The organism is Cupriavidus sp. SW-Y-13 (assembly GCF_009793345.1).
In the GTDB taxonomy this organism is placed as follows: Bacteria; Pseudomonadota; Gammaproteobacteria; order Burkholderiales; family Burkholderiaceae; genus Cupriavidus.
On record NZ_WHLX01000002.1, the window covers coordinates 229,664 to 345,006 of the forward strand.

The 115,343-nt window shown below is 64.8% G+C and carries 93 protein-coding genes (2 of these 93 running past the window's edge); 47 read left to right on the forward strand and 46 right to left on the reverse strand.

What is annotated here, in order from left to right; all coding sequences use genetic code 11:
• The 3 genes in view from GA566_RS16950 to GA566_RS16960 are tightly spaced (each overlapping or abutting the next) and all read left to right on the forward strand, a layout consistent with a single transcriptional unit that may run on beyond the window.
• On the forward strand, positions 1-759 hold the 3' end of the coding sequence (locus GA566_RS16950) for a type VI secretion system Vgr family protein (RefSeq protein ID WP_160473450.1). 1,881 nt of this gene lie to the left of the window's left edge; only the last 759 of its 2,640 coding nucleotides appear in the window; the start codon falls outside the window, past its left edge; it ends in the stop codon at positions 757-759.
• Positions 756-1,619, forward strand: a complete 864-nt coding sequence (locus GA566_RS16955; RefSeq protein WP_160473451.1) for a hypothetical protein — start codon at positions 756-758, stop codon at positions 1,617-1,619. The genes GA566_RS16950 and GA566_RS16955 overlap by 4 nt, the downstream gene beginning before the upstream one ends.
• Entirely contained in the window at positions 1,616-2,929 is a 1,314-nt protein-coding gene (locus tag GA566_RS16960) for a hypothetical protein (protein WP_160473452.1), read from the forward strand. The genes GA566_RS16955 and GA566_RS16960 overlap by 4 nt, the downstream gene beginning before the upstream one ends.
• Before the next feature lie 88 nt (positions 2,930-3,017).
• Here the strand turns inward: GA566_RS16960 and GA566_RS16965 are convergent, their stop codons facing one another.
• The 5 genes from GA566_RS16965 to GA566_RS16985 all read right to left on the reverse strand — a co-directional run bounded on the left by GA566_RS16965 (position 3,018) and on the right by GA566_RS16985 (position 9,453).
• Entirely contained in the window at positions 3,018-4,457 is a 1,440-nt protein-coding gene (locus tag GA566_RS16965) for an FAD-binding oxidoreductase (RefSeq protein ID WP_160473453.1), read from the reverse strand.
• A gap of 12 nt (positions 4,458-4,469) precedes the next feature.
• On the reverse strand, positions 4,470-5,273 hold the full coding sequence (gene hpaI, locus GA566_RS16970) for a 4-hydroxy-2-oxoheptanedioate aldolase (RefSeq protein WP_137928075.1): 804 nt from the start codon (positions 5,271-5,273) through the stop codon (positions 4,470-4,472).
• A 53-nt stretch (positions 5,274-5,326) separates the two neighbouring features.
• The gene (locus GA566_RS16975) at positions 5,327-6,778 is read right to left on the reverse strand and encodes an NAD-dependent succinate-semialdehyde dehydrogenase (protein WP_160473454.1); all 1,452 of its coding nucleotides are present in this window, start codon (positions 6,776-6,778) and stop codon (positions 5,327-5,329) included.
• A gap of 109 nt (positions 6,779-6,887) precedes the next feature.
• Positions 6,888-8,411: a UxaA family hydrolase gene (locus tag GA566_RS16980; protein WP_137928085.1), complete on the reverse strand. Its 1,524-nt coding sequence runs from the start codon at positions 8,409-8,411 to the stop codon at positions 6,888-6,890.
• A 19-nt stretch (positions 8,412-8,430) separates the two neighbouring features.
• Positions 8,431-9,453: a tripartite tricarboxylate transporter substrate binding protein gene (locus GA566_RS16985; protein WP_160473455.1), complete on the reverse strand. Its 1,023-nt coding sequence runs from the start codon at positions 9,451-9,453 to the stop codon at positions 8,431-8,433.
• Between the two features lie 144 nt (positions 9,454-9,597).
• Between GA566_RS16985 and GA566_RS16990 the strand changes: the two genes are divergently transcribed.
• From GA566_RS16990 to GA566_RS17005, 4 genes are all read left to right on the forward strand, one after another.
• On the forward strand, positions 9,598-10,608 hold the full coding sequence (locus GA566_RS16990) for a LysR substrate-binding domain-containing protein (protein WP_160473456.1): 1,011 nt from the start codon (positions 9,598-9,600) through the stop codon (positions 10,606-10,608).
• On the forward strand, positions 10,605-11,876 hold the full coding sequence (locus GA566_RS16995; protein ID WP_160473457.1) for an FAD-binding oxidoreductase: 1,272 nt from the start codon (positions 10,605-10,607) through the stop codon (positions 11,874-11,876). The genes GA566_RS16990 and GA566_RS16995 overlap by 4 nt, the downstream gene beginning before the upstream one ends.
• 185 nt (positions 11,877-12,061) lie before the next feature.
• On the forward strand, positions 12,062-12,922 hold the full coding sequence (locus GA566_RS17000; protein ID WP_370459361.1) for a sensor histidine kinase: 861 nt from the start codon (positions 12,062-12,064) through the stop codon (positions 12,920-12,922).
• Positions 12,919-13,692 carry a LytTR family DNA-binding domain-containing protein gene (locus tag GA566_RS17005; RefSeq protein ID WP_160473459.1) on the forward strand — a complete coding sequence of 258 codons (774 nt, stop codon included), beginning with the start codon at positions 12,919-12,921 and terminating at the stop codon, positions 13,690-13,692. The genes GA566_RS17000 and GA566_RS17005 overlap by 4 nt, the downstream gene beginning before the upstream one ends.
• An 8-nt stretch (positions 13,693-13,700) precedes the next feature.
• On the opposite strand, the gene GA566_RS17010 is transcribed toward GA566_RS17005, so the two are convergent.
• Positions 13,701-14,036 carry a 2TM domain-containing protein gene (locus GA566_RS17010; RefSeq protein ID WP_160473460.1) on the reverse strand — a complete coding sequence of 112 codons (336 nt, stop codon included), beginning with the start codon at positions 14,034-14,036 and terminating at the stop codon, positions 13,701-13,703.
• 299 nt (positions 14,037-14,335) lie between these two features.
• Here GA566_RS17010 and GA566_RS17015 point away from each other — a divergent pair, with 299 nt between their 5' ends.
• Positions 14,336-15,340 (forward strand): cytochrome-c peroxidase, encoded by a 1,005-nt coding sequence (locus GA566_RS17015; protein WP_137928083.1) that lies wholly within the window; start codon positions 14,336-14,338, stop codon positions 15,338-15,340.
• 237 nt (positions 15,341-15,577) lie between these two features.
• Positions 15,578-16,699, forward strand: a complete 1,122-nt coding sequence (locus GA566_RS17020) for a collagen-like triple helix repeat-containing protein (protein ID WP_370459318.1) — start codon at positions 15,578-15,580, stop codon at positions 16,697-16,699.
• 59 nt (positions 16,700-16,758) lie between these two features.
• Here the strand turns inward: GA566_RS17020 and GA566_RS17025 are convergent, their stop codons facing one another.
• Positions 16,759-17,319 (reverse strand): J domain-containing protein, encoded by a 561-nt coding sequence (locus GA566_RS17025; RefSeq protein WP_160473461.1) that lies wholly within the window; start codon positions 17,317-17,319, stop codon positions 16,759-16,761.
• Positions 17,320-17,463: 144 nt separating this feature from the next.
• On the opposite strand from GA566_RS17025, the gene GA566_RS17030 reads away from it, so the two are divergent.
• Positions 17,464-17,988 (forward strand): metal-dependent hydrolase, encoded by a 525-nt coding sequence (locus GA566_RS17030; RefSeq protein WP_137924767.1) that lies wholly within the window; start codon positions 17,464-17,466, stop codon positions 17,986-17,988.
• Between the two features lie 153 nt (positions 17,989-18,141).
• Positions 18,142-18,543, forward strand: coding sequence for a hypothetical protein (locus GA566_RS17035; protein WP_137924768.1), 402 nt, complete (start codon positions 18,142-18,144; stop codon positions 18,541-18,543).
• Here the strand turns inward: GA566_RS17035 and treY are convergent.
• From treY to GA566_RS17055, 4 genes are all read right to left on the reverse strand, one after another.
• Complete coding sequence (treY, locus tag GA566_RS17040; RefSeq protein ID WP_160473462.1) at positions 18,540-21,155, reverse strand: malto-oligosyltrehalose synthase; 2,616 nt, start codon at positions 21,153-21,155, stop codon at positions 18,540-18,542. The two genes, GA566_RS17035 and treY, sit on opposite strands and share 4 nt — an antisense overlap.
• 7 nt (positions 21,156-21,162) lie before the next feature.
• Positions 21,163-23,124 carry a malto-oligosyltrehalose trehalohydrolase gene (gene treZ / locus GA566_RS17045; RefSeq protein WP_370459362.1) on the reverse strand — a complete coding sequence of 654 codons (1,962 nt, stop codon included), beginning with the start codon at positions 23,122-23,124 and terminating at the stop codon, positions 21,163-21,165.
• Positions 23,125-23,163: 39 nt separating this feature from the next.
• Positions 23,164-24,774: a glycogen synthase GlgA gene (gene glgA / locus GA566_RS17050; protein ID WP_160473464.1), complete on the reverse strand. Its 1,611-nt coding sequence runs from the start codon at positions 24,772-24,774 to the stop codon at positions 23,164-23,166.
• Positions 24,775-25,029: 255 nt separating this feature from the next.
• Entirely contained in the window at positions 25,030-27,549 is a 2,520-nt protein-coding gene (locus GA566_RS17055; RefSeq protein ID WP_160474633.1) for a glycogen/starch/alpha-glucan phosphorylase, read from the reverse strand.
• A 308-nt stretch (positions 27,550-27,857) separates the two neighbouring features.
• Here GA566_RS17055 and GA566_RS17060 point away from each other — a divergent pair, with 308 nt between their 5' ends.
• Positions 27,858-28,028 (forward strand): hypothetical protein, encoded by a 171-nt coding sequence (locus GA566_RS17060; protein ID WP_160473465.1) that lies wholly within the window; start codon positions 27,858-27,860, stop codon positions 28,026-28,028.
• A gap of 174 nt (positions 28,029-28,202) precedes the next feature.
• Positions 28,203-30,161: an ATP-binding protein gene (locus GA566_RS17065; protein ID WP_237380436.1), complete on the forward strand. Its 1,959-nt coding sequence runs from the start codon at positions 28,203-28,205 to the stop codon at positions 30,159-30,161.
• Between the two features lie 8 nt (positions 30,162-30,169).
• On the opposite strand, the gene malQ is transcribed toward GA566_RS17065, so the two are convergent.
• The 6 genes from malQ to GA566_RS17095 form a co-directional block, all read right to left on the reverse strand.
• Positions 30,170-32,344, reverse strand: a complete 2,175-nt coding sequence (malQ, locus tag GA566_RS17070) for a 4-alpha-glucanotransferase (protein WP_160473466.1) — start codon at positions 32,342-32,344, stop codon at positions 30,170-30,172.
• Between the two features lie 10 nt (positions 32,345-32,354).
• Positions 32,355-34,502 (reverse strand): glycogen debranching protein GlgX, encoded by a 2,148-nt coding sequence (gene glgX / locus GA566_RS17075; protein WP_160473467.1) that lies wholly within the window; start codon positions 34,500-34,502, stop codon positions 32,355-32,357.
• Positions 34,503-34,595: 93 nt separating this feature from the next.
• On the reverse strand, positions 34,596-36,869 hold the full coding sequence (gene glgB / locus GA566_RS17080; protein WP_160473468.1) for a 1,4-alpha-glucan branching protein GlgB: 2,274 nt from the start codon (positions 36,867-36,869) through the stop codon (positions 34,596-34,598).
• Positions 36,856-40,248: a maltose alpha-D-glucosyltransferase gene (gene treS, locus GA566_RS17085; RefSeq protein ID WP_160473469.1), complete on the reverse strand. Its 3,393-nt coding sequence runs from the start codon at positions 40,246-40,248 to the stop codon at positions 36,856-36,858. Before treS ends, glgB begins: the two co-directional genes overlap by 14 nt.
• Positions 40,245-43,562, reverse strand: a complete 3,318-nt coding sequence (locus GA566_RS17090; RefSeq protein WP_160473470.1) for an alpha-1,4-glucan--maltose-1-phosphate maltosyltransferase — start codon at positions 43,560-43,562, stop codon at positions 40,245-40,247. Before GA566_RS17090 ends, treS begins: the two co-directional genes overlap by 4 nt.
• Positions 43,563-43,943: 381 nt before the next feature.
• Positions 43,944-44,963: a sigma-54 interaction domain-containing protein gene (locus GA566_RS17095; protein ID WP_370459319.1), complete on the reverse strand. Its 1,020-nt coding sequence runs from the start codon at positions 44,961-44,963 to the stop codon at positions 43,944-43,946.
• Positions 44,964-45,289: 326 nt separating this feature from the next.
• Here GA566_RS17095 and GA566_RS17100 point away from each other — a divergent pair, with 326 nt between their 5' ends.
• The 5 genes from GA566_RS17100 (at position 45,290) to GA566_RS17120 (ending at position 49,308) form a co-directional block, all read left to right on the forward strand.
• On the forward strand, positions 45,290-46,693 hold the full coding sequence (locus tag GA566_RS17100) for a sigma-54 dependent transcriptional regulator (protein ID WP_137924777.1): 1,404 nt from the start codon (positions 45,290-45,292) through the stop codon (positions 46,691-46,693).
• A 105-nt stretch (positions 46,694-46,798) separates the two neighbouring features.
• On the forward strand, positions 46,799-47,632 hold the full coding sequence (locus tag GA566_RS17105; protein ID WP_237380437.1) for a HAMP domain-containing sensor histidine kinase: 834 nt from the start codon (positions 46,799-46,801) through the stop codon (positions 47,630-47,632).
• A 149-nt stretch (positions 47,633-47,781) separates the two neighbouring features.
• Positions 47,782-48,117, forward strand: coding sequence for a hypothetical protein (locus tag GA566_RS17110; RefSeq protein ID WP_237380438.1), 336 nt, complete (start codon positions 47,782-47,784; stop codon positions 48,115-48,117).
• A gap of 95 nt (positions 48,118-48,212) precedes the next feature.
• Entirely contained in the window at positions 48,213-48,779 is a 567-nt protein-coding gene (locus tag GA566_RS17115) for a hypothetical protein (protein ID WP_137924778.1), read from the forward strand.
• 52 nt (positions 48,780-48,831) lie between these two features.
• On the forward strand, positions 48,832-49,308 hold the full coding sequence (locus tag GA566_RS17120) for a PRC-barrel domain-containing protein (RefSeq protein WP_137924779.1): 477 nt from the start codon (positions 48,832-48,834) through the stop codon (positions 49,306-49,308).
• A gap of 67 nt (positions 49,309-49,375) precedes the next feature.
• Here the strand turns inward: GA566_RS17120 and GA566_RS17125 are convergent, their stop codons facing one another.
• Entirely contained in the window at positions 49,376-49,729 is a 354-nt protein-coding gene (locus tag GA566_RS17125) for a BON domain-containing protein (RefSeq protein WP_137924780.1), read from the reverse strand.
• A gap of 196 nt (positions 49,730-49,925) precedes the next feature.
• Here GA566_RS17125 and GA566_RS17130 point away from each other — a divergent pair, with 196 nt between their 5' ends.
• From GA566_RS17130 to GA566_RS17150, 5 genes are all read left to right on the forward strand, one after another.
• Complete coding sequence (locus GA566_RS17130) at positions 49,926-50,459, forward strand: low affinity iron permease family protein (protein ID WP_160473471.1); 534 nt, start codon at positions 49,926-49,928, stop codon at positions 50,457-50,459.
• A 101-nt stretch (positions 50,460-50,560) separates the two neighbouring features.
• Positions 50,561-51,766, forward strand: coding sequence for a DUF3182 family protein (locus GA566_RS17135; RefSeq protein WP_202126823.1), 1,206 nt, complete (start codon positions 50,561-50,563; stop codon positions 51,764-51,766).
• Positions 51,753-52,670, forward strand: coding sequence for a S9 family peptidase (locus GA566_RS17140; RefSeq protein ID WP_137924782.1), 918 nt, complete (start codon positions 51,753-51,755; stop codon positions 52,668-52,670). The genes GA566_RS17135 and GA566_RS17140 overlap by 14 nt, the downstream gene beginning before the upstream one ends.
• Positions 52,671-52,772: 102 nt before the next feature.
• Positions 52,773-53,894 carry a DNA topoisomerase IB gene (locus GA566_RS17145; RefSeq protein WP_160473472.1) on the forward strand — a complete coding sequence of 374 codons (1,122 nt, stop codon included), beginning with the start codon at positions 52,773-52,775 and terminating at the stop codon, positions 53,892-53,894.
• Between the two features lie 128 nt (positions 53,895-54,022).
• Entirely contained in the window at positions 54,023-54,436 is a 414-nt protein-coding gene (locus tag GA566_RS17150) for a hypothetical protein (RefSeq protein ID WP_160473473.1), read from the forward strand.
• A gap of 15 nt (positions 54,437-54,451) precedes the next feature.
• On the opposite strand, the gene GA566_RS17155 is transcribed toward GA566_RS17150, so the two are convergent.
• Positions 54,452-55,036 carry a ParB/Srx family N-terminal domain-containing protein gene (locus GA566_RS17155; protein ID WP_237380731.1) on the reverse strand — a complete coding sequence of 195 codons (585 nt, stop codon included), beginning with the start codon at positions 55,034-55,036 and terminating at the stop codon, positions 54,452-54,454.
• Between the two features lie 332 nt (positions 55,037-55,368).
• Between GA566_RS17155 and GA566_RS17160 the strand changes: the two genes are divergently transcribed.
• The 3 genes from GA566_RS17160 to GA566_RS17170 are packed head-to-tail and all read left to right on the forward strand — an operon-like array spanning position 55,369 to position 57,359.
• Positions 55,369-56,226 (forward strand): SDR family oxidoreductase, encoded by an 858-nt coding sequence (locus GA566_RS17160; RefSeq protein WP_137924786.1) that lies wholly within the window; start codon positions 55,369-55,371, stop codon positions 56,224-56,226.
• 36 nt (positions 56,227-56,262) lie between these two features.
• Positions 56,263-56,733 (forward strand): hypothetical protein, encoded by a 471-nt coding sequence (locus GA566_RS17165; protein WP_137924787.1) that lies wholly within the window; start codon positions 56,263-56,265, stop codon positions 56,731-56,733.
• An 11-nt stretch (positions 56,734-56,744) separates the two neighbouring features.
• A complete protein-coding gene (locus tag GA566_RS17170) occupies positions 56,745-57,359 on the forward strand; it encodes a ParB-like protein (RefSeq protein WP_160473475.1) in 615 nt (204 codons plus the stop codon).
• A gap of 63 nt (positions 57,360-57,422) precedes the next feature.
• Here GA566_RS17170 and GA566_RS17175 read toward each other — a convergent pair whose 3' ends face one another.
• The 4 genes from GA566_RS17175 to GA566_RS17190 form a co-directional block, all read right to left on the reverse strand.
• The gene (locus GA566_RS17175; RefSeq protein WP_137924789.1) at positions 57,423-57,611 is read right to left on the reverse strand and encodes a DUF3008 family protein; all 189 of its coding nucleotides are present in this window, start codon (positions 57,609-57,611) and stop codon (positions 57,423-57,425) included.
• A gap of 29 nt (positions 57,612-57,640) precedes the next feature.
• Complete coding sequence (locus GA566_RS17180) at positions 57,641-57,799, reverse strand: DUF3309 family protein (protein ID WP_137924790.1); 159 nt, start codon at positions 57,797-57,799, stop codon at positions 57,641-57,643.
• Positions 57,800-58,013: 214 nt separating this feature from the next.
• Positions 58,014-59,171: an iron-containing alcohol dehydrogenase gene (locus GA566_RS17185; RefSeq protein WP_137924791.1), complete on the reverse strand. Its 1,158-nt coding sequence runs from the start codon at positions 59,169-59,171 to the stop codon at positions 58,014-58,016.
• 42 nt (positions 59,172-59,213) lie between these two features.
• A complete protein-coding gene (locus GA566_RS17190; RefSeq protein ID WP_137924792.1) occupies positions 59,214-60,662 on the reverse strand; it encodes an NAD-dependent succinate-semialdehyde dehydrogenase in 1,449 nt (482 codons plus the stop codon).
• 165 nt (positions 60,663-60,827) lie between these two features.
• Between GA566_RS17190 and GA566_RS17195 the strand changes: the two genes are divergently transcribed.
• The 4 genes from GA566_RS17195 (at position 60,828) to GA566_RS17210 (ending at position 64,342) form a co-directional block, all read left to right on the forward strand.
• Entirely contained in the window at positions 60,828-61,625 is a 798-nt protein-coding gene (locus tag GA566_RS17195; protein WP_137924793.1) for an IclR family transcriptional regulator, read from the forward strand.
• Positions 61,626-61,884: 259 nt separating this feature from the next.
• Positions 61,885-62,838 carry a peptidase U32 family protein gene (locus tag GA566_RS17200; protein ID WP_160474636.1) on the forward strand — a complete coding sequence of 318 codons (954 nt, stop codon included), beginning with the start codon at positions 61,885-61,887 and terminating at the stop codon, positions 62,836-62,838.
• 53 nt (positions 62,839-62,891) lie between these two features.
• Positions 62,892-63,824 (forward strand): U32 family peptidase, encoded by a 933-nt coding sequence (locus GA566_RS17205; protein ID WP_160473476.1) that lies wholly within the window; start codon positions 62,892-62,894, stop codon positions 63,822-63,824.
• Positions 63,821-64,342, forward strand: coding sequence for an SCP2 domain-containing protein (locus tag GA566_RS17210; RefSeq protein ID WP_137924795.1), 522 nt, complete (start codon positions 63,821-63,823; stop codon positions 64,340-64,342). The genes GA566_RS17205 and GA566_RS17210 overlap by 4 nt, the downstream gene beginning before the upstream one ends.
• On the opposite strand, the gene GA566_RS17215 is transcribed toward GA566_RS17210, so the two are convergent.
• Both GA566_RS17215 and GA566_RS17220 read right to left on the reverse strand, forming a co-directional pair.
• Positions 64,339-65,340, reverse strand: coding sequence for an Lrp/AsnC family transcriptional regulator (locus tag GA566_RS17215; protein ID WP_160473477.1), 1,002 nt, complete (start codon positions 65,338-65,340; stop codon positions 64,339-64,341). The two genes, GA566_RS17210 and GA566_RS17215, sit on opposite strands and share 4 nt — an antisense overlap.
• 138 nt (positions 65,341-65,478) lie before the next feature.
• Positions 65,479-66,702 (reverse strand): MFS transporter, encoded by a 1,224-nt coding sequence (locus GA566_RS17220; RefSeq protein WP_237380441.1) that lies wholly within the window; start codon positions 66,700-66,702, stop codon positions 65,479-65,481.
• 145 nt (positions 66,703-66,847) lie between these two features.
• On the opposite strand from GA566_RS17220, the gene GA566_RS17225 reads away from it, so the two are divergent.
• Both GA566_RS17225 and GA566_RS17230 read left to right on the forward strand, forming a co-directional pair.
• Positions 66,848-67,783 carry a LysR family transcriptional regulator gene (locus tag GA566_RS17225; protein WP_160473478.1) on the forward strand — a complete coding sequence of 312 codons (936 nt, stop codon included), beginning with the start codon at positions 66,848-66,850 and terminating at the stop codon, positions 67,781-67,783.
• 252 nt (positions 67,784-68,035) lie between these two features.
• Positions 68,036-68,584: a hypothetical protein gene (locus tag GA566_RS17230; RefSeq protein WP_346811205.1), complete on the forward strand. Its 549-nt coding sequence runs from the start codon at positions 68,036-68,038 to the stop codon at positions 68,582-68,584.
• Between the two features lie 39 nt (positions 68,585-68,623).
• Here GA566_RS17230 and GA566_RS17235 read toward each other — a convergent pair whose 3' ends face one another.
• On the reverse strand, positions 68,624-68,944 hold the full coding sequence (locus tag GA566_RS17235) for an H-NS histone family protein (RefSeq protein WP_137924798.1): 321 nt from the start codon (positions 68,942-68,944) through the stop codon (positions 68,624-68,626).
• A gap of 519 nt (positions 68,945-69,463) precedes the next feature.
• Positions 69,464-70,855: an NCS2 family permease gene (locus GA566_RS17240; protein ID WP_160473480.1), complete on the reverse strand. Its 1,392-nt coding sequence runs from the start codon at positions 70,853-70,855 to the stop codon at positions 69,464-69,466.
• A 481-nt stretch (positions 70,856-71,336) separates the two neighbouring features.
• Here GA566_RS17240 and GA566_RS17245 point away from each other — a divergent pair, with 481 nt between their 5' ends.
• Positions 71,337-72,299, forward strand: coding sequence for a chemotaxis protein (locus GA566_RS17245; RefSeq protein ID WP_137924800.1), 963 nt, complete (start codon positions 71,337-71,339; stop codon positions 72,297-72,299).
• A gap of 293 nt (positions 72,300-72,592) precedes the next feature.
• Here the strand turns inward: GA566_RS17245 and GA566_RS17250 are convergent, their stop codons facing one another.
• The 5 genes from GA566_RS17250 to GA566_RS17270 all read right to left on the reverse strand — a co-directional run bounded on the left by GA566_RS17250 (position 72,593) and on the right by GA566_RS17270 (position 77,858).
• Entirely contained in the window at positions 72,593-73,249 is a 657-nt protein-coding gene (locus GA566_RS17250; protein WP_160473481.1) for a peroxiredoxin, read from the reverse strand.
• Positions 73,250-73,384: 135 nt separating this feature from the next.
• Entirely contained in the window at positions 73,385-74,509 is a 1,125-nt protein-coding gene (locus GA566_RS17255) for a dihydrolipoamide acetyltransferase family protein (RefSeq protein WP_160473482.1), read from the reverse strand.
• A 26-nt stretch (positions 74,510-74,535) separates the two neighbouring features.
• The gene (locus tag GA566_RS17260) at positions 74,536-75,516 is read right to left on the reverse strand and encodes an alpha-ketoacid dehydrogenase subunit beta (protein ID WP_160473483.1); all 981 of its coding nucleotides are present in this window, start codon (positions 75,514-75,516) and stop codon (positions 74,536-74,538) included.
• Positions 75,509-76,606, reverse strand: a complete 1,098-nt coding sequence (pdhA, locus tag GA566_RS17265; protein WP_160473484.1) for a pyruvate dehydrogenase (acetyl-transferring) E1 component subunit alpha — start codon at positions 76,604-76,606, stop codon at positions 75,509-75,511. The genes GA566_RS17260 and pdhA overlap by 8 nt, the downstream gene beginning before the upstream one ends.
• A 274-nt stretch (positions 76,607-76,880) precedes the next feature.
• Positions 76,881-77,858 (reverse strand): aliphatic sulfonate ABC transporter substrate-binding protein, encoded by a 978-nt coding sequence (locus tag GA566_RS17270; RefSeq protein ID WP_160473485.1) that lies wholly within the window; start codon positions 77,856-77,858, stop codon positions 76,881-76,883.
• Between the two features lie 201 nt (positions 77,859-78,059).
• Here GA566_RS17270 and GA566_RS17275 point away from each other — a divergent pair, with 201 nt between their 5' ends.
• The 5 genes from GA566_RS17275 to GA566_RS17295 all read left to right on the forward strand — a co-directional run bounded on the left by GA566_RS17275 (position 78,060) and on the right by GA566_RS17295 (position 82,576).
• Complete coding sequence (locus GA566_RS17275) at positions 78,060-78,935, forward strand: TauD/TfdA family dioxygenase (RefSeq protein ID WP_160473486.1); 876 nt, start codon at positions 78,060-78,062, stop codon at positions 78,933-78,935.
• Positions 78,936-79,008: 73 nt separating this feature from the next.
• On the forward strand, positions 79,009-80,034 hold the full coding sequence (locus GA566_RS17280) for an ABC transporter substrate-binding protein (protein ID WP_160473487.1): 1,026 nt from the start codon (positions 79,009-79,011) through the stop codon (positions 80,032-80,034).
• 1 nt (position 80,035) lies between these two features.
• Positions 80,036-80,887 carry an ABC transporter ATP-binding protein gene (locus GA566_RS17285; protein WP_160473488.1) on the forward strand — a complete coding sequence of 284 codons (852 nt, stop codon included), beginning with the start codon at positions 80,036-80,038 and terminating at the stop codon, positions 80,885-80,887.
• A gap of 2 nt (positions 80,888-80,889) precedes the next feature.
• Positions 80,890-81,759: an ABC transporter permease gene (locus GA566_RS17290; protein ID WP_160473489.1), complete on the forward strand. Its 870-nt coding sequence runs from the start codon at positions 80,890-80,892 to the stop codon at positions 81,757-81,759.
• 49 nt (positions 81,760-81,808) lie between these two features.
• Entirely contained in the window at positions 81,809-82,576 is a 768-nt protein-coding gene (locus GA566_RS17295; protein WP_160473490.1) for a class I SAM-dependent methyltransferase, read from the forward strand.
• A gap of 9 nt (positions 82,577-82,585) precedes the next feature.
• Here GA566_RS17295 and GA566_RS17300 read toward each other — a convergent pair whose 3' ends face one another.
• Complete coding sequence (locus GA566_RS17300) at positions 82,586-83,812, reverse strand: MFS transporter (protein WP_160473491.1); 1,227 nt, start codon at positions 83,810-83,812, stop codon at positions 82,586-82,588.
• A gap of 216 nt (positions 83,813-84,028) precedes the next feature.
• Between GA566_RS17300 and GA566_RS17305 the strand changes: the two genes are divergently transcribed.
• The 3 genes from GA566_RS17305 (at position 84,029) to GA566_RS17315 (ending at position 90,256) form a co-directional block, all read left to right on the forward strand.
• Positions 84,029-84,793, forward strand: coding sequence for an IclR family transcriptional regulator (locus GA566_RS17305; protein WP_137924810.1), 765 nt, complete (start codon positions 84,029-84,031; stop codon positions 84,791-84,793).
• Between the two features lie 253 nt (positions 84,794-85,046).
• A complete protein-coding gene (locus tag GA566_RS17310; RefSeq protein WP_137924811.1) occupies positions 85,047-86,351 on the forward strand; it encodes a diguanylate cyclase in 1,305 nt (434 codons plus the stop codon).
• A 128-nt stretch (positions 86,352-86,479) separates the two neighbouring features.
• The gene (locus GA566_RS17315; RefSeq protein ID WP_160473492.1) at positions 86,480-90,256 is read left to right on the forward strand and encodes an autotransporter outer membrane beta-barrel domain-containing protein; all 3,777 of its coding nucleotides are present in this window, start codon (positions 86,480-86,482) and stop codon (positions 90,254-90,256) included.
• A gap of 177 nt (positions 90,257-90,433) precedes the next feature.
• Here the strand turns inward: GA566_RS17315 and GA566_RS17320 are convergent, their stop codons facing one another.
• From GA566_RS17320 to GA566_RS17340, 5 genes are all read right to left on the reverse strand, one after another.
• On the reverse strand, positions 90,434-92,776 hold the full coding sequence (locus GA566_RS17320; protein WP_160473493.1) for a cytochrome P450/oxidoreductase: 2,343 nt from the start codon (positions 92,774-92,776) through the stop codon (positions 90,434-90,436).
• Between the two features lie 23 nt (positions 92,777-92,799).
• A complete protein-coding gene (locus GA566_RS17325; protein ID WP_160473494.1) occupies positions 92,800-93,786 on the reverse strand; it encodes a tripartite tricarboxylate transporter substrate binding protein in 987 nt (328 codons plus the stop codon).
• A gap of 133 nt (positions 93,787-93,919) precedes the next feature.
• Positions 93,920-94,627 (reverse strand): glutathione S-transferase N-terminal domain-containing protein, encoded by a 708-nt coding sequence (locus GA566_RS17330; RefSeq protein ID WP_137924815.1) that lies wholly within the window; start codon positions 94,625-94,627, stop codon positions 93,920-93,922.
• Positions 94,628-94,747: 120 nt separating this feature from the next.
• Positions 94,748-96,211 (reverse strand): short-chain fatty acid transporter, encoded by a 1,464-nt coding sequence (locus GA566_RS17335; RefSeq protein ID WP_160473495.1) that lies wholly within the window; start codon positions 96,209-96,211, stop codon positions 94,748-94,750.
• 18 nt (positions 96,212-96,229) lie between these two features.
• Entirely contained in the window at positions 96,230-97,705 is a 1,476-nt protein-coding gene (locus GA566_RS17340; protein WP_237380444.1) for an amidase, read from the reverse strand.
• A gap of 167 nt (positions 97,706-97,872) precedes the next feature.
• Here GA566_RS17340 and GA566_RS17345 point away from each other — a divergent pair, with 167 nt between their 5' ends.
• Positions 97,873-98,754: a LysR family transcriptional regulator gene (locus GA566_RS17345; protein ID WP_160473496.1), complete on the forward strand. Its 882-nt coding sequence runs from the start codon at positions 97,873-97,875 to the stop codon at positions 98,752-98,754.
• On the opposite strand, the gene GA566_RS17350 is transcribed toward GA566_RS17345, so the two are convergent.
• A complete protein-coding gene (locus tag GA566_RS17350; protein WP_346811230.1) occupies positions 98,751-99,635 on the reverse strand; it encodes a LysR family transcriptional regulator in 885 nt (294 codons plus the stop codon). The genes GA566_RS17345 and GA566_RS17350 overlap by 4 nt on opposite strands.
• A gap of 110 nt (positions 99,636-99,745) precedes the next feature.
• On the opposite strand from GA566_RS17350, the gene GA566_RS17355 reads away from it, so the two are divergent.
• Together GA566_RS17355 and GA566_RS17360 are read left to right on the forward strand one after the other, a co-directional pair.
• Complete coding sequence (locus GA566_RS17355; RefSeq protein WP_160473497.1) at positions 99,746-100,495, forward strand: SDR family NAD(P)-dependent oxidoreductase; 750 nt, start codon at positions 99,746-99,748, stop codon at positions 100,493-100,495.
• Positions 100,496-100,549: 54 nt separating this feature from the next.
• Positions 100,550-101,149, forward strand: coding sequence for a hypothetical protein (locus GA566_RS17360; RefSeq protein ID WP_160473498.1), 600 nt, complete (start codon positions 100,550-100,552; stop codon positions 101,147-101,149).
• Between the two features lie 55 nt (positions 101,150-101,204).
• Here GA566_RS17360 and GA566_RS17365 read toward each other — a convergent pair whose 3' ends face one another.
• From GA566_RS17365 to GA566_RS17375, 3 genes are all read right to left on the reverse strand, one after another.
• On the reverse strand, positions 101,205-102,161 hold the full coding sequence (locus tag GA566_RS17365) for a glycosyl hydrolase (protein WP_160473499.1): 957 nt from the start codon (positions 102,159-102,161) through the stop codon (positions 101,205-101,207).
• A gap of 215 nt (positions 102,162-102,376) precedes the next feature.
• The gene (locus GA566_RS17370) at positions 102,377-104,506 is read right to left on the reverse strand and encodes a di-heme oxidoredictase family protein (RefSeq protein WP_137924822.1); all 2,130 of its coding nucleotides are present in this window, start codon (positions 104,504-104,506) and stop codon (positions 102,377-102,379) included.
• A 386-nt stretch (positions 104,507-104,892) separates the two neighbouring features.
• Positions 104,893-107,214 (reverse strand): FdhF/YdeP family oxidoreductase, encoded by a 2,322-nt coding sequence (locus tag GA566_RS17375; RefSeq protein ID WP_160473500.1) that lies wholly within the window; start codon positions 107,212-107,214, stop codon positions 104,893-104,895.
• Between the two features lie 285 nt (positions 107,215-107,499).
• Between GA566_RS17375 and GA566_RS17380 the strand changes: the two genes are divergently transcribed.
• The gene (locus tag GA566_RS17380) at positions 107,500-107,757 is read left to right on the forward strand and encodes a hypothetical protein (RefSeq protein ID WP_137924824.1); all 258 of its coding nucleotides are present in this window, start codon (positions 107,500-107,502) and stop codon (positions 107,755-107,757) included.
• A gap of 173 nt (positions 107,758-107,930) precedes the next feature.
• Here the strand turns inward: GA566_RS17380 and GA566_RS17385 are convergent, their stop codons facing one another.
• Positions 107,931-109,445, reverse strand: a complete 1,515-nt coding sequence (locus GA566_RS17385) for a sensor histidine kinase (RefSeq protein ID WP_237380446.1) — start codon at positions 109,443-109,445, stop codon at positions 107,931-107,933.
• A gap of 257 nt (positions 109,446-109,702) precedes the next feature.
• Here GA566_RS17385 and GA566_RS17390 point away from each other — a divergent pair, with 257 nt between their 5' ends.
• Together GA566_RS17390 and GA566_RS17395 are read left to right on the forward strand one after the other, a co-directional pair.
• Positions 109,703-110,179: a Dps family protein gene (locus GA566_RS17390; protein WP_137924825.1), complete on the forward strand. Its 477-nt coding sequence runs from the start codon at positions 109,703-109,705 to the stop codon at positions 110,177-110,179.
• A 174-nt stretch (positions 110,180-110,353) separates the two neighbouring features.
• Entirely contained in the window at positions 110,354-111,361 is a 1,008-nt protein-coding gene (locus tag GA566_RS17395; RefSeq protein ID WP_137924826.1) for a bestrophin family protein, read from the forward strand.
• Between the two features lie 7 nt (positions 111,362-111,368).
• Here the strand turns inward: GA566_RS17395 and GA566_RS17400 are convergent, their stop codons facing one another.
• The 3 genes in view from GA566_RS17400 to GA566_RS17410 are tightly spaced (at most 21 nt apart) and all read right to left on the reverse strand, a layout consistent with a single transcriptional unit that may run on beyond the window.
• Positions 111,369-112,400 (reverse strand): fimbrial protein, encoded by a 1,032-nt coding sequence (locus GA566_RS17400; protein ID WP_137924827.1) that lies wholly within the window; start codon positions 112,398-112,400, stop codon positions 111,369-111,371.
• Positions 112,401-112,421: 21 nt separating this feature from the next.
• Positions 112,422-114,992, reverse strand: a complete 2,571-nt coding sequence (locus GA566_RS17405; protein ID WP_160473501.1) for a fimbria/pilus outer membrane usher protein — start codon at positions 114,990-114,992, stop codon at positions 112,422-112,424.
• A gap of 4 nt (positions 114,993-114,996) precedes the next feature.
• Positions 114,997-115,343, reverse strand: the 3' end of a protein-coding gene (locus GA566_RS17410) for a molecular chaperone (protein ID WP_160473502.1). The gene runs 421 nt beyond the window's last position; only the last 347 of its 768 coding nucleotides appear in the window; its start codon lies beyond the right edge, outside the window; its stop codon occupies positions 114,997-114,999.

Genomic DNA, 115,343 nt, shown 5'->3' on the forward strand with positions numbered 1-115,343 from the left:
GCGCAATCCGGCGAGCAACTTGACGTCGCCCAGGCGCTCAAGACGCTCAGCGACGAGATCCGGGGGACGGGCGAACAGGGGGAGCTGAGCGCGCCGCACCTCGTACTGGCGAGCGCAGCAGGCATCGTGGCCACCGCGACGGAAACCACGCACCTGCACAGTGACCGGCACACGGCGATCACGGCAGGCGGGCATCTGTCGATGGCTACGGGAAAGAGCTTTCTCGGCAGTGTCACGGATCGAGCGGTGCTGTTCGCCCAGAAGCTGGGCATGCGCCTATTCGCCGCCAAAGGGAAGATCGACATCCAGGCCCAGTCCGACGACATCGAGATCATCGCCCAGAAGGTACTCAAGCTCATCAGTGTCTCTGCGGTGGTGGAGATTGCCGCGAAGAAGGAGATTTTGATCAACGGCGGCAGCAGCTACATCCGCATCAACGCGAGCGGAATCGAGCATGGCACCAAGGGGCGTTGGAGGGCGCATGCCGCGTTGCATGAGATGCCGGGGCCAATGTTTCTGACGCGGGACATGCCATCCATGCCTCAGGGTGTCGCCGGGAGCTACAACCAGGCTTTCGTTGCGACATGGGCCGGAACGAGCGTTCCAGCATCGAGGATTTGCTATCGCCTGCGTGACGCAGCGGGACGGATTATCGATGAAGGGATGACGAATGACAGCGGCGAAACCGGCTTATCAGAGAGCCTCGTGCCTGAAGGAGTAGTGGTGGAACTGTATGACCGGCAACCGGATGCTACATGAGCGAAAAGAAAGAAAACCCTCTGGGACGCGGCGACGCCATCCATACGCCGGCAAGCTGGCAGGACCGTGCGAAGGTGCTGGCCTCGTCATGCGACAAGATCGTTCCGCCTGCCGCTGACGGCATCGTTGGGCAGTGCATCTACTACTACCGACCGTTGCATCGGGAGTATGTCAGTAAAAGCGGCCTGACGACTTGGGAAGCCATCAAAGCGTGGCTGAGCGCTTGGAACCCATGGGATGACCAAGAAGCGATCCGCAAGTTGCTCGCGAACAGGGATGCCCTGATCCAGCCGTCGAGCGATTCTCCGCTGTGGTCGCGCGCGACGAACTTCATGATGCGTCACATCGGTTGTGGCCACCAGTTGCCGAACTATTACATCGGCTACGGGTACTACTACTGCTCGAATTACGGGGCGAAGCTGGAACCGCGCCTGAGCCTGCAGGGAAAGGCGTGGCTGGAAGAGGCCAGGCTTCTCCTGCAGAACAATATGGAGGACGGTCTGGGTCAGAACATGAGAGGGGGCACGATTGTGATCTCATGCAAGTACAACGCGAAGCGCGGATTCAGTATGAACGTTCCCCAGTACGAGCTTGAACTGGACAGTGAGCGATTCAAGGAGTTTGCGTTCAAGACGCATGTGCCGTCCTATCTAGACGCGGGATTGGCGCAGCTTGCGATGGATGATCTGCGCAGGATTGCCGGCCAGCCAAATATCGAGGAATGGCTGGACGGCGACACGTGGGAGCAAGCGGTGGATAGCGGCGTGGAAGTTGGCAAGGAGAAGATCAGGCGTCCGGTGAGAACGGCTACGGAGACGGGGGAAGCGTTGGTTGGTTTGATACGGGATTTGTGGAAATGAGTCGCCGCCTGTTGTTGCGAATAGTGGTCCTTGGGCTGATGCTGGGGGCCGTCGGATATGGATGCAGGGGATTCTGGATGTGGACGGAACATGCGAGAGTACTGGCGGAGGACAAGCCCTATGGCGGGGCGGACTTCCGGATAAAGGGGCACCAGGCCCTGTGGTTAAAAGTCTCGCCGCCATTGATTACCTTCAAACCAATGGAGGAGCGAAGTCGGCCAGGCATTGCAGAGCCGACTGAAAAATGGATGTACTCATCGTCAGAGCGGCTCAGTCGCTATACCGTGCGCTTCTTCTCGGGCAACCTTCAGCAAGATCTAACCAAACGATTCGAGCAGTTTGCCCAGAACGCAGCGTGGTGGGTCAGCCCTGACTGGAAGGTGATCTATATCGCGACGCAGTGGCTGGACTATAACCAGGCGAACGGCCCCGATGGATATGGTGTGTCGTACCACAAGCTGTGGAAGAGCGTAGATGGCGGCCTGACATGGAACCGCCTGTCGTGGCCTGAGAGCCATAACATCAGCCAGCTTGCGTTTCTCGATGCGAATCGCGGCTATGCCATTGGATGGGGGCCGAGGATCTGGCGCACGGCAGATGGGGGTCAGCGGTGGGAGGAAATCAAGGCGCCGCCGCTAGCCTATCAGGTCGATGTAGCGCGCACGCGTGCCGCGCAGGCCGAGGTCCGCAGTGATGCGCCGGTCGTTCGGAATGCACGCTTTATGTTCACGTCGTCGTCCCTGGCGGACAACGGTGTGTACTTCTTTGCTTTCTTTTCGCCACAGCCATACGGCGAGAAAAAGAACGTCAGCCTGGTGTATGCCTTGCGCTGGGATGACCCGGCGGACATCTTTGTGCGTGCCGTCGAACCGCGCGGTGCGGAGATGGCGATTCCGGAGGCGACCGTGGTCGACACGTTGTGGGTGCCGGAGACGGAGCAGGGCATGCGGGGCCACCGGCTTTACCTGCTGACGGAACAAGGCATGCCCCATGACTACAGCATTCCACATGACTCGAACCGCAAACGTCCGGCGGGCATCTGGCGATGGACAGGAACAGAGGCCACGCATTTAAAGACCTTTAGCGACGACATATCTCCCGCAGCGCTGTATTCGGGGCGAGATGGCTTGCTGATGATCGACGCGAGCAGCAGGAATGGGCATGACATCGCACTGATCAGCCGGAACCATGGCGAGAGCTGGGAGAAGCAGGACGAAGGATCCGGAGCCGCCGGCGGGCATTTCGAGAACGGTGGAACCACCAAGTGGCGCTACTTTGGATACACGTTGTACAGGCGTGAAATTAGCTGACCTTGTTCGCGTAGACATTCAGGTGTTACGCGATTAAGAAAGCCCGGGGGGCGAGGCCCCCCACCTTCCCGCCATCAAAAAAACACACTCAATCCATCCTCGGCAACACCCTTCCCGGATTGAGGAGGTTCTTCGGGTCCAGCGCCCGCTTGACCTGCCACATCAGTTCCAGCTCCACCGCAGATTTGTACTTGATGAGGTCGTCGCGCTTGGCGACGCCGATACCGTGTTCGGCTGAGATGGAGCCGTTCTCGGCGTAGGCCAGGCCGTCTACCAGGTCGGAGATGGGCTGGTACCACTGGGCCAGGAAATCCTTGGCGTCGCGGTCTGCGGGGCGCAGGGGGTTGAAATGGACGTTGCCGTCGCCCATGTGGCCGTAGATCACCATGCGCGTGGCAGGTTCCAGTGCGAGCACGGCGGCGGAGGCGGCTTCGATGAACGGCGCTACGCGGGAGAGCGGTACGGAGACGTCGCACTTGATGCTGCCGCCGGTGCGGGTCTGGGCGTCCGAGATTTCTTCGCGGATGCGCCAGAACTGCTGCACGTCGGCGAGGCTCGATGCCACGGCGGCGTCTACCACCAGGCCCTTTTCAAGTCCGGCTTCGAGGATCTGCATCAGCTCTCCGTTCAGGCTTTCCTCGTCGGTGCCCGATGTCAGTTCGATCAGCACCATCCAGTCGTGGCGGTTTTCCAGCGGTGAAGGGACATCGCCGAGGTAGCCGAGCACGAGCTCGAGTGCGGGAGAGGAGATCAGCTCAAAGGCCGTGACAGCCTGGCCGGACAGCGCGCGGGCTTCGCCGAGCAGTTTCACGGCGGCGTCCGGGCTTTCCACGGCAACGAAGGCCACAGCGGTGGCGCGCGGTTGCGGCATCAGCTTCAGCACCGCACCGGTGATGATGCCGAGCGTGCCTTCGGCGCCGACGAACAGGTGCTTCAGGTCATAGCCGGTGTTGTCCTTGCGCAGGCCCTTGAGCGACGAAAAGATGCGGCCATCGGGCAGCACCACTTCAATGCCGAGTACAAGGTCGCGCATATTGCCGTAGCGCAGCACGGCGGTGCCACCGGCGTTGGTCGACAGGTTGCCGCCGATCTGGCACGACCCTTCTGAGCCGATACGCAGCGGGAACAGGCGGCGGCTGTCATCGGCGGCGGCGCGTGCGGCGGAGAGCGTGACGCCGGCTTCGAGCGTCATGGTGTCATTGACCGTGTCGATGGCCAGCACGCGGTTCATCTTCTTGAGGCTGATGACGATGGCCGTGCCGCTGTCATCGGGCACCGCGCCGCCCATCAGCGAGGTGTTGCCGCCCTGCGGCACCACGGGCACGTCGTGTGCATAGCACCACGCCATCACCTGGCTGACCTGTTCCGTGGTGGAAGGCAGCACGACGAGCGGTGACTTGCCGTGATAAATGCGGCGATAGTCGGTCACGAACGGTTGAGTGTCGGCCTCGGCGCTCAGGCAGCCGTTGGGGCCGACGATGGCCTGCATGGCTTGCAGCAGCACATCGGAGGAGGGCAGGGCGGTCATCTTCGGTATCGGTCAGTAGGCGGCGCCCGGAGCGGCGATCGCGTTGGCCCGGTCGGGCAGGAATTCGGCGGCGAGCTTGCGTGCGGCGTTAGCATAGACCAGCACATCCACGCCCGTGGCCACAAACGTGCAGCCCAGGTCGAGATAGCGGCGTGCCAGCGTGTTGTCAGAAGTCAGCGTGCCGGCAGCCTTGCCGCTGGCAACGATGGTACGCATCGCCTGTTCGATCTGCGCCTGCACTTCGGGGTGGCCGGGCTTGCCGCGATGACCCATCGACGCGGCCAGATCGGCGGGGCCGATGAACACGCCATCGACGCCATCCACGGCGCAGATTGCTTCCAGGTTCTGCATGGCAGTAACGGTTTCAGCCTGCACCAGCAGGCAGACCTCGTCATCGGCCACGTCGAGATAGTCCTTGCGGGCACTCCATTGCGAAACACGCGCCACGGCGCTGCCCACGCCGCGCACGCCAAATGGCGGATAGCGCGTGGCGCGCACCAGCGCGGCGGCCTGCTCGGCGGTGTCGACCATCGGCACCAGCAGCGTGCGCGCGCCGATATCGAGCAACTGCTTGATCAGCGCGGTCTCGCCCGATACGGCACGCACCACCGCCTGCGAGCGGTACGGGGCCAGCACTTGCAGCGTGCGCAGGATCGAGCGCACATCGTTGGGCGCGTGCTCGCCATCGACGAGTAACCAGTCGAAGCCAGCCGTGGCGGTGATCTCGGCCATGTAGGGCTCGGCGCCGGACATCCAGAGGCCGATTTGCGGCTGGCGTGCGGCCAGTGCGGCCTTGAACGGGTTATGGGCGGGCATGGAAGGGGCGTCTCCTTGAAATGTCTGGGGCTGGCTGTCGAAGATCCTGCGGATCAGCCAAGCTGGCCCTGGCAGAGATACTTGGTATGCATGTAATCGTCAAGTCCATGGCGCGATCCTTCGCGGCCATAGCCGGATTCCTTCACGCCGCCGAACGGTGCGGCTTCCGAGGCGATGGCGCCTTCGTTGATGCCGACGATACCCGCTTCCAGCGCCTGCGCCACGCGCCAGATGCGCCGGACATCGTTGGAATAGAAGTACGCGGCCAGGCCGAAAGGCGTGTCGTTGGCGTCGCGCACCACCTCGTCCTCATGCGTGAAGCGGAACACGGGGGCCACCGGGCCGAAGGTTTCCTCGTGCGCCAGTGCCATATCGGGCGTGGCACCGACGAGCACCGTGGGCGCGTAGTAGTGAGGGCCGTCGCCGGTGCGAACGCGTTCACCGCCGACCACCACGCGCGCGCCGTGGCTCACGGCATCGCGCACATGGCGATCGATCTTCTCCACGGCGCGCGCATTGATCATCGGACCGATTTGCGAGGCGGGATCGGTGGCGGGGCCAACATGCAGGGCGCCGACGCGTGCGGCCAGCTTCTCCACGAAGGCATCGTGTACGCCCGCCTGCACGTAGACGCGGTTCGGGCAGACACAGGTCTGGCCGCCGTTGCGGAACTTGGCGGCCATCAGGCCATCGGCGGCGGCGTCGAGATCGGCATCGTCGAACACGATGAACGGTGCGTTGCCACCCAGTTCGAGCGACAGCTTCTTGAGCGTGCCCGCCGACTCGCGTGCGAGGTGCTTGCCGACCGGCGTGGAACCCGTGAACGTGATCTTGCGCACGCGGGGGTCTGCCAGCCAGGCATCGACGACGGCTGGCGTGTGTTCGCGCGAGGCGGTGACGATGTTGAGCACGCCGGCTGGTAATCCTGCCTGTTCTGCCAGGTGAACCAGTGCGAGCGCGGTGAGTGGCGTGTCTTCGGCGGGCTTGGCCACGACCGTGCATCCCGCAGCAAGTGCTGGCGCGATCTTTCGCGCGATCATCGCCAGCGGGAAGTTCCACGGTGTGATGGCGGCGACTACGCCGACCGGTTCTTTCAGTACGAGCATCCTGCGGCCCGGCACGGCTTCCGCGATGACGTCGCCGCAGATGCGCGTGGCTTCCTCGGCAAACCATTCCACGTACGAGGCGCCATAGCGTACCTCGCCCACGCTCTCATGCATCGGCTTGCCTTGTTCGGCGGAGATGATGCGTGCGAGGTCCTGCTCGTTGGCGAGGATCAGGGCATGCCAGCGCTTGATGATCTGCGCGCGCTCACGCGCCGTGCGGTGGCTCCAGGCAGGGAATGCTGCTGCGGCGGCGTCGGTGGCGCGTTTTGCGTCATCGGCATCGCTGTCGGGGACGCTGGCGATGATGTTGCCGGTGGCGGGGTCGGTGACGTCGAAGCGGGCGCGGCTGTCGCACCATTCGCCCGCGATGTGGTTTTGGGTGTGGAGGAGGGGGAGCATGCGCGAAGGTTGAAGCGTAGTCGTGGTTGAAAGGCTGGCCCTCACCCCCGGCCCCTCTCCCGCTGAGCGGGAGAGGGGAGCAAACCGAGGGGAGAGCGGGGGTCGTTGGTTAGCTCACAATCCCCACATGCCAGGGCACGAACTCATGGTCACCCAGCCCCAGCAGTTCGCTCTTGGTCGGTTCCCCCGACGCGGCCCGCAGGATGTGCGCGAAGATCCGTTCGCCCATCTGCGCCACGCTCAGTTCGCCGTCGAGCACGAGGCCGCAGTTGATGTCCATGTCGTCTTCCAGCCGGTGATACATCGGCGAGTTCGACGCGAGCTTGATGGTCGGTGCAGGCTTGGAGCCGAACATCGAACCACGGCCCGTGGTGAAGCAGATCAGGTTGGCGCCGCTGGCGATCTGGCCGGTGGCGGCAACGGGGTCATATCCCGGCGAGTCCATGAACACGAAGCCGGCCTTGTCGATGCGCTCGGCGTATTCGTACACGGCCTGTAATGGCGTGGTGCCGCCCTTCATCGCGGAACCAAGCGATTTCTCGAAGATGTTGGCGAGCCCGCCTTGCTGATTGCCGTGTCCCACCACGCCATTGAATTGCGCGTTATGCCCGGCGGTATAGCGTTCCCACCACGCCAGCCGATCCAGCAGCTTCTGACCCACCTCGGGTGTCACCGCGCGCCGCGTGAGCATGTATTCCACGCCATGAATCTCCGGTGTCTCGGAAAGTATCGCCGTGCCGCCATGCCGCACAAGGATATCCATCGCCGCACCGAGCGCCGGGTTGGCCGTGATGCCCGAGAAGCCATCGGAGCCTCCGCATTCGAGACCGATCTTGAGATGGCTCGCGCTGACCGGCTGACGCGTGAACGCGTTGGCGGCTGGCAGCATCGATTCCACCGCGCGGATACCTGCTTCAATCGTCGCGCGCGTACCGCCCGTGTCCTGCATGACAAGCGTGTGCAGGTTCTCGCCCGGCACCAGTCCCTGCGATTCCACCAGTGACGCCACCTGGTTGCGCTCGCAGCCCAGGCCGACGATCAGCACGCCAGCCAGGTTTGCATGTTGCGCATAGCCCGCCAGCGTGCGGCGCAGCAGATCGAAATGTTCGCTCGGCGATGACATGCCGCAGCCGCTGCTCTGCGCGAATGCCACCACGCCATCGACATTGGGAAACGCGGCAAGCCGTTCCTTGGTGAAATGCGCGGCAATGTGCTTGATCGCCGTGGCCGAGCAGTTCACCGACGACAGGATGCCGACGAAGTTGCGCGTGCCCACGCGGCCATCGGGGCGCACGAATCCCATGAACGTCGCACGCTCCGATTCGGGCACGTAGTCCACGGGACGCACATCGCGGCAGAACTCGGGATCGCGATAGAAATCCACGAGCCGCAGGTTGTGGCTGTGCACGTGATCGCCCGGTGCGATGTCGCGGTCGGCCACGCCGATCACGGTGTCGTACTTGCGGATCTGTTCGCCCTGGGCGATGGCGCGTGCGGCGATCTTGTGGCCGGCGGGCACCTGGGCGCGCGCACGCACGCCCAGTTCTTCCAGACGCTGGCCCAGCGTCAGGTCGGTGCGTGCGATCAGCACATTGTCGTTGGCGTGCAGGCGAATGACGGGGTTTGGGGTCACAGTTGGCAAGGGATGCAGGTCAGCTCTGGGCGAGCATGTCCTTGAGTTTCAGGCGCTGGATCAACTGCGTTTCCTGCGTATACACCTCGGCCACGTACTTCTTGTAGTCGGGGCCATCGAGATACATGATCGGGGCGTCGAGCTTGGCAGCGACGGACTTGAACTCGGTGCTGGCCACGGCATCGCGGAAGGCATCGCGCAGTTTCTTCTCGATGTCGGCGGGCAGGCCCTTCGGCGCGCCGATGCCGTTGGGCGCTTCCACCACGAGGTTGTAGCCCAGCTCCTTGAGCGTGGGCGTGTCCTTGAAGCGCGGCGTGCGCTGCTCGCCCCACGTGCACAGCAGCCGCAGCTTGCCAGCTTCCACATGCGGCGCCCACGAACTGGAATCCGCGAGCAGGTCTACCTGATTCGCCAGCACGTCCTGCAGCGCCTGCGATCCCCCCTTGTAGGCGATGGCGTTGAACTTCACGCCTGCGGCCAGCGCAAACTGCTCCATGCCCACATGCGTGGCGCCACCGATACCGGCGTGGGCATACGTGATGCGGCCGGGATTGGCCTTGGCTTCGGCGATCACATCCGCCAGGGTCTTGAAGCGCGAGCCGGCCGGCACGGCAATGCCGAACGTCTGCCCCGAGGTGCGTGCGAGATACGTCAGTTCATTGCGCGGGTCGAGCTGGAGCATGCCGAGCTGCGAGAACCGCGTCACCGAAATCGGAATCTGGCCGATGGTGTACCCATCCGGGTTGGCGCGCGCCAGTGCCTTGGTGCCGATCATGCCGGACGCGCCCGCGCGGTTTTCCACGACGATGGATTGCTTGAGGATGCCCGACGCCACCTGGCACAGCGCGCGCATCGACTGGTCTGCCGTGCCACCAACGGGCCAAGGGCAGATGAACGTGATGGGGCGGTCAGGATACGTCGCGGCGTGCGCCGCGCGCGGCATCAGCAGGCTGGTGGTACTGGTGGCAGCAGCAGCGGTGGCGGCGGCACTGCCTAGCAACAGGCGGCGGCGCATCGGGCTGGCGGGATGGCCAGGTTTCATGGGGGTTGTCTCCGGTCAGGATCGTTGTGTGTCGCAACGGGTCTTTGCCCATCGCCATGCCTGCATTGTGGACATGCTGGTCATAACCATCCAATCAAAAATTGGCATTGCTTCATAGGCTTTGGGTTATGTAGACTCCACGGCATGGCACATATCGACCGCGCCTTCCGCTCCAACATCAAGCTGCGTCACCTGCAATTGCTGGTGGCGTTGGACGAATTCCGGCATCTGGGCCGCACGGCAGAATTCCTGTCGGTCAGCCAGCCTGCGGTGTCGAAAGTGCTGGCCGAGGTGGAGAAGATGCTCGGCATGACGCTGTTCACGCGCTCCACGCGCGGCACCGAACCTACGGCAGCCGGCGAATCGCTGGTGCGCTTTTCGCGCTCGGTGCTCGCCCAATACGATGTGACGCGTGATGAGATCGAAGCGGTGGCCAGCGGCGCAGCAGGGCGCGTGCGCGTGGGATCGATGGGCGCGACCTTGCCGGTGCTGCTGGCGCAGGCCGTGGCGCGGCTCAAGGATCGCTCGCCGCGCGCGACTGTGCTGATCGAAGAAGGCGATCTCACGCACCTGCTGCCGCGCCTGCGATTGTCGGAACTCGACCTGATCGTCGGGCGGCTCGAACCGGCATACGCCGCGCCGGACCTTGTGACCGAGGCGTTGTACGAGGAGCCGATGGTTGCCATCGTCGCGCCTGCGCATCCGCTGGCCAGAAAGAAAAAGGTTGGCTGGGCCGACCTCGCTGCATATCCACTCGTGCTGCCGCCGCCGTGGGCATCGCTGCGCGTCAAGATCGAACAGGCATTTTTCCGGCACGGGCAGCAGCCGCCCGCCGATATCATGGAATCGTCTTCCTACCTTGCCGTGACCACGTTCGTCGCGCAGCGGCAGGCGGCGGGATTCGTCGCACGGTCGGTGGGTCGGCAGATGCAGGCCGAAGGACGCTTCCATGTATTGGCGATGGATGTGGAAGTGGAGTTGCCGCCCGTCGGACTCATTACGTTGCGCGAACGTCGCCTGCCGCCGAGCGTGACCGAACTTGCCGCATGCCTGCGCGAGACGGCGCAAGATATCGTGCAGAGCAGCGCGAAGAACGTTCCCACGCGTCGCCGCAAGACCTCAACATCCCGCAAGACCGCAGTCAGAACCTCATGACAGACGCTTCCAAACTTTCTCGTACGCGCCAGACCGATGTGATCGTGCTCGGTGCCGGCATCGTCGGCGTATCGACGGCACTCGCTTTGCAGCAACGCGGCCATGCCGTGTGTCTCGTGGATCGCAACGCCCCGGGACGCGAAACGTCCTATGGCAACGCCGGCATCATCCAGCGCGAAGCCGTGCAGCCTTACGCATTTCCGCGCGCATGGCAGGCGATCCTGCGCGTGGCGGCACGGCGCGGCAATGACGTTCACTATCACTTGCGTGCGCTGCCGTCGCTGGTGCCTGCACTTGCACGGTACTGGCATGCCTCGGCGCCGCAGCGCTATGGTCCGATCGTTACGGCCTATGCCGCGCTGATTCGCCATTGCATCGACGAACATGCACCGCTGATCGAGCGTTCCGGCGCGCAGGATCTGATTCGCAAGTCGGGATGGCTGGAGGCGTATCGCACGCCTGCCGCGTTCGAGATCGCCGCAAAGGACGCGAAGGAAGTGGCGACCACGCACGAACTTCGCCATGCGGTATTGGATAGCGCGGCACTGGCTGCACAGGAGCCGGCATTGCGGCAGCCACTGGCGGGAGCGGTGCATTGGCAAGATCCGTGGACCGTCAGCGACCCCGGCGAACTCGTGGCGCGCTATTCCGCGTTGTTCGAGCGCGAGGGTGGCGTGTTCGTGCGCGGCGATGCGGAGACGCTGCGGCAGCAGGGCAGTGGGTGGACGGTGCGCACGGCCGATGGGGATGTGAGCGCCGAACACGCGGTGATCGCGCTCGGACCGTGGGCGGCAGGCTTGACGCGAACGCTCGGCTATCGGCTGCCGCTGTTCGTAAAGCGCGGGTATCACCGGCACTATGAAGTGGCTGCCATGCCGGAACGTCCGTTGCTCGATACCGAAAACGGCATCCTGCTCGCGCCGATGCGCCAGGGGCTGCGACTCACGACGGGCGCGGAGTTCGCCCATCACCACGCTGCGCCAACGCCCGTGCAGTCCGAGCGTGCGGAAATGCTCGCGGCCGATCTGGTATCGCTGGGCAAGCCTGTCGAAGCCAAGCCATGGATGGGCGCACGACCCTGTATCGCAGACATGCGCCCTGTGGTGGGACGCGCGCCGCGTCATGCGGGGCTCTGGTTTCATTTCGGACATGGGCATCAGGGCTTGACGCTGGGGCCGGCCACCGCGCGGCTGCTGGCCGAATTGTTCGATCGCGAGCCGACTTACGTCGATCCCACGCCTTACGATCCGCGACGATTCGGTAACTGACCACGCCGTGTTTCCGCAAATGGCGCCGGATTTCCGTCGATCCGCGCCAACCCGGATGTTGGCGCACGCGGCGCGGTGGTAATCTCGCGCCATTCCCTGCCACCCGGACTGCCGTGCGTCACGTCGATCCCGATCTCTGGCGAACCCCCGCCGACCAGCAAGCCTACGAGGAAGCGCGGCGTCGCGTGCGTGGCCTGCGCTTTTTCTATCTCCATCTGGTGATGTATATCAGCGTCAATGCGGCGCTGATCATCGCTGGGTTGCTGTCATCGACGCATCGTCCATGGGGCGGTGCGCCGCTGATGGGCTGGGGCATTGGGCTGGCTGCGCACGGCATCGTGACGTGGAGCCGTGTGGGCATGCTGGGACGAAGCTGGGAAGATCGCAAGATTGCCGAGTACATGGCGCGCGATCAGGTGCGTACGCTGTCCACGGAGAAGCAACTCGTGGAAGCGCAGATGCGGCTGCTGCAGGCGCAGATCGAGCCGCACTTCCTGTTCAACACGCTGGCCAATGTGGTCAGTCTGATCGACCCCGCGCCGCAGAAAGCCACGCTGATGCTCGAACACTTCATCGCCTATCTGCGCGCGTCGCTGGCGGCCAGCCGCGCCACGCAGGGCACCGTCGCGCAGGAAGCACGGCTGCTGCGCGACTATCTCGCGCTGATCAAGATCCGCATGGGCGACCGGTTGCAATACACGGTCGATATGGATGCCTCGCTCGATGGTGCGCCGCTGGCGCCGATGCTGTTGCAGCCCGTGGTGGAGAACGCGATCAAGCATGGGCTGGAGCCGAAGATCGAAGGCGGCCATCTGCTGGTGAAGCTGGAGCGGCGCGGCCCGCGCATGCTGGCGACCATCGAGGACGATGGCATGGGCTTCAAGCCCTCTGGCGGTTCCGGTGTGGGTCTCGCCAACCTGCGCGAGCGGCTGGCCGTGCTCTATGACGGCGACGCGCATGTACGCATCGAAGACCGCGCGCCAGGCACTGCCGTGCTGATCGAGATTCCCTTGCCCCGTACATTCCGAACCGGAGACGCTGCATGAACCCCACCGTGCCCACGGCGTTGATTGCTGATGACGAGGAACATCTGCGTGCGCATCTGCGTGGCAAGCTCGCGCGGCTGTGGCCCGAACTCGATATCGTTGCCGAAGCGGCCAACGGCATCGAGGCCGCTGAAGCCATCGCCCGGCATGCACCCGCCGTGGCCTTCCTCGATATCAAGATGCCGGGGCTGTCCGGGTTGGAAGTGGCGCAAGGCATCGAGACCGATACGCGTCTCGTGTTCGTCACGGCGTACGATGAATTCGCGCTCGATGCGTTCGATCGCGCGGCTGTGGATTATCTCGTCAAGCCAGTCACCGACGAACGACTCGGCCGCACCATCGAACGACTGCGCAAGGCACTACAGGACGCTGCGCCGCTGCCGGAACTCGCGCAACTGCTGGGGCAACTCACGCGCGGACAGGCCCGCAACGAGAGTGGCGCGGGTCCGCTGCGGTGGGTGAGAGCGAGCCGTGGCAATGTGACCAGCCATGTGCCGATCCAGGAGGTGCTGTATTTCCAGAGCGACGACAAATACGTGGTGGTGCATACGCGCGAGGGCGAGCACCTGATCCGTACGCCGCTGCAGGAACTGATCGACGGACTCGATCCCGAGGTCTTCTGGCAGGTGCATCGCTCGACCATCGTCAACATGGAACACGTGGCGGGCACGCGTCGCGACGATTCGGGAAGACTGTTCGTGCGGATGCGCGAGGGCGACACCGAACTCGCGGTGTCGCGCGCCTACGTGCATCGTTTCAGGCAGATGTAGCCACCGCACTACTGGCGATCCATGAACTCCTGGATCTTGCGGCTTTCCCAGTCGCGCCCTCGGCGCGAGAGTCGGGTATAGACCAGTACGCCGTGTATCGCAAGGCCAAGCCCCCATGCCAGCGTGGTGGTCAGCGGCCAGGGCCAGCCGTGCTCCGCATGGTGTGACCACGACGGGCTGGGGAAATAGAAGAAGCGCAACCACAGCCAGCTGTTGACCACCACATAGACCATCAGGTGGATATACCAGCCACGCAGCGCCCGTACCATGCGGCGCGCGCGCCAGTAGGCCCACGCTTCATCGCCAGCGTCGCGGGAGGGGGGAAACCTGGATTCGTGTCGCATCGGAAAACCTCGTCATCAATCGGTTGGGATGTGACAGGTATATGCCACGCCGCGCGCACATACCAGAGGCGTGGGCCGAATCGACAGGAACACGACGCGACTGACAGGAAAGTGGTGTGAATGACTTGTCTGTTTTCGCGCCGGGCACAACAAATGGCGCGTAGACCCGCCGCAAACGGAGGGAGATTGCGGCGATGGCCGATGTGGCTTGATGGCTGTCAAGGCTGTCAATGCGGTGTGGGCGCTTAATCGATTGCGCTGCTCCGGCATGTGGTGGGGCAGGCAAACGGACTGCTCCCATGACCTTCCATACAACTCTCCCCCTCATCTCTCTGCTGGCTGCGTTCGCACTGACTGCCGGCGCTGGCGCGGCTGCCGCGCAGGAGCCGATCCAGCCCATCGTGGCGCACAAGGTGATCGATCCCGCGCGCGTCGAACTCGGCAAGAAGCTCTGGTTCGAGCCGCGGCTGTCGCGCTCGGGATTTATTTCGTGCAACTCGTGCCACAACCTCAGCATGGGGGGCTCGGACAACCTCAAGGTGTCGATTGGCGACAAGTGGCAGCAAGGTTCGATCAACTCGCCCACGGTGCTGAATTCGAGTCTTAACTTCGTGCAGTTCTGGGATGGCCGCGCAAAGGATCTCAGGCAACAGGCGGAGGGGCCGATTGCGAATCCGGTGGAAATGGCCTTCACGCACGCACTGGCCGTGGATACGCTGAAATCGATTCCCGAATATGTGAGCGAGTTCAAGACCGTCTTCAAGACGGATCGCCTGACCATCGACGAAATCACGCGGGCCGTGGCCGCGTTCGAGGAAACATTGGTCACACCCAATGCGCGCTTCGACAAATGGCTCAAGGGCAATCGCGCGGCAATCGATGCGCAGGAACTGCGCGGTTATCAACTGTTCAAGTCCGCAGGTTGCGTGGCGTGCCACAGCGGCACCAACCTGGGCGGCTCGTCGTTCCAGAAGATGGGCCTGGTGGCGCCGTACAAGACAGGCAACCCATCGGAAGGACGCGCGGCCGTGACCGGCAAGGATGCCGATCGATTCAGCTTCAAGGTGCCTACGCTGCGCAACGTGGCGCTGACCTATCCGTACTTCCACGATGGCGAGGCGGCCACACTGACCGAGGCGGTGGATGTGATGGGTCGCCTGCAACTGGGCCGCACGTTCACGCCGCAGGAGAACGCGGACATCGTGGCTTTCCTGCATACGCTGACTGGCGATCAGCCTCGTCTCACGATGCCGATCCTGCCGCCGTCGCGGGACAACACGCCCAAGCCCAAGCCGTTCGAATGACTGCGCCGATGTGCCGCAACCTCCGGCACGTTACGTAACACGTAACGGCGCCAACACGATGGGCCGCCCGTATCAAACGCGCGGCCCGTTTGTATTCCGAGGTGCGAAACGCATGGCGGGCGCGGGTTTGCGGGCCATGCGGTGCGAGCCTGGCCCGTGTGTTTGCAGCGCACGCTTCAATGGCACGGCGGTTGCCTTCTCGGTGTCCATCCCAACACAGAACGAGAGAGGGGCATCGTGCAGAAGGAACAATACTGGATTGGCGTGGTGGTCAGCGTGGCGGCGTTGCTGGGTGGATGTGCCAACGGGCATGATGGCAAGCCCGGTGCGACCGGATCGGCTGGCGTGCAGGGCGTACCGGGAGATGCCGGGGCCGCTGGTGCGACGGGTGCAACGGGTTCCACGGGGGCAACGGGTGCAACGGGTGCAACGGGTGCGCAAGGATCGCAGGGCGCGGCGGGTACTGCCGGTGCTACGGGTGCCACGGGGGCGACCGGCGCCGCAGGCGCTACAGGCGCTACGGGCGCTACGGGTGCTACTGGAGCGACTGGCTCTACAGGAGCGACGGGTCCTACCGGAGCCACTGGCCCGACAGGACCTACCGGCGCGACAGGGCCAACCGGTCCGACACCGCTGGCCGAAGTCGGTGCGGTGGTCAGCAGTGTTGGCGATACCGTCGGCACGCTCGGCACGGGTCCGCTGGCGGCAGTGACGGCGCCAGTCGGATCGGCCGTCAAGCAGACCGGCAGCCTGGTGGGTGGCCTCTCGCCAACGGTGCTGGCCGATCCGGTCAATCAACTGCTGACTACCACCAACACGGCCATCGTGCCGTTGACCTCGGTCCTGGGCAACGCCACGCAGACCATCGGCGCCACGACCGGTCTTGGCGGCTCGCTCGATAATTTGCTGACGGCTGTAGGGGGCGTCGTGAATCAGACCGGTACGACGATTGCCCAGACCCACGTGCCGGTTGTGGGTGAGGTCGGCGGCATCGTGGCAACCGTGGGCACGGCGGTGTCGGCACTGGGCGGAGCGGTCGTGACGCCGGGCGGCACCTCGCCCGCGAATCCGCTGGCACCCGTCACCAGCCTGCTGGGCAGCCTCGGCGGCATAACGTCGCCGGGCGGGACCCTGCCAGGTGCGCCCGCCGTGCTCGCGCCGGTGAGCCATCTGGTGACATCGACCGTGGGCGCCGTCACGAACGCGACGGGCGGCGGCCCGCTTGCGCCGGTCCTGAAGCCGGTCACCGATGCACTGAAGGGTGCAACCGGCGGTGGCGGTACGACCAGCCCGGTCAGCCCGGTTGGCAACCTGCCGATCGTCGGCGGCCTGCTCGGTACGCTCGCACCGCAGCGGTAGCGGTTGGTGCGATGGCTGGGTGCCCGGGTATGTCTCGGACACCCGCCATCCGATTCCCGCTACGACCGCACGCCGAACAATCCACGCCAGAACGAATCGAAGGTGCCGGTGTCCTGTCGTGGGTGTCGCTCTTCCTCGCTGGCGGATGCTGCCGCCTGTGGCGGTGCGTTGCGCGATTGCTGGAGCGCCCAGACGCTGTCCGCGACGCGCGCCGCCAGGCCGGCTTCGCAATCGCGACCGAGCAGGGCGCCAAAGATGACGTCGCGATTGTGTCCGAGGTCGGCAAAGCGCATGGCGATAGTCACCATGCGCTCGTAGTGTTCCTGCGCGATGCGCTGGGCTTCACGCTGGGCCGCGCGTTCCTGTTCTTCCTCGGCAGCGTGCTCGGCCTGCCAGCGCTGCATCTCGCGTTCGAAGACCTCGTCGTAGACCTGGCGCTGCACGGCATCGGAGAGGATGGCGTAAGCGTTGCGTACTTCCTGGAAGGCGTCGTGGGCCTCGGCTTCGCGGCCGAGGTTCCGGTCGGGATGCCATTTCATCGCGGCACGACGGTATGCGCGTCGGATCTCGTCCTGTGTGGCGTCGGATTGGACGCCGAGCGTGGCGTAGAGGGTGGTCATGGGCCGGAGGCTGCTGCGAGGGGACGGCGGGTGGGCGTTCATCCTAGCATGGGGTCGGACGCGTGGAATGACGCTGGCGTTTCATGGGCAGATCTGCCAACATTGCGCCCCCTTACAGACCCGGCAAATCACCGCAGTTGCATCATGGCCTCACGAAAAGCACATCACGCCACAGGCTGGGCGGCGGCCGTCATCGCCGTCGCCGTGGCCTGCAAGCACGGTATCGGCGGGTGGCACTGGATGAGCGCGGCGGTGTTCGTGGCAGCGGTGCTGGGCAGCACGGCGCCCGACTGGATGGAAGTGGCGTGGTGGTCGAAGTCGCGCCGCCTGTGGATCACGCATCGGACCTGGACGCATTGGGGCGTGGCGTGGCTCGGTCTGCTGGCGTGGTCATACACGGCGTTGGGCACGCATGCCATTGCGGCGCCCGCATTCGGCTTTGCCTGCGGGGGCGTCATGCACCTGCTGGCGGACTGGCCCAACCCGCTTGGTGTGCCCTGGATCGCGGGGCGTCACTCGTTGAAGTTGTGGAATAGCGGACGCTGCGACCTGATCGTCGTTGCCGCCTCATGGATGATCGCGCTGGTGGTGTCCGATGACCTCTGGTTTCAGGGGCGCCACAGTCTCGTGCTGCTCCATCACCTCGGCTTGGGATCGATTTCTTTCTAAAGCCTTTCATCGAATGGCTTTCAGACAGCGGCGCGAACAATATGTTCATCGGCAAGGATGAAACGCATTGTTGTTGCAAATGCATATTGCGCCGCCGCAAAGCTGCCTTATTCTTTCCTCCACAGTCGCTCAGATTTGTTTGGAGGTAAAGCCATGAACCACACCGTGTTTGCCCAACAACCGCCCGTTCGTACCCAGGCCGATGAGCCGGTCACCGCGCTCCAGCACCAGGACATCGTGGCCGCTTTCACGGCGCAGCCCGGCGGCCCGGTGGCATTGCTCCACATGCTTTACCCGCGCACCGATGCGCGCACGCATCGCAGCCTCGACATGCTTGTCAGCGCGTTGCAGAACCACGGCCTGCACGATGTGGCCGCGCTGGTGGCGTCCGAAGCGCATTACCTCGCATTCCGCAACGCGCCGCAGGCATGGCGCGCACTCAATGAAATCCGCCATGACTCGCTGGCCATCGGCGTGCATGTCTACTACCGTGGCCTGCGCGGTGACGCCGCGGAGAAACTGCTCGATGCCGATGCGCATCGGCTGCATCACTAAGTCCGGATCAGCAACGCGACTGGCAGCATCGCGAACACATCGCGAGCGCGCAGCCATCCCGCTTGTGCGCTGACGGCATTGCCGGTCAGCGCATCCAGCCATTGCACGTCGCCATCCCCATCGCCGATGTGAATGCCCGTATCGCGCCAGCAGTGCGGCGGGATACGGGGCAGCGACGGGTCTACATGGCGAGCGGCCAGTCGTGTGACCGCAACCACGGCCTGCGCGTTGCCCTGACGGCGCCGGAAGGCCAGCACGCTTTGCGCCAGTTCGCCGCTGGCCTGCAGGGGTTCGTAGCTGCCTTGGGCGAATAGGGATGGATGTTCGCGCCGCACGGATAACGCCGAGCGGATCAATTGCTGCTTGATGCGGCCGTCGCGCCAGCGCGTCAGCCATTGCGCCCAGCCGGCGCGGCATTCGAGTTGGTTGCGAAGCCTTGCATAGTCGGGCGCGCGCCGATTGTCGGGATCGACCAGGCTGAAATCCCAGCCTTCGTTGCCCTGGTAGCGATCCGGCACGCCAGGCGCGGTCAGTTGCAACAGCGACTGTGCGAGGCCATTGAGTGCGGCACACGGGCCGATGCGTTCGGCAAAGCGGCCGATGTCTTCCAGCACGCTTTGCGCGTCGCCCATCGCCAGCGCAGGCAGGAATGCCTCGCTCGCCGACTCGTAGGCCAGGTCGGGATGTGTCCAGCTGCCATGCCGCTTGGCCTCGCGAATGGATTTCTGCTGCCACGCCAGGATGCGGTCGATGAAATCCTTTTGCGCGTTTTCCGTTGAGAGCGATTGAGAATCGGCGGGCCACGCGCCGATCAGCGTTTGATAGAGCATCAGCCGGTCCACGCCATCGGGGCCGTGTGGCGACGCCAGCAGCAGCGGGGCGAGTCGCGCTTCCCAGCCGGCCACGGCTTCGGCCCATTCCTCCGCGAGTTCGCTCAATACCGCCAGCCGCATGCGGGCATCCTCGCCACGCTTGTGATCGTGCGTGGCCACGGCCAGCATGCCGTGCGGCCAGTGTTCGCGTCGCGTCTGCATGCGAGCGTGAAATCGCTCGGGCGCCATGGCCATCGTGCCCGGATCACTGCCTACCTCATTGCGCGACAGCAGCCGGCCATAGCGATAGAACGCGGTGTCCTCGGTGGATTTCGCGGCCAGCGCGGGCATGAGTTGCTGCAGCTTGGTGCGGATGGCGATGGCGGGTTCGTCATCTCCCTCGTCGCGCAGAAAGCCGAGAATGAAATCGAGTGCGGCCGTTTCATCGGGTGCCAGATGCAGACGGGCATGGTTGGCCGCGGTGCCGATCATCTCGGCGTCGAACGTGGTATCGCGAGGATGATCGGCCGGTGTCGATGCGTAGTAGCTGCGATACACCGGGATCTCGCAGAGGAACGCGGTCAATGCATGGCGCAGTGCATGCAGTGTGAGATCGCGCGTGCCGGGATTGGCGCGCGCCACGGTGTGCAGCCGGTGGCAGACGCCATCGAATTCTGCCACGAGATGTCGCGCCAGCACCCGGTGTCGTCCTGCATGCACATAGGCCGAGAACGGACGCGCATCGCCGCTGATCTGCATCCACAGCATGTTCAGCGGCGCTTCGCCATGGGTGTCGTGCAGCACGGCGCTCACCTCGTCCATGAAGTCATAACCCGTGGTGCCATCCACCCGCCAGTTGGGCGGCAGTGGCTCGTGCTCGCCGAGGATTTTTTCGATTACGAGCCATGGATGCATGCGCGCGAGGTCGCCGGGGCGGCCCGGGCGCAGGGTATCGAGCCGCTCGCGCACGCGCTGGCAATAGCGGGCCGGGTCGGCCAGACCGTCTACGTGGTCGATGCGCAGTCCGTCGATCCAGCCTTCGCGATACAGGCGGAAGACCAGTGCGTGGACGGCCTCGAACACATCGTCGGCTTCTTCGCGCACGCCAGCCAGTTCGGTGATTTCAAAGAACCGTCGCCGGTTCAGCGTGGCCGCGCCCGTGCGCCACCACGCGAGCCGGTAGTGCTGGCGCTCCAGCAGACGATGCAGCGCGGCAGTGTCTTCGGGAAGCGTATCCACACCGGGTGGCAAGGTCAGCGGCAATGCGAGATCACCGTATTGCAGCATCGATTCGCCAGCATCGTTCCAACGCGTGGTGAAACGGCCTGCGTTCAGCGCGTCCCAGTACGGATCGCCAAGGATCGGCAGCAGCACCTTGCCGCGCAAATCGGGGTCGGGTGACTGCCAGTCGATGTCGAAATAGTGCGCGTACTCGCTTTGCGTGCCATGGGCGAGGACATCGCGCCACCACGCGTTGTGCGTGGCATCGGCGGCCATGTGGTTCGGCACGATGTCGATCACGATGCCCAGTCCCGCGTCACGGGCGCGCCGGGCCAGCGAAAGAAAACCTTCTTCGCCGCCGAGCTCCGGATTGATGCGAGTGAAGTCGATCACGTCGTACCCGTGCGTGGAACCGGGCCGCGCCGCAGTGATCGGGGAGAGATAGAGGTGGCTGATACCGAGCCCCGCGTAGTAAGGCACCAGCGACTCGGCATCGGCAAACGTGAACGCGGCGTGCAACTGGAGCCGCGCCGTGGCGCGGGGCACCCCGGCGTGAGTCAGATCGGCAGCTTCGTTCATGGCACCATCAGGCGGGATGCAGACAGGTAATGCAGCAGTGTTCCGGCAAGGTGCCAGCGCTGAGTTGGGCAACGGCGCCGGACTGGCTCGCATGCAGCATGCGACCTCCATCGCAATTGACGACCACAGGTTCCTCGCCAAGGTTAAGCCAGATCGACAAGCGGCTACCGTCGCCCAGTTGCCAGCGTGCCACCAGTGCCTTGTCCGCGAGCAGCGTCACGCCGAGCGAACGGCTGCCTTGCAGGCGCGGCATGATCTCGTTTCGACGGATCGACAGCAACTCGCCGTAGTAGTGATTCCACGCGCGGCAATAGCCGTCGGTGTCATCGCAAACCGGCCGCGACTGCTCGAAGGTTTCCGCGGCATTGGGATCGGGAATACGCGCGGCGTCGGCCTCATTGCGGAACGCAGCGGATGCACCGAATTCACGCCGCCGTCCGTCGCGTACGGCCTGCGCCAGCTCGGGCGGATGGTCGGTGAAGTACAGGAACGGCGTGCGCGCGCCATGTTCCTCGCCCATGAAGACGAGCGGAATCTGCGGGCACAGCAATTGAAGCGCCACCGCCGCGCGCAGTGCCTCGGCCTCGGCCAGTGCCGCGAGCCGTTCGCCAAAGGCGCGGTTGCCGGTCTGGTCGTGGTTCTGCAGGAACATCACGAACGATGTGGGAGAGAGCGATGCGCTAGGCTGGCCACGCCGGACTTCGCGGCCTTGCAGGGGACCATCGCCGTCGTCGCCACCCATGCCGCTGCGATGCGGCGATACCTCGCCTTGCCATGCAAAACCCTCGGCAAGAATGCGTGCGAGGTGATGCAGGGCGGGCGTGCCGAGAGAAGCGGGCGGCGTGGCGCCGGGCAGGGCCTGCTGATACTCGCGATAGTAGCCGTCGTGCTCGCCGGTCAGCAGCACGTGCAGCGCATGGTGGGCATCGTCGCTCCACTGCGCGTCATAGCCGGCATTGAGCAGCGCGGCGTCGTTGTGGTCGTTCTCCAGAACCAAATGCAGATATCGGCCCGGCAGGCATGCGCGCAGTTGCCTGGCGAGTTGCGGCAGCCATCCTTCGTCTTCGATAGCATGTACGGCATCGAGCCGCAGTCCGTCGAAGCGGAATGATTCCAGCCAGTAGCGCGCGTTCTCGCCAAAGAAGCGGCGCACCTCGGCGCGGCGGAAGTCGATGGCCGGGCCCCATGGTGTCTGGCGATCCTCGCGGAAGAACGCGCTCGCGTAGCGATGCAGGTAGTTGCCTTCCGGTCCGAAGTGGTTGTAGACCACATCGAGCAAGACCATCATCCCCAGTCCATGCGCGGTATCCACCAGCGTGCGCAGTTCGTCAGGCGTGCCATAGCTGTGCTCGGGTGCGAACGGCAGTACGCCGTCGTACCCCCAGTTGCGCCCGCCCGGAAATTCCGCGAGCGGCATCAGTTCGATGGCGGTGAAGCCGAGCGCGGCCAGCCGGTGCAGTTGCGCAGTGGCGCCGGCATATCCTCCGTACAGGCCTACGTGCATTTCGTAGACGACGGCTTCGTGCCATGGGCGTCCGCGCCATTCGGTGTGACGCCACGCGAACGAATCCGTCTCGGTGGCCGGCAGGCACACCACGCTGGCGCCATGGACATCTTCGGCCTGCTGGCGAGATGCGGGATCGGGGACGATGGTGCCGTCGTCGAGCCGGAACCAGTAGCGCGCGCCGTGGCAGCACGGCGCGGCACCTTCGTACCAGCCATCGTCGCGTGCCACCATGGGCGTGGGCGGCAGTCCGGCCACTTCCACGCGCAGCGCCTGGCCCTGTGCCGCGGCATCCGGTGCCCAGAGCCGGAACAGGACCCGGCCATCGGCCAGCCTGACGGGACCGAAGCGATAGGCTTCCTCGCCGTCTTCGCCGCAAGGAATCAGGCGCGCATCGGCGCCCAGGGTTTGCCAGTTGGGTCCGGGCGGCGTGCCCGGACGCGTAGCCATCGGTGCAGCGGTCATCATGATGCGCTACCTCAAAGCAAGAGTCAGGGCGACCCGTCAGGCCGGCGAGGGCGCCGTACCGGACTGGGCGGGAGACAGCACGGGCGCCTCGGGCATCGCCACGGGACGGCCCTTGCGCACGGTGTCCACCACCGGTGCGACGGGTTCCAACACAGGGTCCACCACAGGCAGCGTGGCGAGTGCGGGATTGAGCGCACCATACATTGCCAGATACTGACGCGCGGGATTCTCCCAGCCGAAATCGGTTTGCATGCCGGTGCGCTGCAGGCTGCGCCAGTGCCGCGTGCGGCCATACCATCCTAGTGCACGCGCGATGGCCGAGCGCATGGCTTCGACACTTTCGCCATCGAAGACGATGCCATTGGCGCGAGCGGCGGGCGCGGCTTCGTCGCCCACGTCGCGCACGGTGTCGGCCAGGCCACCCACGCGCGAGACGATGGGCACGGTGCCATAGCGCATCGCGTAGACCGGTGTGAGCCCGAACGGCTCGAAGCGGCTGCCATGCAGCAGCATATCGGCCCCCGCGTGCAACAGGTGCGCATCTTCCTCGCGATAACCAATAGAGACGCCCACGCGTTGCGGATACTTCTGTGCAAGCGCTACGAATGCGGCTTCCAGCCTGGGGTCTCCGCAGCCGAGTACCGCGAATTGCACGTCTGCGTGCGTATGCAGCGCGGCCTCGATGGCATGAAGCGCCACATCGGCCATCTTCTGATGCGTCAGCCGGCTACCCATCGCGACGATGGGGCGGTCTGGGTCTTGCGACAAACCATGACGGGCCTGCAGTGCAGCCTTGCATGCGCGCTTGCCGGCGAGCGAACGTGAATCGTAGCGCTGTGGCAGCAAGCGATCTGTCCTGGGCGACCATGCCGAGGTATCCACACCATTCGGGATCGCGCCCAGGACATCGGCGCGGTGATTGAGCAAACCATCGAGGCCGTGTCCAAAGTGCGGCGTGAGCACCTCGCGTGCATAGGTGTGGCTCACGGTGGTCACGCGGTTGGCGTAGCGGATGCCGGCCTTCAGGAAATTGAGCTTGCCCCAGAACTCGATGCCGTCCGGCGTGAGGTAGCTGGCAGGAATGCCCAGCGTGGGGGCCATCTCCATCGGAAACACGCCCTGAAAGGCCAGGTTATGGATCGTGCAGGCCGAGGGGATGTCGATGCCGCGCGCGTGCATCAGCAGTGGTGTCAGCCCCGCATGCCAGTCGTGTGCGTGGACGAGGGCCGGTACGGGCAAGGGTGTCTCGCCAGCGGCGATGGCCGTGGCGGCGTGGGCCAGTGCCGCAAAGCGCTGGGCGTTGTCGCAGAAATCGCGGCCGGTGGCGTCAACATAGAGCGACCCGGGCCGGTCGTAAAGCGACGGGCAATCGAGGAAGACCACGTGCACGCCCGAATCGGGCAGCAGGCCATGCATGAGCCGTGCGGGACTATGGCCCGGCGGCAGTGCCATCGGCAATCGGATCGCGCCGAGACTGCGGAGATCGCGCGCCTCGGCCATTGCGCGCGGATAACCAGGCATCAGGATGGTGACGCTGGCGCCACGCTGCTGTAGCGCGATCGCCAATCCACCTACTACATCCGCCAGCCCGCCGGTCTTGGCCAGGGGATGGGCTTCCGCCGCCACAAACAAGATGTTCGCGTTCAAGGTGAGACTCCGCTCGATTGTTGTTATGCCTGGCCACTGCTTCGGCTTGATGCCCGGCCGTCCGGAGACGACGCGAGCGAACAACAATGCGAACTTTGTGCCAGCTTGCTGCACTGCGCGATGGCCGCTTCAAATCGGGCGGCGGCGGGCGGAGTGCCCCCCCGCGCCGCAACATCCGTGCAACCTCGATGTATAAGCTGCCCGCGTGGTTGTAGAAAGTGCCGCAGCGGGCAGCGCCTGCCGGCGCGGGCTTTCCTATTTGCAGCGCTCGCTGAAGCTATCGACGCCTTCCATGCTGTCCGCGATTCGGCGCGGCCCCTGGACATGGCCGCTGGACCGCCGCAGCAGGCAGACCGGCACTGGATCCACGTGCCAGACGCGCTCGCAATATTCGCGAATGGCGCGATCCGAGGAAAAGCGGCCCGAGCGTGCAGACGACAGCACGGACATGCGCTGCCAGCGCTCGGTGTCGAGATAGGCCGTGGAGACCTCGCGCTGGCATTGCAGGTACGACGCGAAGTCCGCCATCAGCATGTAGGGGTCATGCTGCAGCAGGCCGTCGAACAGGGGACGGAACACGGCTGCGTCGCCCTTCGAGAAGAAGCCGTGCTGCACGAGGTCTACCACCGCGCGCAGTTCCGGGCTGCTTTCATAGTAGCTGGACGGGTGGTAGCCGGCTGCGCGCAGCGCATAGACCTCGGTAGCGTTGAGTCCGAAGGGGAAGAAGTTGTCGGCGCCGATGGCATCGCGCAATTCGATGTTGGCGCCGTCCATCGTGCCGATGGTGATGGCGCCGTTCATGGCGAACTTCATGTTGCCGGTACCCGACGCTTCCTTGCCTGCCAGCGAAATCTGCTCGGAGACATCGGCGGCGGGGTAGATCTTCTGCCCGTACGTGACGTTGAAATTGGGCAGGAACACTACCTTGAGCCGGTCGCGTACCTGCGGGTCGCGATTGACCACCTCGGCCACCGACGTCACAAAGCGGATCATCAGCTTGGCGTAGTGGTAGCCCGGCGCGGCCTTGCCGGCGAACAGGAACGTGCGCGGCACCACCTCGGCGTGCGGGTCTGACTTGATCTGGTGATAGAGCGCGATGATGTGCAGCACGGCCAGATGCTGGCGCTTGTACTCATGAATGCGCTTGACCATCACGTCGAACATCGACGAAGGATCGACGATCACGCCCGTGGTTTCGCGGATGACGTGCGCCAGGTCCTGCTTGTTGGCGTGGCGCACGGCCTGCCACTGCTCGCGGAAGCTGGCGTCGTCGGCAAGCGGCTCAAGGGCCTGCAAGCGGTCGAGGTCCTTGATCCAGCCGTCACCGATGGCTTCGTTGATCAGGCGCGTCAGTCGTGGATTCGAGAGTGCGAGCCAGCGGCGGGGCGTGACGCCATTGGTGATGCTGGTGAACTTGTCGGGCCACATCGCGTGGAAATCCTGCAGCACGTCCTCGCGCATGAGCCGCGAATGCAGTTCGGCCACGCCGTTGACCGCGTGGCTGCCCACGCAGGCGAGGCCCGCCATGCGCACGTAGCGCCCGCCCTGCTCGTTGATCAGGGAAAGCCGTGCCAGCCGCGTCTCGTCGCCATAGAAGCGGATGCGCACCTCGTCGAGGAATCGCGCGTTGATCTCGTAGATGATTTCGAGATGGCGCGGCAGGATGCGCTGGAACAGGTCGAGCGGCCATTGCTCCAGCGCCTCGGGCAGCAGCGTGTGATTGGTATAGGCAAACGCGTGCCGCGTGATGTGCCAGGCATCGTCCCAGGCCAGGTCGTGGTCATCCACCAGCAGGCGCATCAGTTCCGCGATACCCACGGCGGGGTGGGTATCGTTCAACTGCACGGCGAACTTCTCGTGAAAGCGCGTGACCGGAATGCCGTGCGTGGCCAGCAGCCGCAGCATGTCCTGCAGCGAGCACGCCACGAAGAAGTATTGCTGCTCCAGCCGCAGTTCCTTGCCCTGCACCGTTTCGTCGTTGGGGTACAGCACCTTGGTAAGGTTCTCGGACGTGACTTTCTTGTTCACCGCGCCAAGGTAATCGCCCCGGTTGAAGGTGTGGAAGTCGAACGCCTCGGTGGCTTCCGCACGCCAGAGCCGCAGCGTGTTGACCGTATTGACGCGGTAGCCGAGGATCGGGGAATCGAACGGCACGCCCACCACGGTCTTCTCCGGCACCCAGCGCACGCGGTAGCGGCCCCGGTCATCGGTGTACCGCTCGGTATGCCCGCCCAGCCGCACCTGCACAGCCCATTCGGACCGCTGGATTTCCCACGGATTGCCATGGCGCAGCCACGTGTCGGTGGTTTCCACCTGTTGGCCGTCGATCAGGCTCTGGTGGAAGATGCCATATTCGTAACGGATGCCGTAGCCGAGCGCGGGAATTTCCAGCGTGGCCAGGGAGTCCATGAAACAGGCAGCCAGACGGCCCAGGCCGCCGTTGCCAAGACCGGGTTCGTCCTCGTGCGAGAGGATGTCGTCGAGGTCGAGGTCAAGCGTGGCCATGGCCGCGCGCACCTCCTCGACGATGCCGAGGTTGACGAGGTTGTTGCCCAGATGCGGACCCATCAGGAATTCGGCGGACAGGTAAGCCACCGTGCGCGATGGCTGCATCTGGTATGCCTCGGCCGTGCTGATCCAGCGTTGCACCAGACGGTCGCGCACAGTGTGCGCCAGTGCCTGGTAGAGATCGTTGCCGCTGGCGTGCCCGGGCAGCTTGCCCTGCGTGTAGAACACGTGATCGAGGAACGCGCGCCGGATCGTGGCACTCGACATCGCGGTGCGCGTGTCGTCACCATGTTCGCCGTGCGGCGCACCCGAATGGGTGACAGGGGACTGCATTTCGCGGATTGCATCTGCAGGGTCCGGCCGCAGCCGGGATGCATCGGTCATTTGCGGAACTCCTCGGCAGGTGTCAGGTGGATTGGTACTACGGTTAACAGATTCAAGCCAGTGAAAGGTGTGGAGGACCCAGCCGCACCGGGCTGGTATGGAAAATGCTCTGAGGAAGACCTTCCCGAAAGCGCTTTCCGTCGGCGTGAACGATCACGCCAATCGTTTCCCGAACTATTGCGAGGCGCGCCATGGCGACCCATATTCCGCACGATCCGGTGCGCCGGCCCGACCGCCGGCCAGACCAGAGCCCCGACCACAACAAGGAAAAGGGTGACCAGCCGGCGCGCAACTTGCCGGACAAGCATCCGCCGCCGCCTTCCGCGGTGGCGCGTACCCGTGCAGAACGTGCGAGCGGCTGACTGGTTGACCGTACCGGTGGCTGTAAAACTTGCAAGCCGTGCGCGCTGCGAGCACATCGTTGTTGCGCTACCGCCTATGATGAGAGGGTGATGCGCCGGCCATGACGCCCGCACACGACCGTTCGCCCCGCTTCCGAGAAAAGCAGCGCCCACGCCATAAGAGAGGGACCCCCCATGTCTAAACGGGAGACGGCTCGCCTGACGCCGGTTGCCGCATCGCGTCACGTGCCGCCCGCGCTGCATAGCGCAGACAGTACGATGGAAACCACGCCGTGGCAGACCTGGATCGACGCGCTGGACGACACTGCAGTCTTCGAGACCACTGCCAGCGGCGCAGTGCGCAACTGGAGCGAGGCCGCGCGCAAGGTCTTCCTGTATGACGCGGACGAAGTACTGGGTTGGCACCTCTCGCGATTCCAACCCCCAGGGAAGGACACGACGGACACCACGGAGGCCATGCTCCAGGCGTTTGCCACCGCACGGGCCGATGGCCGCGCCCGGTTCAAAGGCTGGCAGGCCCGACGCGATGGCAGCATCTTCGTGGCGGAAACCACGTTGACTGCGCAACCCGATGGCTATGTCGTGGTCTGCCGCGACATCACGGTGGAATACGCAGCCGGAGAACAGGCCGCCAACGCCGAGGCCCGGTCTGGGCAATTGCTCGACGTGCTGGATAAATTCGTGGCGTGCGCGGTGTGCGAACTCAGTGTCGAAGGCGAAATCCGGAGCTGGAGTGCGGGTGCGCAGTCGCTCTTTGGCTATACCGCCGCAGAAGTCGCTGGCAGTGCGGTGGGTGTGCTCTATCCACGGCGACCGGATGGGCAGCCGGGCGAGGCGGCTTCGCTGGAGGCGGTGCGTGGCAAGGGCGAGTGGGTGGGCGAAGAACGCTTGCAGCACCACGACGGCGCCATGCTGCGTTGCGAAGTCCGCCAGGTGTTGCAGCGCGATAGCCACGGCAGCGTCAGCGGCATCCTGTGGACGGCGCGCGATATGTCGGATACCGCGCGGCTGGCCGAACTCGAACATGCGGGGCATCGTGTGCAGGCGTTCCTGGCGATCCTGGCCCATGAGTTGCGCAATCCGCTGGCGCCCATCCGCAATGCGGTGGACGTGATCCGGCTGATTCCCGTCAGCGATCCGCGCATCCGGCATTGCTCGGAAATCATCGGCCGGCAACTCCACCTGCTCACGCGGCTGGTGTCCGATCTCATGGATGTGGGTCGTGTCACCAGTGGCAAGCTCAAGGTGCAGCCTGTGCCCATTCTCTACAACGAGGTGGTGTCCGCTGCCGTGGAGGCCATGCGTCCAGCCATCGAGAATGCGGCCCAGCAACTTGCCGTGGCGCTGCCGTCCGGACCGGTGTTCGTCAACGGCGACGCAGAGCGCCTGGAACAGGTCATGTCGAACCTGCTCAGCAATGCCTCCAAATACACGGCGCGGGGCGGTGCCCTTGCGGTGACGGTCCGTGTCGCGGACGCCAACGTGATCACGTCGATCGCTGACAACGGACGCGGCATTGCGCCGGCTGCGCTGGACCGCATCTTCAGCCTGTTTGCGCAGGAGGGCGATGACACCGCGCGCACCGGACTCGGCATCGGACTGGCGCTGGCGCGCGCAATTGTCGAAGCGCACGGCGGCGTGATACAGGCCACCAGTGCGGGCGAGGGTCATGGCAGTACGTTCACGGTGATCCTGCCCCAGGTAGAGATGGACGGTGCCAATGTCCCGCGCGCCACCATGGGCGAATGCGCGGGCAAGCGCATCCTGATCGTCGACGACAGCATGGATTCCGCCGACAGCATGGCAGAGCTGCTGACCGTGCTGGGCCATGAAGCGCGCCCCGTCTACACGGGCATGCGGGCGGTGGAGCTGGTGCGTGAATTCGCACCCGATGTGGTGCTGCTCGACCTGGAGATGCCCGACATGAGCGGCTTCGAAGTGTTGCCGCTGCTGCGCGCCGCCCACACGGGCATGCGTGTCTTTGCGCTGACCGGACGCGGGACGGTCGAGGATCGCCGCCGCACGGAAGCTGCGGGATTCGACGCGCATCTGGTCAAGCCGCTGACCGTCGACGCCCTGTGCCGCGCGCTGCAATTCTCGGGTGCCGAAGGGAACGACGCCGGGGCGCATTGACATCGTCGTCATATCGCCTCGCCCCGTAGCGCGGCAATGCGGCCGCGCACATCGTTGCGCGAGAACGTGTCACGCACGGTGGGGTCCAGGCGGCGTTGCCAGTTGGGATGCGCGTCGATGGTGCCGGGCAGGTTGGGCTGTTCGCGCAGCGCAAGCAGGTCTTCCACGGGCACCAGCCGCAACGGCGTGGCGGCACGGCCCAGCCAGGCAAGGATGGCTTCCACCGGGGCGGCGTCAGGGCCGGGTTGCGCGCCACGCACCGCATTGGCTTCGCACATCGCTTGCCACAACGCGCCGCGCTCCTGTGCACGCGCATCGAGCAGGGCGGCCTCGGTGTCGTGCTCGCCCAATTGGTGCAGCCGTGCCCGCCACCGGATGTCGTTGCCCGACCACCAACCCACGATCGTGGGCAAGTCGTGCGTGGTTGTCGTGGCGATGGCCTGCGTCGGCCATTGATCGGGTGGCAGGAATGGCGCGATCACCGGTTCGGCCGCCGTGGGTGCCTCCGTTGCAGCGGGAGTTTCACCCTCCGCTTCGTCTTCCTCGCTGGCCTTGCGTTCGAACCACAGCACGTCGATGCCCAGCACGCCGCGCGCCGACAGTGCGGCGTTCAGGGTCTCCGGCACGGTCCCCAGGTTTTCTCCGATGATGATGGCGCGATGCCGCCACGATTCGATGGCGACGAGCCGCAGCATGTCGTCGAGCGGATAGGTGAGATAGGCACCCTGGCTGGCTGGCGCGCCCGCAGGCACCAGCCACATGCGCGCCAGTCCGAGCACGTGGTCGATGCGCAACCCGCCTGCATGGGCGAGGTTGGCGCGCAGCATTTCGATCAATGCGGCATAACCATGGCGCCGCAGTCCACGCGGCGAAAACACTGCCACGCCCCAGTCCTGCCCCAGCGGGTTGTAGAGGTCGGGCGGCGCGCCCGCGTGAAAGCCGTTCAGGATCTCCGATTGCCGGGTCCATGCGTGGCTGCCACCGGGATCGGTGCCCACTGCCAGATCCGCAATCACACCGATCGCCATGCCCGACCGCCGCGCGCATTGCTGCGCGGATTCGAGCCCTTCGGACGTCAGCCATTGCAGAAAGGTGTGGAAGCCGATGGCATCGGCATGCGTGGCGGCGAATGCGGTGACGGCGGCCGCATCGGGACTCCGCAATGTTTCGGGCCACTGGCGCCAGTCGGCTGCCGTGTCAGGCGTCTCGCGCATGCGATCCGCCTGGATGGCCTCGAAGCATGCATGTGCCAACAGCGCCTTGCCGCCGCGTGCGCGGAATGCGGAGAACGCTTGCTGCTGCGATGGCGTGAGCAGCGCGTCGTGCCGATCCCATAGCCAGCGCAGCACCGCCAGGCGCAGTGCGGAGACGGCCGTCCAGTCGATCTCGGTGCGCGCTTCGGCGTCCGCGAATGGCGAGCCGAGGGCGAGTGCCGCAATAGCCTGCGCCACGGCATCGTCACCGAACACGTGTGCGGGGTCGGCGTAGAGCGGGTTGAAAAGGATGCGGCTCGATGGCGCGTAAGGGCTGTAGCGTCCAGGCAGCGCGGAGAAGCCCGCATGCAGCGGATTGATCGCCACGGCATCGGCGCCGGCCTGTGCGGCAGCTTCGGCGCACTGCGCGAGCGTGGTGAGGTCGCCAAGGCCGCGCGACGCGCCATGACGCAGGCCATAGAGTTGCACGGAAAGGCCCCATGGCCTGGTGGCGATCACGCGGCGCGGCGAATCGGCCAGTGCATCGGCTACGCCAAAGCAGCGCGGCGGTGCAATGGCGAGCGTGGTCTCCACATCGCCCAGCCGCAGATGGTGGTAGCCCCATTGCGAAACTGGCGCGATTTCCATCTCGCCATTGGCCTTGCGATGCGCGATGCCTTCGACAATGCTGCCATCTTCCAGCGTCAGGCGATACGGACGCTGGGGCATGGTGTGAATCCACGGCACGCTGACGGGCTGTCCCAGATCTGCGGTGATCAACGGCGGCAGCGGGTGCGCGGCATCGTCGGCAGCCAGCCAGGCCCGAGATGCCTCGCATTCACCCGGTGTGCTGCATGGCAATTCGAGCGCGGTCAGCACCGTGTGCAGCGCGTCGTCGGACAGCGTCTGTGGACGGTTCCAGGCGTCGCGCCACTGCAATTGCAGCCCGGCACGTTCGGCCAGATCGCGAAGGGGTCCGTTGGTACTCATGAATGGCGGCTCACGATGAAGGGTCCTCTTCGCGCGGCACGGCGGCCGACAACAACGCCAGGCCATGTGCCGCCACCTTGTAGGCAGGCCGGCCTTCCGCATCGAGCGCCACGGGTTCGTCTTCGAGATCGGGCGCGGCACTGTCGAATAGCAGGCGCCAGTCCTCGCCCGGCGTGGGCATGCGGAAGAACACGTCGTCATGGCTCGCATTGAGGCACAGCAGGATGACCTCGACTTCTTCCTCGCGGCTATGCGTGGCGCGACGCAGTGCGAGCGTGCGGTCTTCGGCATTTGCCCACTGATCGCTGCTGAGTTCGTTGCCATCGGGACCGAACCAGGCGATGTCGGGCAGGCCCGGTGCCGGTTGCGAGCGGCCATGCACGAAGCGGTTCTCGGTAAGCACGGGCAGTTGCCGGCGCAGCGCCAGCAGGCGGCTGACCACGCGCATCATGGGCGCATTGGCCGGACTGGCGGCATCGTCCCAGTTCAGCCACGACAGTTCGTTATCCTGGCAATACGCATTGTTGTTGCCGCGCTGGGTGCGTCCCCATTCGTCGCCAGCAGTGATCATCGGCGTGCCCTGCGAGAGCAGCAGCGTGGCCATCATCGCGCGTGCTACGCGGCTGCGTGTCTCCAGGATGCCTTCGTCGTCCGTCGGGCCTTCCACGCTGCCGTCTGCGCTCCAGTTGGCGCTGGCGTTGTCGTCGTTGCCGTCCCGGTTGTCCTCGCGGTTCTCCTCGTTGTGCTTGTGCGCATAGCTGACCACGTCGGCCAGCGTGAAGCCGTCATGCGCGGTGATGAAGTTCAGGCTTGCCCATGGCTTGCGATGGCGATGATCGAACAGATCTGCCGAACCCGTGATGCGCGCGGCCAGTTCACCGCGCTGGCCCGCGTCGCTGCGCCAGAAGCGGCGTACGTTGTCGCGGAACTTGTCGTTCCATTCGGCAAAGCCGGGCGGATGGTTGCCCACCTGATAACCGCCGGGTCCAAGATCCCAAGGTTCGGAAATCAGCTTGGTGCGCGACAGGACCGGGTCTTGCAGGATGGCGTCGAAGAACCCCGAGTTGGGATCGAAGCCATGCGGCTCGCGCCCCAGCGTGCTGCCAAGGTCGAAGCGGAAGCCGTCCACGTGGAAGTTCTCCACCCAGTAGCGCAGGGAATCCATGACCATCTGCAGCACGCGCGGATGCGAGAGATTCAGCGTGTTGCCGCAGCCGGTGTCGTTGATGTAGTGGCGCTCGTCGCCGGGCACCAGCCGGTAGTAGCTGGCGTTGTCCAGGCCGCGCCATGACATCGTCGGCCCCAGCTCATTGCCTTCGCAGGTATGGTTGTAGACCACGTCGAGCAATACCTCGATGCCTGCCGCATGCAGCCGGCGGATGGCGATCTTGACCTCGTGGTGCTGGCGGCCGGACAGGTAGAGCGGTTCCGGCGCGAAGAACGAGAGCGTGTTGTAGCCCCAGTAGTTGCGCAGGCCCCGCTCGATCAGGAAGCGGTCCTGCAGGAAGGCGTGGATCGGCAATAGCTCGATGGACGTGACGCCGATGCGATGCAGGTGGTCGATGAAGCGCGGATCGGCCAGCGCGGCAAAGGTGCCGCGATACTGCGGCAGCAGGTCCTCGCGCAACATCGATGCGCCACGCACGTGCACTTCATAGATCGAGGTTTGCGGCCACGGGTGTTGCGGCGGGCGGTCGTCGCCCCAGTTGAAACTCTGGTCGACGACGATGCCCTTGGGCATGGTCGGCGCACTATCGCGGCGGTCGGGTGTGAGGTCCGCGCGCGGGCTGTTGAGGCGGTAGCCGAACAGCGCGTCAGACCAGCGCACCGGGCCGCTGAGGGCGCGGGCATAAGGGTCGAGCAGCAGCTTGTGCGGATTGAACCGATGGCCACGTGTGGGCTCATAGGGACCAAACGCGCGAAAGCCATATTGCAGGCCCGGCTGCGCGTGCGGCAGATAGCCGTGCCAGATTTCGCCGGTGCATTCGGGCAGCGGCAACCGCTGGATTTCCTTGCGCCCGTTGCCGGAAAACAGGCACAGGTCGATACGGCTGGCGTTGGCCGAGAACACCGCAAAGTTGACGCCCAGCCCATCCCAGTGGGCGCCGAGCGGATAAGGCTTGCCGGGCAGCAGCCGATCCACCGTATTGCTCGCCATGCGCGATCCTCCTTGTTATCTTTGTTGTGGTTGTTCTGTCAGTCTTGTTGTCGTACTGCCGTGGTGTCGTGGAGTCGTAAGGCGGTGCGAGGCTTACCCCGGTGAGTCGGGCGCGGGGCGCAGGATCAGCGTTGCCAGTGGCGGCAGCGTCAATGCGAGCGAGTGGGCCTGGCCGTGCGACGGCGAGGCATCGGTGGAGACACGGCCACCATTGCCCACGTTGCTGCCGCCGTAGATGGCGGCGTCGGTGTTCAGGCTCTCTTCCCACACACCCGCACACGGCACGCCGAGTCGATAGCCCTCGCGCGGCACCGGCGTCATGTTGACCACCACGAGCACCACATCGTTGCTGTGCGGCGCGGCGCGGCGCAGATAGGCAAAGACACTGTTCTGGTGATCGTCACCCACGATCCACTGGAAGCCTTCGGACCGATGATCCATCGCATGGAGCGCGGGCAGGTCGCGATACAGCCGGTTGAGATCGCGCACCAGCGAATGCACGCCACGATGCGCGGGCTGGTCGAGCAGCGGCCAGTCCAGTTCAGTGTCGTGATTCCACTCGCGCCACTGCGCGAACTCGCCGCCCATGAACAGCAGCTTTTTGCCGGGATGCGTCCACATGAAGCCGTAGTAGGCGCGCAGGTTGGCAAACTTCTGCCAGTCGTCGCCGGGGGTCTTGCCGATCATCGACCCTTTGCCATGCACCACCTCGTCATGCGATATGGGCAGCACGAACGCTTCGGACCATGCGTAGACCATGCCGAACGTCATGTCGCCGTGATGCCAGGGCCGATGGATGGGTTCGTGCGACAGGTAGCGCAGCGTGTCGTGCATCCAGCCCATGTTCCACTTGAAATGGAAGCCGAGTCCGCCCGACTCCACGCTGGCCGTGACGCCGGGCCATGCGGTGGATTCTTCCGCAATGGTCAGCGCACCGGGGCAGCGCTCGCGCACCAGGCTGTTGAGTTCGCGCAGGAACGCCACGGCTTCGAGATTCTCGCGGCCACCGAAGCGGTTCGGCACCCATTGCCCGGCTTCCCGGCTGTAGTCGCGATAGAGCATCGAGGCCACTGCATCCACGCGCAAACCATCGGCATGGAAGTGTTCCAGCCAGTGCACCGCGCCGGCCAGCAGGAAACCACGCACCTCGTTGCGGCCGAGGTTGTAGATCAGCGTGTTCCAGTCCTGATGAAAGCCTTCGCGCGGGTCCTGATGCTCGTAGAGCGCGGTGCCGTCGAATTCGGCCAGTCCGTGCGGATCGGTCGGAAAGTGCGCGGGCACCCAGTCGAGAATCACGCCGATGCCGGCCTGATGGCAGCGATCGATAAACGCGGCGAAGCGCGCAGGCGAGCCAAGCCGCGAGGTGGGCGCAAACAGCGACAGCGGCTGGTAGCCCCACGATCCGCCGAACGGATGCTCGGTGATTGGCAACAGTTCGATATGCGTGAAGCCAAGGTCGCGGATATAGGGCACGAGCCGATCGGCCAGGATGTCCCAGCCGCGCTCGGTATCGTTGACCACGCGTTGCCACGACAGGACGTGCAGTTCGTAAACGGACATCGGCGCGGCGTACGGATCGGCCTGCGCGCGTTGTGTCATCCACGCCTCGTCGTTCCACTGGAACGGCGGCGCATCATGACCCGCACACGCCACAACCGATGCCGTGGCCGGAGGAATCTCGGTGGCCTGCGCCAACGGATCGGCCTTGTCGGGGACGGGTTGCCCGTTCGGTCCGGTCAGGTCGTACTTGTAGCGGCTGCCACCCTGCGCACCCATGGCGCTGGGAACGAACAACTCCCAGATACCTGAGCCGTGCCGCAGCCGCATGGGGTGGCGCGCGGGATTCCAGCCGTTGAAGTCGCCAATCACGGACACGCGTTGCGCATTGGGTGCCCACACGGCAAAGCGCACACCGGCCTCGTTGTCGAGCGTGACGCACTGCGCGCCGAGGCAACTGCCGAGTTCAAGGTGGCGTCCTTCGTTGAAGAGATGCAGGTCAAGCTCGCCAAGCAACACGTGATAGGCGTAGGGATCGGTACTGATCTGCTCGCCGCCATCGGGCCAGCGTATGCGCAGCCGGTAGTCCTGCGCCACGGGATGCCCCTGCGCAAAGCCGGGCAGACGGCCGGCGAAGACGCCATCCGCATGCAGCCGCAACATATCCCCCACGGCTTCGCCGCGCGCATCCGTCAACTGCAATGCTTCGGCGCCGGGCACGATGGCGCGCACCACGATGCCGTGTTCGTCGCGATGCGGGCCGAGCACGCCGAATGGGTCGGCCAGACGGCCTTCGCGCAGGGCATCGATGACCGGCGTGGGCAGCGTGGGGGCAGGCAGGTCGAGCGTGGCAGCATCATTTCTGGCCATCGTCGTCTCCCAGCTTGCGCACCAGCCGCGCCAGTCCGCTGGCAGGCAGGTCGATCCATGCCACGCGATTGGCCGCTTCGTAACCCACTTCATACGCGGCGCGTTCCAGCAGGAACAGGTTCAGCAACGGCGCGAACTGCGCGGCGGTGGCCCACGGCTGGCCGGCGTTGTTCATGGTGTCCTCGTAGCCATGCAGAAACGCGGCATTGGCCGTCTCGCGGAATCGATCCAGCAACGCCGCGCGGCGATCCGCCTGCGCGGGCGGCAGTTGCGAATGCGTGCGTTCCTGACGGTCGGTGCCCACCATGGCCGCGGCATAGTCGAGCGAACGCAGCAGCCCCGCCACATCGCGCAGCGGCGAGGTCTTGCGGCGCCGGAATGCCAGCGGCTGACGCGGCTCGCCTTCGAAGTCCACCAGATAGGTATCGTTCTGCGCGATCAGCACCTGGCCGAGGTGGAAGTCGCCATGGATGCGGGTTTGCAGGCTGCCCGACGCGGCAGTGGCAAGTCGCGCCACAAGATGCGGCAACCGGTTGCGCGCAGCCAGCAGGGTGTCGATGTCCTGCGCGAATGCGCCCTTGGCTTCGCTGCGGCGCGCGTCGAGCAGATCCAGTGCTTCATTCAGCGAGTTCAGCGCTTCTTCGGCCCACGCATCGGCCTGATCGTCGCCGGCGGTTTCCGGTGCGAAAGCAGGTTCGTCGGTGGCGCGCGCCAGCACGGCGTGCAGTTGCGCAAGCCGCTGGCCCAGTGTGCCGACCATCGTGGCGTAGCCCTTCAACGCCTCGTCGAAATCTTCGTCGCTTTCGGTGGCGGGCAGTGCGTCGTCAATGGCGCGGCCCAGGTAGTCGAGCGTCCAGTCCCAGCCATCGCCCTGATTCAGGATATAGCGCTGCAACAGCATCAACGTGTGCGGCGTGCCGTCCGTGCCCGTGCGTACGACCTCACCGAGCAACGCCGCGGAATGCGTGTAGCCATGCGTGGTCAGGTAACGCGTCATCTCGGCTTCGGGATGGATGCCGCCTGCCACGCGTCGCACAAGTTTCAGCACACCGGTGTTGCCATAGGCCAGCGAACTGTTCGACTGTTCGGCGGACATCCACTGCACTGGTTCGGATTCGAGCGGCGCGTCGGCGAGTCCTGGTTCGGGAAGGAAGCGGATGATGCCGTGCGTGGTCTCGGCCTGTACGCTGTCACGCATGGCCTTGATCACCGCACGCGCATAAGGTTCGACGACAAAGCCATCGGTGGCCACACCCACGCGCGCCCCGCGTCGCACGCGCGCCATCGACAGGCCATGTACGAGTTGCGACATGCCTTCGGTGGATTCACGGTCCCACAACAGCGCGACGGGCAACTGATAGCACTCGGTGCGGCCGGGCAACATCACCTCGACCTCGCAGTGCCACACTTCCTCGGTAGTGCCCACACGCGCAATGGGCCATGCATAGGCCACGTTCACGCGCTCGATCCGTTCCCCCTTCGAGGCGAACCAGCGGCGCCGCGCCAGATAGGGCGGCAGTACCTCGGTGGTCAACGCCCGGCGCGCGGACTCGGTCAGTTCCGAGCGGCCAGCGTTGTTCTGCACGACAAGCGTGACTTGATCCATCATCTGTTCCGGTGCATCCACGTGCCAGGAAGGCGGCTGCGCATCCTCGCTGAGCACGAACCAGTAGAAGCCGTAGGGCGGCAGCGTCAGCAGGTATGTGAGCTGGCCGATGGCCGGGAACGGGGTGGCGCCAAGCATTTCCACGGGCACGCGGCCCGCGAATTGGGAAAGATCGAGTTCCACGGCCTGCGGGGCGCGCGAAAGGTTGGCCACGCACAGGATGTGTTCGCCGTCGTATTCGCGCAGGTACGACAGCACCTTGCGATTGCCGGGGAAAAGGAAGCGCAGCGTGCCGCGCCCGAATGCGCGATGCTGGCGGCGCAGCGCCAGCATGCGGCGCATCCAGTTCAGCAGCGAATGCGGATCGCGGTTCTGGGCCTCCACATTGACGGCTTCGTAGCCGTAGAGCGGACCCTGTAGCGGCGGCAGCACCAGCCGCTCGGGGTCGGCGTGCGAGAAGCCGCCGTTGCGGTCGGGGGACCACTGCATCGGCGTGCGTACGCCATCGCGATCACCCAGATGGATGTTGTCGCCCATGCCGATCTCGTCGCCGTAATAGATCACGGGCGTGCCGGGCATCGAGAACAGCAGGCTGTTCATCAGCTCGATGCGTCGGCGGTCACGCTCCATCAGCGGTGCCAGGCGGCGGCGGATGCCGAGGTTGATGCGCGCGCGGCGGTCGGAGGCATAGACCTGCCAGAGATAGTCGCGCTCGCTGCTGGTGACCATCTCCAGCGTGAGTTCGTCGTGGTTGCGCAGGAAGATGGCCCACTGGCAGTTGGGCGGCACTTCCGGCGTCTGCCGCATGATGTCCGTGATCGGAAAGCGATCTTCGCGCGCAATGGCCATGTACATGCGCGGCATCAGCGGAAAGTGGAACGACATCTGGCACTCGTCGCCCTCGATGCCGCCATCGGGGCTGGCCGCGCCCGTGGTGTCGGCGGTGCCGCCGCCACTGCTGCCGCCGAAATACTGCTGCGCGTCCTCGGGCCACATATTGGCCTCGGCCAGCAACATGCGCCCTTCATAGTGTTCGTCGAGGTGTTTGCGGATCTTGCGGATGACCTCGTGCGTCTCGGGCAGATTCTCGTTGCTGGTGCCTTCGCGCTCGACGAGGTAGGGCACGGCATCGAGCCGCAGGCCATCGATGCCGATGTCGAGCCAGAACCGCATCACCGACAGCACTTCGTTGAGCACCTGCGGATTGTCGAAGTTCAGGTCGGGCTGGTGCGAGTAGAAGCGGTGCCAGAAATACGCGCCGGCCTCGGCGTCCCAGCTCCAGTTGGATTTCTCGGTATCGCAGAAGATGATGCGCGTACCCGCGTATTTCTGGTCGTTGTCGGACCACACGTAGTAGTTGCGCGCCGCCGAACCGGGCTTGGCCTTGCGGGCGCGCTGGAACCACGGATGCTGGTCCGACGTATGGTTGATGACGAGCTCGGTAATCACGCGCAGGCCGCGCGCATGCGCCGCCGAGACAAAGCGCTTCACTTCCGCGAGCGTGCCGTAGTCGGGGTGGACGTTGCGGTAGTCCGCAATGTCATAGCCATCGTCGCGGCGCGGCGAGGGATAGAAGGGCAGCAGCCACACCGTATCGACACCAAGGTTGACCAGGTAATCGAGCTTGGCGAGCAGGCCCGCGAAATCGCCTACGCCATCGCCGTTCGCGTCGTAGAACGACTTGATGTGCAGTTGATAGATGACCGCGTCCTTGTACCAGAGCGGGTCGGCGTTGAGCAGTGCGGCGTTGGTACGTTCCGATAGTCGCTTCATGCCGGGTCTCCCGGGTTCTGTTGCGGCGTTTCCTGCGAGGCTTGCGGCGTGACGTGCCAGAGGGCGAACGGCAGCGTGTGCGGGTCCAGGCGAATACGCTGGCGCTTGCCCTGCCACGTAAAGCGCTTGCCGAACATCTGGTCTTCGACATCGACCGTCGCGTGGTCGGGCAGGCCCCATTCCCAGAGCGGAATCTCGATATCGCTTTCACGCGGCGCGCGTGGGTCCAGGCTGATGGCGGCCAGCAGCACGTCATCGCCAAACACGCCCGGACCGCCGGTATCGTTGGGCATGAAGCGCGCGAAGTACAGCACGGCGTCGTCGCTGGCGTAGTAGAAGCGCACGCCCAGGTGGCTCTGCAGCGCAGGATGGTTGGCGCGGATCTGGTTGAGGCGCGAGATTTCGGCCACGATGTTGCCGGGCGCGTTCCAGTCGCGCACGCGCAGTTCGTATTTTTCGGAGTCGAGATATTCCTCTTTCTCCACGCCGTTCAGAATCAGCGGCGCGCTCTCGCAAACCTCGAAGCCGTTGTACATGCCCCAGAGCCCTGACAGCAGCGCAGCAAGGGCGGCACGGATCAAGAACGCGGGGCGTCCGCCATCGTGCAGGAAGTACGGGTTGATATCGGGCGTGTTGACGAAGAAGTGCGGACGATAGAACTCGCGCAGCGGTGTCTGCGTCAGCTCGGTCATGTACTCGGTCAGTTCGGCCTTGGTATTGCGCCACGTGAAGTATGTGTACGACTGCGCAAAGCCGAGCTTGGCCAGCCGCGCCATCATCTTGGGCCGCGTGAAAGCCTCGGCCAGGAACAGGGTGTCCGGATACTTTGCACGGATGTCCGCGATCAGCCACTCCCAGAACGGCAGCGGCTTGGTGTGCGGATTGTCGACGCGGAAGATGCGCACGCCTTGATCGGCCCAGAACATCACCACATCGCGCAGCGCGGCCCACAGTTGCTCGCCTGCGGGCGGCGTGGCGTAGAAATCGACGTTGACGATGTCCTCGTACTTCTTCGGCGGATTCTCCGCGTAGCGCAGCGAACCGTCAGGACGATGCGAGAACCATTCGGGATGCTCGCGCAGCCACGGATGATCGGGCGAGCACTGGATGGCGAAATCGAGCGCCAGTTCGATGCCGAGGTCGGCAGCGGCGCGGCGCATCCGCTGGAAATCATCCAGCGTGCCGAGTTCGGGGTGCAACGCGTCGTGTCCGCCTTCGGCACTGCCAATGGCGTATGGGCTGCCTACATCGCCAGGTTCGGCCTTGAGGCTGTTGTTCTTGCCCTTGCGATGCGCTTGTCCGATGGGGTGGATCGGCGGGAAGTACAGTACGTCGAAGCCCATCGCACGAATGGCTGGCAGACGGCGGATCACATCGTCGAACGTGCCGTGCCGATTGACGTCGCCACTCTCGGAACGCGGAAACAGTTCATACCAGCTTGCGAAGCGTCCTGCGAGGCGATCCGCTTCCACGGGCATTGCGGTCGGATAGCGGCTCGCGAACGGACGACCGGCCGGTGTCAGCATGGCCGCGCGCATTGCGCTGTCGGTGCGCGGCGAGAGCAGGATTTCCAGGCGCAGCGCGTCGTCACCCGATGCGCCAGCAAGATCGGCAAGGATCTCGCGGGACTCTGCAATCGTGCTGCCTTCCGGTGTGTTCAGCGTTTCGGCAACGAGCCGCGCCCCTTCCTCGATTTCTAGGGCGATGTTCACGCCGGCCTTGCGTTTCTTGCCGACCTCGTCGAGCCAACTGGCGAAGGTATCGCGCCATGCCTCGACCGTGAATTCGTGACGACCCATCGCGACGATGGGGAAGCTGCCGCGCCAACGGTCGTTGACGACGGGTGCCATGGGCGAGGCATGCCACACCTGTTCGCCGGGCGCGCGCCATAACACTGCGGCCGCGAGCTTGTCGTGCCCGTCCATCCAGATATCGGCGGTCACTTCCACGCGCTCGCCCACGGTGCGGCGCACAGCAAAGCGGCCATGGTCTGCCGTGGGAGCGAGGTTTTCGATGGCGACGCGCGGGGCGTCCATCGCAGCGGCGAGCGTGCGGTCGGTGCCCTTGGCACCGTTGCGGCGCTTGGACTGCGCGGGCAACGTTGCGGGTCGAACCGCGGGCCGTGCCTCGAACAGCCGGATATCGGCAGGCGGCAAGGTGATCGTGCTGCTGGGATCGAGCGTGGCATCGGCCTCCAGCGTGCCGCCCGGGCCGCCTTCGGTAGGGTAAAGCGTGGCGGCGGGCTGCGGTAGCGCGCTCAGCACGCGGTCCGCGCCGAACGAGGCGGGCGCGATGGGGCACGGATTGAGCACGACCGTCAGCGCGGGTGCACCCGCTGTGCCATTCGCCAGATGTCGGGGCAGGCGGGCCAGGACAGTGAGCGGCGCGTCGGGGCCACTGAGCTGACGTACCGCGACGGCGGGCTCCGCGTCACGCGCCTTGAGCCAGTTGTTGGCTTGCAGGAGTTCGTGGGTCAGGTCGTACGGCGCATCGACGATGTTGTCGGGATGGCCATCCGATTGCGTGACGGGCGAAGTGTCGATGCGATGCGCATGCGCCGCGCCGGTTTCATATCCCGATGGCACGAGCCAGCCGTCGCCAATTGCGGCCGCCGTCCACAATGCGCGACGCGCGGCCAGCACGTCGGCCCCGTCCGGGGCCAGCGCGGGGGCGGCCAGTACACGGCCAAACCGGCGCAGGCGGGCGATCTCCTCCATCAGCCAGGCGCTGCGGTAATCCCACCACGGCAGCGATGAAAATGCGCCGTCGAACGGTGCCTCGGCCAGATCGTCGAGTTGCTGCGGCGTGGTGCCGGGCGTCCAGGCGAGGAAGGTCGGGACGGACGCCGCGTCGCTGCGGCGCAGCGTCTCGATCAGTTCGCGCCAATGGCGCCCGGCCACCCGCGACGGCGCGCGGCAGCAGAAGCCGGCCACGCCAGCCGACACCGCTTCGGCCAGTTGCGCGCTCCACCACGCCACCAGTTGTTCGGCAGTGTCCGCGTCGAACCAGCGGGCGCGCACGCCGGGCAGGTGGTTGTCCGTCGCTTCGGGACTGCCCGCCGGGCGGGCATGATCCACCCAGCCGTCATGCTGGGCTGCTGCCTCGTGCGGCAGGCGATCCAGCGCAAGATCCAGCAGCGGCGCCAGACCGCGGCGCCGGCAATTTTCCAGCGCGGCGCGCAGCGTCTCGGGCGGTATCTGCGGCACAGTCCAGCCGGACAGCAGGATATGGTCGAACCCGAGCCGCGCCGCACGTTCCAGCGCTTCATCCTCGACTGCCCGGGCATTTATCAGGTTGAGTTGGCAAATCCGCACGTCACACGTCCTTGGCCGTGAGCGCCCTGGGGCAGGGTGGGCGCGGGAGAGTCAATTCGGGACAAGCATGCGAGCGGCATGCCAACGCGAACCCACGTGGGGCCAGATGGCGGGAAGTGCGGTGCAGCAACGGTTTCGGACAGGTCCGGCTTTGGCGGGCAAAACCGCCGCATGTAAGAAATACATGGGCCAGTGGTCGCAAGTAGTAGGAATGCCCGGTTCCGCCACCTTTCCAACCGGCGGGAAACCTTGTCAGCATTGGGTTTGCGCGGAAAAATGCATGCGCGGTCCTTCACCCGTTCGGGTCAGGACAGCGGCACTTTTCCACGCAAAGGGGGGAAGCGGCGGAAGGAAGAAAAAGCGGGAAAAAGCGGGGCGGGATCAGCCCGCCCGGTAGACGTCCAGACGGTTGTAGAGCGTCTTGAGGCTGATGCCGAGCGCCTTGGCAGCCTGGCGTTTGTCGCCATCGAACTTGGCGAGGGTGGCGAGGATGATCTCGCGCTGCGTATCGGCCAGCGTGGTGCCCACGCGGACGCTGACCACGCCATCGACCGTGGTCGGGCGCGGTGGTTGACCCGCCAGCCCGGGGTTGCCGATCTCGATCTGGCGGTCTGCCAGGATATAGGCGCGGTAGATGGTGTTCTTCAGTTCGCGCACATTGCCGGGCCAGTCATAACGCGCGAGCCGCTCCAGCGAACCCGGCGCGAAGCTTTTCTCGGTCTGCTCCATCGCATTGAATTCTTCGAGGAAATGGCGCGCCAGCGGCACGATATCCTCGGTGCGCTCGCGCAGCGGGGGAATATGCAGCGGGAAGACGGCCAGGCGATACAACAGGTCTTCCCGTAGCTGGCCGCCGCGCACGGCATCCATCGGGTCGCGGTTGGTGGCTGCCAGGATGCGCACATCGCTGACCATGGGGGCGTCGCCGCCCACCCGATGGAACGACCGGCTTTCCAGCACGCGCAACAGCTTGATCTGCATCTCCAGCGGCATCTCGGTGACTTCGTCGAGAAACAGCGTGCCGCCCTGTGCCTGTTCGAAATATCCCGCCTTCTGCTCCAGCGCGCCCGTGAAGCCGCCTTTCTCGTGCCCGAACAATTCCGATTCGATCAGCGTCGGCGCAATGGCGCCGCAATTCACCGCCACGAAGGGGCCGGACTTGCGGGTGCTGCGTTCATGGACGGCCCGGGCCACCACTTCCTTGCCCGCGCCGCTTTCGCCCACGGCGAGCATCGTCACGTCGGTGGCCGCCACACGATTGAGTTGGCCGATCAGGCGCTGCATCGCCGGCGCGGTGCTCTCCCAGAACAGCGAGACCTGGGCGGGCACGGCGCGGCGCCCCGGGGTACGGAGGGCGGGCAGGGCGGAGCGTCCGGAAGGTAGCGTGGCGGTGGTTGACACGGATCGGGGAGTCGACGGTTCCCGGCAGCAGATGGCTGCCGGCGATGCACGGACTCGTTGCAATGGTGGATGATGCCTAGCATGCTATCTGCTCGCGCGCCGGGTGGCTACCGCCTGGGGCGCTGTCGCGGCATGATCCCACAGGCGTGTAAGACAGACACCGGCATAACCTTGAAGACTCGATCGCTACACTTCAGGCTATCGTTGTGCGCGTGCCATTCCCGTACAGGCTGTTGCGGGGTGCTGCCGTGCACAATGACAGATCAACCCAGCCCCCGGGCCCATGACAAACAGACGCCGGTCCGACGACGCCATCCGAATCTCCTATGCCACATATCCTGATCGTTGACGACGACGAAAACGCCTGCGCGGCGCTGGCGGAAATCGTGGCGATCGAAGGCTTTTCGTCCGGTACGGCCGGAAACCTTCGCGAAGCGCGCCTCCAGATCGGCTGGCGCATGCCCGACGCCATCCTGGCCGACCTTCGCCTGCCGGATGGCAACGGCATGGAACTGTTCGACGAAGTAGGTTCGAGCGGCGTCGAGGTGATTTTGACCACTGGCTATGCCAGCGTGGAATCCGCCGTGGAGGCGCTGCGCCTGGGCGCCACCGACTATCTGGTCAAGCCGATCAACGTCACGCGCCTGCAGACGGTGCTCAAGCGCATTGCCACCACCAGCGAACTGCGCGCCGAAGTGCATTCGCTGCGAGGCGAATTGCGCCGGTATGGCCGCTTTGGCCGCTTGCTCGGCAGTTCCGAAGCGATGCAGGTGGTGTACGACCAGCTGGGCAAGGTTGGCCCCACGGAGGCCACGGTGCTGCTGATTGGCGAAAGTGGCACGGGCAAGGAACTGGCGGCGCAGACGGTTCACGAACTGTCCGCTCGCCGTCGCCAGCCGTTCCTCGCAGTCAATTGCGGCGCCATCTCGCCCACGCTGATCGAGACCGAGATGTTCGGCCACGAACGCGGCAGCTTCACGGGGGCAGACCGCCAGCACAAGGGTTATTTCGAACGCGCCGATGGCGGCACGCTGTTCCTCGACGAAATTACCGAGATGCCGCTGGAATTGCAGGTCAAGCTGCTGCGCGTGCTGGAGACCGGCTCGTTCATGCGGGTGGGCACGAACCGCGAGACGCATGCCGATGTGCGGGTGCTGGCCGCTACCAATCGCAACCCCGAGGAAGCGGTGGCGGAAGGCAAGCTGCGTGCGGACCTCTATCACCGGCTCAATGTGTTCCCGATCGAATTGCCGCCGCTGCGTGCGCGCGGCGATGACGTGGTGCAGATCGGCAACACCATGCTCGAACAACTGAATGCGGAGCAGGGCACGCAGCGCCGGTTCTCGGCGACCGTGCTGGAAAGCCTGCGCATGCATTCCTGGCCGGGCAATGTGCGCGAGCTTCGCAATTTCGTGCAACGCGCCTACATCATGGCAGACCAGGATGTGATCACCGAAGTCCAGATTCCGCTGCAGGTGGCCGCCGCGCCCAGCGCGGGCAACGCGGTGGTATCGGTGCCGGTGGGCATGTCGCTGGCCGAAGCCGATCGCCAGTTGATATTTGCCACGCTGGAGCAGTGCTCCGGTGTGAAGAAACATGCGGCGGAAATCCTGGGTATCAGTTTGAAGACTTTGTACAACCGTCTGGAAGATTACGCAGCCAAGGGCGAACTGCCCGAGTGGCTGCGCGCATCGCGCAATGGTGAGGCCAGCCCGCCTCCAGCCTCGTGAAGCGGGATTTCGCACGCCGCATCGCGGGCGCGACGCTGCAGCGCACGGTTTTTGCGTGGGGAGTGAACGGCGTTTTCCGTTCGAATCGAATGTCTATGGATCACCATGGCTGACGCAACACCCCCACCTTCGCCATCCAGCGGCCCTTCCCCCGAAGGCTGCGATGCCTGCGATGCGCCGGCGCCGGTACACGGTATCGATGAAGTCTGCGCGCTGATCGAGCAGGTATCGCACGATTTGCGCTCGTCGCTGAACGCCATCCAGAGCTGGAGCTATGTGCTGGACCGTTCCATCGGTACGGTGGCGGCCCCGGCACAGCGCGCACTGGACGGCATGCGCGCGGGCATGAACCAGCAACTGGCCCTGATCGAGGAAATGGAAGAAGGGGTGCGCTTGCTGGCCGATGCGCGGGCGTCCGCCTGGGCCGAGACCGACCTGCGCGTGGAGGCTGGGCAGGCCATTGCCGACAAACGCCCGGCGGCCGAGGCGCGCGGCGTCATGATTGGATCGCTGGAATGCCAGGACCATGACGGAGAAGGCGGGGCCAGTTTCATGGTGCCGGGCGACTCCCTGCGTATCGCGCCGCTGCTGCGGCACCTGCTGACGCACTGCATCTGGCGCGCGCCAGCCGGCGGATCGGTACGCGTACACCTGACTGCCGAGGCGGATTACGTGAAATTCCGCATTACCGAAAGCGCGCCGCTGGAGCGTTCCCGCGGCGAATCGCGTCTCGCGGCGTTGTCGGAATTCTTCGACCGGCGCCCGCCTCCCGAAGGCGGTCACTCGCCCCGGCAAAGCGCCTCGCTGCTGTTGACGCGCCGCATGGTGGAAATGCAGGGCGCGGTGTTGACCGCAGAGAACCAGGACTGCGACAGCGACAACGTCTCCGTGTGCATTGCGGTACGTTTCCCGCGCACGTCGGGTGCGGTAGCAGCCTGATCGTGACGCAGTAGTTTTTACCGCAGGGCGCACAAACTGCAGCGACGGTTGCGCCTCCCCAGCCCCGCGCTGTGCCCTGCAGCCGACCTTCCACGGCTGGCCCATCCCTTGCATCGTCTCTCCTCGGAAACCCAATCCGGAGAGACGCCATGCCAAATGCCAAGCCTTCCGCAAAGCCGTCCACCAGGACCTCCGATAAATCGGGCAGCACCAGGTCCGACAAGACACAGGACAAGGCCCACAAAGCCAAGACCTATCAGTCTGCCGTGGACGATGCGCTCGATATGACGTTCCCCGCCAGCGATCCTATTTCGCCCGGTGCTGCCCAGCATGCCGAACGGCAGACGCAGACTGCGCGCGACGATGTGGACTGGAAGCTCAAGAAAGGCAGCGAGCACCAGCCAGCGGGAGATACCGCCGCAGCGGACCGTCCGGGCGCCAGCGACAAGGGCGCCAAGGCGGCAAAGGGCGGGAAGAAGCACTGAAGCCCGCACAACGCGCCAATCCTTGGGGTGCGTCGCTGCCGCTGCACGCGCGACTCCACCACCGCATTGCAACATGCCTTGAACGGAGCCACAGGATGTCTACGATCATCGCAGGACGTTTCGAAACGTTTGCCCACGCCGAGACCACCGCAACGCGTTTGATGGCGAAAGGCGTCAGGCAGGACGATCTGACCATGTTTTATGTGAACCCGCCGGGACAGCACGGCACCTACCCGATTGGCGGCGATGAAGCCGTGGACCCGGGTGCGAAGCACGCGGGCAGGGGCGCCGGGCGCGGCGTGTTGATGGGTGCCGCACTCGGTGCCGGTGTCGGTATCTGCCTGGCCGCTGCATTACGCGCCTGGTATGCCGCACCGCCGCAACCGTGGGTGCTGATCCTGGTACTGGTGTGTGCCACGGGAGTCGGTGCGTATGCAGGATCGCTGATGGGCGCGTTGTCGCAGACCAGTGGACGCAATGTGCGGGTGCGGCATGCCGGTGTACTGCTGGCCGCGCACGTCAGTTCCGACAACACTTCACTAGTGGCCAACGAACTGCGCCAGAACGGCGCACAGGATGTTGAGCGCGCCGATGGCCAATGGCGCGATGGAAATTGGGAAGACTTCGATCCGCTGGTGCCGCCCGTACCGGTGGGTCGTTGATGATTCGTGGATGTCGTACTCGTGAATGTCGTTCACCTAGGAGGAATCGCACATGAAGCCCTTGGACCCGCAAGTACCGCCGCAATCGCCATCGGCCGCTCAGGCCCGGGGCGCATCGATCATCGGTGACGCCGAGCAGAAGAATGGCATTGGCTGCGGACCATTCGTGATGGCCGCCGACACGCTCGAAGGCAACAAGGTCGTGGACCCGTCGGGCGAGGAAATCGGCACCATCGACCACATCATGCTGGACGTGCTGGGCGGGCGGATTGCCTATGCCGTGCTGGCGATGGGCGGCTTCCTGGGCATCGGCGAGAAGCTGCACGCACTGCCATGGTCGGCATTGACGCTGGATACGCGCCGCAAGTGTTTCGTGCTGGGCGTGGAAAAGGAACGCATCAAGGCCGCGCCCGGTTTTGACAAGGAGCATTGGCCCACCATGGCCAACTCGCAATGGGCCACCACCATTCACGAGTACTACGGCATCTCGCCGTACTGGGAGAAGGATCGATACGATCCGTGGAACTGAGCCTGAGCGCTCCATACGAGACAAGCCCCGGCATTTTCCGGGGCTTTCTTGTGGCGCTGTTGCGGCCTTATACCTTGTGGTTCACCTGTCCGGGCGGCTTCTCGGCAGGGTCCGCGCGCATGCCGGTGGCGCGTTCCGGCTGGCCCGGCGGCAAGGGGGGTGGTGGCACGCGTGTGGTGAGCTGATTGGAAACGCCGAGGATGCCGGGCGGCGTCGATGCCGCTTTCTCGATCCGCTGCGACAGGTCGATATCTTCCACCTGTCCCGATAGCGTGACGCGTCGATCCACCACGTGGACGGTGACGTTGTCGGGCATATCGCCCCCGCAGATTTCGGCCACGCAGGTGCCGACGCGTTCGCGCAGCATTTCGTCCTCTTCTTCCGGACGGGTTTCGTTCAGGGCTTGGCTTTCCGTGGGCATGGCAATCCTTGTGTGAGTACGACTGAGCGATGGGACGCAATCGTCATGCCTGCCACGACGCTTGCCGTACGTCGCCATGCTTGTAATAACGACACGTCACGGCGCGGGACGACGGTCGTGTAGGACGCCACCGGCTTATCTGTCAATCGAGTGCTTCCTACAATGTAGACAGTCTGGACAGAAAGGGAGGGGCTTCATGGACAAGCCCGTGCATCGCCGGATTCTTCACCTTTTCGACCGGTTCGCCGGTGCTGCAACGCGGCAAGCCGGGTCTCCGGCGGCCTTCGTGCTCGCGTTGTTCGTGGTCGTGGTTTGGGCGATCACAGGGCCGATGTTCGGCTACTCCGAAACCTGGCAACTGGTGATCAACACCGGCACCACGATCGTGACGTTCCTGATGGTGTTCCTGATCCAGCAGAGCCAGAACAAGGATTCGGTTGCCGTGCACCTGAAACTCAACGAGTTGCTGGCGTCGCATCGCGAGGCGAGCAACCATCTGGTGGCCATCGAGGATCTCGACGAGGAAGAACTGCGCCAGTTGGTGGAGTTCTACCGCAAGCTGGCCAAGCTGGCCGATGAAGAGGGCGGCGTGAAATGCAGCCACTCCATCGACGAAGCGCACCAGAACCACCAGGACAAGATGAAAGCGCAACGGGCACGGCGCGGCGATGCGCAGGATATCGCCGCTGGCAGCCGCACCGGGCGCGCGCCGCAAAAGAATGCCGCATAGAAGAATGCCGCAGGCACGCTTCTGGCAACGCGTGCAGGGAAACTTCAGCGTAGTCCAACCCATGTAGTCCAACGCGGCCACAGTCCGCACAGGAGCCCACCTTGGCAACGACGGCGACTCCCGAAGCAGTGGCGCACGGCAGGGCGGGCGAGCCTGCGATTGCGCCTGACGCAGAACAGCGTACCGACCACCGCGATGTCCGCGTGGTGCTATATGGCCGTGCGGATTTCAACGACCCGGCCAGCCATCAGGGCACCACGCTCAAGGGTATTGCGGAGCGGGTGGCGCGGCTCGCGGGCTTTCAGTTCGCGGGCAGCTACGATGCCAACACGCATGTGCCCTCGGCAGGGCGCTTCTACTTCATTCCCGCAGATACGCTGGTGGGCGTAGACACCGCGCGCCAGCTTGGCATCCAGAGCCTTGCCGACCTGTTCGGCGGCGTGGTGCCGCATGCCTTTATCGGCACGAAGGCGATCTCGCACGGACTCATCGCACCCGATGCGCGTGCGCCGGAGGGCTGGAGCGAAGAGTTTGCCGCACAGGTGAAGCCGCATGTGCTGCCCGGCTTCACGGCATTCACGCTCGACGACGCGCGCCGTGCCGCGCTGGCGATGCTCGACGAGGGCGCGGTGCGCATCAAGGAACCTTGCGGGATCGGCGGGCTCGGACAACAGGTGGTGGCGGACGAGGCGGAACTCGATGCCGCGCTGCAATCCCTCGATGCGGAGCGCGTGGCGGACGAGGGGCTGGTGGTGGAGCGCAATCTCGACGCCGTGACCACGTTCAGTGTCGGGCAGGTGGAAGTGGGCGGGCTGCAGGCCAGCTATTGCGGCACGCAGGATCTGACGCCGAACAACTCGGGCCAGCAGGTCTATGGCGGGTCCACACTGCGCGTGGTGCGCGGTACGCTGGAAAACCTGCTGGCGCATCCGATCGAAGCCCACTTGCACGAGGCTGTGCGCGCCGCCATCGCCTATCACGCGGCGGCAGTGGCGTGCTTTCCCGGCGTGCTGGTGTCGCGCTGCAACTATGACGTGGCGATGGGCACCGCCGGTGGCGTGCAGCGGCTGGGCGTGCTGGAGCAATCCTGGCGCGTAGGCGGCGCCACGGGCGCGGAGCTGGCAGCGCTGGCCGCGTTCCAGGCAGACCCGGCCTGCGTGCGTGCCACGGCCTGCACGCGGGAAATCTATGGCGCCAACCCCAAGGTGCCCGAAGATGCCGACGTTTACTTCCAGGGCGAAGACCGCAACGTCGGCGCACTGACCAAGTACGCGAGACTGGAGTCCGTATCCGATGGCCACACATGAAGAATCCATAAAGATCCATACCGATGGAGGCATGATTGCCGGCACGGTGATTTCACCGGCCACCAAGCTGCCCGGCGTGCTGTTCGTGCACGGCTGGGGCGGCAGCCAGCAGCAATACCTGGCGCGCGCGCGGGAGGTGGCCGGTATCGGCGCCGTCTGCATGACGTTCGACCTGACCGGACACGCCGGCACCTCCTCCCAATACGAAACCGTCAGTCGCATGCGCAACCTGGCCGATGTGCTGGCCGCCTACGATGTGCTGGTGCGGCATCCTGAAGTGGATCGCAACGCCATCGCCGTGGTGGGCAGCAGCTACGGTGGCTACCTCGCGGCGGTGCTGTGCGAACTGCGGCCCGTGCGATGGCTGGCGTTCCGTGCGCCCGCGCTGTACATGGACAGCGGCTGGGAGTCTCCGAAGCGGCAACTGCATGTGGATCAGGACCTCGTGGCGTATCGCCGCAAGGTGGTGCCCGCCGAGACCAATCGCGCGCTGCGCAGTTGCGCCAATTTCAAGGGTGACGTGCTGGTGGTGGCGTCGCAGCACGACAACATCGTGCCGCATACGGCGGTACTCAGCTACGTGGATGCCTGCATCCAGGCCAGCTCCATCACGTACCGCGTGCTCAAGGGTGCCGATCACGGGCTGACCACCGAGGACAGCCAGCGCGCCTACACCAAGCTGTTGCTCGGCTGGCTGCGCGAGATGGTGACCGAGGCACGGACCGGTCCGGCGATTCCCTCGCGTCCGGCGAAGGCATCTTCCCCCATGGCGGATGCCGACGATGGCATCGATCCGAACAGCGGCGCAGACGCCGCGAAGCAAGCCATGGCCGTGGCCGATGGCGATGAGGACGACAACGATCCCCAGCGCATCGCCGCGCAGCCCGCCCGTGCCGCGGAATAGCGACGGTTTGCAGGACTTGCAAGTTTGCAGCGAAGATGTGTTTTGAGCCGGTAATAACTGCAATGCCTGGCGGCATGGCCGGACGCGCACGGGAGCCAGTCGATGGCACGCCTTGTGCGTCTGCGCAGCCACATGAAAGCCGCCACCACTCCCGCCGCAGAACAGGATCGTCCGCCAGCCGGTGCGCCCATCGAGGTGGCGTTGCGCAAGATAGGGCTGCATCACGTCGACGACGGCGAACCCGGTATCACGCGTCGACGCAGCGGCAAGGGCTTCGTGTATGAGACGCCCGCAGGCAAGCGCGTGGATGCCGCGACACAGGCCCGCATCGACGCGCTGGCGATCCCGCCGGCGTACGAATCAGTCTGGGTGTGTTGCGATCCGGCTGGACACCTGCAAGCCACGGGTCGCGATGCGCGCGGCCGCAAGCAATACCTCTATCACGCGGACTGGGCCGCGCTACGCGACGCTGACAAGTACGCGCGGCTGATGGCATTCGGTCACGCGCTGCCGCGCCTGCGGGGCCGCCTGTCACGCGATCTTGCGCGCAACGGCATGCCGCGCGAGAAAGTGCTGGCTGCCGTGGTGACGCTGCTCGATGCCACGCTGGTACGCGTGGGCACGCCGCGCTATGCCGAAGAGAATCGCACGTATGGCCTGACCACGCTGCGACGCAAGCATGTGGCCGTGCGCGGCAGCCGGTTGCGCTTCCAGTTCACGGGCAAGAGCGGCGTCACGCACGATGTGTCGGTCAACGACGCGCGGCTTGCACGCATCGTACGCAATTGCACCGAACTGCCGGGTCAGAGTCTGTTCAAGTACAAGGACCCCGACGGCCAAGTGCGCGAAATCGGATCGGCGGACGTCAACGCTTACTTGCAGGAAGTCACGGGCGGCGAATTCACCGCCAAGGATTTTCGTACGTGGGCCGGCAGCGTGCATGCGCTGGCGCTGCTGCGCAAGACCTCTGCCGATAGCGAAACCGCGCGCAAGAAGGCGGTGGTCGATGTCATCAAGGAAGTGGCACGCCGGCTACGCAATACGGTGGCTGTCTGCCGCAAATGCTATGTCCATCCCGATGTGCTGGCCGCGTTCATGACCGACACGTTGCACGCTTTACCGGCACCGCGTGCAGGCGTGCGCCTGCGCATGGACGAGGCGCGGCTGCTGGTGTTGCTGGAAGCCACGCTGGCGCCCCCGCGCGCGTCGCGTCGCGCCGCATGATCCGTGCGCGATGACCGGCACGCCTATTGCATGGTTTCACGCATCAACAACAAGCAGAACGTGCAATCGAGGCCAAGGTGGAACACGCAGTCATCAGTTGCCTGCAGGCTGACAGCAGCAGCCCGGCAATGCATTCTTCGGAAGCCGCCTATGTGTCGCTTCCCGCTGCTGAATCTCTCCCCCCTGACGTGGCGCCACGCGCCCCCACTGCACGGCCACGCGCCGTGCGTGGGTCCGACGCGCGCCAGACACGCGTGTTGATGCAGGCATTGTGCGAGATGCGGATCGAACTCGGTGGCAACGAGGCGCCGTGGTGTCCGGTGACCATGGAAAGCCGACAACTTGCCACCAGGGCGCTGTGGCAGAACCGCGAACGCGCGCTGTATGTGCAACCCGATATCGAACGCGATGTCGAAGCGCGCCTCGATGCGGGATTCCGCCACGCACGCAACGGCGCATCGCGTGACGCCGCAGCCGAATTCAAGCGCGCCTACCTGCTGCTGTGCTGTGTGCTGGCGCACGCGCGAGATATCGCACCCTGACTGTCGCCGCGCCAGTCACGGGCCGATGTAGCCTGGCAGTCCGCGTGCCTTCTTGCTCAGTGCCAGTTGCACGGCGTTTGCCAGTGCCGTGGCAAAGCCGTGGTGGGTATCGAACGATGGCGCGATGTGCTTGCGGAAGAAGTCGGCCCAGCGGAAATCGGGATAGGCCGCCTTGACCTTGCGATAGCCACCGGAGAGTTGCACGAATGCCTCCAGGGTGCGATACGGATCATCGCGCATGCCGTGGATATCGGGCGGCAGTGCCGAGATCGGGCAACGCTTGCCGTGCTCGTCGTAGGGATGAACCATGTGGTGATCCACCATGTATTTCCAGAACTCGCGCGTGGACAGGTGACTGAGATCGGCCCGCACGATGGCGGGCACCATCACGATGCCCATCTCGTGCCACGCGCGTACCCAGTGATGATGGTCCACCACGTAGAGCGATTGCTCCGGGCCAAGAACCACATGGATGCGATGCTTGTCCAGGAAGGCGGGCAGGTCCGCATGGGAGAGCCGCCGCGTCACGTGGATTTTCTGCTCGACGTGATACTTGCCGGCGGTGATCTGCGTGGGCCGCAAATGATCCACGGGCACCATCAGCCCCGCGCCCTCGCGCAAGACGCGCTTGCGTTTGCCCTTGCCCGAGGGCTTCTTATCCTTCTTTGACGTCGCGTCCGGTGTGGCTTTCGGTGTGGATTTGGGTGTGGTTTTTTTCGGCATGGCAAGTCTTGGCGGCTGAGGCAACGACTGGGCGCTGCAAGCTTCATGCCTTGCATTGTTCGCGTGGAGAAGGCAATCCTTGCCATCGCTTGTAACCCCGCGTGTAACCGTTACGCGATGGCGCGGAGTGACGACCCTGCGCCTGTACCAGACGGCGACGGCACGGATTTTGCGCCTGGTTTGCGCGATGCCAACTATGAGGAGGGCCCATGTCGACACCGAAGAAAGTGCCGGCCCAGCATCAGTCGCGGCAACCCGGCGTGGAGGCACACATGGAGCCTCGGCCGGACAGCGGCGCCGACGACTACGTGGGCAGCGGACGATTGAAAGGAAAGGTGGCGCTGGTGACGGGCGGCGACAGTGGCATCGGGCGTGCCATCGCCGTGGCCTTCGCGCGTGAAGGGGCCGATGTGGCGTTCGCCTACCTGGACGAGCACGAGGATGCGAAGGAGACCGAGCGCCTGATCGAGGAAGCCGGGCAGGGGGCGCTGGCCTTGCCTGGCGACATCGCGGACGTGGCCCAGGCAGACAAGATCGTGGCCGATACCGTTGCGCGCTTCGGCCGGCTCGACATCCTGATCAACAATGCGGCGGAACAGCATCCGCAGGACGACATTGAAGACGTGACACCGGATCAGGTGGAAGCCACGTTCCGCACCAATGTCTTTGCGATGTTCCACGTCACGCGTGCCGCCATGCCCCATCTGGGCAAGGGCGCATCGATCCTGAACACGACCTCGGTAACCGCCTATCGCGGTAGCGCGCATCTGCTCGACTACTCGGCGACGAAGGGCGCCATTGTCGCGTTCACGCGCTCGCTGGCACTGCAGGTGGTCAAGCGCGGCATACGCGTCAACGGGGTGGCGCCGGGTCCGATCTGGACGCCGCTGATTCCCTCCACGTTCACGGCGGAGGAAGTGTCGGAGTTCGGCAGCAAGACCCCGATGGGGCGGCCCGGCCAACCCTTCGAGGTGGCGTCGGGCTATGTCTTCCTGGCCTCGGATGCGGCCAGCTATATCACTGGCCAGATCCTGCACATCAACGGTGGGGAAGTGGTCAACGCATAGCGTTCAAGGTGTGAATTCAACACGGAGGAAACGATCATGTCATCGATAGTTGCCGGGCGTTTCGCGTCCATTCCCGAGGCCGAGCAAGCGGCCCAGAAGTTGTACGACAGGGGCTTTTCGGTCTGGGATGTGTCGATCATGTCGGTCGATCCCGGCGGCGCGCGCGCACCGGGCGTGCTGCTCGCCGCGCGGGCCGGCGGCGAGCGCCGGGAAGAAGTGCTGTCCGTGTTGCGCGAGGGGGGCGCCGCGGATTGCGAACGCGCCAAGGGTCATTGGGAAGGCGGACGCTGGACCGATTTCGATCCAAAGCGCGCCCCCTCGCTGGTGGATGCCCCGGAGGGCGAATGCTGGCCTGTGCCAGGCAAGCGCGAAACGGCGGATTCCGCCCATACGAACCATGCCGCCCCGGTCGCCAGGGAGGCCGTGGCGGAAGACAGTACCGGTAACGAAGACCCCGGCAGCGAACTGGAGCACTACGTAGACCGCCAGGTCGCGAGCCATAACTAGTCAGGGGGCATATGTCGCGCAAGGAAATGGCGGAACTCGATACGCTGCGTCCCACGCAGATCACGCTAGGCCTCTACCAGATGCATGAGAAGGCGGAGGTCAGCAACAAGCCGCGCAGTGACGCGGCGCGCAAGCGCTTCATGGAAAGTCATCGCATCCAGACCATCGCGGGTCCGGGCGGCGCACTCTATATCGCCGATCATCACCATTGGGCGCGTGCGTGGCTCGAACTGGGCTGGGAGTCCGCGCCCGTGGAGGTGATAACGGATCTGAGCAATCTGTCGCCCGGCAAGTTCTGGAAGCGCATGCGTGCGATGGGGCATGTGCATCCGTATGACGAGCATGGCAAGCGGCTCGAGATCGATGCACTGCCTGCCACGCTGATGGCGATGCGCGATGATCCGTATCGCAGTCTCGCGGCATTCACGCGCAATGCCGGCGCGTATCGCAAGCCAGGCAATGCATACGGTGACTTTCGCTGGGCCGCATTCTTCCGTCGTCATGTCGAGGAAGACTTGCAGAGCATCGCAGGGTTTGCGCGGGCAATGACGATCGCCATTCCGCTGGCCCGCAGCAGCAAGGCCAGGACGCTGCCGGGTTTTATCGGCAAGTACGTGCCGGAGTGATCGATAAAAAAACACCGCCTCCGCGCATGACGCGGAGGCGGTGTTGTCGTGCGCAGCACCCTGTCAGCTTTTGGATTTGTGCTGCGGCTTTCCCTTCTGGCTGGTACTCGCCATCTTTTTCAGTTCCGTCTCGCTCATCGACTTTGCCATCGACTTCGAGGCGCCCTTGAGCGTACTGGCCTTGCGCTCGCCGCGCTTGGCGGACAACGCCGCGCCTGCGGCCATCTGCTGCGCCTTGGATTTCGCTGGCATCGCTGACTCCTTCGAGAAAAATTCGAGACCTATATGCGACCGAGGACCACAAGGATGACGACGATCAGGACGATAAGCCCCAGGCCACCGCTCGGGCCGTAACCCCATCCGGAGCTGTAGGGCCATGTCGGCAAGGCACCCAGCAACAGAAGAATAAGAATGATCAGAAGAATGGTACCGATGCCCATGTTTTGCTCCTTTATTGTGGCGCTGGCGCACGGCGGAGAATGCATGTCCGCGCGCTTTGTCCCGGTATGTTCAGGTTAGGACAGCGCCGGTGCGCATTAAGGCGGGCAGGGGCTGAAATCGGTGTAGGAATATGACGACGCCACATGGAAAATGCCGCAGCGCACCTTGCGGGCGTGCTGCGGCAATATGGCCGACGCGGTAAAAATAGCGGCGTCAGAATGCGGCGCGATAGATCGACAGGGCGTCCGCTTCGGTGACTTCGCGCGGATTGTTCACCAGCAGGCGCGTCTGCAGCATGGCGTCGCTGGCCATGCGAGGCAGGTCACTTTCCGCTACGCCCACTTCGCGCAACGTGCGCGGAATGCCGGTAGCCTCGACCAGTCCTTCGATATGCGCGATCAGTGCAGCGGTCTTGGTTTCGTCGCTGCCAGTGGTGCCGGGCAGCACCACGTCGCAAAGTTCGGCATAGCGCTTGCAGGCGGCTGGCGCGTTGAACTTCATCACGTGCGGTAGTACCAGCGCATTGGAGAGACCGTGCGCCACGTGGAAGATGCCACCGATCGGATAGGCCAGGGCATGCACGGCGGCCACGGGTGAGTTGGCAAATGCCTGTCCCGCGAACATCGCGCCCAGCAGCATGGCTTCGCGCGCGTTGCGGTCGTGGCCATTCTCGCAGGCGAGCATCAGGTTCTGCGAAAGCAGTTGCAGGGCGCGCACCGCCAGCATGTCGGAGACCGGGTTCTTCAGATGCGCGCTCGTATAGGCCTCGATCGCGTGGACCATCGCGTCGATGCCGGTGGCAGCCGTGGCGCCGCGCGGCAATCCCAACGTGAGTTCCGCATCGAGAATCGCCAGGTCGGCAAACAACTGCGGCGCGACCACACCCATCTTGGTGGTCTCGCCCGTGGTAACGATGGATACCGCCGTGACTTCGGAGCCCGTGCCCGCCGTGGTCGGCATCTGCACGAGCGGCAGCCGCGTGCCGGTGACCTTCTTCACACCGTACATGTCCTTGAGCGATTGCGTGGCCGGCAGCAGCACGGCAATCAGCTTGGCCACGTCCATCGACGATCCCCCGCCCAGCCCCAGCACCACCTCTGCATGGGCAGCGCGCGCGCGCTCGGTGGCTTCGAGCACCACGTGTTCGGGCGGGTCCGCGATGACGTCGTCGATCACGGTGACTTCCCACGCATGCTTGCCGAGGTCATCGAGTGCAGGGGCCAGCAGCCCGCTCTTCGCGAGAAAGCCGTCGGTGACCACGCAGAGGCGACGCGCCTGCGGAAAGGATTCGCGCAGCAGCGCGCCAAGCCGGCGCGCCGCGCCGAATTCGACGATCACGGTTGGCGCGGTCTGGAAACGGAAGGGGTTCATCGATGTCTCCGGATGTCTAGGATCTCTGAGTAGTGGGCCGCCTTACATTTGCAGGCAAAGATACTTGATCTCGAGATATTCCTCGATGCCATGGCGCGAACCTTCGCGGCCGACGCCGGATTGCTTGATGCCGCCGAACGGCGCCACCTCGTTCGAGATCAGGCCCGTATTCAGGCCCACCATGCCGTATTCGAGTGCTTCACCGGTGCGCCAGGCGCGAGCGATATCGCGCGTGTAGAGGTAGGCGGCGAGTCCGAACTCGGTGGCGTTGGCGGCGGCAATCGCGTCTTCATCGCGCTGGAAACGGAACAGCGGTGCCACCGGTCCGAAGATTTCTTCGCGCGCCACGCGCATGTCGGCGGTGGCATCGGCGATCACGGTCGGCGTGTAGAACGTGCCGCCCAGCTTGTGCGTGCCGCCGCCGGTCAGCACGCGGCCGCCCTTGGCTGTGGCGTCCTCCACGAGCGAAGCCACCTTCTTGATGGCCTTCTCTTCGATCAGCGGTCCGATCACCACGCCGTCTTCCAGCCCATTGCCCACGCGCAACTGGCCGGTGCGTTCGGCAAACTTTGCAGCGAACGCATCGTAGATGCCGTCCTGGATGTAGAAGCGATTGGCGCAGACGCAGGTCTGTCCGCCGTTGCGATACTTGGCCGCGATGGCACCTTCCACGGCAGCATCGACATCGGCATCGTCGAACACGATGAACGGCGCATTGCCGCCGAGTTCGAGCGACAGGCGCTTGATGGTGGGCGCCGATTGCGCCATCAGGATGCGGCCCACTTCCGTGGAGCCCGTAAACGACAGCTTGCGCACGATGGGGCTGCCGGTCAGCACCGCGCCAATGGTTTTCGAATCACCGGTAACCACTTGCAGCACGCCTGCGGGCACGCCGGCGCGATGCGCAAGTTCAGCCAGTGCAAACGCAGAGAGCGGCGTCAGCTCGGCGGGCTTGATGACAATGGCGCAGCCGGCAGCCAGTGCGGGCGCGGCCTTGCGCGTGATCATCGCAGCCGGGAAATTCCACGGCGTGATGGCGGCGCAGACGCCTACCGGCTGGCGCAACGTGACGAGGCGCTTGTCTGCGGCAGGCGTGGCCAGCACTTCGCCATCCACGCGCTTGGCTTCTTCCGCGAACCACTCGATAAAGCTGGCGGCATAGGCGATCTCGCCCCTGGCCTCGGCCAGCGGCTTGCCTTGCTCGCGCGTCATCAGCAGGGCGAGGTCGTCGGTGTTGGCGATCATCAGGTCGAACCAGCGGCGCAGGATCGTGGCGCGCTGCTTGCCGGTCTTCGCGGCCCATTCCTTCTGCGCGGCCTCGGCGGCAACGATGGCACGTTCGGTCTCGGCGGCGCCCAGGTCCGCGACGCGGGCGATGACCTCGCCCGTGGCCGGATCGGTCACATCGAACGTGGCGCCGGAGTCGGCGGCCACCCAATTGCCATCGATATAAGCCTGTTGGCGGAACAGCGAGGGGTCTTTGAGTTGCATGGCGGGGGTTTCCGGGTTGCGTGGAAGTTCGGGTTGCCTATGTTCAATAGGTTGAACTAGTATTCGGTATGTGGAACGACCATCAAATCATACGCCCATGCCGGAAAGACTGCCAGTGGGGCGTGGCCGTTCCCTCAATCTTGAATCCGTCGCTACTGCCGCCTCATGCCCAAGTCCACTTACTCGCCTGACGATGCCGCACGCCCCACCTCGCCAGCGGTGGTACGCGCCGTCCAGGTGATCGACGCCATCGCCGCCGCGTCCGATCCTCTGACGCTGGCCGACCTGACGCGGCTGACCGGCGCACCCAAAAGCTCGCTGCACGGCATGTGCGACACGCTCGTCCAGTTGCAACTGCTCAAGCGGCTGCCCAATGGCGCGATGGCGCTGGGTCCGCACGTCATGGGCTGGGCCAATGCCTTCCTGTCGCAGACGCAGATCACCGGGGAGTTTCACGCGATGTGGAGCGAGACCGATGCGTTTCACGATGCCACGGTCACGTTGTCGATGCTCGACGGGACAGAGGTGGTCTATCTGGCATGCCAGAACGGCGACCGGCCGCTCGGTGTGACGTTCCGCATCGGCATGCGGCTGCCCGCGCCTTATACCGCCACGGGCAAGGCCATCCTGAGCACGCTGCATACGGCGGATGTCCACCACATGTTTGCCCATGGCCTGCCGCCGCCGCTCACGCGCGCGAGCGTGGCATCGGCCGCGCAGTTGATCGACGAACTCGAGCAGGTGCGCAGCGACGGCTATTCGATCGACAACGGGCAGATGAGGGAAGGCATGACGTGCTTTGGTGCGCCGGTGTTCGATGCCACGCGATCGGTGGCCGCCGGGGCCGTGGCGGTGAGTTACCTGAGCAGCGAGATCGACGCGGCTACCGGGCAGGCGATCGGGCGGCAGGTGCGCGCGCTGGCCAATCGGCTGTCGGCACGGTTGGGTGCGGCCATCCCCTGATGGGGGGAGGGCTGTGACGGGCGTGCTGTGGGGTTCCCGCGTAGACGGATTCTTTTGCGCGACATCAATAGTACGGCTTCGTTGAATGGCTAGCATCCGACAGTTCCTTTCCCGGATGCCCGCAATGACTGCAGTCACGGCCGATGCCACCGGCCGCCTTCCAGATTCTCCTCCCGAGACGCCGTATTCCACTTCCGAGCAGCGCATCATCCGGCGGCCCCAGCTTGTGGCGCCCGCCGGTTCCCTCGCCGCACTGCGCATGGCGTTGCAGCACGGCGCCGATGCCGTCTACCTGGGGCTGCGCGATGCCACCAACGCGCGCAATTTCGGTGGACTCAATTTCAGCGAAGACGATATCCGCAAGGGCGTGGCCGAAGCCCATGCGCGTGGCGCAGAGGTGCTGTTCGCGATCAATACCTTCGCGCAGATGGGCCAGGTCGAACGCTGGCACCACGCTGTGGATGCGGCGGCTGGACTGGGCGCCGATGCGGTGATCATGGCCGACGCCGGCCTGATTGCCTACGCCGCCAGACGGCACCCCTCGCTGCGCATCCATCTTTCCGTGCAGGGTTCCGCTACCCATCTCGACGCCATCGCGTTGATGCGCCAGCAGTTCGGCATTCGCCGCGTGGTGCTGCCGCGCGTCTTGTCCGTGCCGCAGATCGCGAAGCTGGCGCGGCAGACCGATATGGAGCTGGAGGTGTTCGGCTTCGGCAGCCTGTGCGTGATGGCGGAGGGCCGCTGCCTGCTGTCGTCGTATGCCACCGGCGATTCGCCGAACAACAAGGGCGTCTGCTCGCCCGCGCACGCGGTGCGATGGGACGAACACGACGGCACGATGGACGCGCGCCTCTCGGGCATCCTGATCGACCGCTACGCGCCGGGTGAGCCCGCCGGCTATCCCACGCTCTGCAAGGGACGGTTCACGGTGGAAGGCGAGCGCGGTTATGTACTGGAGGAACCCACGAGCCTGAACGCGGTGTCGCTGTTGCCGGCGCTGATCGACATGGGCATCGCCGCCATCAAGATCGAGGGTCGGCAACGCAGCCCGCGCTATGTGGCCGATGTGGTCGGTGTGCTGCGCGCCGCCATCGACGACGCCTGCCGCGATCCGAAACGCTTTTCCCCGCGCCAGGAATGGCAGGCTACGCTGGGCCGCCACGCAGAAGGCGACCAGGTGACCCAGGGGGCGTACGACAGGCCCTGGCGCTGACGTCTACCGTCTCCCGTCGCGGCAACTTCTGTTCCCCACTTTCCATCACAACCATGCCCACGTCCCTCGTATTCCCACCCGAGCGCGATGACTTTCGCATTGCGCTCGGGCCCCTGCTTTACTACTGGCCGCATCGGTCGGTCCTGTCCTTTTATGCCGCTGTGGCCGATCTGCCTGTGGATCGTGTCTATCTGGGCGAGACCGTCTGCACGCGCCGCCATGAATTGCGCTTCGCCCAATGGATTGAGATTGCGCAGATGCTGCGCGAGGCGGGCAAGCAGGTGATCCTGTCCACGCCGGTGCTGGTCGAGTCCGAATCGGATATCGCCGTCATGCGCCGCGTCTGTGCGCAGGACGATTTCCTGGTGGAGGCCAATGACCTCGGCGCGGTGCGCTGCATGGAGCGCCGGCCTTTCGTCGGCGGTCCGCATCTGAATGTCTATCACGCGGACACGCTGGCGTGGCTGGACCAACTGGGCGCCGTGGGGTGCACGGTGCCGGTGGAGATGGACGGGCGCTCGATGTTGTCGTTGAGCGCGGCCCGCCCGGCCGGCATGACGCTGGAGGCGATGGTGTGGGGACGCATGCCGCTGGCGTTCTCGGCGCGTTGCTTCACGGCGCGCCATCATCGGCTGCGCAAGGATGCCTGCGAGTTCCGGTGCCTGGAGTATCCCGACGGCCTGGTGGCCAACACGGGCGAGGGCCAGGCATTCTTCACGCTCAATGGCATCCAGACACAAAGCGCAACGTGCCTCGACCTGTGTGGCGAAGTCTCGAACATGGCAGCCGGGGGTATCGACTACGTGCGCGTGAGTCCGCATGCGACCGGCACATTCGAAGCCATTGCGCATCTCGACGCCATCCGGCGGGGCGATTCCATGGCGGCGCCCAGTCCCGCGATGCCGGCGGGCGCCCAGCCGAGCAACGGGTATTGGACGGGTGCCCCGGGCATCCAGTGGATTGCGCAGGAGCACGCAGAGGCATGACGATCCTGAACACGATGATGACGCGGGTGCATCGGCGTATGCCTGCCCCGCTGCGCGCGGCACCGTTGGTGGCTGCACTGGAAGCGATGCGTCGCGCGGGATGGATGGAGCCGCCTGCTGCGCTTGAAGGCCGGACCTTCTCGCTGACCGTCGACGACATGGGGCTGGAAGTGCGTTTTCGCTGCCGGGACGGAAAATTCCGGGCTGGACCGTTCGACGGCGCCGAAAGCGATCTGACGCTGCACGCCAATGCGCTCAGCTATCTGCGTTTGATCGGCGGGGATGCCGATACCGATACGCTGTTTTTCCAGCGGCGGCTGTCGATACGCGGTGACACGGCACTCGGGCTCGAAGTGAAATACTGGCTCGATGCCGCGCCCCGGCCCGAGTGGCTGGGGGCACTGGCGCGGCGGCTGGCGTTGCTGTTTCCGGAGCCTGCGGCGACGCCGGCGCAAACGACTGCGCACGCATCCTCGCCAACTTCCTCGCCAACTTCCTCGCCAACATCCACTGGCTAGAACTCGGGCATGACGCTGCCGTAGTGCGTGCCGCGCTGCTTGTAGCAGTGGCTGGCACGCAGCACGGCACTTGGCGCGTGGGCGAGGTCGTCCATCGCATGGAAGCGTGCGAGCGTTGTGGCGAGTTCCTGTTCGCTGCGCGCATGAACCATGGCGAAGAGGTTGTACTGCCACGTGGGCAAGCGACGCGGACGGCGGAAACACATCGTGACGTACGGCACCTGGGCCAGCCGTACCCCGACCGAATCCACGCGATTGTCGGGCACATTCCAGACACACATGACATTGTGCGTATAGCCGAAATGGCGGTGGCGCAGGATGGCGCCGAAACGCCGGATCACGCCGGACTGGCGCCACGCGGTAAGCCGTCTCAGCGTTTCTGGCAACGACAATCCGCTACGCCGCGCGAGCGCGTGATAGGGATGCGGCGTCAGCGGCAGGCCCACCTCCAGCGCGGCAGCCAGACGCCAGTCGGCCTCGTCGAGCGCTGGCCGTACCGGGTGCTTGAGGCTGCTGGGTTTGTCCAACGCGTCCGGTCCGTGGCAGCCGTGGCCGGGCGCCAGCGGCAGGCCCAGGTCGGCCCGGTACTCCCTTTCCAGCGGCAGGTCGATGGGGCGCTGGCCCACATCCGCGCCAATGCGGTTCAGCACCTCATCGAGCAGAACCTGATCCCGCGCACCGGCCACGAACCAGAGGTTGAAACGATGGCCGTCGCGCACGTGGCTCTGGCTGATGGCGGGATCGTCGTTGATGCGCTCCACGACGCGCTCAAGTCGGGCAACGGGAATGTTCAGCGCCGCAACGGTGCTGGCCCCGATGGTATTCGGTGCGAACACGGCACCGATTCGGCTGATGCGGCCGCTGCCCACATCGCGTGCGAGCAGGCTCAGAACGGTGTGTTCGGCGAGGTCGAACGCCTCGCCAGTGGAAAGGTAGGGACGCGCATGGAGCGGGAAGTCGTGCTGGATGCGCTGGTACAGCTTGTTTTCATCGAACATGGCAGACGGGCGACCGGGACTGGACGCGTAACAAGGCGTGGAGTCAATGCGCAGGTGCCGTGTCTTGCTATGAACCGGAGCACGCCCGCATCATGCGGGCATCATGTGGAAGTTGGACCGTCCCCTCGTTGATACGGGTCAAGCGGCGTCCAGATGGTAGGCCGACGCAATCGCCGTCGCCCGTTGCTCCATCCGTACGGCGAGCAGCGCGATACCGAGTGCGGCCAGCGGGGCGAGTGCGGCGATCCACGGCAATGCGCCGAGCCCCAATGCACGTTCGACCACGACGCCACCCAGCCACGCCCCAAGACCGTTACCCAGGTTGAACGCCGCGATGTTGAAGCTCGAGGCAAGGTTTTCACCAGCGCCGCGCGCATGGCGCAGCACGCGCAGTTGCAGCGGAGAGACCGTGGCGAACGCTGCGATGCCAAGCAGGGCGATGAAGACGGTCATGCCAGCCTGGTGGTGCAGCGTCAGCGTCATGGTGGCAAGCACCAGGGTCAGCGCCAGCAGCGCGCCCAGGAGAGCGCCCGTGGGACGGCGGTCCGCCATGCGTCCGCCGATGATGTTGCCGACGATCATGCCGCCGCCGAACAGCAGCAGGATGGGCGATACAGCGCTTTCGCCGAACCCTGTCACGCGCGTCAGCAGCGGCTGGATATAGGTGATCACCGCGAAGACGCCCATCGATTGCAGCACCGTCATGAGCAGCCCGAGTTGGACCTGCGGCCGGACCACCGTGCGCAGTTCATCGATCAGGCGAACCGGCGCGGAGTCGTCGCGGCTCGACTTCACCAGCAGCGCGATCACGATCAGCGAGATCACACCGATCACCGTCATTGCCCAGAACGTCGAGCGCCATCCCATATGCAGGCCGAGCCAGGCACCAGCCGGCATGCCGAGCAGCGTGGCGAGGGTCAGGCCCGAGAACATGATCGAGATAGCCGATGCCTTGCGGTTCGGTGGCACCAGGCTGGTGGCGACCACTGCGCCGACGCCGAAGAACGTGCCATGCGTCAGTGACGTGACCACGCGCGCAATCATCAGCGTGGTGTAGTCCGGCGCCAGCGCGCAGGCGGCGTTGCCGATGGTGTAGATCGCCATGAGCGCCATCAACACCGCCTTTCGCGGCATGCGGCGCGTCAACAGCGTCAGGATGGGCGCGCCGGCAAAAACGCCCAGCGCGTAGCCGGACACCAGCATGCCAGCGGCGGCGATGGTCACGTGAAGGTCTGCCGAGACCTGCAACAGCAGACCCATGATCACGAACTCCGCGCAGCCGATGCCGAAGGACCCGGCAGTCAGCGCATAGAGTGCGGCCGGCATGCGTGAGCCGGTGTTGGGAGCGAGGGTAGGGGGCATGGGGTTTCGTCTGAGAAAGCGGGCGCGGGAGGAAGTCCTGCAGAGGCCCGCAGAGAGAGAGTGGTCAGGGGCGAAGTGTGGGGCTTCTCGATCTTATGAAAAACGGGCAATATCCATAATCAGTTTCAAGAATCAATTGAGAATAATGGATCGCATCGGTGACATTTCGTTGTTCCTGCGCGTGCTCGACCTGGGTTCGATCAGCGCTGGCGCCCGCAGCCTGGACCTCTCCGTCGCAGTGGCCAGCCAGCGGCTGCAACGGCTGGAGCGGGAACTGGGCGTCAGGCTGCTGCATCGCACCACGCGGCGCCTGCATGCCACCCCCGAGGGGGCGGTCCTGGCCGAACAGGGCCGCGCGCTGGTGGAAGACCTCGAAGCGTTATCCGGATCGCTGCGGCAGGCGGGCAGTGGCATCACGGGCACCTTGCGGGTAACCACGTCGGCGTCTTTCGGCCGGCAGTACATCTCCCCGCTATTGCCGGAATTCCTGCGCGCGCATCCGGGCGTCAACCTCAGCATCAACCTGAGCGACCACGTGCTCGATCTGGTCAGCAGCGGCTTCGACCTTGCCATCCGCATCGGCGCGCTGGAGGATTCGACGCTGGTGGCACGCAAGCTGGCGGACAACCGCCGGCTGCTTTGTGCAAGTCCGCAATACCTTGAGGAACATGGCATGCCGCAAACGCCGGAAGACCTGGCGCGGCATCAGTGCCTGGTGCTGGTGGGTGCGCAGGGGCGGGCCGATGTCTGGCGTTTCGAAGACGGCAAGGGGGGAGAGATTGCCGTGCGCGTGAGGGGAAGGGTGGAGGCGAACACTGGCGAACTGTTGTCCGATGCCGCGCTGGCCGGCTTCGGCATCGCGCTGCATTCCACCTGGCATGTCTGCGACGACCTGCGCACGGGCCGGCTGGTGCAGGTGTTGCAGGACTACCCGCTGGCTGTCACCGGCATTTACGCGTTGATGCCGGAGCGCCGACTGGTACCGCCGCGTGTGCGGGCCTTCGTCGATTTTCTTGCCGAGCGCTGGCAGACATCGCCGCCGGGCAGTTCGAGCCCGGCCTTGGGTTTGCCGGAATCCTGACCTACATTCATCTGTTTGGCAACCACCCGCCGGCAACCATGCAACGGATTGCCTAATTCTTGAGCAGTCCGGTGCGAACCCGCGAAAACTGGGCTGCAGCGCGCCAAAGGCACAGATTATCCACAGAAACTGTGGATATCCTCAACGTGGGGCATCCCACCTTGGCGCAGTCGGGTTTTGGCTATGCTGTGGCACCAATGTCGCTCAACCGTCCGCTTCATGCTCGCTATGCGCAGGATCAGGATTGTCGTCGTGCCGATTGCCGCCGTGCTGGCTGTCTCGCTGGCCGGCTGCGTGTCCTATTACCGCGTGCCATCGGACGCCCCTTTCGCCAGTGTGCGGGTGGTGAGCAATACCGACGACCGGACTACCTTCAACGTGCTGGACCCGGCCGGGTGCCCCAAGCCGTATCCGCGCGTGCTGGCCGGTACGGGCAAGCAACTCGCGGCAATGGGGCGCGATTCCACGCTCGACATGGCAGGTAGTTCGCCCGAGCCGGCATCGCGCACGCGTGAGCGCAAGGTGGTGCCGGGCAAGCGTATCTATATTGCCGTGCTGTCCTATGCCGCGCCGCCGGCAGAGGAAATGCGCTGTGCGGCGGGGGTATCGTTCGTCCCGCAGACGGGCGGTCAGTATGAAATCCGGTTCCAGCGCGACGAGGCTGCGACGCATTGCGGTGCGCAGGTGCTGCGGTTGCAGCCAAGGGCGGATGGTAGTGCCGCGTTGGCGCAGGAACCCTCGCAACAGGGGTTCCGGGCATTGCGTGCGGAATATCTTTGCGAGGCGCGCCCGGCGCAATGACGGGCCGCGCCTCTGTCTTGCAGAAGAGCGCGAAGCGGATCAGCCTGCCTGTTCGATCAGGAAACGCTCCGGACGCTTGCCCAGCCAGGCCGGTGCGCGGCCACGGCCCGACCAGGTCTTGCCGGACTTCGGATCACGATATTTCGGGGGCAGTGCGGACGCTGCCTTGGGCGCAGCGGCATGGGAGCCGGCCGGGCGGCCACGACGGCGCTTCGGCGCAATATCGTCGGCGGTCAGATCGTAGTCCGACATCAATTGCCGAATCTGCTCGATCACGTTAGCCACTTCATTGGCGCGCACTTCGCTGAGCTTGGCTTCGAGCGCTTCTTTTTCAGCCAGCAGTTGCTTGTAAGTCGGCATTTTATAGATCCCCGTTACAGTTGGCGGTAGTTTACCGTGGTCGCAATCTGGTCCGCATACCAAAAATATTACAAAGTAATTCCGAAAAAGCACGATTCAAACGTCGAATTGTGTAAAAAAAACTTCTCCGGAAGGGTGCAGGGCTGTAGCCAACTCCGATTTATCGGACTTTGCAGGACCACGTCACTGCAAAAATATCGCCGCAGGCCAACGCACCGGACAAGATCCTATCAGACCTGTAAATCACGGCAAACTATTCGGCCCCGATTTTCCTTTGCGCAATACCAGCAATTCCGCGAAAAAACCGCGTGACACTGGCTTCCGGACGGGGCCCCGAGATGCCAGATTGGCTGTCAGCATTGATATTTTTGTCATGTTGCCGTGTGGGCGAAGGCGCTACGGGCTAAATGAACAAGCCGGATTCACAATAAAAAACCCCCGGGCGGAAAGGTCCCAGGGGCTGAAATTCCACCGGTCATCCCAGGTGGAGGAGACATCGTTGTCGGTATCGGATTTTGCTTAGATTGCCCATCCGCCCGCATAAAACGCGGCGAGCGCCACGGCAATAGCCACCGTACCGATATTGAGCTTGCGCCATTCACCCGCCACCAGCCGGCCGATCACCAGCGTGCAGAAGCCGAGCATGATGCCAGTGACGATATTGCAGGTCAGCACGATGAATACCGCGCAGACCAGACCGGCCAGGGAATCGACCAGATCGTCCATATGCAGGCGCGACACGCTCGACAGCATCAGCAGGCCCACGTACATCAACGCGGGCGCCGTGGCATACGATGGCACCAGCGCCGCCAGCGGCGAGAAGAACATGACGGCCAGGAACAGGGCGCCCACGGTCACGGCTGCCAGACCGGTGCGCGCGCCAGCGGCCACGCCCACGGTCGATTCGATATAGGCCGCTGCGGGTGCGCCGCCGAAGAAGGCCGAGAAGATCGAGCTGACCGAATCCGCCGTCAGCGCACGGCCGCCGTTATGGATGCGGCCCGTGGCGTCGAGCTGGTTGGCCTGGCCGGCCACTGCGCGGATCGTACCGGTGGCATCGAACACGGCGGTCATCACCAGTGCCAGCACGCTGGGCAGCACGGCTGCAGACAGCGCGCCGCGAATGTCCATCGCGCCGATCAGCGAGGCCTGGCCCGGTGCGGACAACGTGGGCAGTGCAAAGATGCCAGTGAACTTCACGGCCGGATCGAAGGCGAGGCCCAGTGCCGAGATACCGACGATCACCAGCAGGATGCCGCCGGGCACGCGGCGACGTTCCAGGCCGAAGATCGCCGCCAGGCCCAGCACCGACATCATCACGGGGAAGGCGGTGATGTGGCCCAGTGCCACAGGCAGGCCGGGGCCTGGATTCTTCACCACGAGACCCACTTCGTTCGAAGCGATCAGCAGCAGGAAGAGGCCGATGCCGATGCCCGCACCGTGCGCTACGCCGGCAGGCAGGTTGCGCAGGATCCAGGAGCGTACGCCGGTCACAGAGATGGCCGTGAAGACCACGCCCATCAGGAACACGGCGCCGAGCGCCACGGCGGGGGTCAGCTTCTGTCCGAGCACGAGACCGAACGCCATGAAGGCGGTCAGCGAGATGGCACAGCCGATGGCGATGGGGAGTTTGGCCCACAGGCCCATCAGCAGCGATCCGAAGGCCGTGGTCAGGCAGACGGCCACGAACACGGCGCTGGTGTCGAACCCAGCCTTGCCGAGCATGCCCGGCACCACGAACACGGCATAGACCATCGCCATGAAGGTGGTGATGCCTGCCACCACTTCGCGGCGCTGCGTGCTGCCGCGCGCGCTGATCTGGAAATACTGGTCGATCTTGCTGCCGGGCTGCGGCGGCGCACTGGCCACGTCCTGCACGTCCGTCACCGACGGATAGGGCTGTTCGATCATGGTTGTGTCTCCTTGCTGGGGCGCTGCGCACGTCCGCGTACGGATCGGGCGTCAGCCTCGTCTCACGTGGTTCCGGGTGCGAGGTCGGAGTCCCGGCGGCATCGGCAAGGGTGCGGGCGTCTCGTTCCTCGGTGTCCGGCCTCTGGTGAATCGTGATGAGCGACCAGGGGCCGGGTGCCGTTCGACGCCTCTGACGGGCGGGATCCGGCGAGGCTCAAAGGTAGGCGAGGCATTGCGGCGGTTCATCACCGGGGGCGGATGCGGAACATGCCGCGCGCCGAATAACCACGGGCTGGCGGTGCTTTCGACGGCTCAGGGATTTCCCTCGGTGGGTCCTGCGGTGCGTGTCATGCGTCACAACGCATGCGATTCCATGGAAATCCCGCACCGATGGCGACAGTTTCACTAAAGCTGGCCGCAAGTGTGGCCGATAGCCCTTTGGCAACACCCATATTCATAGACCGAGCCAGCGGAGCACAGCATGACCAGCGCGATGAGAGACATCGACGAGCGCACCAACCTGACCAACAACAACCAGTTCGAGTTGCTGTTGTTCCGACTGGGCGATGCAACCCACAGCGGACAGTCCGAACTGTTCGGCATCAACGTTTTCAAGGTCAGGGAAATCCTGGTCATGCCATCGGTGACCACGGTGGTGGGCGCCGGCCCGTCGATCCTGGGCATGGCCGATATCCGCGGCCAGGTCATTCCGGTGATCGACCTGCCGCGCCTGCTGGAATGTTCGCCGAAGTCGGGCCTCAACATCATGCTGGTGACCGAGTACGCGCGTTCGACGCAAGGCTTTGCCGTCGAAGCCGTCGAGGAAATCGTACGGCTCGACTGGAACCAGGTGATCTCCGCGGAGACCAGCGTCAAGGGCGGCCTGGTAACCAGCATCGCCAAGCTCGATGTGGGTGGCGACAACCCGCGCCTGGTGCAGGTGCTAGACGTGGAGCAGATCCTGCGCGACGTGCTGCCCACGCGCCAGCCCGATGTGGACCCCGCCACGGTGGGGCCGCAACTGACCATTCGCCCCGGCACCAAGATCCTGTGCGCTGACGATTCTGCACTGGCGCGTGGCCTGATCGAGAACGGCCTCAAGGCCATGGGCGTGCCCGTGGTGATGACCAAGACGGGCCAGGAAGCGTGGGAAATGCTCGGCCAGATCGCCGACCTGACCGCCAGCCAGGGCAAGACCATCCGCGATGAAGTGGCACTGGTGCTGACCGATCTGGAAATGCCCGAGATGGACGGCTTCACGCTGACGCGCAAGATCAAGGCCGATGCACGCCTGAAATCGCTGCCCGTGGTCATCCACTCGTCGCTGTCCGGCGAGGCCAGCGAGGAACACGTGCGCAAGGTTGGCGCCGATGCGTATGTGTCGAAGTTCCTGGCGAAGGATCTGGCGGATACGATTCGCGGCGTGCTGGCGCGGCATCCGTAAGGGACGTATTTTCCCTGTCGGTTTACTCCCCTCTCCCGCTCGCGGGAGAGGGGCGGGGGAGAGGGCCAGCAGTTCCACTTGCGACACGTCGTCAAGCAGAACCTCCAGCCCTCTCCCCCAACCCCTCTCCCGTTTCACGGGAGAGGGGAGTAACATCATCGGTTGCCCCTTCACCCTGTTTTGCCCAAAAAAAAGGCACGCCAGCTCCTTCGAGCGCTGGCGCGGGTTGGCGGGCTGTCAAGAGGGCAATTATCCACGCAAGCTGTGGATAGTTCTGCCTCTCGGAAAGAATGCTACTTCGGCTGCGCCACGGTGCGCAGATACGGCTTCAGCGTCTTGAATCCCTCCGGATACTTCTTCTTTGCATCCTCGTCGGAGACCGACGTCGGGATGATCACGTCGTCGCCCGGCTTCCAGTTCACGGGCGTGGCCACGGTGTGTTTCGCATTGAGTTGCAGCGAGTCCAGCAGGCGCAGCACTTCGTCGAAATTGCGTCCCGCGCTCATCGGATAGACCAGCATCGCCTTGACCTTCTTGTCCGGTCCAATCCAGAACACCGAGCGGATGGTGGCGTTGTCCACGGCGGTGCGCGGACCGCTGCCGCTGGCCTCGGGGTGAATCATGTCGTAGAGCTTGGATACGCTGAGATCGGCATCCCCGATCATCGGGTAGTTCACGGCCGTGCCCTGCGTTTCCTCGATGTCCTTGGCCCAGCGCGAGTGATCGGTCACGGGATCGATCGACAGGCCGATGACCTTGGTGTTGCGCTTCTCGAACTCGGGTTTCAGCTTGGCCATGTAGCCGAGTTCGGTGGTGCAGACCGGCGTGAAATCCTTGGGGTGCGAGAACAGGATGGCCCAGCTGTCGCCGATCCACTCATGGAAGTTGATCTTGCCCTCGGTGGTTTCTGCAGTGAAGTCGGGCGCGGTCTCGCCAATACGGATAGCCATGATGAAAGTTCCTTCGATGAGATGGGCAGGGGGATGGGACCACGGAAATGCGCAATCCAGTATAGGAACTGGCGCGGCAAATGGGGAGTGTAGCGGTATCGTGGGCGTCACACGCGGCGGTGTGTGGTGAATCGCTCAGTCCGCACGCTCCAGGTCCGCGATCACGGCACGCAGGAACCGCGCGGCCTCGCCGCCCGTGACCACGCGGTGATCGAATGTCAGCGACAGCGGCATCACCCGGTGTACTGCCGGCACGCCATTGGCGGCCACCACCTCGGCGCGTATACGGCCCGCGCCGAGAATGGCGACGGTGGGCGGCACCACGATGGGCGCCGCGTATCGTCCCGCGATCATGCCGAAGTTCGACAGCGTGATGGTGTTGCCGCGCATCTCCTCTGGCGCGATGGTACGTGCCAGTACATCGGCGCGCATGCGGTCCAACCCGGCGCGCAGGTCGGCGGCGTCGCGCTGGCCCACGTTGCGCAGCACGGGCACGAACAATCCTTCCGGCAGATCCGCGGCGATACCCACATCGATCCGTTCGAGCAGATGCCGGCGTCCGGTCTTGCCTTCGTACCACGCATTGAGTGCGGGTTCCGCACGCACGCCTGCCACGAGTGCGCGCACGAGCCGGATGGTGACGTCGCGCCCTGCGGCGGTGACTTGCCACGCGTGAAGGTCGGCATCGTCCATCACGGTGGCAGCGGCCACTTCGCTCTGCGCGCGGGCCATGTTCTGCGCCATGGCACGGCGTACGCCACGCACGATATCGGCGGGACCGTTCTCGGCCAGCGTGGTGGCTACGCGTTGCACATCGGTGGCGGTGATCACGCCATCGCGGCCGGAGGGGGTGACCATCGCCAGATCGACTGACAGTTTGCGCGCCAGTGCACGCACCGCTGGCGTGGCGCGCAGGCCGTGGCTGCCTTGCAGACCTGCCGCGCCGACGCGCGTTTCGCCTTCGCGCACGACATGTGTACCGACCTTGACCGCACCCACTACCGTGCCCGCATCATCGGAAGCGCCCGCGCCCTCGAAGCCCACGAGCGGTGCACCCAGGTGCACGATGTCGCCCGGTTGCGCGAAGAGTCGCGCGACCTTTCCGCTGAACGGCGAAGGAATCTCGACGATGGCTTTCGCGGTTTCCACCGAAAGCAGGGGCTGGTCTGCGGCAATGCTGTCACCGGGCTTGACGTGCCACGTCACGATCTCGGCTTCCTGCAGGCCCTCTCCAAGGTCGGGCAGCTTGAAGGTCCGCATCGTTGTCTCCCTCTGGTTTCTGAACGCTAGGCGGCGTCGAGCGCGCGGCGCGCGGCATCGACGATCTGTGCCACGGACGGCAGGTAGCTGTGTTCCAGCCGCGCCAGCGGCACCACGGTGTCGTAGCCGGTCACGCGCTGCACCGGTGCGCTCAGCGAATACAGTCCCGCATCGGCCAGGTTCGCGGCAATCTCGGCGCCTACGCCCGCAGTGCGCGGTGCTTCGTGAACGATCACGCAGCGACCACTCTGCGCCACCGATTCGAGGATCGTTTCCATATCGAGCGGCTTGAGCGTGGCCACATCGATGACCGCTGCGGAAATGCCTTCGTCGGCCAGTTGCTCCGCAGCGGCGAGCGTCTCCTGCACCATCGCGCCCCAGCTCACGAGCGTGATGTCGGTGCCTTCGCGCAGCGTGAAGCAGGCGTCGAGCGGCAGGGCCTGACCATCGTCGAGCACTTCTTGCCGGAACAGGCGATACAGCCGCGTTGGCTCGAAGAAGATCACGGGATCCGGATCGCGTATGGCCGCGAGCAACAGGCCATAGGCACGCGCGGGCGAGGACGGCATCACCACGCGTAGCCCCGGGATATGGGCGAACAATGCTTCGGGGCTTTCGGAATGATGCTCGGGCGCATGGATGCCCGCACCGCTGGGCGCGCGCACGACCATCGGACAACCGAGCCGACCGCGTGTGCGATGCCGCATGTGGCCGGCGTGATTCAGGATGTTGTCGATGGCCGGATAGATGAAGCCGGCAAACTGGATTTCGGGCACGGGCTTGAGACCCATCGCCGCCATGCCGATGGCTGCGCCGACAATGCCGCCTTCGGCCAGCGGGGTATCGATGACGCGTGTCTCGCCAAAGCGCGCCTGCAGGCCAACCGTTGCACGGAAGACGCCGCCGTTGACGCCGATGTCTTCGCCAAGCAATACCACGTCAGCGTCGTGCGCGAGTTCATAGGCGAGGGCCAGGTTCACGGCTTCCACGAGATGCAGTTCAGCCATGATCGGTCTCCGTGCTGGCGTTCGTCTGGGCGTAGCGTTGCGCGGTGTCGAGCTGCGCGGCCATGGCATCGGGCAACGTTTCGTAGAGGCAGTCGAACATGGCCGAGACATCGGGATGCGGCAGCGCCAGATAGGCTTGCACCGCATCGGCCACGGCCTGCTGGCATTCGCCGATCAGCGCTTCCTCACGCGTGGCATCCCATGCACCGAGGCTCGCCAGATAGGTGCGCAGGCGCGAGATGGGTTCGTGGCGCCAGGCTTCCTTGACCGTGGCATCGTCACGGTAGCGCGACGCATCGTCAGCAGTGGTGTGGTCGCCCAGCCGATAGGTTACGGCTTCGATCAGCGCCGGCCCGCGGCCCTCGCGCGCACGTTGGATCGCGTCGTCAACACGCTGCCGCACGGCGATGATGTCGTTGCCATCGACCTGTTCGCCGGGAATGCCTGCCGCAATGGCCTTCTGCGCCAGCGTGGCCGCCGCCGTCTGCCTGGCACGCGGCATCGAGATGGCCCACTGGTTGTTGTTGATGACGATGACTAGTGGCACCTGCCAGGCACCAGCCATGTTCATCCCTTCGTAGAAAGCCCCGTTCGACGTGCCGCCGTCGCCGATGATGCAGACGGCCACGGCACCGGGCTTGCGCTGCTTCAGCGCGAAGGCGATGCCCGCCGCATGGCCCACCTGGGTGCCGATGGGCACGCAGTTGCCAAAGTCGTGCGGCACTGCGGCAAAAGCACTGCCGCGTTCGTCGCCCCCCCAATACAGCAGGCTCTCCGTCATCGTGACGCCCCGCACAAATTGCGCAGCGTGATCGCGATAGGACGGCACGAGGACATCGTCGGTTCGCATCGCCGTGGCGACGCCAACGCCCACCGCTTCCTGCCCCAGCGCCGACGCAAACGTACCGATCTGGCCGGTGCGCTGCATCGCAATGGCCTTGAGATCGAACTGCCGGGTCAGCACCATGGCGCGATAGAGCGGCAGCAACGCAGCCGGATCGCGGGCAAAGTCGGGAAGGTCGGGTGCGGGAACACCCTCGGGGGAAAGATAGCGGGTAAAACCAATCTCAAAGCGCGCAACAGTGCCCATGTGGTGGTCCCCTTGTGCGATGCGGCGCAGCATCTCGTGAACGCTGCTGCTTTCGACTATAGGAGACGGAAAGAGGAATGGGCGTGCGGTGGCGCGCGTTTGATTTCGATTGCTGTGGGCGTGGTTTACTCCCCTCTCCCGCTTTGCGGGAGAGGGGCGGGGGAGAGGGCAAGCGGTGCAAATTACGATGTGGTCGGCAAGCAGACCCTCCGGCCCTCTCCCCCAGCCCCTCTCCCATTGCATGGGAGAGGGGAGCAAAAACAGAGCGAGAGATCTACACCGGCTTCCAAACCGGCGATGCCGCCACCGATACCTTCTTCGGCAAAATCGACTGCCCCGTGAACGCATCGGCAATCCGCTGCTGCTCCGCCAGCGCGGGCGCATCCACGGGCTGCACCTGGTAGGTCCGCCGTGCATTGGCCGCTTCCACCGTGGCGGCATCCAGCCCGATCAGCGGGGCGTGCCACGCAGCGGCTTCCGTCGGATTGGCCTTGAGCCATTCGCCCGCGCGCTTCAGTTCGGTGTAGACCGTGGCCAGCACGTCCGGGCGGCGGTTTGCGTAGGGCGTGGCAGCCAGATAGAACCTCCGGTAGCTCGACAGCTTCGAGCCGTCGCGCAAGATCCTCGCATTCGCCTGCCGTTGCACGGCAGCGAGGAACGGGTCCCAGATGACCCAGGCCGCCACGCTGCCGCGCTCGAATGCTGCGCGGGCATCGGCGGGCGTGAGGTAGGCCGGTTCGATATCGCGCATCGACAATCCCGCTTCGTTCAATGCTTCGAGCAGCAGGTAGTGGGCGCCGGCGCCCTTCGAGAACGCCACGCGCTGACCCTTGAGTTGGGCGACCGAGCGGATCGGTGAATCGTGGCGCACCACGATGGCCTGCGCCGTAGGCGAGGGTGCTTCGATCGCGTAGTACGTCAGGTTGGCACCAGCAGCCAGCGCGAACGGCGGCACGGCATCCGCTACATCTGCAGTCAGGTCGAGGTTGCCGACGTTGAGCGATTCCAGCAGCGGCAGGCCGGATGTGAACTCATGCCACTGCACGGTGACCTTGCGCGGCGCGAGCGCCTGCTCCAGCGTCTGGCGAGATTTCAGCCAGATCATCAGCGTGGAGGATTTCTGGTAGCCGATGCGCAGCGTCTCGGGCTTGTCGCCGGTTTGGCCATGGGCGATACCCGTCAGGAGCGAACCGCCGAAGCCAGCCGCACCGGCCAGCAGGATGCGCCGGCGCGCGGGGTTGGACAGTGACATGCGAGTTTCCTTTTGTTTTCTTGACCCAGCGGGGCAGCGTAAGACGCCGCATCGTCACACCGGAACGAAGGAAACCGCGTTTGCTTATGCGTTCCTTCGCATATGCACCCGCCGTATAACGCGGCGCGATTTGATTCGTTGTCTGCGCGATGGCGGTTCCCTACAGTGCAAGGCTTGTGCCCTTCCCCCAGAGAGCCCGTCATGAGTTTTGCAGTCGATACCCTCCAGGATTTCGAGATCCGCCCGTTCGATGCCGCGCTTGGCGCCGAAGTGGTTGGACTCGACCTGAACCAGCCGCTGTCCGACGAGGATTTCCGGCGCGTCCATCGTGCCCATCTCGATCACCACGTGGTGGTGTTTCGAGACCAGCGCATCACGCCCGATCAGCAGATCGCGTTCAGCCGCCGCTTTGGGCCGCTGCAGATCCACGTGCTGAATCAGTTCCAGTTGGCTAACCATCCCGAAATCCTGATCGTCTCCAACGTGCTGAAGGATGGCAAGCCGATCGGTCTCGGCGACGCAGGCCATTTCTGGCATTCGGATCTCTCGTACAAGGAAACGCCGAGCCTGGGCTCGCTGCTGCATGCGATCGAACTGCCAGCGGAAGGCGGAGACACGCTGTTCGCCAACATGCACGCCGCGTGGGATTCGTTGCCTGCCGAGCTGCAACGCAAGGTGGAAGGACTCACAGCCGAACACACCTATCTTGCGCGCTACGCCGAATTGCAGAAGCGCAGTCCGTGGCGTCCAAACCTGACGGCCGAGCAGATCGCGCAGGTCAGGCCGGTGATCCAGCCCGTGGTGCGCACGCATCCGGAGACGGGTCGCAAGGCACTGTTTGTCAGCGAGCATTTCACGACGCGCATCGTCGGCCTGCCCGAGGATGAAAGCCGCGCGCTGCTCGATACCTTGTTCGCGCACAGCGTGAAGCCGGAACACGTCTATCGCCACCTATGGCGCGAGCACGACCTGGTGTTCTGGGACAACCGCTCGTTGCTGCATCTTGCAGCCGGCACGCCTGACCATCTGCGTCGCGTGATGTACCGCACGACGATCGAAGGCGACACACCGTTCTGATCGGTCATTCTGATTGGCCGTCCTGATCCCGCATCGAATCATCACCCTACCGAAAAAGCCCCGGAGTCCCCGCATGTCCCTGTTTTCGTCCGCCACTACCTTGACCCGCCGCGCCACGCTGGCCTTGCTGACCGCCGGCCTCGCCGTGACCGGCACGGCCCATGCGGAAGGCAAGATTCGCATTGCCGAGCAGTTCGGCGTGGTCTATCTGCTGCTGAACGTGGCGCGCGATCAGCAACTGATCGAAAAGCACGGCAAGCAGCAGGGCGTCGATGTGAAGGTGGAATGGACGCAGCTCTCCGGTGGCTCGGCCGTCAATGACGCGCTGTTGTCGGGTGCCATCGATATCGCCGGTGCAGGTGTGGGCCCGCTGCTCACGCTGTGGGACCGCACGCACGGCAAGCAGAACGTGAAGGGCGTGGCGTCGCTAGGCAACTTCCCGTACTACCTTGTTTCGAACAATCCGAAGGTGAAGTCGATTGCCGATTTCACGGAAAAGGATCGCATTGCATTGCCGGCGGTCACGGTGTCCGTGCAGTCGCGTGTGCTGCAACTGGCGGCGGCGAAACAGTGGGGCGACAAGGAATTCAATCGCCTCGACAAGTGGACGGTTGCCGTGCCCCATCCGGACGCCGCTGCGGCAGTGATTTCCGGCGGCACAGAGATCAACAGCCACTTCGGCAATCCGCCGTTCCAGGAGCAGGAACTGGCTGGCAATCCGAACGCGCGCATCGTACTGAATTCGTATGACGTGCTCGGCGGTCCTGCATCGGCGACGGTGCTCTACGCCACCGAGAAATTCCGGAATGAAAACCCGAAGACGTATCGCGCTTTCGTCGATGCACTGGCCGAAGCCGCGCAGTTTGCGACGAAGAATCCGGAGGCCGCCGCCGATCTCTACATCCGCGTGAACAAGGCGAAGATCGATCGCGCGCTGCTGGTCAAGATCCTGAAGAACCCGCAGGTCCAGTTCAAGATCACGCCGGAAAACACGTACGCGCTGGCCGCGTTCATGCATCGCGTGGGCGCCATCAAGAACCAGCCGAAGTCGTGGCAGGACTATTTCTTCCAGGACGCAGCCACGGCCAAGGGGAGCTGATATGGCAGAAGCATTGCATGGCGGCGCGCGCTTGCGCGTGGTGTCGCAGCCGCAGCCGTTGCTGCAGGTTGATCGCGTATCGCTGGAATACCGCACGCCGCAGCGCGTGGTACGTGCCACGCATCAGGTGAGCTTCGACGTGCACGCGGCGGATCGCTTCGTGTTGTTGGGACCATCGGGCTGCGGCAAATCGACATTGCTCAAGGCCGTGGCTGGCTTCGTGCCGCCCGCCGAAGGCGAGATCCGGCTCGAAGGTCAGCACGTGCGCGCGCCGGGACCGGACCGCATCGTCGTGTTCCAGGAGTTCGACCAGTTGCCGCCGTGGAAGACGGTAAAGCAGAACGTGATGTTCCCGCTGCGGCAATCAGGCCGGATGTCGAAGGCGGAAGCTGCCGATACGGCCATGCACTTTCTGGACAAGGTAGGACTGGCCGCGTTTGCCGATGCGTATCCGCACACGCTGTCGGGCGGCATGAAACAGCGCGTGGCCATTGCGCGCGCGCTGGCGATGCGGCCCAAGGTGTTGCTGATGGACGAGCCGTTCGCGGCGCTCGATGCGCTGACGCGACGGCGCATGCAGGAAGAACTGCTCGCGCTGTGGGACGACGCGGCGTTCACGCTGCTGTTCGTCACGCATTCGATCGAAGAAGCACTCGTGGTGGGGAGTCGCATCCTGTTGCTGTCGCCGCATCCGGGCCGGGTGCGAGCGGAGCTGAACAGTCACCAGTTCTCGCTGGCGAGTCAGGGCAGTGCGGAATTCCAGCACGCCGCGCAGCGCATCCACAACATGCTGTTCGAGACGCCTGCCGAGACACACGACGCGCAGGAACGCGTGATCGCAGCAGGGCATTGAACATGACGACGATTCAACCGACCATCCGCCCCGAATACGAGCGCGTACTCGAACCGTTCACCGCCGTGCCGCTGTCGCGCGGACTACCGTGGTATCGGCAACTGTGGCAGCAGGGCTGGCTGCGCAAGGCCGTGATCCTCACCGTGCTGGCCGTGATCTGGGAAATCGCCGCGCGTATCCAGGACAACGACTTGCTGCTGCCAACCTTCCTGGCCACGGCGCGTGCGTTTGGCGATGCAGTGGCCAGCGGCGAGTTGCCGGGCAAGGCTGCCGTGTCGTTGTCGATCCTGCTGCAAGGTTACGCGGCGGGCATCCTGCTGGCGTTCGTGCTGACCACCGCAGCCGTGTCTACGCGTATCGGACGAGACCTGCTGGAGACGCTGACCGCGATGTTCAATCCGCTGCCGGCCATCGCATTGCTACCGCTCGCGCTGCTGTGGTTCGGGCTGGGCAGCAAGAGCCTGATTTTCGTGCTGATTCATTCCGTGCTGTGGCCGTTGGCACTGAATACGTACGCGGGATTTCGCGGTGTGCCCGAGACACTGCGCATGGCCGGGCGCAACTACGGTCTGCGCGGATTGCGCTACGTGGTGCGGATCCTCGTGCCTGCGGCGTTGCCGGCAATCCTGTCGGGCCTCAAGATCGGCTGGGCGTTTGCATGGCGCACGCTGATTGCGGCCGAACTGGTGTTCGGGGCATCGTCGGGCAAGGGCGGGCTGGGCTGGTACATCTTCCAGAACCGCAACGAGCTTTATACCGACCGCGTGTTCGCGGGGTTGGCGACGGTGATCCTGATCGGGCTGGCCGTGGAAGGGCTCGTCTTCACCACGCTCGAACGGCTGACCGTGCGCCGCTGGGGACAGCAGCACTGAACCATTGGATGATTGCCGAAGGCGGGCAGGCGGCGTATCGTGTCGGGTCATGAACGCGATCCATCATGCCGCCGCCCAGGGCTTCTCGACCCAGGCCGATACCTACGCCCGAGGGCGTCCCGACTACCCCGCCGCGCTGGCCGACTGGCTGCGCGACACACTAGGGCTGGCGCCCGGCAAGGTCGTGGTCGACCTCGGTGCCGGCACAGGCAAGTTCACGCGATTGCTGCTGCCTACGGGCGCCAGGGTGATCGCCGTGGAACCCGTGGACGCCATGCGCGCCCAGCTTTCCTCGAAACTTCCCGATGTCCAGGCGCTCGCAGGCAGCGCGGAGTCGATGCCGCTACCCGATGCGAGCGTCGATGCCGTGGTGTGTGCGCAGGCGTTTCACTGGTTCGCAAATGAAGCCGCCATGCGCGAGATCGGCCGCGTGCTGAAACCGGGTGGCCGCCTCGGCCTGATCTGGAATGTGCGCGACGAATCGGTGCCCTGGGTGGCGCAACTCACCACGATCATGACGCCCTACGAGGGCGATGCGCCGCGCTTCTACAAGGGCGACTGGAAGACAGTATTTCCCGCCGAGGGATTCGGGCCGCTGGCGCTGCAGAAACTCCCCTATACGCACGATGGCGATCCGGAACAGGTGATCGTCGACCGCATCATGTCGGTGAGCTTCATCGCATCGTTGCCAGCGACGGAACAGGACGCCGTGCGCGCAAAGTTGCATGCGGTCATCGCCAACGATCCGGCGCTGCAGGGGCACGACACGGTGGCGTTCCCGTACAGCACCGAGGCGTATTGCTGCGAACGCCGGTAAGACGCGGGATCAGGTAGCCGGCGCCATCTGTTCGCGATAGCGTCCGGCCAGCACCTGGCTCAGGATCAGCGCGGCCACGGCACACACCGCCGCAAACAGATAGACCGCCGGGTAGCCACCTTGCTTGGCGATGAGACCGGCGATGGGGCCGGTCAGACCCAGCGCGAAATCGAGAAACAGCGAGTAGGCGCCGAGTGCCGATCCGCGATTGGTCGCCGGCACGCGCTTCACGGCTTCCATGCCGAGCGACGGGAACACCAGCGAGAAACCGAAACCGACCACGGCGGCGCCAACCAGTGCCTGCCACGGTGCGTGCGCCATCCAGATAATGGCCAGGCCGGCTGCTTCCACCGCAAACGACACCAGTGCCACCGGATAGCCGCCGAAGCGTGTGATGCTGTTCGCCATCAGCAGGCGGGCCAGCACGAAGCAGGTGCCGAGCGCTGTCAGTGCCAGCGCTGCGTGATCCCAGCCATGGCCCGCGTAGTAGAGCGTGATGAACGCGGTGATCGCGCCGAATCCCACCGAACCCAGGGCGAGGCACAGGCCGAATGGCGTCATCGCACGGAACACGCGACGGAAGGGCAGGCGCTCGCCCTTGAGGATCGGCACGGGTGCGCGGCGGCGTGCCAGCAGCAACGCGATGCCCGCGATCAACGTGGTCACGATGCCGATGATCGCCAGCCCGCCATGACCGGCCAGTAGCACGCCCATGGGCGCACCCACTGCCAACGCACCGTAGGTGGTGATGCCATTCCACGAAATCACCTTGGCCGTATGACGTGCCCCGGCACTGCCGATGCCCCACGCGATCGTGCCCGTGGTGACAAGACTTTCACCCGCACCCAGCATCAGGCGCGCCGCGAACAGCCACGCCAGCCCGAGCCAGTCGGTGCCGGCGAACAATGCCGCGATCCATGTCAGCAGGCCGCTGCCGGTGACCAGTACGAGTCCGGTCAGTACCGAACGCTTCGGGCCTTGTGTATCGCACAGCGTGCCGGCCCAAGGGCGGCTCAAGAGCGTGGCCAGGTACTGGATGCTGATGGCAAGGCCCGCCAGCACGGCGCTGTAACCCAGGTCGCCGTGGACAAAGCCCGGCACCACGGCAATCGGCAGGCCGACGGCGAGATAGGCAATGAAGTTGAAAAAGACAACCGAAAGAATGCGGCGCGTCACATCGCCGGAAGTGGGTTCGGCATGCGGCGGCGTGACCGGTAAGGGGCTTGAGGCAGACATCGTGATCTTGGGGGCACTGGAGGGAACGGGCATTCTCCATCGCACGTATGACGACCTAGGGAAAACCCGCAAGTCGCCATCATACCGGGATTGCCGTGGGTGCGTGGAAGCGGTTGGTGACGCCAGGTGAGACAAAACCCCGGTTGTTGCTGGATTGACAACAACGGGGCCGTTCTATACGGTGGACGGCCGTTCCGACCGCCAGACCCTTCCTCCATGCCACGCAAAGCCGCCCAGTTATCCGAAGCCGACAAGCACTCCGCCGACGGTGGCGCCATTGCCGTGGACCGTGCGCTGTTCGTGCTGTCGGTGTTTCGCGAGGGTGACGGCGCGCTCGGTCTGGCCGAACTCGCGCAGCGCAGCGGCCTGTACAAGAGCACGTTGCTGCGGTTGCTGGCATCGCTGGAACATGCGCGCATGGTGCAGCGCCATGCGGATGGGCGCTATGGCCTGGGGCCCGAGATCGCGCGGCTCAATGCGGTCTACGCCGCGTCGTTCTCGCTGGAACAAGTGGTGATGCCTGCCTTGCGCGAGCTGGTGCGCGTGACCAATGAATCGGCCGCGTTCCACGTCGAGCAGGGCGAGCATCGGCTGTGCCTGTATCGCGTGGATTCTCCGCAACCGGTGCGCGACCACATCCGCGCTGGCGATCTGTTGCCGCGCAACCGTGGTGCCGGTGGGCGCGTGCTGCGCGCCTTTGCCGGGGCGCGTGGCGAGGTCTATCAGAAGATCCGCGACGAAGGGGTGATCGCACTGATCGGGGATCGCAGCCCCGATATTGCGGGTGTGTCGGCGCCGGTGTTCGGCCCCGATGGCGCACTACGCGGGGCGCTGACGCTGACCTGCCCCACGCCGCGTTTCTCCGACGGCTTTCGCGAGCAGGTACTCGATGCCGCGCGGCAGTTGACCGCCGCGCTGGGCGGTACGTTTCCAGCGGTGAAGCCCGCAACGTCGGGCAAAGCGCCGCCGCTCGACGACTGATCGAAAGACCGGCATTTCGCCGGATTGCCGGGACGTTCCTTCACTCGGTCACGCGCGTGTTCGCGCCGATATTTCATTGCGTTACAACGCCGTGGTACCCGGCTTGTCGGGGGTGCCGCCGCGCCTTGCGTGCGGGCTATGATGCGTGTTTTCGCGCCGCACCTATCCTCCGTTATCCGCGTCGGGGACCCGTTTCAGGGTTAACGCGAATAACGGCAGTCGCCCCCGGTAGCGTCAGAGGACACCGATTCCCTTGCACCTGGCTCAGCAGACCATTCTGGTCGTCATGATGGTGGTTTTTTCCAGCACGCTTGTCATGGGCGCGGGGCTGGTGCTTGCGCTGCGCGCGAGCGAGGCCGGCCGCCTGTGGGCCACCGGACATGTGCTGGCATCGGCGGCGGGTCTTGCCGTGGCGGCCAGCGTCGGCCTGGGCAACGGTTCGCCGCAGGTGGCCGCGCTGGGTGCCGGCGCGTATGTGGTGGGCCGGCTCATCATCTATCGCGGCGTACGTGTCTACTACGGTCTGCCCGATCACCGCCTGTTGCTGCGCGGCGTTGGTGCGGTAACCGTGGTGCTGCTGGCGCTGGCCAGTGGCCTGCCCGACGGTCCGTTGTTCGTGCATGGCATGGCGTACGGCATGCTGGCGATGCTGTCTTTCAGCACCATCATCACGATGCTGCGCAGCCGCCGTGGCCGTACGAGCATCGGTGGGCCACTGGTGCTGGCTTCGCATCTGGTGCTGCTCGGCGCGCAGGTGGCGGCCCTCAGCTATGGTGCCGCGTTCCGGGGCATCGCTGTCACGCCGTTCTTCCTGCAGACCAGTGCGTCCGTCTGGCCGCTGACGCCGCTGATTGCTGTACTGCTGGGCCTGTTCGGCTTCAGCCTGATGGCGATGGAACAGATCATCGCGCGCAATGAGAGCGGCGCGCGGCTCGATGCGCTAACCGGTCTGCTGAACCGCGGGGCGCTGGATGTGACGGCCATGTCGATGGCGGCACGTTGGCAGCGCGAAGGCGAGGCGCTGTCCTGCCTGGTCATCGATGTGGACCATTTCAAGGCCGTGAACGACCGGCACGGCCACCATGCCGGCGACCATGTGCTGCGCGAAATCGCCATCGCACTGGACAACTCGCGCCGCGCTTCGGATATCGCTGGTCGCTATGGCGGCGAGGAATTCTGCATTCTGTGTCCGCATACCGACGAGCACCAGGCCACCGCGTTGGCCAACCGCATCCTGCGCAAGGTGCGGCTGATCGAGCTGCCCGCAGGCGAAGGGGCTGGTTGCGGCCACGCGAGCGTGAGCATCGGCGTGGCCCAGCTTCGCGGCGGTGCAACAGGCCGGGAAGGACTCTGGCGCAGCCTGTTCGCGGAAGCGGATCGCGCGCTGTATCAGGCCAAGCAGCGCGGCCGCAACCAGTTCGTGGTGGGGTCGAGCATGGTGGTGGAGGCCGCTCCCGCCACTTCATCTGCTGAATCTGCAAAGTCTGACACTGCCGTGCCGTCAGGGCTGCCTGTCAGTGCCGACGCGGCGGACACGCCGGCACTGACCACCGCCTGAGGCGGGATGATGCATGTCATTTTCTGATTTCACTTAAGTGTCAAAATTGAAACATTCAATAATGTTTCAGTGATTTCGGACGCAAACTCGCATCGGACTGCCGATCCCGGCAGCGCAGGGAGATTCCGATGTCCGAATCGAAGCGTTCCCGACGTTCGCCATCCCCAACGCCTTATCTCGGCATTGCCTTGCTCGGCCTGGCCCTGCCTGCACCGACGCGTGCGCAGGGATCGTGCAATATTCCGCTGGGCGGCACCTACACCACCACGGTGGCATGTACACCGGCCGTCCGCACGGCGGCGTCCCTCCAGACCCTTGATGGCGCATCCTTCTCATCGGCCTCCGGACCCAGCCTGCGTGCGTACGGCCAGCAGGCCGATGCGACGATTTCGGTGTCTGGCAGCACGGTTTCCAATGCCAGCGCCATCGCAGCCAACGCGATTGGCGCGCAGGTCAACGGCGGGCTGGGCAACGCCACGATCCGCTTCTCGGGCGGACCCACCTCGGTCACGGTGTCGGGGGCCGCAGCGCTCGATGCGGTCTCCGTCATCAACAACACCCTCGGCAGCAGCCTGATCGACGTGGCGGCGGGTACGCGGCTGGACATTCGCAATGAGGTCATTGGCGACGAGCACGACGGCATCGAGATCAACGCCCCGGGCGGCGGCAATGCCACGGTGACGCACAACGGAACCGGCACCATCTCAACGGCTGGCGGCAACGGCGTGTGGATCAAGGCAACGGGGGCAGGCGAGACTTCGGTGCAGATCGGCAGCGGCGTGTCGATGGTGATCGACAACACCGGCACGATACTCAACGACAACGCCGAGGAACCCGGTCCCGAGGCGGGCGCCGCGAATCACGCAGGCATTCGTGTGCGCCAGGCCACCACCGGCGCGGTGTCCGTCAACAACGCCGCTGCGATCCAGGCAATTGCCGAGAACGGCATGGGTATCCTCGTCGAAGGGGGAACCGTCGGCGCCACCACCATCGTCAATACCGGTGCGATTTCCACCGATGGCACGGCCGGGTCCGCGATCCGCACGGGCAGCAAGGGTGGCGACATCGCGATCCGCAACGCCGGACGGCTGTTCACCACGGGCATCAATGGCCATGGCATTTACGTCAATCCGTCGCCCGGCAATGTGCAGATCGAGAACACGGGCGAGATCGCGGTGGGTAGCGCCGCCGCACTCGACGGTTCGCGCGGCATCTACGTGATTGCCACGGGCGCGGGCAACGCCACGATTACCGGCACGGGCGATATCACGGTGCTCGGCAATGCCGCGACCGCACGCAGTTTCGGCATCACGGCGAGCGCGGTCAACGGCAATGTGGGCATCGACTATAGCGGCGCGTTTTCCGTAGCGGGCTTTGGCGCCGCCGCGATCCGCGCGCATTCCACCAACGGCGAGGCGACCGTCAACTACACCGGCGCGCGGATCGAAACGTTCCACAGCAATGCCAACGGCATCTACGTCACGAACGATTCCACGACTGCGCTGGCATCCATTGCCGCGAGCGGAGTCATCGTCACGCACTCGGATGCCGGTACGGGCGATGGCTCAGGTGCCGGGGCATTCGGCCTGCAGGCCACCACGCGCGGCGGCCCGGTGTCGGTGCGCTTCACGGGGACGAGCATCGACGTGAACGGCTCGGGCGCGGCCATCGTGGCGGGTAGTGCCACTGGCACGGGCAACACCGGCGAAGGCACGGTCACCATCGAGAACGCCGGCGCGCTGACGGCGCGTGGCAACCTGCAACGCGGCATCTGGAGCTTTTCGCGTACGGGTGCGCAGACCATCACGAATACGGGCGCGATCCAGACGCTCGGCAACTTGTCCTCGCAAGGCATCTACGCGGTGGGCACCGGCGCTGCCGATATCACGGTGGCAAATGGTGGCGCGATCACCACGCGCGGCGTGGACTCATCGGGTATCGACGCCACGTCGGTGGGCGGCAGCGTCGACGTATCGAGCACGCAGCCCGTTCAGGGCGGATGGAGCACGAGTGCGGGCATCAGAGTGGGCGGCGCCACGCAGCGCGTCCGCAACGGTGCGAGTCTTGGGGCGCTGAGCGATTTCGCAGTGGCCGCGGATGCCGGGTCGGCGGGCAACCTGTCACTGGTAAACGCAGGCCAGATGACCGGCGTGGTCACGGCATTCACGTCCGCCTCGACGATCGACAATACGGGCACATGGTATCTGCGCCGCTTCGCGGACCTGAACGGCTCGGGCGCACGCGATATCTGGCGCGTGGCGGTATCGAACCTGGGCACGAGCGGTGCCAACGTCGTGAACAACAACGGCACGCTGTGGCTCGCGGCGCAACCGGGGGCAGATGGTGCGGTACGCACCCCGGCGGATGCCATCGTCTACTTCGACACGCTCAACGCCTACTTGCCGCTTGGGCAGGCAGCGAACACTCCCACGCTGGGCGGTGCGGTGCAGGGACAACTGCTTGGCGTGAATACGTTCAACAACACCGGCACGATCGACCTGACAGGCGGTGGCACGGCGGTGGGCAACGTGCTGGTCATCACGGGCGGACAGACTGCGGGGGCGAATGGGGGCGGTCAGTTCGTGTCGAACGGCGGGGCGTTGAAACTCAACACGGTGCTTGACGAAGGCGGCGCCGCGAGCCGCTCGGACATGCTGGTGGTGGATGCCACGTCCACGGGCGCAGGCGGCCCCACGCGGGTATCGGTGACCAATCGCGGCGGCGATGGCGCGTTGACGGTGGCCAGTGGCATCCCGTTGGTCGAGATCATGAACAAGTCTCCTGCCGCGAGCGATCCGAATGCGTTTGCGTTGAACGGCCGTGCGGTGGCGGGCGCGTACGAGTACCGGCTGTTCCGTGGCGACCAGAACGGTGCCAACACCGATGTCTGGTATCTGCGCTCGGAGCGCAGTGTCGATCCCACACCGCCCAGCCCGCCGCAGCCGCTCTATCGTCCCGAGGTGGGCGCGTATCAGGCCAACCAGCGGCTGGCGGGCCAGATGTTCGTCCATAGCCTGCATGACAGGCTTGGCGAGTTGCAGTTCGTCGAGCAGCAAGGCTTCGATCCCGCGCAGGATAAGCCGCGTGCCGCCTGGCTACGCGCAGTGGGCAACTGGCAGGGGGCGCGCAGCAAGGATGGTGTGTTCAAGACATCGACCGATTCGTTCCTGCTGCACGGCGGCCTGGAACTTGCCCGCTGGCGCGAAGGCCCGAACACCGATCGCGGCCATGCGGGGTTGATGCTCAGCTATGGCACCGCCACGACCGATGCCGAAGCCCTGGGCAACGGCTTCCGCGCCAAGGGCAAGGTCGAAGGCTGGAGCGTGGGAGCCTACGGCACGTGGTATCAGAACGACGAAAAGAAGCTCGGGGCCTATGTCGATACGTGGTTCCAGTACGGCTGGTTCACGAACCGCGTGCAGGGCGACTTGCTGCCGAGCGTGAAATACAACGCGCAGGCCCTGGCGCTATCGGGTGAGGTTGGCTATGCGGTGCCAATGCGCGATGGCTGGGTGGTGGAACCACAGGCGCAACTGATCTACGCGCACTACGACGAGGATGATGTCACGGAGCCGAACGGCACGCGCATCCGGGGCGCCGATTCGTCGGGGTTGATCACCCGGCTTGGTGTGCGTACGCATCGCACCTGGGAGCGCGACGATGGCAAGCGCGTGCAGCCTTATCTCACGCTGAACTGGTGGTACAGCAATACGGACAGCACCATCTCGTTCAATCAACTGCCGGTGGACACGATGTATCCGCATAACCGGTTTGAAGTGAAGCTGGGGGCGAACGTGGATCTTGGGAAGCGACTGACGGGATGGGCCAATGTGTCCGGGTCCTGGGGGCAGCAGGATTATTACCAGTACGCGGTGAGGGTGGGGGTGAGGTATGCGTGGAAGTGAAATTGCTTAACTATCCCGCTTGGTTTGCTCCCCTCTCCCGCGAGCGGGAGAGGGGTTGGGGGAGAGGGCAGGAGGCTCTGCTTGCCGATCGTGTCGCAATTTGAACCGCTGGCCCTCTCCCCCGCCCCTCTCCCGCAAAGCGGGAGAGGGGAGAAAACCGAGCGAGAACGTGGCGCCTCACAACCCCAACACAATCCTCCCACCCCCCACCGCCCTGGAACAACAAGACATCATCCGTCGATTCCCCTCGCGCTCGGCCCTTGTCAGCACCACATCCCGATGATCGATGTCACCGGCCAGCACCTGCACCTCGCACGATCCGCATAGTCCTTCCTCGCAGTCGCTTTGCACGTCGATGTTGGCGCAGCGTAAGGCCGTCAGCAGCGTCTGGTCTGCAGGCACTTCCAGCGTCAATCCCGAATCCTTGAGCTCCACCGTGAACGCCTGCTCCTTCGATGGATCGAGCGTGCCCAGCGTCGAGCTGAAATGCTCCACGCGCAGTGCGTCTTCGGGCCACGTTGCGCAATAGCCTTCGAGTGCATCGACCATGCGTGCCGGACCGCATGCGTAGATCTGCGTCACATGGTCGGGCTGCCCGAGAATCTGCGCGAAATTCGCGCGGCCGTTTTCATCGCCGACATGAAGCTGCAGACGATCCCCATGCAACGCCACCAGTTCGTCGAGCATCGCCATGGCCGCGCGTGAGCGTCCGCAGTAGTGGAACGTATAGTCGATGCCGAGCGCCTGTGCGCGTCTTGCCATCGCACTGACAGGTGTCACCCCGATACCGCCGGCAATGAAGATCGCCTTGCGGCATCCTTCATCAAGCCGGAAATGATTGCGCGGCCCGCGCACCTTGATGCGATCCCCCGCGCGCAGGTTCGCATGTATCCATGCCGAGCCGCCACGGCTTTCGGGTTCGCGCAGCACCGCCACTTCGAATGCTGCGGAGTCCGCTGGGTCGCCGCACAGCGAATACTGCCGTGAAATCCCGGTGTGGCCGCACTCGACATCGATATGCGCACCGGGCGCCCAGCGGGGCAGGGGTCTGCCATCCTGCGAGACCAGGCGCAGCTTCACCACGTCGATGGCGGCGGGCGTGACCGATTCCACGACGAGCGTGCGGCCCACGCTGCCACCCGTGGGCTCACCAATGCGCACCGCATCGCGCGGTGCAAGCACCGCAGGATTCGTCCGCTCGGGATTCCGCGCCGGGTCCCATTCGACCCACAGATGTTCGGGACCCCGGAAAGAGGTGTTGGGTACGTAGGTGAACTGCTGCTCGGCCAGCCGCAAATGAGGCAGCCGCGCCGTCAGTTCCTCCAGGAAGACCTGCATCTCCATGCGAGCGAGGTTCTTGCCCATGCACTGGTGCGCGCCGTAACCGAAGGTCAACTGATCGCTGGCATTGTCGCGATGGATGTCGAGCAGATCCGCATCGGCGAAGTGCCGCTCGTCATGATTGGCCGACGAGGTGACGATCAGCAGCTTGCTACCCGCTGCAAGCCGGATGCCGCCCACATCGGTATCGCGCGTCACAACGCGGCGCCATGCAGCCACCGAGCCGTTGTGCCGCAGGCATTCCTCCACGGCATTGGGAATCAGCGCCGGGTCTTCGCAGATCTCGCGCCAGACATCGGGATGCTGCAGCAACAGCTTGATCGCATTGGCCGATGCATTGGCCGTGGTCTCGTGCGCGGCCACGATGCCCGCCATCATCATCGAGTGCAGATACGAATCGGTGACCACGTCGGGTTGTTCGTGCTGGCGCCGGATGCCGTACTGCATCCATCCCGGACCCGACGGGTCTTGCCGCATCTTGTCGAGAATGCGCCCGGCCAGTTGCCAGAAGTTGCCCACGGCATGCGCCACGGCTACCTGTTCCTCGGGCTTGGGTCGGCCCCACGTATTGACCGTATGCGCAATGGAATACTGCCGCAGCAGATCCATGTCTTCCTCGGGTACGCCGAGAAAATGCAGCGCCACGGTCAACGGCACTTCCCACAGCATCTGGTCGACCAGATCGGCGCGGCCATCGTCGATGAAGCGGTCCACATACTCGCGCGTGAGTTGCCGCACCATCGGCTCGTGATGCGCAAGTTCGGCGGGCGTGAACGGCTCCATCAACGCGCGGCGGCGCGGCATGTGCGCGGGCTCGTCCTCGTTGACGAGCGTGCGGTTCATCGCATACCCGTACGAGGCCAGCACGGCATTGGCCGCGTCGCCGGTGGGCGTGATCTTCTCCAGCGCGATGGCGGGGCTGAACGTGATGTTGTCGCGAAAGATCGCCTTGATGTCGTCGTAGCGCGTCACCACCCAGTAGCCCAGCTTCGGGCTGTAGAACACGGGCTCCTGTTCGCGCGACCAACGCACATAGTCGGGCGGGTCCTGCTGATAGCCATCGGTGAACGGATCGAAGGCTGCCGCGTCATGGCTGATGGGGCAGCCATTCGGCGCGCGCAACGCGGTGTGGTCGATGGGGCAACCAGAGTGTGTGGACTGGCTGGTGGACGAGTTCATGCGCGGTACTCCAACTTCCATCATCAATCGAGCGAGATCTTCAGCTCCTGGATCAGGCGCGTCCAGCGTACGGTTTCACCGCGCAGCAGTTCGCTGAACTGTGCCGGGGTGTTGCCCACGGGCTCCACGCCGAAGTCCACCAGCTTCTTGTTGATGGCCGGGTCCTTGATCGATGCCACCACCTGACGGTTCAGCGTGTTGATGACTTCGGGCGGCGTCGCAGCGGGCACCACCATGCCGACCAGTGCGGCCGCCTCCACGTTCTTGTAGCCGAGTTCGGCAAAGGTGGGAACGTCAGGCAACTGCGGCAGGCGCGTGGCATTGGCCACGGCCAGCGGTCGTACCTTGGCCCCCTTGATGAAGCCTGCGCCCGCTGCGAAATCGACCATCATGGCCGGGATCTGGCCCGCCGCCACATCGGAGAGTGCGGGCGCGGCACCGCGATACGGCGCGTGCGTCATGTTCAGGTGCGCTTCCACCTTGAGCAATTCCATCGCCAGATGATGCGGACTACCTGCACCGGCTGATCCATAGTTCACGCCACCGGGGGTGGCCTTGACCTGCGCGATGAACTCCTGGGCGGTCTTGGCCTGCGTGCCGGGACCGACAACGAGGATCATCGGGAATCGGCCCAGCAGCGTTACGGGCGCCAGATCTTTCGTCGGGTTGTACGAGAGCGTCTTGTAGAGCGCAGGATTGAAGACGAGCGTCCCGTTATCGGCGGACAGCACGGTGTAACCGTCTGCTGCGGCGCGTGCGGTTTCCGAAGCGCCAATGGCGGTATTGCCCCCCGGCTTGTTATCGACCACTACAGGCTGGCTGATGCGCGTGGACAACCCCTGTCCAATGGTGCGCGCAAGGAAGTCAGATCCGCCGCCGGCGGGGTAGGGCACGATCCAGCGGACCGGCTTGGACGGATACGCGTCTGCCGCCTGGATGGGTGCGGCTGCGATGGCGAGGAAGCTGAAAAGGGATGCGGCGAGCAGCGCGAAGGGCTGGCGGCGGGGCATGGATGTCGTCTCCTTGGATATGGCCGCTCGATGTTCGAAGGCGGCGGCCTGTTATCCGCAGATCATATACGCATTGCCCCGCTCGCTGCGGTGCGGGAGAACCCCAAGGAAGCGGGGGCACAAGCCCCCGTGTTTACTCGGGTCGCTTCGGGATATTGACTGCGCGCTGCACGGTGGGGCGCGCATTGAATACGTCCAGCACGCGGGAGACTTCGGGCAGGTCCTGGATGCCGACGAGGTCGCCGGCTTCGTAGAAGCCCAGCAGGTTGCGCACCCATGGGAACGTGGCGATATCGGCAATGGTGTAGTCGTCGCCCATGATCCACTGGCGGCCCTTGAGGCGTTCATTCAGCACCTTGAGCAGGCGCTTCGATTCGGCCACGTAGCGGTCGCGCGGACGCTTGTCCTCGTAGTCCTTGCCGGCGAACTTGTGGAAAAAGCCCACCTGTCCGAACATCGGCCCGATGCCGCCCATCTGGAACATGACCCACTGCAGCGTTTCATAGCGCAGCGCCGGATCGGCGGGAATGAACTTGCCGGTTTTCTCGGCCAGATACACGAGGATGGCGCCGGATTCCCACAGCGCCAGCGGTTTGCCGCCGGGGCCATCGGGGTCGATGATGGCGGGGATCTTGTTGTTCGGATTCAGCGACAGGAATTCCGGCGAGTTCTGGTCGTCGCGGTCGAAACGCACCAGTTGCGGCTCGTAGGGCAGGCCGGTCTCTTCGAGCATCAGCGAGACCTTGATGCCATTGGGTGTATTCAGCGAATACAGCTGCAGGCGCTCGGGATGCTGCGCCGGCCATTTGCGGGTGATCGGGAAAGCGGACAGATCGGCCATGACGTGAGGTTCCGTATGCAGGAAGAGTGCGAAAGCGCCTATGGTAATGGCTTTACGCGGAACCTGCCTGGCAGCACTGCGCAGTGCCCGCCTCGGGGTCGACCCGGGCGGGCACCGATGTTACGGCAGCACGGGTGGCACGTAGGGCAGTGTCCGCGCCAGCAGCCAGAGCAGGATCAGTACCACGGGCGTATGGGTCAGAAACTGCGCGAACGTAAATCCCACCAGGTCGCGCGCCTTCAACCCCAGGATGCCCAGCAGCGGCAGCATCCAGAACGGATTGATCAGGTTGGGCAGCGCCTCGGCGGCGTTGTAGATCTGCACGGCCCAGCCCAGATGCACTTGCAGGTCATTGGCCGCCTGCATCACGTAGGGCGCCTCGATGATCCACTTGCCACCGCCCGACGGCACGAAGAAGCCCAGCACCGCCGAGTAGATGCCCATCATCAGCGGGAAGGTCTCGCCTGACGAGATGCTGACGAACAGCGTGGACAGGTGATGCGACAGCGAGGCCCCGTCCGTGCCTTGCGCCATGGTCAGCATGCTGGCGATGGCACCGTAGAGCGGGAACTGGATCAGCACGCCCGTGGTGGCCGGCACCGCTCGCGCCACCGCATCGAGGAAACTGCGCGGACGCCAGTGCAGCAACATGCCGATCAGCAGGAAGATCAGGTTGTAGGTGTTGAGTCCAGAGATCGCCACCAGCAACGGCTTGCCCGACAACTCGTGCCATACCCATCCGGCCCCGAGCGCCACGATCACCAGCGTCAGCAGCGGGCTGTGTTCGAGCCGTTCGCCGGGCCGTGCGCAGACTGGCGCCGCGTGGATGGGCGGCTCGATGTCGACACCGAGGTCGGCAGCGGTCCGGGCACGTGTGGGGGATGGCGCGGTCCAGTAGGCGATCAGCGTGGACAGCACGAGTAGCACGGCGGTCACCACCAGGCTCTGCCAGAGAAAGATGGTCTGGCTGAATGGGATGACGCCGGTGATCTTCAGCAGGCTCGCCGGCAGGCTGGCGGGGTTGGCCTGCAACTGCGCGGCGGACGAACTGAGTCCCATCGCCCACGTGGCGCCGATGCCGAGGTACGCCGCGGCGCCGGCTGCGCGATAGTCCATGCGCAGTTCGGTGCGGCGTGCCAGCGCCTTGGCCAGCAGCCCGGCAAAGATCAAGCTGATGGCCCAGTGCAACAGCGATGCCACCACACTGACGAACGCCACGTAGGCCACGGCCGAGCGGCCATTGCGCGGAATGCGCGCGGCACGCTCCACCAGCCGCGCCATCGGCGGCGAACTGGCAATCACGTAGCCGGTGATCGCCACCATGGCCATCTGCATCGTGAACGGGATCAGGCTCCAGAAGCCGTTGCCGAAGGCTACCGACACCGCGCCCGGCGAGGCACCGATCGACATCGCGCCGATGGCCACGGCGAGTACCGTCAGCGCGACGAAGACATAGGCATCGGGATACCACTTCTCGCACCACGCGGTGACGCGCAGTGCCAGGCGTTCAAGGGCTGGCGCATCGGCGTCCGCAGCGATGCTCCGCACGGCGGTGCCGGCGGTAATTTCATTGTGTATCGACATGACCGCATCTCCCGTTGCCTATGCCTGCTTCACTTGCGGCGCACGCGGCACCTGCGTGCCCATGCCGCACATTTGCTCCAGCAGATGCGCCGCCGCGAGCAGGTCGAAATCGCCGCGCGGACGACCGACCAATTGCAGGCCCACGGGACGGCGATCCGAGGTGAGGCCGACCGGCACCGAGATCGTCGGGCAACCCGACAGCGTCAGCACGAACGTGAGATACATCCAGTCGATGTAGGAAGTCAGCGGCTCGCCGTCGATCTCGGTCGGGAAGCGCTGCGCCACGGGGAACGGTGCGACGGCCACCGTCGGGCAGGCGAGCACATCGTATTCGCCGAAGAACGCGGCCACGCGCTGGAACAGTTCGCCGCGCAGGCGCTCGGCGCGCGCCACATCCGCACCGGTCTGCTGCAGGCCTTTTTCAATGTTCCAGATGATCTCGTCACAGATGCGTGCACGGTGCTCGGTGAGCAGCGGGCCGCGCACGGCGGCTACGAGGTTGGCACGCAAGGTCTGAAACGCTTCGAACGCGCCGCTGAAATCGGGATGCGCGGCCTCGACCTCGGCGCCCACATCCGCAAAGCGCAGCGTGGCCTGGCGGCAAATCGCTGCCACTTCGGCTTCGACCTTGCCGATGCCGAGATTGGTGGAGAACGCTACGCGTGCCGGGGCACGTGGTGCGGCGATGGCCTGGGTGAATGGCACGGCAGGCGCGGGCCACGACAGCGGATCGCGCATATCGAAATGCGCCTGCGCGTCGAGCATCAGTGCCACATCGGCCACGCTGCGTGCCATCGGTCCTTCCACCCAGAGCGGGTCGTAGGGCATCACCGATGCAGGGCGCGGCACGCGACCCACGCTCGGGCGCATGCCGACGATGCCGCAGAAGCTGGCGGGAATGCGCAGGCTGCCGCCCAGGTCATTGCCGGTGGCGAGCCACACCATCCCCGCGGCCAGCGCCGCTGCCGATCCGCCCGACGAACCGCCTGCGGAGCATTGCGTATTCCACGGGTTGCGCGTGGCACCGAACACCGTGTTGAAGGTGTTGGCACCGGCGAACTCGGGCACGTTCGACTTGGCGAGCGGGATGGCGCCGCGCTGCTCCAGATTGGCGACGGTCAGGTCGGAGTGGGTCGCCACGTTGTTGGCGAAGATCGGCGAGCCATAGGTGGTGGGTGTGCCGGCCAGGTCGTTGTAGTCCTTCACGGCGATGGGCAGGCCCGCGAGCCATCCGGGTGCTTCGGACACGGCAGGGTCGGCCTTCGGAAAGTGCCGTGCCGCTGCGCGCGCCGCCTCGAAGTTGCGGATCGGCAGTGCGTTGACCACGGGGTCCACGGCTTCGATGCGGGCGATGGCGGCGTCCACGAGATCGAGCGGGGACACTTCGCGCCGCCTGAGCAGCCGCAAGGCCTCGGTGGCGCTCAGCTTGCAGAGGCTGTCGTCCGGAAGGATGGTGGCGTCGTGGTTTTCATCGATGGCAATGCTGGGGGTCATGCCTGTCTCCTGTCTGTTGTCGTGGCCCTGCGGCGCCGCGCTGACCTGCCACTGCAGAGGGCTGACTTGTGGCGCCGGGACGTTTTGCAGAATAATGGCCGCACCAACGGGGCGGAAATCACATCTGCTGATGACGCCCATAAGCTTTGCTAAGCCCCCCGCAGCGTATGGATATCCGCCAGATTCGCACCTTCGTCACCGTTGCACGGTTCGGCAACGTCACCCGCGCGGCCGAGGCGCTGCACGTGACCCAGCCAGCCGTCAGTGGACAGTTGCGCCAGTTGGAGGAGTCGCTGGGGCTGCAACTGTTCGCCCGCACGAAATCCTCGGTAACGCTCACACAGGCAGGACAGGAGTTGCTGGCGCGCGCCGAGAAGGCGCTCGAAGCCTATGGCGATTTCATGCATGCGGCCAAGGCGCTGCAGGGCCATATCGAAGGCAACCTGCGCATTGGCGTGGTGCTGGTCGATCCGGCATTGCTGCGCGTGGGGCAACTGCTGGCGGTGCTGGTGCGGGAATGTCCGGCCTTGCGGATCGACCTGCAGATGGGGCGCACGCCGTGGCTGGTGACGGCGTTGCAGGGCTCCGAGATCGACGCTGCGATCATGCTCGCGCGATCCGCGCCCAGCGGCTGCGGCATGCAGGTGCTGCAGTCATTGACGTTCCGGCTCGTGGCGCCTGCGGCATGGGCGGATAGGGTGGCATCGGCTTCGCCCGCGCAACTGGCCAGCCTGCCGTGGTTGCGCATGACGCCACGCAGTGCCCATCAGGAGCTGATGGCCGAGATACTCGCCAAGGCGGGCATCGTGCCCATGGAGACCGTGCTGGCCGACCACGAACTGCTGATTCGCGAACTGGTGGTGGCCGGCATCGGCATCGGACTGCTGCGCGAAGATCTGGCGCAGGATGCGCTGGCCGCAGGAGAGATCGTGTTCGTGGACGAGCATCGCGCGCAGACCAACGTCGCGTTCGTGTACCCGGAGGAGCGCGAGAACGAACCGGTGATCCTGGCCGTGCGCGAGGCGTTGCGGGAAATCTGGCAGCCCTAACTCACGGACTGGTCTTTCAACTCGGCCGCGAGGAAGTCCACGAATACCTTTGCCCGCGCAGGCAGGCGACGCCCAAAGCCATGCAGCACCTGCAGTGGCACGGGGCGCAACGCCACCCGAGGCAGCACGATGCGGAGTTGGCCCGCATCAAGGTCCGATTGCACGGTCGTTTTCAGTAACTGGGCGATGCCGAGACCCTGCAGCGCAGCGGTCTTGAGCGCGTCGCCGTTGTCCGCGTCGAACACACCCTGCGATGGCGGCCACGGACCATCGACGAAATCGAGCGGTATCACGTCGCCGCGCAGACGGTAGCGGACATGGTGGTGTTGCGCGAGGTCCGCGATGGATGCCGGTTCGCCATGCCGGTCGAGATAGCCGGGCGAGGCCACGAGCACCAGCGGCATCTGCCCCAGCGGCTTCGCGTGAAGCGTGCTGTCGGCGGCATGGCCGGCGCGCAACGCCAGGTCGAATCCTTCGCGTACGAGATCGACGTGCTGGTCTCCGAGACTGATGTCGAGGGAAAGACGCGGATGCCTCGGCAGCAGCTTCTGCGTGATGGCCCCGAGCAGCGCACGGCCGAGGTCGCCGGGCATGCTGACGCGCAACCTGCCTGACGCGGCGTTCGATGTCGCCAGCACTTCGCTGGCTTCCTCCAGTCCACGTACGAGTGGAGCGACACGGTCGTAGTAGGCGCGTCCCTCCGCTGTGAGCAGGAAGGCACGTGTGGATCGCTGGAAGAGCCGAACCCCGAAACGGGCTTCGAGGCGCGAGATGCTTTTAGACACCGCGGAAGGTGTGGTGCCGAGCAGCTTGGCTGCGGCGGTAAAGGAGCCGGCCTCCACCGCGCGTACGAAGGCGGCGAGTCCGTGCAGGCGTTCCATCGACATTGATGACAGATTGGCACAAGTGAAGCGTCCATTGTAGGTCTCCCCGAGACTGTCCGCTGCCCATAGATTCCATGCCGGAACCATCAACATTGGAGTCACGGATCATGAAACAACTTGAAGGCAAGGTAGCGGTTGTCACAGGCGGCAATAGCGGTATCGGTTTTGCCATGGCCAGCCGGTTTGTGCAGGAAGGGGCCAGCGTGGTGATCGTGGGGCGTCGTGCCGATGCCGTAGAGGCTGCCGTGCAGCAGTTGGGCGCGCAGGCCATTGGCGTGACGGGCGATATTGCCGACCTCGGCACGCACGACCGCGTGGCCGCGCTCGTGGCGGCGGAGTTCGGCGGGGCAGACATCTATGTGGCCAATGCGGGCATGAACACGATCACCCCCTCCGATCAGGTCGGCGTGGAGGAATACGACATCCAGTTCGCCACCAACACGCGTGCCGTGTTCTTTGGTGTGCAGAAGATCGGGCCGTTGATGCGGCGCGATGGCGCCATCCTGCTGGTGAGCTCCATTGCCAGCGGCAAGGCGCTCGACGGCCACGCGGTCTATGCGGGTAGCAAGGCCGCCATCGAGGCATTTGCGCGAAGCTGGGCACTGGAGTTCAAGACGCGCGGCATTCGCGTCAATGTGATCAGCCCCGGCCCCGTCGATACGCCGATTCTCGCCAAGCTGGGCGTGGCGGCCACGGAGCGCCCGGCTTTCGAGGCGATGATGGCCGGTGCCATCCCGCTTGGCCGCATGGGACGGGCCGAGGAAGTCGCTAACGCAGCGTTGCTGCTGGCGGGCAGCGAGGGCAGTTTCATCACGGGTGTGAACCTGCGCGTGGATGGCGGTATCGCCCTGGCCTAAAGTTGGCAGGCCGGAAAGCCGTAGAATCTCCGGATATCTCTGGAGAATGTCCGAATGAAGGCAGTAGTCCTCGCCGCAGCCCTGCTGCTGGCATCGGCGGCACACGCGCAAACGACCATCGAGACGGCGGCACAGGCGACAGGCAACATCGCCGCGCCGCTGGGCCTGGAACTGGGCAAGACGCGCTGCGCCCGCATCACGCAGGGTCCGAACCATGTGCGGGCGGGCAAGGCCGCCTGGGCCGGTGGCGATGCCATCGAGATCCGCAGCCTGGACCGGTTCAACCTGCCGGGGCTGACGCGGGTCATCGTCAATTGCGACGCCCAGGACACTGTGGCGCTGGTTACGCTGACTTTCGAGCGCACGGCGTTCGAGGACACGCGCAACAAGCTGGATAAGCGCTACGAGGTCAAACGCAAGACCGATGCGCATGCCGAGAACGGCTACGCCGAATGGCTGGCCACCAACGGCAGCATCGAAATGCTCCACGCCAAGGAAGGCCGCCAGTTCACCGTGGCGTATTGGGGGAAGGGCGCCAAGGCGCGCTACTTTGCGTACAACGGCGGCGCGGCGAGTGCGCCTGCAGTGAAAGCGAAGGCCGCCGACAAGACGCCTGCTTCCGCGCCTGCTGTGAAACAGCCCGCAGCACTGTAAAGACGCGGCACAAAGTCAATGGCCCGCCGTGCAATGCACTGGCGGGCCATATTTTTTAGAACGGTAGCGTCAGGTAGTACTTGCCCAGTTCCGTCAGTTCGCCATCGGCGGCGAGCAGGCTCGTGTAATGGGTGTCATTGTTCCAGCGTCCCGTGAACCATGCATAGCGGAACACGTCCGTACGCTGCTCGCAGATGGCCACCATCTCCTGCATCTGGCGCTTCTGCTTCTCCACGGTATCGATCTGCGCACCATCGTTGTTGCTGTGCCAGTTGGCGAACTCGGTCACCCAGAACGGTTTGCCATACTTCGCCAGCCGGTCCAGTTGACCGCCCAGCCCGTAGTCGTACCAATGGAAGGCGAGATAGTCGATACGCGGATCGCGATTGGCATTGGCCGCACGATACGCGGTGTAGAACGCATCGAGCCACACTACGGGGTCGGCATAGCCGGGCATCGTGCCCCATGTGATGGTCGGGCCCACGAGCTTTACACCGGTACGCGCGGCGATGCTTTCGTAACGCGGCCATGCGGCGGCTGCGGCAGCAGGCGTGAGGTTGGCCTGATCGGTCAGGTTCGGCTCGTTGAGCAGCAGCACGTACTTGACCTTCGGATGCGCGAGCAGCCAGGTCTCCACGGCCGTGGCATCGAAGTTGTCGTTCCACAGCATGGGCATGAAGTCCATGGCGTAGGCCGTGTCGGCATCGGCAGGCGCCGATGCATTGGGCCGCGATGCCCAGTTGTACCACCACGAGATACCCGGCGCCAACGCCACGAAATCGGCCTTGCTGGCAAGGTCGTAGGCAATGCCGCGCTTTGCGCTCTTGGTGACGCCGGGGGTGGCAACGGGCGGTGTGGTTACGGGGTTGGTGTTGGTGCCGTTGTTGCCATTGTTGCCGGTGGGCGTGTTGCCGGAGCCGCCGGAGATGGGACCGCTTTCACCGCCACCGCAGGCGGCGAGGGCGAAGGTGAGGCATAACGTGGCGAGGAAGCGAGTGGATGGGATGAGCATTGTCGTTTCTTCCGGATATTTTCATTTCCCGCTGGGTTTGCTCCCCTCTCCCGCTTCCATTTATTTCCCCTCTCCCGCAGGGCGGGAGAGGGGTAGGGGAGAGGGTGGGGGTATCAAATTGCTACGGTGTCGCGAATTGAACCGCTGGCCCTCTCCCCCAACCCCTCTCCCGCTGTGCGGGAGAGGGGAGCAAAAACTGGAAGAGAGAGAGTTGGTTACAGCGAATTCAAGAACGCCCCAATCGCATCCCGATCCGCCTTCGGCAGAGCCTCATAACGCGTGCGGGCATCAGTCGCTTCACCGCCGTGCCAGAGCACCGCTTCGGTGTAGTTGCGGGCGCGGCCGTCGTGCAGCAGGCGGACGCTGGTTTCGTCACCCTGGATGAAGCGCAGCGAGCCGATGCCCCACAGCGGCGCGGTACGCCATTGCTGCGGATAGGCGCGGCTTTCGGCCAGGGTGTCGGCCAGGCCCGGACCCATGTCGTGCAGCAGCAGGTCGCTGTACGGATGGATGGTCTGCTCGCGCAGTTCCGCAAACGGATGGTTGTTGCCCGTTTTCATGGTCGGCGTGTGGCAGGCCACGCAGCGGATTTGCGCGAAGAGGTCGCTGCCGCGCGCGATCTGCGCGGGGTTCACGTCATGCTCGGGCGAGACGCGTACGCCATCGGGGAAGCCGCTCCGCAGCTTGCGCTGGGCCGGCACGCCAATCAGCGAGAGGTAGTGCGTCATGCGCTGCAGTTCGTTCTCGGTGACCGAGGGCGCGACGGTGGAGCCACGGCAATCCGATGCGCCACGCTGGCAGCCGGGGCTCGGGAACATCGGCGAGGTGACCCCCATGTCCTTGATCAGCGCGTCGGCTACCTGCTGGCGAATGCTGGCCTTCGATGCCTTCCAGCCGAAGCGGCCCACGTGCGTCTTGCCCGTCTCCGGATCGACGATCAGGTTGGGCACGCCCTTGATGCCGTCGCCATTCGCATCGTTCGGATCGGCTTGCGCCAGGATGGTGGCTTCAGGCAGCGCTTCCAGCAGGCCCATGCCGATGACCTGCGGCGCCTGCCGTGCCGAGAAGCGTGCGGGCACGGGTCCCTTGAACGTGAAGACCGGCTTGACCAGTTCCACCTTCTCGCCATCGGGCAGCGTGCGCACCGTGGTTTCGAACGAGTTCGCCGTCACGTCATACGCCGGTGCCGTGGCACTTTGCGCGTGCTGCTGCACGTTGTTGCCGTACGTCGCATCGGGGCCGCCTTCGGCATTGGCGGTCAGAATCGACATCGTGTCGAGCTTGGCCGTCAGCGACAGCGGCTTGCTGCGGCCGTTGTTGGTGTGGCACTCGATACAGCGCGGCTGGTTGTAGCGTGCGCCAAGCTGGCCGATGTGCGCGGTGAAGACCGGATTGTCCTTGTCGTGCTCCGAGTGCGTGCCATCGGCAAACGAGGTGTGGAACAGGCGGCGGCCCTCCACAAAGCGCTGCGTATTGGCGATGCCGATATTGTTCGACATCTGCTGGAACACGCGCATCGGCTCCTCGGAGTAGTTGTACGAGATGCTGGCCGTGCCGCCAAGCAGCGTGTCGTCAGGCAGCGGCGCGGAATCCAGGTTCGGGGCGATGCCGTACCACGGGCGCATGCCCACACCCACCACGTAGAGCTGTTCGAACGAGTAGTAGCGGCTGCCACCACCATCCACCACCGGATCGCGTTTCAGGCGCGGCGCCGGTGCCAGTTCGATGGGGTCGCCGATCTTGAGCGGGCTGTGCGGATCGGTGCGCCAGTTCGAATCGAAGACGATCATGCAGTCTTCCTTCGGCTGTCCTTCGCGGCAGATCGGCAGGCCGCCTTCCTTGGCGTTGTTGAAGCCGGTATTCATGGCCCAGCCGTAGTCGCGCACGTTGGGGTCCAGCACGTTGCGGAACAGGCTGAATGTGGTGCCGTCGAAGATGCCCTGGTTCACGCGCAGGTACATCTCGATCTTCTGGCGGCCCGCTGGCACGCCGTCGCGGATCTCGATCCCGAACGTGCGGTTCTGGAAGTAGAACGTGGGGAACGTCAGGTAGCGGCCGGGCCCCGCATCGGGGGCGGTCCATGCCTCGCCGCGCTCGCGGGCGTGGCGCTCGGTGGGGCGCGATCCCATCAGCGTCACGAGCGTGCCATCGGCTTCGCGATACTGGATCTGCTCCATCATCGGCGTGTCGGCCGCGAACAGCGGAGTCCATGCCTCGGTCGGGGTGGAAGACGTAGGCGGGGGCGTGCCGCTTCCGCCATCGCCACCGCCGCCGCAGGCGGTGACTGTCAACAACGTGGCCAGCAATAGCGCCGGCACACGGCAATACGCGTGAGGTTTCTTCATGTTATTGACCCTTCGTTCCCTGTTCGCGAACCATTCGGTTTCGGAGTACTTCTCGCCGTGGCGATGACCTGCATGTCGTCGGCTTCTTCAGCCGGGGGCGATTATCGACAGGGCGATTTATAGATGTCAATTGTCATGATTTGGCGCACGCGGTGACAAATTTTGCGGACCGGGTGACAGGTCGCGTCACTTGGCGAGGGCGCGCCATCTGGCGGCAGGCACGCGCCGTGCAGACGTAAAAAAGGCCGCAAAAAGCGGCCTTGGAACAGGGTAAAGGGTGATTGCCACCCTGCGCGGAAAAGCAACACTGCGGCAGCACTGCGACTGGACTGCCGTCCAGATGTCACTCTTCAAGCGTTTCAGTGAATGCTTGTCGGCGTCAAGGATCAGTCGTCCAATGGCCGCTGCATCGCGGAGCGCTCCAGCAGCACGGGGATCGATTTCGACGTGGGCGTGTTGCAGAGATCGGCCACGCTATCGAGCGGCACCAGCGGATTGGTCTCGGGGTAGTAACCGGCGATGCAGCCGCGCGGAATGTCATAGGCCACGATGCGGAAGCCATCGGCGCGCCGCTCGATGCCGTCGTGCCAGACGGTGTGCATGTCCACCCAGTCGCCATCGGCAAAGCCCAGCATTTCGATGTCGGCGCGATGCATGAAGACCACGCGCCGCTGGCCGAACACGCCTCGGTAACGATCGTCGAGCGCATAGATCGTGGTGTTGTACTGGTCGTGCGAGCGCGTGGTCATCAGCACCATCATGCGCTCGCCGTGCAGCGCGCGGGCGCGGGCGATGGGGGTATCGGGAATCAGCGGGTTGATCAGGAACTCGGCCTTGCCTGAGTGCGTATGCCATTCACGCTCGCGCGCCGGCACGTGCAGGTGGAAGCCACCCGGATGCGCCACGCGCGCGTTGAAGTCTTCAAAGCCGTCGATGACCTCGGCGATCTTGTCGCGAATCCGCGCGTAGTCCGCCGCGTACCAGCGCCAGTCCACGGTGGCGCTGCCCAGTGCGGCGTGCGCCAGCCCGGCCACGATGGCGGTCTCGGACATCAGGTTCTCCGAGGCCGGCGTGTTCATGCCGTACGACAGATGCACCTGCGACACCGAATCCTCGACGGTCACGCCCTGCGGCACACCGTTCTGGCGATCGATCTCCGTGCGGCCCAGCGTGGGCAGAATCAGCGCCGTGCGGCCATGGATCAGGTGGCTGCGGTTGAGCTTGGTGGCGATATGCACGGTGAGGTCGCAGGCACGCAGGGCTTCCCACGTGCGCGGCGTGTCCGGCGTGGCAGCGGCAAAGTTGCCGCCGAGCGCGATGAACACGTTCACCTCGCCACGCAGCATGGCGTCGATGGTATCCACCACGTCGTGACCATGCTCGCGCGGCGGATCGAAATGAAAGGCTGCGCCGAGCTTGTCCAGAAACGCGGGCGTGGGCTGTTCTTCGATGCCAACCGTGCGATTGCCCTGCACATTGGAGTGTCCACGTACCGGGCACAGGCCCGCGCCAGGACGTCCGATGTTGCCGCGCATCATCATCAGGTTGGACAGCAGCTGGATGGTCTGCACCGAGTGCTTGTGCTGGGTGAGACCCATGCCCCAGGTGCAGATCACGCGCTTGCCGCGTGCATAGATGGCGGCGAGCCCTTCGATCTCCGCACGCGGCACGCCGGATTCGCGTTCGATGACGTCCCAGGGTTCGGCGCGCAGGTCGGCGGCGAAGGCGTCGAAGCCGCGCGTATGCGTGGCGATGAATTCTGTGTCGAGCACGCGCGGCTGGCTGGCGGCTACGGCATCGTCGTCGAGTTCCAGCACGTGCTTGGCCACACCACGGATCAATGCGAAATCGCCGCCCAGCGTGGGACGCACGAAGACCGAGCAGATCTCGGTGCTTCCATTTGTCAGCATTTCCATCGGACTCTGCGGACTCGTGAAGCGCTCCAGTCCGCGCTCGCGCAGCGGATTGATCGACACCAGCGTGGCGCCCCGCTTGGCGCAATCGCGCAACTCGCCCAGCATGCGCGGGTGGTTGGTGGCGGGGTTCTGGCCGAACAGCAGGATGGTGTCGCAATGCTCGAAGTCGTCGAGCGTCACGGTGCCCTTGCCCACGCCAACCGTCAGCGGCATGCCCCGGCTGGTGGCCTCGTGACACATGTTCGAGCAGTCGGGAAAATTGTTGGTGCCCACCATGCGCGCGAACAGCTGGTAGAGGAACGCGGCCTCGTTGCTGGCGCGCCCCGAGGTATAGAACGCAGCCTGATTGGGATCGCGCAACGCACGCAGCCGCGCGCCGATCGTCGCGAATGCATCGTTCCAGGAAATAGCCTGGTAGGTGTCGGAAAGTGGATCGTAGATGACGGGATCGGTGAGGCGGCCGTGTTGCTCCAGCTCGTAATCGGTCTGCGCCATCAGCGATGCTACCGTGTTCTGCGCGAGGAACGCCGGCGTCACGCGCTTGCTGGTGGATTCTGCCGCCACGGCCTTGACGCCGTTCTCGCAGAACTCGAACGTGGAGGCGTGTTCGCGGTCTGGCCATGCGCAGCCAGGGCAGTCGAAGCCATCGGGCTGGTTCTGCCGGAACAGCATGCGGTAGTCACGGCCCGCCACACGCTCCTTGAGCAGGTTGATGGCGACGTACTTCAGCGCCCCCCAGCCCGCTGCCGCGTGGGTATAGGGTTCGATTCGGGGTTTGGACCGTTGTGCCATGACGCGTGCTCCTGCCTGTTCGGATGATGTCGTGACCGCAGCGTAGTGGCTGAGGAGGCGGCACCCTTCCTTGCATACCGACCGATTGCCGGTTCGCACGGCGCCGTATCCGGTCATCAGACCAAAGGATAGGACGCCGCAACAAATTGGCTACCGCACGACCCCGGTGTACAGATGCGCTTCGCGGCACGGCTGCCTACCATTCGATGGCGGGCTTGCGGTGCAGGCCCAGGGCGGGACACCAGACGGTGTGCCTGCGCATTCGAAGCTTAGAAGGAGCCGAACATGGTTGCAAAGCACATCGTTCCCATCGTCGTGGCATGCGGTCTGGCCGCTGTCAGCGCGCTGGCGTCGGGTATGGCCGACGCCGCACAGCCGCCCGTGCAGAAGAAGGGCCATCCCGTCTACAACATCGACCGCCAGCGCGATCCGTTCACCGACGGTGCGCGTTACCAGGTGTCGCCTGCCGACGAGGGGCGCTTCATTCTCGTGGGCCGTGACCTGACAGGCGTTTCGGCCCCTCCGGGCGGCGCACCGGCATGATTGCCGCTCGCGCCCCCATCGGAGAGACCACCATGCCATCTTCGGGTGTGTCGTATGCGCAGGTCGGGCCGCTGCTGGCCTGGCTCTGCATCTGCGCGGCGAGTGCCGGCATGGCGTTTGCGACGGTGGCCTGGGCGGGCGTGTGATGGAACCGCGCCCGGTTCAGGTTGCGTTCAGGCCGCTGCCTCCACGGCCTCTACGGCGGCTGTCCTCAGCGGCAGCCGGACGATCATCTTCGCGCCGCCTTCGGGTGGCGATTCGGCCTCGATGCTGCCACCGTGGGACTCCACGATATTGCGGCAGATCGACAGGCCCATGCCCATGCCGTCCGGCTTGGTCGTATAGAACGCATTGAATAGCTGGCCCATGGCCTGCGCCGGAATGCCGGGGCCGGTGTCGCTGATGATCAGCAGCACCGCATTGCCCGGAATCTCGCGGCTGGCCACGGTCAGGCGGCGCCGGCCAGCGGTCTCGGACATCGCCTGGATCGCATTGATCATCAGGTTCACCAGTACCTGCTGCAACTGCGTCCAGTCGCCAAGAATGTGCGCGGTGCCGGCGTCGAGTTCGGTGACGGCCGCGATCTGGTGATCCTGCATTTCGCGGCGCACCAGTTCCACGGTGTCTGCCAGCAGGTGGTCCACGGCGATATCGATGTACTTGGGCTCGGCCTTCTGCGCCATCGAGCGGATCTGGCGAATGATGTCGCTGGCTCGCGTGGCATCGCGAATGATCTGGTCGATGGAGTCGCGCGTTTCCTCGATATCGGGCGGCGTGCGCTGCAGCCAGCGCTGCGCCGACTCGCCGCAGGTGACGATGGCCGCGATGGGCTGCGTCACCTCGTGTGCGATGGACGCCGCAAGTTGTCCGAGCGTGGTCACGCGCGCCACATGGGCCAGTTCGTCCATGGTGCGATGCAGCGCCTGTTGCGTCAGCGTGGCGTCGGTGACGTCCATCAGGGCGCCCACATACTCGTGGTTGTCGCCATCGGACGTACTGCGGCGCGCTACCAGATGCACATATCGAATGGCGCCGTCGGGCATCAGCAGCCGATGCTGTAACTCCACGAGCGGCGCACCGTTGAGCATATCGGCATGAGTGCGATGCGCAGCGGCCAGGTCATCGGGATGGACCCGCGCCATCACCAGCCCAAGATGCACCGGACCGCCGCGCGCATAGCCGAAGATCCGGTGCGCCTCGTCGGACCAGACCATGGTGCCAGCGGGCACGCGGATGGCGATACTGCCGGTCTTGCTGAGTTTCTGTGCCTCCGCCAGGAACGATTCGCTGCGCGCCAGTGCGGCTTCGGCCTGGCAGCGCCGGTCCATGTCGGCCAGGTTGCGCAGGGCCAGCAGGGTGGTGGTGCCGATGGCCAGCAGCGCGAATATGCAGCGGGCCAGTTGGCCACCTTCATCTTCGGCGCTGGGCGAGACGATATAGGCCGTCAGCGTCAGCAGCAGCGATGCCCAGGCGGCCACGCGCGTGGCGCCGATGGAACCGGTCAGCGCCACAAGCAGGATCACCACCACGTACAGCACCGCGATGGCGAAATCCAGCGGCGTGAATGCGTCGATCAGGAAGACGCCCAGCGCAAGCGAGCCGGCGGTGCCTTTCAGCAGCCGGTTGATGGTCGAGTTGTACATGCCCAGTCCAGGCGGATTGACGGTAGGGCGCTCTATCAGCAGCATGGCCCGACGCCGATACTAATGCCGAATGACTGCTTGGGAAATCATATAAAGGTATGGTGGCCTGTTTGCCATGCGAAACGGCAATCCCTGGGCGCCCTGCACAAGGCCCGTGGCCGCATCCACGCCATCATGGCAGCGAGTTCTCCCCCTGAACCGTCGGGCCGTTGAACCGTCACCCCCCAAATCCTGGCGTCTGGCTGCGCACTTTTACGGTGCATCGCCACCCGCCAGCCGTGGATGCATCCCCAGGAGTCGCCATGACCATCACTTCCCTCGACACCGATGCCGGCCTGGCCGTCACCGAGATTTCCGATCACCTGAACCAGTTGCTGGCCGATGTCTTTGCGCTGTACCTGAAGACCAAGAACTTCCACTGGCATATGTCCGGTCCGCATTTCCGGGACTACCACCTGATGCTGGACGAACAATCGGCGCAGATCTTCGCCATGACCGACGACGTGGCCGAGCGCGTGCGCAAGATCGGCGGCACTACCCTGCGCTCCATCGGCAACATCGCTCGCCTGCAGCGGCTGCGCGATAACGACCAGGAAGCCGTCTCGGCCAAGGACATGCTGCGCGAACTGCACGCAGACAACCTCAAGCTGGTGGAAGCCATGCTCGACGCCCATGCTGTCTGCGACGACCACGCGGACGTGGCCACCGCCAGCCTGCTGGAGAACTGGATCGATGAAGCACAGCGCCGCGCGTGGTTCCTGGCGGAATCGGTGAAGTAAGGCTGCACCGCGGCTGTATCGCTGCAAAACACCGCCCGCCCTGTCGCGGGCGGTTTGTCAATTGTACGAATCGATGTCTCGACCTGCCCCCTGGGCACGGCAGTATGATCGCCTTCACATCGCACCGGGCGCCGTGATTGGCTGGCGCCCGTCAATCTGCCGTGAGAGCGCGCCATGCACCTGGGGAAATCGTACTCAATACCCGAGTTCACGTTCTGGTCGAGGCGGAAGATCTACGCCGCGCTGGCCTGCGGGACGCTGCCCGTCATCCTCTATCAGTTTTTCGAGGTGAAGTGGCTGTCGATCCCCACCGCCGTGGCAGTGCTGCTGGGAACGGCCACGTCGTTCATCGTGGGTTTCCGGAATGTGCAGACCTACACCCGCGCGCAGGATGCGCTGCAGGTCTGGACCGAGATCCTGAACGGCAGCCGGTGCCTGGGCGTCATGAGCCGGGATTTCCTTGCGCATCCGGCGGCCCGGCGCGAATTGATGCTTCGCCACTGCGCATGGCTGACCGCGCTGCGCTACCAACTCAGAGTGCCGAAGATCTGGGAGAACGCGGGCAAGGTGTCCAACGTGGAGTACCAGCAGTACTACAGCATTCCGGAATGGGAAGTACCGCTCGACAAGGCACTCGCAAAGTATCTCCAGCCGGAGGAACTGGCCTCGATCGTGAACGCCGATCACAAGACCTCGCGGCTGCTGGGCAACCAGTCCGCCACCCTCAAGCGCCTGCTCGATGCCGGCGAGATCTCCAGTAGCTTCTACATGGAGCTGGGCGGATCGATCCGGGGCTTCTTCAACCAGCAGGGCCGGGCGGAGCGAATCAAGGACTATCCCTATCCGCGCCAGTACGCCATCGTCAACAAGATCTTTGTCCGCACGTTCTGCCTGCTGCTGCCATTCGGCATCCTGACGGAGTTCGAGAAGCTCAACGCCAGCGTGTCGGGCTTCATGCATGGGCACATGATCTGGCTGGTGATTCCCTTCAGCGCGATGATCTCGTGGATGTACCTGGCCCTGGAGCAGGTGGGCGAGAGTACGGAGAATCCCTTCGAGGGCAATGCGAACGACGTGCCGATGGCGCAGATCTGCCGCAGGATCGAACGCGAACTCATGGACGTGCTGGGCGAGCCCTGTGATGCGCCGGAGCCGGAGGCGGCGCGGGGCGTCGTGCTCTGACAGGCGGTCATTGATAGCTCATCGTGAACGTGGCCAGTGCGTTGACCGTGCCGGGCGTCACAGTACCGGTGGAGATGTAGCGCACGCGCAGCGCAATGTTGCTGGTGGTGCTCGATGGCCCGATCAGGATCTGGTTCACGGTGCCGGCCATGGGCGAGTCCGGCCCGAAACTGATCGTTTCGCCGGTGGCACGGGTGATGCGCAATTGCACGTTCCGCGCGGTGGAGGCGGCTGTCAGCGTGAGCAGGTCGGTCTGGTTGCCAGGTGTGGTGGCGTCGGACAGCGTGAGATAGACCGTGGACCCCGCATCGCAGGTCAGGCCGATCTGGAATCCGGTTTCGCCAGCCGTGGCGCCCACGGGAGTCAGCATGGACAGAACGACGGTTGGCAGCGTGACACCGATATTGGGCGTGGTGACCGTGCAGGACCTGGCTGTGACCTGAGAAGCCCCCATGCCGACTTGTGATAGCGGCGACGATGAGGTGTTATAGGGTACGTTGTGGCTGATCATATTGAACATGACCGGAACGCTCACCGTGCCGCTCGTGGTCACCTGTCCGGTCTTGATCAACTGATAGGTGAACGAGTAGTTGTTCGTGGTGGGGTTTGGCGAGGTGACGTTCGGTGCGAACGAATCCCACTGGCCGGAACTGATGTGTGACAGGACCTTGTTGCCGTAGTTTACGCTGATGACGCGTACGCCGATTCCGGGAAGGGAGGTCTGCCAGACGTCCGGGACAACGGACGATACCGACAAGAGCGGAAGGTACTGGAGATAGAAGCTGTTGCCTGTCACGAAGTCGTTGAATGGGCATCTCACCGTGGTGGTCGTGGAGACCACCTCGCTCAACGCGGTGCCCGATGGGGCATCCCGGGCAACGGTGATGGCGCTGAACGAGATGGTGGCGGGCGTGGTTGACATCGTGCATTGCGGAACCGACTGGCCATACGCGGCCGGTGCCATCGCCATGCTGACCAGCCACAGCGCCGCGCGAGCGATTCTCCAGGCACGGTGAAAGGAAGCGAAGCGTTGGGTCATGGCACGGGTCCTTCGTTCAGGTCAGGGAGTAGCCCGGCGCGGCGCACGGCCCGATACCGTGGCGTCAATCGGCTCGCAAGGCGCTTCCACGACAACATGGCGCTTGAGCACCGCATCGTGAGGTGGCAACTGATAAGGGATTCGGCACTGGTCCGTGCTGGGCGAACCCCAACGCACCGTGAGCGTGCCGCTGTCTTCCACGCCCCGTACGAAAATCCGGCCAGCCTGGCCGACAATCCCGACGTCGTGGCCGGCCTCGTTCACCACGGCTGCGCCGAACGGCAGCGCCGACCCGTCCGGCGCGCGGCTTACCAGGATGGCCGTGCGGCCGCTCAGCGTCTCGAACTGGACGCGGACCACGGCATTGGCACGGGGCACCACCTGCCTGCTGGTGGCGCGGAACTCGATGTCGGCCGGCATGCCGCGTGGGTCGATCTCGATGGCATTCAGCCCATATGGCACGAGGTACGGCACCACGGCATAGCCGAAGCGGTCCACCCGCACGCCCGGCATATTGAGTACGCGTGCGCCGCGTGCGGACTTGGCCTCGACCAGCGCCACGGTATCGGCAACGTAGTTCGCCAGCGTGACGCCACCGCTGTGCGCCACCAGGGCACCTTGCAAGCCCACCGAGAACTGCGATGTATGCTCGCTGGCCGAGGCCGACCCGGATAACGTGGTGTAGGGGCTGCGGTACTGGATGTTGCCGCTACCGGTTGACGTGGCGCTGGAGCGGGTGCCGCCGATGCCGTAGCTGAGTGCGCTGTCCTCCAGCGCGGTGCCGGTGATCAGCAGTTGCTGCGAATCGCCGCTGGCGCGGTCGCTGGTGTAGCCGAACGACAGTGTCGGCATGCGCGGACTGCGGCCCAGCGGCACCGTAAAGCCAGCAAAGATCTGGGTGCCGAGCCGGCCGGTCGTACCATCGATCGTGCGCGAGACCGAGAAGTTGTAGGTGAAGGACACGCCCAGCATCCGTGCCACGTTGTTGTAGCCGATCTGGAACTGGTTCGCGGTGCCGTCGCGGTCCCAGTAGTCCAGCGAACTGCCCGTGAGGTAAAGGTTGCCCCATGGACCGGGAAGTTGCTGGTTCACCGTCACCTGGAACTGGGTGCGCCGGCGCAGCACGGTGGGTCCGTTTTCGCTGTCGGCGTAGGAACGGGCCAGGAAGGCATCCCTCATCTGCCAGAACCCGCTTGACGCGTAGCGATAGGCCGCCACCGTAAGGTTGGTGCGCGTGGATGGCACCACGTTGCTGTAGCTGACCCGATAGCTCTGGCCGGAGTTGGAGCCGGGACGGGGCACGTCGGCATGGGCCTGCGTGATGTCGAGCGCGAAGGCACCCATCGAAGTGTTCAGTGCAGCGCCCAGCAACGCCGCCTGATAGCTGTTGGCGTAGACCAGCCCGCCATAGCCGGTGACCAGGTTGGAGAGGCCATACTGAAGGGTGGCCTGCATGAGCTTTTCGCTCTGCGTGACGCGCGTGTCGCGATAGTCGCCAGCCGTGAAGGAGTAGCGCGCACTGCCCGGCCGCAGCAGCTGCACCACCGATGCATAAGGCACCGTGAACGTGTGCGACGAACCGTCGGCTTCGGTCACGGTGACCAGCAGTTCGCCGCCATAGCCTGTGGCGTAGAGATCGTCGATCTCGAACGGTCCGGGCGCCACGGTGGTTTCGCGCAGACGGATGCCATTCTGGGAGATCGACACGCGCGCGTTGCTGCGCGCCACACCGCGCACCACCGGCGCGTAGCCCCGGCTGGAATCCGGCAGCATGCGGTCGTCAGTGGCGACGTTGAGGCCGCGAATCGAGTAGCTGTCGAAGATTGCCCCGTCGGTGAAGGCGTCGCCCAGCGTGAGCTGGCTGCGCCATGAGGGGATGTCGTGCTGCAGATACGTGGCGATGTTCTGGTAGTCGAAGCCACCCTGTCCGGCGGGCATCCAGGTCATCGAAGAGCGCTGCCGCAGGTGCCACGATCCCACGTTTACGCCGGCGTCGATACCCAGGAAGCTCGTCGTGGAAGCATTGGCGCCGGTGGTGTGATACGAGTTGAACGTGTAGCCCACCGTGGCCGACGGGATGCCCGCATCCCAGAACTCCGGTGGCACGTACCCTCGTGGCTGATGCTGCTGCAGGGCCTGGGGCACGCTCAGGTCCAGCCGCAGGTCACCCATGTTGAACGTCCAGGTCGCCTCCGTGGCAATGGCTGCCAACGACGCGCATGAGTCGGGTGTGGTGCCGGCCAGCACGGTGCGGCCTTGTGGCGATAGCGCTTCGAGGTCGAGTTTCATGCGCGTGGCCAGGGGCCGCGTGATGCAGGGCGCCACGTCGCCATCCGTAGCATCGAAACGCACCGCCTCGCGGCCGGACCACTCGCCGTTGACGAAGACATCGACGATGTAGTCGCCGGGGACGATGGCGTTGGCGCGCGAGAACGGCGTGATATCGATCGGGTTGCCGCTGGACCGACGCAGCAGATCATCAAGGAACCGCACGTCCGGCTTGTCCTGCGCCTGTACCGTGGCGGCCTGCAGCAGGGAGGCAACGGCCCACCAGAGCGGGCTACGGCGACACCGCTTGTCCATGCTCGCCATGGCGTCATCGTCCGGAATTGACAGCCTTGTCCATGGAACCTTCCGTGGCACCTCCATAGTCGTTGATAAAGCTGAACTCGACACGCTCCGGCGTGGCGGCTGGCACCGTGGCGGGCTTGCCGATATCAAGTTCCAGCGTGCCGCCCGGGGCGATCATTCCGCCACCGCTGTTGGCGAACGACTCGCCGCCCGCCGTGGCCTTCACGCTGCCGAACGTGATGTGATAGGGCGTGGGGTTGCTGCCCTCCAGTGCATAGCCGTCGTCTTTCCGACGAAAGCTCCACGTCACGCTTTGTGCCGCCGCGGCGGCGCCATTGGCATCGAGCGATGCCGGGCGGTAGAAGAGCTTGA

Excerpts from the sequence above, each read along its gene's own strand:
- GA566_RS16955 (WP_160473451.1), top strand. The coding sequence starts at position 756 with ATGAGCGAAAAGAAAGAAAACCCTCTGGGACGCGGCGACGCCATCCAT.
- GA566_RS16960 (WP_160473452.1), top strand. The coding sequence starts at position 1,616 with ATGAGTCGCCGCCTGTTGTTGCGAATAGTGGTCCTTGGGCTGATGCTG.
- GA566_RS16965 (WP_160473453.1), bottom strand. The coding sequence starts at position 4,457 with ATGACCGCCCTGCCCTCCTCCGATGTGCTGCTGCAAGCCATGCAGGCC.
- hpaI (WP_137928075.1), bottom strand. The coding sequence starts at position 5,273 with ATGCCCGCCCATAACCCGTTCAAGGCCGCACTGGCCGCACGCCAGCCG.
- GA566_RS16975 (WP_160473454.1), bottom strand. The coding sequence starts at position 6,778 with ATGCTCCCCCTCCTCCACACCCAAAACCACATCGCGGGCGAATGGTGC.
- GA566_RS16985 (WP_160473455.1), bottom strand. The coding sequence starts at position 9,453 with ATGAAACCTGGCCATCCCGCCAGCCCGATGCGCCGCCGCCTGTTGCTA.
- GA566_RS16990 (WP_160473456.1), top strand. The coding sequence starts at position 9,598 with ATGGCACATATCGACCGCGCCTTCCGCTCCAACATCAAGCTGCGTCAC.
- GA566_RS16995 (WP_160473457.1), top strand. The coding sequence starts at position 10,605 with ATGACAGACGCTTCCAAACTTTCTCGTACGCGCCAGACCGATGTGATC.
- GA566_RS17005 (WP_160473459.1), top strand. The coding sequence starts at position 12,919 with ATGAACCCCACCGTGCCCACGGCGTTGATTGCTGATGACGAGGAACAT.
- GA566_RS17010 (WP_160473460.1), bottom strand. The coding sequence starts at position 14,036 with ATGCGACACGAATCCAGGTTTCCCCCCTCCCGCGACGCTGGCGATGAA.
- GA566_RS17015 (WP_137928083.1), top strand. The coding sequence starts at position 14,336 with ATGACCTTCCATACAACTCTCCCCCTCATCTCTCTGCTGGCTGCGTTC.
- GA566_RS17025 (WP_160473461.1), bottom strand. The coding sequence starts at position 17,319 with ATGACCACCCTCTACGCCACGCTCGGCGTCCAATCCGACGCCACACAG.
- GA566_RS17030 (WP_137924767.1), top strand. The coding sequence starts at position 17,464 with ATGGCCTCACGAAAAGCACATCACGCCACAGGCTGGGCGGCGGCCGTC.
- GA566_RS17035 (WP_137924768.1), top strand. The coding sequence starts at position 18,142 with ATGAACCACACCGTGTTTGCCCAACAACCGCCCGTTCGTACCCAGGCC.
- treY (WP_160473462.1), bottom strand. The coding sequence starts at position 21,155 with ATGAACGAAGCTGCCGATCTGACTCACGCCGGGGTGCCCCGCGCCACG.
- treZ (WP_370459362.1), bottom strand. The coding sequence starts at position 23,124 with ATGACCGCTGCACCGATGGCTACGCGTCCGGGCACGCCGCCCGGACCC.
- GA566_RS17055 (WP_160474633.1), bottom strand. The coding sequence starts at position 27,549 with ATGTCGAGTGCCACGATCCGGCGCGCGTTCCTCGATCACGTGTTCTAC.
- GA566_RS17060 (WP_160473465.1), top strand. The coding sequence starts at position 27,858 with ATGGCGACCCATATTCCGCACGATCCGGTGCGCCGGCCCGACCGCCGG.
- GA566_RS17065 (WP_237380436.1), top strand. The coding sequence starts at position 28,203 with ATGTCTAAACGGGAGACGGCTCGCCTGACGCCGGTTGCCGCATCGCGT.
- malQ (WP_160473466.1), bottom strand. The coding sequence starts at position 32,344 with ATGAGTACCAACGGACCCCTTCGCGATCTGGCCGAACGTGCCGGGCTG.
- glgX (WP_160473467.1), bottom strand. The coding sequence starts at position 34,502 with ATGGCGAGCAATACGGTGGATCGGCTGCTGCCCGGCAAGCCTTATCCG.
- glgB (WP_160473468.1), bottom strand. The coding sequence starts at position 36,869 with ATGGCCAGAAATGATGCTGCCACGCTCGACCTGCCTGCCCCCACGCTG.
- treS (WP_160473469.1), bottom strand. The coding sequence starts at position 40,248 with ATGAAGCGACTATCGGAACGTACCAACGCCGCACTGCTCAACGCCGAC.
- GA566_RS17100 (WP_137924777.1), top strand. The coding sequence starts at position 45,290 with ATGCCACATATCCTGATCGTTGACGACGACGAAAACGCCTGCGCGGCG.
- GA566_RS17105 (WP_237380437.1), top strand. The coding sequence starts at position 46,799 with ATGGCTGACGCAACACCCCCACCTTCGCCATCCAGCGGCCCTTCCCCC.
- GA566_RS17110 (WP_237380438.1), top strand. The coding sequence starts at position 47,782 with ATGCCAAATGCCAAGCCTTCCGCAAAGCCGTCCACCAGGACCTCCGAT.
- GA566_RS17115 (WP_137924778.1), top strand. The coding sequence starts at position 48,213 with ATGTCTACGATCATCGCAGGACGTTTCGAAACGTTTGCCCACGCCGAG.
- GA566_RS17120 (WP_137924779.1), top strand. The coding sequence starts at position 48,832 with ATGAAGCCCTTGGACCCGCAAGTACCGCCGCAATCGCCATCGGCCGCT.
- GA566_RS17125 (WP_137924780.1), bottom strand. The coding sequence starts at position 49,729 with ATGCCCACGGAAAGCCAAGCCCTGAACGAAACCCGTCCGGAAGAAGAG.
- GA566_RS17130 (WP_160473471.1), top strand. The coding sequence starts at position 49,926 with ATGGACAAGCCCGTGCATCGCCGGATTCTTCACCTTTTCGACCGGTTC.
- GA566_RS17140 (WP_137924782.1), top strand. The coding sequence starts at position 51,753 with ATGGCCACACATGAAGAATCCATAAAGATCCATACCGATGGAGGCATG.
- GA566_RS17145 (WP_160473472.1), top strand. The coding sequence starts at position 52,773 with ATGGCACGCCTTGTGCGTCTGCGCAGCCACATGAAAGCCGCCACCACT.
- GA566_RS17150 (WP_160473473.1), top strand. The coding sequence starts at position 54,023 with ATGCATTCTTCGGAAGCCGCCTATGTGTCGCTTCCCGCTGCTGAATCT.
- GA566_RS17155 (WP_237380731.1), bottom strand. The coding sequence starts at position 55,036 with ATGGTGCCCGTGGATCATTTGCGGCCCACGCAGATCACCGCCGGCAAG.
- GA566_RS17160 (WP_137924786.1), top strand. The coding sequence starts at position 55,369 with ATGTCGACACCGAAGAAAGTGCCGGCCCAGCATCAGTCGCGGCAACCC.
- GA566_RS17165 (WP_137924787.1), top strand. The coding sequence starts at position 56,263 with ATGTCATCGATAGTTGCCGGGCGTTTCGCGTCCATTCCCGAGGCCGAG.
- GA566_RS17170 (WP_160473475.1), top strand. The coding sequence starts at position 56,745 with ATGTCGCGCAAGGAAATGGCGGAACTCGATACGCTGCGTCCCACGCAG.
- GA566_RS17175 (WP_137924789.1), bottom strand. The coding sequence starts at position 57,611 with ATGCCAGCGAAATCCAAGGCGCAGCAGATGGCCGCAGGCGCGGCGTTG.
- GA566_RS17180 (WP_137924790.1), bottom strand. The coding sequence starts at position 57,799 with ATGGGCATCGGTACCATTCTTCTGATCATTCTTATTCTTCTGTTGCTG.
- GA566_RS17185 (WP_137924791.1), bottom strand. The coding sequence starts at position 59,171 with ATGAACCCCTTCCGTTTCCAGACCGCGCCAACCGTGATCGTCGAATTC.
- GA566_RS17190 (WP_137924792.1), bottom strand. The coding sequence starts at position 60,662 with ATGCAACTCAAAGACCCCTCGCTGTTCCGCCAACAGGCTTATATCGAT.
- GA566_RS17195 (WP_137924793.1), top strand. The coding sequence starts at position 60,828 with ATGCCCAAGTCCACTTACTCGCCTGACGATGCCGCACGCCCCACCTCG.
- GA566_RS17200 (WP_160474636.1), top strand. The coding sequence starts at position 61,885 with ATGGCGTTGCAGCACGGCGCCGATGCCGTCTACCTGGGGCTGCGCGAT.
- GA566_RS17205 (WP_160473476.1), top strand. The coding sequence starts at position 62,892 with ATGCCCACGTCCCTCGTATTCCCACCCGAGCGCGATGACTTTCGCATT.
- GA566_RS17210 (WP_137924795.1), top strand. The coding sequence starts at position 63,821 with ATGACGATCCTGAACACGATGATGACGCGGGTGCATCGGCGTATGCCT.
- GA566_RS17215 (WP_160473477.1), bottom strand. The coding sequence starts at position 65,340 with ATGTTCGATGAAAACAAGCTGTACCAGCGCATCCAGCACGACTTCCCG.
- GA566_RS17220 (WP_237380441.1), bottom strand. The coding sequence starts at position 66,702 with ATGCCCCCTACCCTCGCTCCCAACACCGGCTCACGCATGCCGGCCGCA.
- GA566_RS17225 (WP_160473478.1), top strand. The coding sequence starts at position 66,848 with ATGGATCGCATCGGTGACATTTCGTTGTTCCTGCGCGTGCTCGACCTG.
- GA566_RS17235 (WP_137924798.1), bottom strand. The coding sequence starts at position 68,944 with ATGCCGACTTACAAGCAACTGCTGGCTGAAAAAGAAGCGCTCGAAGCC.
- GA566_RS17240 (WP_160473480.1), bottom strand. The coding sequence starts at position 70,855 with ATGATCGAACAGCCCTATCCGTCGGTGACGGACGTGCAGGACGTGGCC.
- GA566_RS17245 (WP_137924800.1), top strand. The coding sequence starts at position 71,337 with ATGACCAGCGCGATGAGAGACATCGACGAGCGCACCAACCTGACCAAC.
- GA566_RS17250 (WP_160473481.1), bottom strand. The coding sequence starts at position 73,249 with ATGGCTATCCGTATTGGCGAGACCGCGCCCGACTTCACTGCAGAAACC.
- GA566_RS17255 (WP_160473482.1), bottom strand. The coding sequence starts at position 74,509 with ATGCGGACCTTCAAGCTGCCCGACCTTGGAGAGGGCCTGCAGGAAGCC.
- GA566_RS17260 (WP_160473483.1), bottom strand. The coding sequence starts at position 75,516 with ATGGCTGAACTGCATCTCGTGGAAGCCGTGAACCTGGCCCTCGCCTAT.
- pdhA (WP_160473484.1), bottom strand. The coding sequence starts at position 76,606 with ATGGGCACTGTTGCGCGCTTTGAGATTGGTTTTACCCGCTATCTTTCC.
- GA566_RS17270 (WP_160473485.1), bottom strand. The coding sequence starts at position 77,858 with ATGTCACTGTCCAACCCCGCGCGCCGGCGCATCCTGCTGGCCGGTGCG.
- GA566_RS17275 (WP_160473486.1), top strand. The coding sequence starts at position 78,060 with ATGAGTTTTGCAGTCGATACCCTCCAGGATTTCGAGATCCGCCCGTTC.
- GA566_RS17280 (WP_160473487.1), top strand. The coding sequence starts at position 79,009 with ATGTCCCTGTTTTCGTCCGCCACTACCTTGACCCGCCGCGCCACGCTG.
- GA566_RS17285 (WP_160473488.1), top strand. The coding sequence starts at position 80,036 with ATGGCAGAAGCATTGCATGGCGGCGCGCGCTTGCGCGTGGTGTCGCAG.
- GA566_RS17290 (WP_160473489.1), top strand. The coding sequence starts at position 80,890 with ATGACGACGATTCAACCGACCATCCGCCCCGAATACGAGCGCGTACTC.
- GA566_RS17295 (WP_160473490.1), top strand. The coding sequence starts at position 81,809 with ATGAACGCGATCCATCATGCCGCCGCCCAGGGCTTCTCGACCCAGGCC.
- GA566_RS17300 (WP_160473491.1), bottom strand. The coding sequence starts at position 83,812 with ATGTCTGCCTCAAGCCCCTTACCGGTCACGCCGCCGCATGCCGAACCC.
- GA566_RS17305 (WP_137924810.1), top strand. The coding sequence starts at position 84,029 with ATGCCACGCAAAGCCGCCCAGTTATCCGAAGCCGACAAGCACTCCGCC.
- GA566_RS17315 (WP_160473492.1), top strand. The coding sequence starts at position 86,480 with ATGTCCGAATCGAAGCGTTCCCGACGTTCGCCATCCCCAACGCCTTAT.
- GA566_RS17320 (WP_160473493.1), bottom strand. The coding sequence starts at position 92,776 with ATGAACTCGTCCACCAGCCAGTCCACACACTCTGGTTGCCCCATCGAC.
- GA566_RS17325 (WP_160473494.1), bottom strand. The coding sequence starts at position 93,786 with ATGCCCCGCCGCCAGCCCTTCGCGCTGCTCGCCGCATCCCTTTTCAGC.
- GA566_RS17330 (WP_137924815.1), bottom strand. The coding sequence starts at position 94,627 with ATGGCCGATCTGTCCGCTTTCCCGATCACCCGCAAATGGCCGGCGCAG.
- GA566_RS17335 (WP_160473495.1), bottom strand. The coding sequence starts at position 96,211 with ATGTCGATACACAATGAAATTACCGCCGGCACCGCCGTGCGGAGCATC.
- GA566_RS17340 (WP_237380444.1), bottom strand. The coding sequence starts at position 97,705 with ATGACCCCCAGCATTGCCATCGATGAAAACCACGACGCCACCATCCTT.
- GA566_RS17345 (WP_160473496.1), top strand. The coding sequence starts at position 97,873 with ATGGATATCCGCCAGATTCGCACCTTCGTCACCGTTGCACGGTTCGGC.
- GA566_RS17350 (WP_346811230.1), bottom strand. The coding sequence starts at position 99,635 with ATGGAACGCCTGCACGGACTCGCCGCCTTCGTACGCGCGGTGGAGGCC.
- GA566_RS17355 (WP_160473497.1), top strand. The coding sequence starts at position 99,746 with ATGAAACAACTTGAAGGCAAGGTAGCGGTTGTCACAGGCGGCAATAGC.
- GA566_RS17360 (WP_160473498.1), top strand. The coding sequence starts at position 100,550 with ATGAAGGCAGTAGTCCTCGCCGCAGCCCTGCTGCTGGCATCGGCGGCA.
- GA566_RS17365 (WP_160473499.1), bottom strand. The coding sequence starts at position 102,161 with ATGCTCATCCCATCCACTCGCTTCCTCGCCACGTTATGCCTCACCTTC.
- GA566_RS17370 (WP_137924822.1), bottom strand. The coding sequence starts at position 104,506 with ATGAAGAAACCTCACGCGTATTGCCGTGTGCCGGCGCTATTGCTGGCC.
- GA566_RS17375 (WP_160473500.1), bottom strand. The coding sequence starts at position 107,214 with ATGGCACAACGGTCCAAACCCCGAATCGAACCCTATACCCACGCGGCA.
- GA566_RS17380 (WP_137924824.1), top strand. The coding sequence starts at position 107,500 with ATGGTTGCAAAGCACATCGTTCCCATCGTCGTGGCATGCGGTCTGGCC.
- GA566_RS17385 (WP_237380446.1), bottom strand. The coding sequence starts at position 109,445 with ATGCTGCTGATAGAGCGCCCTACCGTCAATCCGCCTGGACTGGGCATG.
- GA566_RS17390 (WP_137924825.1), top strand. The coding sequence starts at position 109,703 with ATGACCATCACTTCCCTCGACACCGATGCCGGCCTGGCCGTCACCGAG.
- GA566_RS17395 (WP_137924826.1), top strand. The coding sequence starts at position 110,354 with ATGCACCTGGGGAAATCGTACTCAATACCCGAGTTCACGTTCTGGTCG.
- GA566_RS17400 (WP_137924827.1), bottom strand. The coding sequence starts at position 112,400 with ATGACCCAACGCTTCGCTTCCTTTCACCGTGCCTGGAGAATCGCTCGC.
- GA566_RS17405 (WP_160473501.1), bottom strand. The coding sequence starts at position 114,992 with ATGGCGAGCATGGACAAGCGGTGTCGCCGTAGCCCGCTCTGGTGGGCC.